General features: G+C 71.0%; 107 protein-coding genes, 1 pseudogene and 1 riboswitch (2 of these 109 running past the window's edge). Of the genes and pseudogenes, 57 read left to right on the forward strand and 51 right to left on the reverse strand.

Annotation, left to right across the window (positions count from 1 at the left end):
• A protein-coding gene (locus ABZ098_RS07720; RefSeq protein ID WP_356588273.1) for an ABC transporter permease subunit crosses the window boundary here: on the forward strand, nt 1-1,310 show its 3' portion. It extends 634 nt beyond the left edge of the window; only the last 1,310 of its 1,944 coding nucleotides appear in the window; the start codon falls outside the window, past its left edge; its stop codon occupies nt 1,308-1,310.
• A gap of 1 nt (nt 1,311) precedes the next feature.
• On the forward strand, nt 1,312-2,259 hold the full coding sequence (locus ABZ098_RS07725) for an ABC transporter substrate-binding protein (RefSeq protein ID WP_356588275.1): 948 nt from the start codon (nt 1,312-1,314) through the stop codon (nt 2,257-2,259).
• 6 nt (nt 2,260-2,265) lie between these two features.
• Here ABZ098_RS07725 and ABZ098_RS07730 read toward each other — a convergent pair whose 3' ends face one another.
• Genes ABZ098_RS07730 through ABZ098_RS07740 form a run of 3 tightly spaced genes read right to left on the reverse strand, consistent with a single transcriptional unit; the run spans nt 2,266 to nt 3,922 of the window.
• Complete coding sequence (locus ABZ098_RS07730; protein WP_356588277.1) at nt 2,266-2,988, reverse strand: isocitrate lyase/phosphoenolpyruvate mutase family protein; 723 nt, start codon at nt 2,986-2,988, stop codon at nt 2,266-2,268.
• Nucleotides 2,985-3,428 (reverse strand): carboxymuconolactone decarboxylase family protein, encoded by a 444-nt coding sequence (locus ABZ098_RS07735; protein ID WP_356588279.1) that lies wholly within the window; start codon nt 3,426-3,428, stop codon nt 2,985-2,987. Before ABZ098_RS07735 ends, ABZ098_RS07730 begins: the two co-directional genes overlap by 4 nt.
• A complete protein-coding gene (locus ABZ098_RS07740) occupies nt 3,425-3,922 on the reverse strand; it encodes a carboxymuconolactone decarboxylase family protein (RefSeq protein ID WP_356588281.1) in 498 nt (165 codons plus the stop codon). Before ABZ098_RS07740 ends, ABZ098_RS07735 begins: the two co-directional genes overlap by 4 nt.
• Before the next feature lie 46 nt (nt 3,923-3,968).
• Between ABZ098_RS07740 and ABZ098_RS07745 the strand changes: the two genes are divergently transcribed.
• Nucleotides 3,969-5,402: a PLP-dependent aminotransferase family protein gene (locus tag ABZ098_RS07745; RefSeq protein ID WP_356588283.1), complete on the forward strand. Its 1,434-nt coding sequence runs from the start codon at nt 3,969-3,971 to the stop codon at nt 5,400-5,402.
• A gap of 73 nt (nt 5,403-5,475) precedes the next feature.
• Nucleotides 5,476-5,961, forward strand: a complete 486-nt coding sequence (locus tag ABZ098_RS07750; RefSeq protein WP_356588285.1) for a carboxymuconolactone decarboxylase family protein — start codon at nt 5,476-5,478, stop codon at nt 5,959-5,961.
• Nucleotides 5,962-6,012: 51 nt separating this feature from the next.
• Here the strand turns inward: ABZ098_RS07750 and ABZ098_RS07755 are convergent, their stop codons facing one another.
• From ABZ098_RS07755 to ABZ098_RS07785, 7 genes are all read right to left on the reverse strand, one after another.
• Entirely contained in the window at nt 6,013-6,846 is an 834-nt protein-coding gene (locus ABZ098_RS07755) for an aminotransferase class IV (protein WP_356588287.1), read from the reverse strand.
• A 17-nt stretch (nt 6,847-6,863) separates the two neighbouring features.
• On the reverse strand, nt 6,864-8,033 hold the full coding sequence (locus ABZ098_RS07760) for an FAD-dependent oxidoreductase (RefSeq protein WP_356588289.1): 1,170 nt from the start codon (nt 8,031-8,033) through the stop codon (nt 6,864-6,866).
• Complete coding sequence (locus ABZ098_RS07765) at nt 8,030-9,592, reverse strand: AMP-binding protein (RefSeq protein ID WP_356588291.1); 1,563 nt, start codon at nt 9,590-9,592, stop codon at nt 8,030-8,032. The genes ABZ098_RS07760 and ABZ098_RS07765 overlap by 4 nt, the downstream gene beginning before the upstream one ends.
• 127 nt (nt 9,593-9,719) lie before the next feature.
• Nucleotides 9,720-11,246: an AMP-binding protein gene (locus tag ABZ098_RS07770; RefSeq protein ID WP_356588293.1), complete on the reverse strand. Its 1,527-nt coding sequence runs from the start codon at nt 11,244-11,246 to the stop codon at nt 9,720-9,722.
• Nucleotides 11,243-13,531 (reverse strand): aminodeoxychorismate synthase component I, encoded by a 2,289-nt coding sequence (gene pabB / locus ABZ098_RS07775; RefSeq protein WP_356588295.1) that lies wholly within the window; start codon nt 13,529-13,531, stop codon nt 11,243-11,245. Before pabB ends, ABZ098_RS07770 begins: the two co-directional genes overlap by 4 nt.
• A 29-nt stretch (nt 13,532-13,560) precedes the next feature.
• Nucleotides 13,561-14,139 (reverse strand): hypothetical protein, encoded by a 579-nt coding sequence (locus tag ABZ098_RS07780; RefSeq protein ID WP_356588297.1) that lies wholly within the window; start codon nt 14,137-14,139, stop codon nt 13,561-13,563.
• Nucleotides 14,140-14,282: 143 nt separating this feature from the next.
• Nucleotides 14,283-15,146, reverse strand: a complete 864-nt coding sequence (locus tag ABZ098_RS07785) for a hypothetical protein (RefSeq protein WP_356588299.1) — start codon at nt 15,144-15,146, stop codon at nt 14,283-14,285.
• 136 nt (nt 15,147-15,282) lie between these two features.
• Here ABZ098_RS07785 and ABZ098_RS07790 point away from each other — a divergent pair, with 136 nt between their 5' ends.
• The 4 genes from ABZ098_RS07790 (at nt 15,283) to ABZ098_RS07805 (ending at nt 19,782) form a co-directional block, all read left to right on the forward strand.
• Entirely contained in the window at nt 15,283-15,672 is a 390-nt protein-coding gene (locus tag ABZ098_RS07790) for a hypothetical protein (protein ID WP_356588301.1), read from the forward strand.
• Between the two features lie 11 nt (nt 15,673-15,683).
• Nucleotides 15,684-16,868 carry a glutathionylspermidine synthase family protein gene (locus ABZ098_RS07795; RefSeq protein WP_356588303.1) on the forward strand — a complete coding sequence of 395 codons (1,185 nt, stop codon included), beginning with the start codon at nt 15,684-15,686 and terminating at the stop codon, nt 16,866-16,868.
• A 368-nt stretch (nt 16,869-17,236) separates the two neighbouring features.
• On the forward strand, nt 17,237-18,088 hold the full coding sequence (locus ABZ098_RS07800) for an LLM class flavin-dependent oxidoreductase (protein WP_356588305.1): 852 nt from the start codon (nt 17,237-17,239) through the stop codon (nt 18,086-18,088).
• 111 nt (nt 18,089-18,199) lie between these two features.
• Nucleotides 18,200-18,289, forward strand: a riboswitch (ZMP/ZTP riboswitch).
• A 41-nt stretch (nt 18,290-18,330) separates the two neighbouring features.
• Nucleotides 18,331-19,782: a glycine hydroxymethyltransferase gene (locus ABZ098_RS07805; protein ID WP_356588307.1), complete on the forward strand. Its 1,452-nt coding sequence runs from the start codon at nt 18,331-18,333 to the stop codon at nt 19,780-19,782.
• 38 nt (nt 19,783-19,820) lie between these two features.
• On the opposite strand, the gene ABZ098_RS07810 is transcribed toward ABZ098_RS07805, so the two are convergent.
• The 4 genes from ABZ098_RS07810 to ABZ098_RS07825 all read right to left on the reverse strand — a co-directional run bounded on the left by ABZ098_RS07810 (nt 19,821) and on the right by ABZ098_RS07825 (nt 22,882).
• Nucleotides 19,821-20,390, reverse strand: a complete 570-nt coding sequence (locus tag ABZ098_RS07810; RefSeq protein ID WP_356589343.1) for a hypothetical protein — start codon at nt 20,388-20,390, stop codon at nt 19,821-19,823.
• Nucleotides 20,391-20,605: 215 nt separating this feature from the next.
• Nucleotides 20,606-21,256: a hypothetical protein gene (locus tag ABZ098_RS07815; RefSeq protein WP_356588309.1), complete on the reverse strand. Its 651-nt coding sequence runs from the start codon at nt 21,254-21,256 to the stop codon at nt 20,606-20,608.
• A 158-nt stretch (nt 21,257-21,414) separates the two neighbouring features.
• Nucleotides 21,415-22,329 carry a hypothetical protein gene (locus ABZ098_RS07820; protein WP_356588311.1) on the reverse strand — a complete coding sequence of 305 codons (915 nt, stop codon included), beginning with the start codon at nt 22,327-22,329 and terminating at the stop codon, nt 21,415-21,417.
• On the reverse strand, nt 22,322-22,882 hold the full coding sequence (locus tag ABZ098_RS07825; protein WP_356588313.1) for a sigma-70 family RNA polymerase sigma factor: 561 nt from the start codon (nt 22,880-22,882) through the stop codon (nt 22,322-22,324). Before ABZ098_RS07825 ends, ABZ098_RS07820 begins: the two co-directional genes overlap by 8 nt.
• A gap of 142 nt (nt 22,883-23,024) precedes the next feature.
• Here ABZ098_RS07825 and trpS point away from each other — a divergent pair, with 142 nt between their 5' ends.
• Both trpS and ABZ098_RS07835 read left to right on the forward strand, forming a co-directional pair.
• The gene (gene trpS / locus ABZ098_RS07830; protein ID WP_356588315.1) at nt 23,025-24,038 is read left to right on the forward strand and encodes a tryptophan--tRNA ligase; all 1,014 of its coding nucleotides are present in this window, start codon (nt 23,025-23,027) and stop codon (nt 24,036-24,038) included.
• 184 nt (nt 24,039-24,222) lie between these two features.
• Nucleotides 24,223-24,807, forward strand: a complete 585-nt coding sequence (locus ABZ098_RS07835; RefSeq protein ID WP_356588317.1) for a 2'-5' RNA ligase family protein — start codon at nt 24,223-24,225, stop codon at nt 24,805-24,807.
• Between the two features lie 79 nt (nt 24,808-24,886).
• Here the strand turns inward: ABZ098_RS07835 and ABZ098_RS07840 are convergent, their stop codons facing one another.
• Nucleotides 24,887-25,642 carry a decaprenylphospho-beta-D-erythro-pentofuranosid-2-ulose 2-reductase gene (locus ABZ098_RS07840; RefSeq protein ID WP_356588319.1) on the reverse strand — a complete coding sequence of 252 codons (756 nt, stop codon included), beginning with the start codon at nt 25,640-25,642 and terminating at the stop codon, nt 24,887-24,889.
• A gap of 56 nt (nt 25,643-25,698) precedes the next feature.
• Nucleotides 25,699-27,072: an FAD-binding oxidoreductase gene (locus ABZ098_RS07845; protein WP_356588321.1), complete on the reverse strand. Its 1,374-nt coding sequence runs from the start codon at nt 27,070-27,072 to the stop codon at nt 25,699-25,701.
• A gap of 176 nt (nt 27,073-27,248) precedes the next feature.
• Here ABZ098_RS07845 and ABZ098_RS07850 point away from each other — a divergent pair, with 176 nt between their 5' ends.
• A complete protein-coding gene (locus tag ABZ098_RS07850; RefSeq protein WP_356588323.1) occupies nt 27,249-28,160 on the forward strand; it encodes a YihY/virulence factor BrkB family protein in 912 nt (303 codons plus the stop codon).
• Here the strand turns inward: ABZ098_RS07850 and ABZ098_RS07855 are convergent.
• A complete protein-coding gene (locus ABZ098_RS07855; protein ID WP_356588324.1) occupies nt 28,105-29,400 on the reverse strand; it encodes a D-alanyl-D-alanine carboxypeptidase in 1,296 nt (431 codons plus the stop codon). The genes ABZ098_RS07850 and ABZ098_RS07855 overlap by 56 nt on opposite strands.
• 91 nt (nt 29,401-29,491) lie before the next feature.
• Here ABZ098_RS07855 and ABZ098_RS07860 point away from each other — a divergent pair, with 91 nt between their 5' ends.
• The 4 genes from ABZ098_RS07860 to ABZ098_RS07875 all read left to right on the forward strand — a co-directional run bounded on the left by ABZ098_RS07860 (nt 29,492) and on the right by ABZ098_RS07875 (nt 33,256).
• Nucleotides 29,492-29,752 (forward strand): SCO4848 family membrane protein, encoded by a 261-nt coding sequence (locus tag ABZ098_RS07860; protein ID WP_007384221.1) that lies wholly within the window; start codon nt 29,492-29,494, stop codon nt 29,750-29,752.
• 6 nt (nt 29,753-29,758) lie between these two features.
• Entirely contained in the window at nt 29,759-31,084 is a 1,326-nt protein-coding gene (locus tag ABZ098_RS07865) for a metallophosphoesterase (RefSeq protein WP_356588325.1), read from the forward strand.
• A 195-nt stretch (nt 31,085-31,279) separates the two neighbouring features.
• On the forward strand, nt 31,280-32,836 hold the full coding sequence (locus ABZ098_RS07870; RefSeq protein WP_356588326.1) for an ABC transporter substrate-binding protein: 1,557 nt from the start codon (nt 31,280-31,282) through the stop codon (nt 32,834-32,836).
• A gap of 21 nt (nt 32,837-32,857) precedes the next feature.
• On the forward strand, nt 32,858-33,256 hold the full coding sequence (locus ABZ098_RS07875; protein ID WP_356588328.1) for an ATP-binding protein: 399 nt from the start codon (nt 32,858-32,860) through the stop codon (nt 33,254-33,256).
• 262 nt (nt 33,257-33,518) lie between these two features.
• Here ABZ098_RS07875 and ABZ098_RS07880 read toward each other — a convergent pair whose 3' ends face one another.
• Nucleotides 33,519-34,973, reverse strand: coding sequence for a HAMP domain-containing sensor histidine kinase (locus ABZ098_RS07880; RefSeq protein WP_356588330.1), 1,455 nt, complete (start codon nt 34,971-34,973; stop codon nt 33,519-33,521).
• On the reverse strand, nt 34,970-35,671 hold the full coding sequence (locus ABZ098_RS07885) for a response regulator transcription factor (protein ID WP_356588332.1): 702 nt from the start codon (nt 35,669-35,671) through the stop codon (nt 34,970-34,972). The genes ABZ098_RS07880 and ABZ098_RS07885 overlap by 4 nt, the downstream gene beginning before the upstream one ends.
• A gap of 166 nt (nt 35,672-35,837) precedes the next feature.
• Here ABZ098_RS07885 and ABZ098_RS07890 point away from each other — a divergent pair, with 166 nt between their 5' ends.
• The gene (locus tag ABZ098_RS07890; RefSeq protein WP_356589345.1) at nt 35,838-38,249 is read left to right on the forward strand and encodes an MMPL family transporter; all 2,412 of its coding nucleotides are present in this window, start codon (nt 35,838-35,840) and stop codon (nt 38,247-38,249) included.
• Between the two features lie 5 nt (nt 38,250-38,254).
• Here the strand turns inward: ABZ098_RS07890 and ABZ098_RS07895 are convergent, their stop codons facing one another.
• The 4 genes from ABZ098_RS07895 to ABZ098_RS07910 all read right to left on the reverse strand — a co-directional run bounded on the left by ABZ098_RS07895 (nt 38,255) and on the right by ABZ098_RS07910 (nt 40,461).
• On the reverse strand, nt 38,255-38,992 hold the full coding sequence (locus ABZ098_RS07895; protein ID WP_356588334.1) for a TetR family transcriptional regulator: 738 nt from the start codon (nt 38,990-38,992) through the stop codon (nt 38,255-38,257).
• Between the two features lie 11 nt (nt 38,993-39,003).
• Nucleotides 39,004-39,525 carry a DCC1-like thiol-disulfide oxidoreductase family protein gene (locus tag ABZ098_RS07900; protein ID WP_356588336.1) on the reverse strand — a complete coding sequence of 174 codons (522 nt, stop codon included), beginning with the start codon at nt 39,523-39,525 and terminating at the stop codon, nt 39,004-39,006.
• Nucleotides 39,522-39,917 (reverse strand): hypothetical protein, encoded by a 396-nt coding sequence (locus ABZ098_RS07905; protein ID WP_356588338.1) that lies wholly within the window; start codon nt 39,915-39,917, stop codon nt 39,522-39,524. Before ABZ098_RS07905 ends, ABZ098_RS07900 begins: the two co-directional genes overlap by 4 nt.
• Nucleotides 39,918-40,050: 133 nt before the next feature.
• Nucleotides 40,051-40,461: a VOC family protein gene (locus ABZ098_RS07910; protein WP_356588340.1), complete on the reverse strand. Its 411-nt coding sequence runs from the start codon at nt 40,459-40,461 to the stop codon at nt 40,051-40,053.
• Nucleotides 40,462-40,589: 128 nt separating this feature from the next.
• Here ABZ098_RS07910 and ABZ098_RS07915 point away from each other — a divergent pair, with 128 nt between their 5' ends.
• The 4 genes from ABZ098_RS07915 to ABZ098_RS07930 are packed head-to-tail and all read left to right on the forward strand — an operon-like array spanning nt 40,590 to nt 44,398.
• Nucleotides 40,590-41,072 carry a TM2 domain-containing protein gene (locus tag ABZ098_RS07915; protein ID WP_356588342.1) on the forward strand — a complete coding sequence of 161 codons (483 nt, stop codon included), beginning with the start codon at nt 40,590-40,592 and terminating at the stop codon, nt 41,070-41,072.
• Nucleotides 41,044-41,490 carry a DUF2752 domain-containing protein gene (locus tag ABZ098_RS07920; RefSeq protein WP_356588344.1) on the forward strand — a complete coding sequence of 149 codons (447 nt, stop codon included), beginning with the start codon at nt 41,044-41,046 and terminating at the stop codon, nt 41,488-41,490. Before ABZ098_RS07915 ends, ABZ098_RS07920 begins: the two co-directional genes overlap by 29 nt.
• Nucleotides 41,491-41,540: 50 nt before the next feature.
• Nucleotides 41,541-41,933, forward strand: coding sequence for a hypothetical protein (locus ABZ098_RS07925; RefSeq protein ID WP_356588346.1), 393 nt, complete (start codon nt 41,541-41,543; stop codon nt 41,931-41,933).
• Entirely contained in the window at nt 41,930-44,398 is a 2,469-nt protein-coding gene (locus ABZ098_RS07930) for a DUF4132 domain-containing protein (protein WP_356588348.1), read from the forward strand. Before ABZ098_RS07925 ends, ABZ098_RS07930 begins: the two co-directional genes overlap by 4 nt.
• A gap of 21 nt (nt 44,399-44,419) precedes the next feature.
• Here ABZ098_RS07930 and ABZ098_RS07935 read toward each other — a convergent pair whose 3' ends face one another.
• Both ABZ098_RS07935 and ABZ098_RS07940 read right to left on the reverse strand, forming a co-directional pair.
• Entirely contained in the window at nt 44,420-45,700 is a 1,281-nt protein-coding gene (locus tag ABZ098_RS07935) for a M48 family metalloprotease (RefSeq protein ID WP_356588350.1), read from the reverse strand.
• A gap of 90 nt (nt 45,701-45,790) precedes the next feature.
• Nucleotides 45,791-46,576: a hypothetical protein gene (locus ABZ098_RS07940; protein ID WP_356588352.1), complete on the reverse strand. Its 786-nt coding sequence runs from the start codon at nt 46,574-46,576 to the stop codon at nt 45,791-45,793.
• 165 nt (nt 46,577-46,741) lie between these two features.
• Between ABZ098_RS07940 and ABZ098_RS07945 the strand changes: the two genes are divergently transcribed.
• Nucleotides 46,742-47,686, forward strand: a complete 945-nt coding sequence (locus ABZ098_RS07945; protein ID WP_356588354.1) for a hypothetical protein — start codon at nt 46,742-46,744, stop codon at nt 47,684-47,686.
• On the opposite strand, the gene ABZ098_RS07950 is transcribed toward ABZ098_RS07945, so the two are convergent.
• The 8 genes from ABZ098_RS07950 to ABZ098_RS07985 all read right to left on the reverse strand — a co-directional run bounded on the left by ABZ098_RS07950 (nt 47,624) and on the right by ABZ098_RS07985 (nt 53,694).
• Nucleotides 47,624-48,322, reverse strand: coding sequence for a hypothetical protein (locus ABZ098_RS07950; protein ID WP_356588356.1), 699 nt, complete (start codon nt 48,320-48,322; stop codon nt 47,624-47,626). The two genes, ABZ098_RS07945 and ABZ098_RS07950, sit on opposite strands and share 63 nt — an antisense overlap.
• 86 nt (nt 48,323-48,408) lie before the next feature.
• The gene (locus tag ABZ098_RS07955; protein WP_356588358.1) at nt 48,409-48,726 is read right to left on the reverse strand and encodes a hypothetical protein; all 318 of its coding nucleotides are present in this window, start codon (nt 48,724-48,726) and stop codon (nt 48,409-48,411) included.
• A 25-nt stretch (nt 48,727-48,751) separates the two neighbouring features.
• On the reverse strand, nt 48,752-49,360 hold the full coding sequence (locus ABZ098_RS07960; RefSeq protein WP_356588360.1) for a hypothetical protein: 609 nt from the start codon (nt 49,358-49,360) through the stop codon (nt 48,752-48,754).
• A gap of 145 nt (nt 49,361-49,505) precedes the next feature.
• Nucleotides 49,506-50,285: a succinate dehydrogenase iron-sulfur subunit gene (locus tag ABZ098_RS07965; RefSeq protein ID WP_356588362.1), complete on the reverse strand. Its 780-nt coding sequence runs from the start codon at nt 50,283-50,285 to the stop codon at nt 49,506-49,508.
• A complete protein-coding gene (gene sdhA / locus ABZ098_RS07970) occupies nt 50,285-52,039 on the reverse strand; it encodes a succinate dehydrogenase flavoprotein subunit (RefSeq protein ID WP_356588364.1) in 1,755 nt (584 codons plus the stop codon). Before sdhA ends, ABZ098_RS07965 begins: the two co-directional genes overlap by 1 nt.
• 19 nt (nt 52,040-52,058) lie before the next feature.
• Entirely contained in the window at nt 52,059-52,541 is a 483-nt protein-coding gene (locus ABZ098_RS07975) for a succinate dehydrogenase hydrophobic membrane anchor subunit (RefSeq protein ID WP_037718879.1), read from the reverse strand.
• A gap of 5 nt (nt 52,542-52,546) precedes the next feature.
• On the reverse strand, nt 52,547-52,927 hold the full coding sequence (sdhC, locus tag ABZ098_RS07980) for a succinate dehydrogenase, cytochrome b556 subunit (protein ID WP_112474795.1): 381 nt from the start codon (nt 52,925-52,927) through the stop codon (nt 52,547-52,549).
• Nucleotides 52,928-53,181: 254 nt separating this feature from the next.
• Nucleotides 53,182-53,694, reverse strand: coding sequence for a 2-oxo-4-hydroxy-4-carboxy-5-ureidoimidazoline decarboxylase (locus ABZ098_RS07985; RefSeq protein WP_356588366.1), 513 nt, complete (start codon nt 53,692-53,694; stop codon nt 53,182-53,184).
• Between the two features lie 154 nt (nt 53,695-53,848).
• Here ABZ098_RS07985 and ABZ098_RS07990 point away from each other — a divergent pair, with 154 nt between their 5' ends.
• From ABZ098_RS07990 to ABZ098_RS08005, 4 genes are all read left to right on the forward strand, one after another.
• On the forward strand, nt 53,849-55,507 hold the full coding sequence (locus ABZ098_RS07990) for a glycoside hydrolase family 20 protein (protein WP_356588368.1): 1,659 nt from the start codon (nt 53,849-53,851) through the stop codon (nt 55,505-55,507).
• A gap of 123 nt (nt 55,508-55,630) precedes the next feature.
• Nucleotides 55,631-56,395 carry a DUF4328 domain-containing protein gene (locus tag ABZ098_RS07995; protein WP_356588370.1) on the forward strand — a complete coding sequence of 255 codons (765 nt, stop codon included), beginning with the start codon at nt 55,631-55,633 and terminating at the stop codon, nt 56,393-56,395.
• Nucleotides 56,396-56,480: 85 nt separating this feature from the next.
• Entirely contained in the window at nt 56,481-56,978 is a 498-nt protein-coding gene (locus tag ABZ098_RS08000) for a hypothetical protein (protein WP_356588372.1), read from the forward strand.
• A gap of 77 nt (nt 56,979-57,055) precedes the next feature.
• Entirely contained in the window at nt 57,056-57,637 is a 582-nt protein-coding gene (locus ABZ098_RS08005; protein ID WP_356588374.1) for a hypothetical protein, read from the forward strand.
• A 27-nt stretch (nt 57,638-57,664) separates the two neighbouring features.
• On the opposite strand, the gene ABZ098_RS08010 is transcribed toward ABZ098_RS08005, so the two are convergent.
• A complete protein-coding gene (locus ABZ098_RS08010) occupies nt 57,665-58,126 on the reverse strand; it encodes a DUF1877 domain-containing protein (RefSeq protein WP_356588376.1) in 462 nt (153 codons plus the stop codon).
• Nucleotides 58,127-58,350: 224 nt separating this feature from the next.
• Here ABZ098_RS08010 and ABZ098_RS08015 point away from each other — a divergent pair, with 224 nt between their 5' ends.
• Nucleotides 58,351-58,743: a hypothetical protein gene (locus tag ABZ098_RS08015; protein WP_356588378.1), complete on the forward strand. Its 393-nt coding sequence runs from the start codon at nt 58,351-58,353 to the stop codon at nt 58,741-58,743.
• A gap of 68 nt (nt 58,744-58,811) precedes the next feature.
• Here the strand turns inward: ABZ098_RS08015 and ABZ098_RS08020 are convergent, their stop codons facing one another.
• Nucleotides 58,812-60,956, reverse strand: a complete 2,145-nt coding sequence (locus ABZ098_RS08020) for a peptidoglycan recognition protein (protein ID WP_356588380.1) — start codon at nt 60,954-60,956, stop codon at nt 58,812-58,814.
• Between the two features lie 266 nt (nt 60,957-61,222).
• Here ABZ098_RS08020 and ABZ098_RS08025 point away from each other — a divergent pair, with 266 nt between their 5' ends.
• Both ABZ098_RS08025 and ABZ098_RS08030 read left to right on the forward strand, forming a co-directional pair.
• Complete coding sequence (locus tag ABZ098_RS08025) at nt 61,223-61,840, forward strand: RNA polymerase sigma factor (RefSeq protein WP_356588382.1); 618 nt, start codon at nt 61,223-61,225, stop codon at nt 61,838-61,840.
• A complete protein-coding gene (locus ABZ098_RS08030; protein ID WP_356588384.1) occupies nt 61,837-62,700 on the forward strand; it encodes a hypothetical protein in 864 nt (287 codons plus the stop codon). The genes ABZ098_RS08025 and ABZ098_RS08030 overlap by 4 nt, the downstream gene beginning before the upstream one ends.
• Before the next feature lie 49 nt (nt 62,701-62,749).
• Here the strand turns inward: ABZ098_RS08030 and ABZ098_RS08035 are convergent, their stop codons facing one another.
• Nucleotides 62,750-63,088 carry a hypothetical protein gene (locus ABZ098_RS08035; protein WP_356588386.1) on the reverse strand — a complete coding sequence of 113 codons (339 nt, stop codon included), beginning with the start codon at nt 63,086-63,088 and terminating at the stop codon, nt 62,750-62,752.
• Nucleotides 63,089-63,284: 196 nt separating this feature from the next.
• On the opposite strand from ABZ098_RS08035, the gene ABZ098_RS08040 reads away from it, so the two are divergent.
• From ABZ098_RS08040 to ABZ098_RS08050, 3 genes are all read left to right on the forward strand, one after another.
• On the forward strand, nt 63,285-63,659 hold the full coding sequence (locus ABZ098_RS08040) for a hypothetical protein (RefSeq protein ID WP_356588388.1): 375 nt from the start codon (nt 63,285-63,287) through the stop codon (nt 63,657-63,659).
• A gap of 370 nt (nt 63,660-64,029) precedes the next feature.
• Complete coding sequence (locus ABZ098_RS08045; RefSeq protein WP_356588390.1) at nt 64,030-64,692, forward strand: RNA polymerase sigma factor; 663 nt, start codon at nt 64,030-64,032, stop codon at nt 64,690-64,692.
• Nucleotides 64,692-65,756, forward strand: coding sequence for a hypothetical protein (locus tag ABZ098_RS08050; RefSeq protein WP_356588392.1), 1,065 nt, complete (start codon nt 64,692-64,694; stop codon nt 65,754-65,756). The genes ABZ098_RS08045 and ABZ098_RS08050 overlap by 1 nt, the downstream gene beginning before the upstream one ends.
• Nucleotides 65,757-65,976: 220 nt before the next feature.
• On the opposite strand, the gene ABZ098_RS08055 is transcribed toward ABZ098_RS08050, so the two are convergent.
• On the reverse strand, nt 65,977-66,795 hold the full coding sequence (locus ABZ098_RS08055) for a L,D-transpeptidase family protein (protein WP_356588394.1): 819 nt from the start codon (nt 66,793-66,795) through the stop codon (nt 65,977-65,979).
• Nucleotides 66,796-66,917: 122 nt separating this feature from the next.
• Between ABZ098_RS08055 and ABZ098_RS08060 the strand changes: the two genes are divergently transcribed.
• Together ABZ098_RS08060 and leuE are read left to right on the forward strand one after the other, a co-directional pair.
• A complete protein-coding gene (locus ABZ098_RS08060) occupies nt 66,918-68,498 on the forward strand; it encodes a methylmalonyl-CoA mutase family protein (protein WP_356588396.1) in 1,581 nt (526 codons plus the stop codon).
• 17 nt (nt 68,499-68,515) lie between these two features.
• The gene (gene leuE / locus ABZ098_RS08065; RefSeq protein ID WP_356588398.1) at nt 68,516-69,181 is read left to right on the forward strand and encodes a leucine efflux protein LeuE; all 666 of its coding nucleotides are present in this window, start codon (nt 68,516-68,518) and stop codon (nt 69,179-69,181) included.
• Here leuE and ABZ098_RS08070 read toward each other — a convergent pair.
• The gene (locus ABZ098_RS08070) at nt 69,171-70,568 is read right to left on the reverse strand and encodes an FAD-dependent oxidoreductase (protein ID WP_356588400.1); all 1,398 of its coding nucleotides are present in this window, start codon (nt 70,566-70,568) and stop codon (nt 69,171-69,173) included. The two genes, leuE and ABZ098_RS08070, sit on opposite strands and share 11 nt — an antisense overlap.
• 70 nt (nt 70,569-70,638) lie before the next feature.
• On the opposite strand from ABZ098_RS08070, the gene ABZ098_RS08075 reads away from it, so the two are divergent.
• The gene (locus ABZ098_RS08075; RefSeq protein ID WP_356588402.1) at nt 70,639-71,286 is read left to right on the forward strand and encodes a TetR/AcrR family transcriptional regulator; all 648 of its coding nucleotides are present in this window, start codon (nt 70,639-70,641) and stop codon (nt 71,284-71,286) included.
• A 192-nt stretch (nt 71,287-71,478) separates the two neighbouring features.
• Here the strand turns inward: ABZ098_RS08075 and ABZ098_RS08080 are convergent, their stop codons facing one another.
• Nucleotides 71,479-72,594 carry an acyltransferase gene (locus ABZ098_RS08080; RefSeq protein ID WP_356589347.1) on the reverse strand — a complete coding sequence of 372 codons (1,116 nt, stop codon included), beginning with the start codon at nt 72,592-72,594 and terminating at the stop codon, nt 71,479-71,481.
• Nucleotides 72,595-72,835: 241 nt separating this feature from the next.
• Between ABZ098_RS08080 and ABZ098_RS08085 the strand changes: the two genes are divergently transcribed.
• The 3 genes from ABZ098_RS08085 to ABZ098_RS08095 are packed head-to-tail and all read left to right on the forward strand — an operon-like array spanning nt 72,836 to nt 78,325.
• Nucleotides 72,836-74,299: a glycosyltransferase family 29 protein gene (locus ABZ098_RS08085; RefSeq protein WP_356588404.1), complete on the forward strand. Its 1,464-nt coding sequence runs from the start codon at nt 72,836-72,838 to the stop codon at nt 74,297-74,299.
• Nucleotides 74,296-76,626: a glycosyltransferase gene (locus ABZ098_RS08090; RefSeq protein ID WP_356588406.1), complete on the forward strand. Its 2,331-nt coding sequence runs from the start codon at nt 74,296-74,298 to the stop codon at nt 76,624-76,626. The genes ABZ098_RS08085 and ABZ098_RS08090 overlap by 4 nt, the downstream gene beginning before the upstream one ends.
• Before the next feature lie 7 nt (nt 76,627-76,633).
• The gene (locus ABZ098_RS08095; RefSeq protein WP_356588408.1) at nt 76,634-78,325 is read left to right on the forward strand and encodes a hypothetical protein; all 1,692 of its coding nucleotides are present in this window, start codon (nt 76,634-76,636) and stop codon (nt 78,323-78,325) included.
• On the opposite strand, the gene ABZ098_RS08100 is transcribed toward ABZ098_RS08095, so the two are convergent.
• The 6 genes from ABZ098_RS08100 to ABZ098_RS08125 form a co-directional block, all read right to left on the reverse strand.
• Complete coding sequence (locus tag ABZ098_RS08100) at nt 78,315-79,583, reverse strand: NAD(P)/FAD-dependent oxidoreductase (RefSeq protein ID WP_356588410.1); 1,269 nt, start codon at nt 79,581-79,583, stop codon at nt 78,315-78,317. The genes ABZ098_RS08095 and ABZ098_RS08100 overlap by 11 nt on opposite strands.
• A complete protein-coding gene (locus tag ABZ098_RS08105) occupies nt 79,580-80,002 on the reverse strand; it encodes a GtrA family protein (protein ID WP_356588412.1) in 423 nt (140 codons plus the stop codon). The genes ABZ098_RS08100 and ABZ098_RS08105 overlap by 4 nt, the downstream gene beginning before the upstream one ends.
• Nucleotides 79,992-81,014, reverse strand: a complete 1,023-nt coding sequence (locus tag ABZ098_RS08110; RefSeq protein WP_356588414.1) for a glycosyltransferase family 2 protein — start codon at nt 81,012-81,014, stop codon at nt 79,992-79,994. The genes ABZ098_RS08105 and ABZ098_RS08110 overlap by 11 nt, the downstream gene beginning before the upstream one ends.
• Before the next feature lie 67 nt (nt 81,015-81,081).
• Nucleotides 81,082-81,924, reverse strand: coding sequence for an FkbM family methyltransferase (locus tag ABZ098_RS08115; RefSeq protein WP_356588416.1), 843 nt, complete (start codon nt 81,922-81,924; stop codon nt 81,082-81,084).
• Between the two features lie 136 nt (nt 81,925-82,060).
• On the reverse strand, nt 82,061-83,416 hold the full coding sequence (locus tag ABZ098_RS08120) for an alpha-2,8-polysialyltransferase family protein (RefSeq protein ID WP_356588418.1): 1,356 nt from the start codon (nt 83,414-83,416) through the stop codon (nt 82,061-82,063).
• Nucleotides 83,416-84,402 (reverse strand): glycosyltransferase family 2 protein, encoded by a 987-nt coding sequence (locus tag ABZ098_RS08125; protein WP_356588420.1) that lies wholly within the window; start codon nt 84,400-84,402, stop codon nt 83,416-83,418. The genes ABZ098_RS08120 and ABZ098_RS08125 overlap by 1 nt, the downstream gene beginning before the upstream one ends.
• A gap of 198 nt (nt 84,403-84,600) precedes the next feature.
• On the opposite strand from ABZ098_RS08125, the gene ABZ098_RS08130 reads away from it, so the two are divergent.
• From ABZ098_RS08130 to ABZ098_RS08165, 8 genes are all read left to right on the forward strand, one after another.
• A complete protein-coding gene (locus ABZ098_RS08130; RefSeq protein WP_356588422.1) occupies nt 84,601-85,980 on the forward strand; it encodes a DUF6716 putative glycosyltransferase in 1,380 nt (459 codons plus the stop codon).
• Nucleotides 85,981-86,015: 35 nt separating this feature from the next.
• The gene (locus tag ABZ098_RS08135; RefSeq protein ID WP_356588424.1) at nt 86,016-87,281 is read left to right on the forward strand and encodes an N-acylneuraminate cytidylyltransferase; all 1,266 of its coding nucleotides are present in this window, start codon (nt 86,016-86,018) and stop codon (nt 87,279-87,281) included.
• Between the two features lie 15 nt (nt 87,282-87,296).
• Entirely contained in the window at nt 87,297-88,235 is a 939-nt protein-coding gene (locus ABZ098_RS08140; RefSeq protein WP_356588426.1) for an N-acetylneuraminate synthase family protein, read from the forward strand.
• 108 nt (nt 88,236-88,343) lie between these two features.
• Nucleotides 88,344-89,417 carry a hypothetical protein gene (locus tag ABZ098_RS08145; protein ID WP_356589349.1) on the forward strand — a complete coding sequence of 358 codons (1,074 nt, stop codon included), beginning with the start codon at nt 88,344-88,346 and terminating at the stop codon, nt 89,415-89,417.
• Between the two features lie 88 nt (nt 89,418-89,505).
• Nucleotides 89,506-89,862: an SseB family protein gene (locus tag ABZ098_RS08150; RefSeq protein WP_356588428.1), complete on the forward strand. Its 357-nt coding sequence runs from the start codon at nt 89,506-89,508 to the stop codon at nt 89,860-89,862.
• Complete coding sequence (locus ABZ098_RS08155; protein ID WP_356588430.1) at nt 89,859-90,455, forward strand: hypothetical protein; 597 nt, start codon at nt 89,859-89,861, stop codon at nt 90,453-90,455. Before ABZ098_RS08150 ends, ABZ098_RS08155 begins: the two co-directional genes overlap by 4 nt.
• Complete coding sequence (locus ABZ098_RS08160; protein ID WP_356588431.1) at nt 90,455-95,170, forward strand: putative T7SS-secreted protein; 4,716 nt, start codon at nt 90,455-90,457, stop codon at nt 95,168-95,170. Before ABZ098_RS08155 ends, ABZ098_RS08160 begins: the two co-directional genes overlap by 1 nt.
• An 18-nt stretch (nt 95,171-95,188) precedes the next feature.
• Nucleotides 95,189-95,509 (forward strand): hypothetical protein, encoded by a 321-nt coding sequence (locus ABZ098_RS08165; RefSeq protein WP_356588433.1) that lies wholly within the window; start codon nt 95,189-95,191, stop codon nt 95,507-95,509.
• Nucleotides 95,510-95,725: 216 nt separating this feature from the next.
• Here the strand turns inward: ABZ098_RS08165 and ABZ098_RS08170 are convergent, their stop codons facing one another.
• Genes ABZ098_RS08170 through ABZ098_RS08180 form a run of 3 tightly spaced genes read right to left on the reverse strand, consistent with a single transcriptional unit; the run spans nt 95,726 to nt 97,499 of the window.
• Complete coding sequence (locus ABZ098_RS08170) at nt 95,726-96,385, reverse strand: class I SAM-dependent methyltransferase (protein WP_356588435.1); 660 nt, start codon at nt 96,383-96,385, stop codon at nt 95,726-95,728.
• A gap of 53 nt (nt 96,386-96,438) precedes the next feature.
• On the reverse strand, nt 96,439-96,639 hold the full coding sequence (locus ABZ098_RS08175; RefSeq protein WP_356588437.1) for a DUF397 domain-containing protein: 201 nt from the start codon (nt 96,637-96,639) through the stop codon (nt 96,439-96,441).
• A gap of 8 nt (nt 96,640-96,647) precedes the next feature.
• A complete protein-coding gene (locus ABZ098_RS08180; protein ID WP_356588439.1) occupies nt 96,648-97,499 on the reverse strand; it encodes a helix-turn-helix transcriptional regulator in 852 nt (283 codons plus the stop codon).
• 199 nt (nt 97,500-97,698) lie between these two features.
• On the opposite strand from ABZ098_RS08180, the gene ABZ098_RS08185 reads away from it, so the two are divergent.
• The 11 genes and pseudogenes from ABZ098_RS08185 to ABZ098_RS08235 form a co-directional block, all read left to right on the forward strand.
• Complete coding sequence (locus ABZ098_RS08185) at nt 97,699-98,106, forward strand: ATP-binding protein (RefSeq protein WP_356588441.1); 408 nt, start codon at nt 97,699-97,701, stop codon at nt 98,104-98,106.
• 262 nt (nt 98,107-98,368) lie between these two features.
• The gene (locus ABZ098_RS08190; RefSeq protein ID WP_356588443.1) at nt 98,369-98,842 is read left to right on the forward strand and encodes a carboxymuconolactone decarboxylase family protein; all 474 of its coding nucleotides are present in this window, start codon (nt 98,369-98,371) and stop codon (nt 98,840-98,842) included.
• 144 nt (nt 98,843-98,986) lie between these two features.
• Nucleotides 98,987-99,910: an RNA polymerase sigma-70 factor gene (locus ABZ098_RS08195; RefSeq protein ID WP_356588445.1), complete on the forward strand. Its 924-nt coding sequence runs from the start codon at nt 98,987-98,989 to the stop codon at nt 99,908-99,910.
• A 271-nt stretch (nt 99,911-100,181) separates the two neighbouring features.
• Nucleotides 100,182-101,402 (forward strand): M20 family metallopeptidase, encoded by a 1,221-nt coding sequence (locus tag ABZ098_RS08200; RefSeq protein ID WP_356589351.1) that lies wholly within the window; start codon nt 100,182-100,184, stop codon nt 101,400-101,402.
• A 288-nt stretch (nt 101,403-101,690) separates the two neighbouring features.
• Nucleotides 101,691-102,749 carry a BMP family ABC transporter substrate-binding protein gene (locus ABZ098_RS08205; protein ID WP_356588447.1) on the forward strand — a complete coding sequence of 353 codons (1,059 nt, stop codon included), beginning with the start codon at nt 101,691-101,693 and terminating at the stop codon, nt 102,747-102,749.
• A gap of 200 nt (nt 102,750-102,949) precedes the next feature.
• Nucleotides 102,950-104,497 carry an ABC transporter ATP-binding protein gene (locus ABZ098_RS08210; RefSeq protein ID WP_356589353.1) on the forward strand — a complete coding sequence of 516 codons (1,548 nt, stop codon included), beginning with the start codon at nt 102,950-102,952 and terminating at the stop codon, nt 104,495-104,497.
• Nucleotides 104,494-105,621, forward strand: a complete 1,128-nt coding sequence (locus tag ABZ098_RS08215; protein ID WP_356588449.1) for an ABC transporter permease — start codon at nt 104,494-104,496, stop codon at nt 105,619-105,621. The genes ABZ098_RS08210 and ABZ098_RS08215 overlap by 4 nt, the downstream gene beginning before the upstream one ends.
• A complete protein-coding gene (locus ABZ098_RS08220) occupies nt 105,621-106,904 on the forward strand; it encodes an ABC transporter permease (protein ID WP_356588451.1) in 1,284 nt (427 codons plus the stop codon). Before ABZ098_RS08215 ends, ABZ098_RS08220 begins: the two co-directional genes overlap by 1 nt.
• The gene (locus ABZ098_RS08225; RefSeq protein WP_356588453.1) at nt 106,901-107,302 is read left to right on the forward strand and encodes a cytidine deaminase; all 402 of its coding nucleotides are present in this window, start codon (nt 106,901-106,903) and stop codon (nt 107,300-107,302) included. The genes ABZ098_RS08220 and ABZ098_RS08225 overlap by 4 nt, the downstream gene beginning before the upstream one ends.
• Before the next feature lie 27 nt (nt 107,303-107,329).
• Nucleotides 107,330-108,607 (forward strand): thymidine phosphorylase, encoded by a 1,278-nt coding sequence (locus ABZ098_RS08230; RefSeq protein WP_356589355.1) that lies wholly within the window; start codon nt 107,330-107,332, stop codon nt 108,605-108,607.
• A 98-nt stretch (nt 108,608-108,705) separates the two neighbouring features.
• Nucleotides 108,706-109,158, forward strand: a pseudogene (locus tag ABZ098_RS08235) (Uma2 family endonuclease); the annotation flags it as partial.
• 97 nt (nt 109,159-109,255) lie between these two features.
• Here ABZ098_RS08235 and ABZ098_RS08240 read toward each other — a convergent pair.
• On the reverse strand, nt 109,256-110,179 hold the full coding sequence (locus ABZ098_RS08240; RefSeq protein WP_356588455.1) for an AEC family transporter: 924 nt from the start codon (nt 110,177-110,179) through the stop codon (nt 109,256-109,258).
• 133 nt (nt 110,180-110,312) lie between these two features.
• On the opposite strand from ABZ098_RS08240, the gene ABZ098_RS08245 reads away from it, so the two are divergent.
• The gene (locus tag ABZ098_RS08245; protein WP_356589357.1) at nt 110,313-110,699 is read left to right on the forward strand and encodes an STAS domain-containing protein; all 387 of its coding nucleotides are present in this window, start codon (nt 110,313-110,315) and stop codon (nt 110,697-110,699) included.
• Here ABZ098_RS08245 and ABZ098_RS08250 read toward each other — a convergent pair.
• On the reverse strand, nt 110,583-111,596 hold the full coding sequence (locus tag ABZ098_RS08250; RefSeq protein WP_356588457.1) for a sigma-70 family RNA polymerase sigma factor: 1,014 nt from the start codon (nt 111,594-111,596) through the stop codon (nt 110,583-110,585). The genes ABZ098_RS08245 and ABZ098_RS08250 overlap by 117 nt on opposite strands.
• 191 nt (nt 111,597-111,787) lie before the next feature.
• A protein-coding gene (locus ABZ098_RS08255) for an MFS transporter (protein WP_356588459.1) crosses the window boundary here: on the reverse strand, nt 111,788-112,752 show its 3' portion. The gene runs 304 nt beyond the window's last position; 965 of the gene's 1,269 nt are visible here — the last part of the coding sequence; its start codon lies off the right edge, out of view; it ends in the stop codon at nt 111,788-111,790.

Here is a 112,752-nt window from a genome sequence, read left to right on the forward strand (position 1 = left end):
CCGTCGTCTACGCCGCCCCGCCCATGGCCCGCCTCACCGCGCTCGGCCTCCAGGGCGCGGACAAGGAGGTCCTGGAAGCGGTCGAGTCGCTCGGCACCACCGCCCGCCAGCGGCTGCTGACCGCCCGGATCCCGCTGGCCCGCAAAGAGCTCATGCTCGGCCTCAACCAGACGATCATGATGGCCCTCTCGATGGCCGTCATCGCCTCCGTGATCGGTGCCGCCGGCCTCGGTGACCGCGTCTACCAGGCGCTGGCCTCGGTCGACGTGGGCGCCGCCCTCGCGGCCGGCATCCCGATCGTGCTGCTGGCCGTCGTCCTCGACCGGGTGACGGGCGCGGCGGGCACCGCGGACGGCACCGAGGGACGGGGGCGCGCCGGATGGGCGTACGCCCTCGCCGGGACCGTCGCCGTGGCGGTCGCCGGACGGCTCCTTGCCCGCCTCGACTGGCCCGACGCCTGGACCCTGAACATCGCCGAACCCGTCAACCGGGCCGTCGACTGGATGACGGCCCACCTCTACTCCGGCGTCCCCGTTATCGGCGGCACCGCCGACTGGGCCGGCCACTTCACCACCTGGGTCCTCGACCCGGTCCGCGACGGGCTCCAGGGCCTGCCCTGGTGGTCCGTGCTGCTCATCGTCGCCACCCTCGCCTGGCTGATCGGCACCTGGCGCACCGCGCTCACCGCGGTCCTCGCCATGGCCGCGATCGGCGTCCTCGGCGTGTGGACGCCCGCGCTGGACACCCTGTCGCAGGTCCTCGCGGCCGTCGCCGTCACCCTCGTCCTGGGCTTCGCGACCGCCGTCGCGGCCGCCCGCAGCGACCGCGTCGAACGCCTGCTGCGGCCCGTCCTGGACGTCTTCCAGACCATGCCGCAGTTCGTGTACCTGATCCCGGTCGTCGCCCTGTTCGGCGTGGGCCGCGCGCCCGCCGCCGCGGCGGCCGTCGTCTACGCGCTGCCCGCCGTCGTCCGCATCACCACCCAGGGCCTGCGCCAGGTCGACCCCGCCGCCATGGAGTCCTCGCGCTCGCTCGGCGCGACCAGCTGGCAGCAGCTGCGCCAGGTCCAGCTCCCGCTCGCCCGGCCCGCCCTGCTGCTCGCCGTCAACCAGGGCGTGGTCCTCGTCCTCGCCGTCGTCGTCATCGGCGGTCTGGTGGGCGGAGGCGCGCTCGGCTACGACACCGTCTTCGGCCTCGCCCAGGGCGACCTGGCGACCGGCCTGGTCGCGGGCGCCGCCATCGTCTGCCTCGGCCTGATGCTCGACCGGGTCACCCAGCCGACGGAACGCCGCCCGAGGAAGGGAGCCTGACATGCGACTCCGTACGATCGCCGCCGCGAGCTCCCTGCTGCTCCTCACGGGCTGCGGTGCCGCCGACATGACCAAACAGGCCTCGCCCTTCGCCAACGCCCAGGGCGCCAAGTCGGTGACCCTGTCCGTGCAGTCCTGGGTCGGCGCGCAGGCCAACGTGGCCGTCGCCCAGTACCTCCTGGAGCACAAGTTCGGCTACCGCGTCGACACCGTCCAGGTCGACGAGGTGCCCGCCTGGGACGCCCTCAGCCAGGGCCGGGTCGACGCCATCCTGGAGGACTGGGGCCACCCCGAGCAGGAACAGCGGTACGTCAAGGACAAGAAGACCATCACGCCGGGCGGCGGACTCGGCGTGACCGGGCACATCGGCTGGTACGTCCCGACGTACTTCGCCAAGCAGCACCCGGACGTCACCAACTGGAAGAACCTCAACAAGTACGCCTCGCAGCTGCGCACTGCGGAGAGCGGCGGCAAGGGCCAGCTGATGGACGGCTCCCCGTCCTACGTCACCAACGACAAGGCGCTGGTGAAGAACCTGGACCTGGACTACCAGGTGGTGTTCGCCGGTTCGGAGGCCGCGCAGATCACCCAGATCAGGCAGTTCGCCAAGGAGAAGAAGCCCTTCCTGACCTACTGGTACGCCCCCCAGTGGCTGTTCGAGAAGGTCCCGATGACCGAGGTGAAGCTGCCCCCCTACAAGGAGGGCTGCGACGCGGACCCGGCGAAGGTCGCCTGCGCCTACCCGCACACACCGCTCCAGAAGTACCTCAACACGGACTTCGCCAAGTCCGGCGGCAAGGCGGCGGCCTTCCTGAAGAAGTTCAAGTGGACGACCGAGGACCAGAACCAGGTCTCCCTGATGATCGCCGACCAGAAGCTGACGCCGGAGGACGCGGCGAAGAAGTGGGTGGACAGCCACGAGTCCACGTGGAAGGCGTGGCTGTCCTGAACGCCCCTATGCGCGGAGGCTCTTGGCGGTCTCCCGCAGCTGCCGGGCCGCGCTCCGCTGGAGCCCCGGCCCGAACGTGACGCGAGTGGCCCCGAGTTCACCGAGTTCGGTGGGCGAGGGGCCCTCGCCGTCCAGCCGCCCGAGCGCGTTCAGCGGCCCCTGGATCCCGGACCGCAGCAGCGGCAGTACGTCCGCCGGGGCGCCGATCGGATAGACGCAGTCGGCACCCGCGGCGACGTACAGCGCGGCCCGCTGAATGGCCTGTTCGGGATCACCGTCGCCGTAGGAGAACGTGTCCACGCGGGCGTTGACGAAGAGCCGGTCACCGGCCGCGTACCGCACCTCGGCGAGCCAGTCGGCGTGCCGGTGCGGGTCCTTGAGGGTTCCGTTCGCGGAGTCCTCCAGGTTGCAGCCCACGGCCCCCGCCTCCAGCAGCCGCTCCACCAGTTCCTTCGGCTCGAGCCCGTACCCGCCCTCGACATCCGCCGACACCGGGATGTCCACGGCCGCGCAGACGCGCGCCACCGCCGCGAACATCTCGTCGGCCGGTGTGGACCCGTCCTCGTGGCCGAGCGCCGCCGCGATCCCGGCGCTGGGCGTGGCGAGCGCCGGGAACCCGGCCTCCTCGCACACCCGGGCGCTGACCGCGTCCCAGGGGCCGGGCAGGACCAGGGGGTCGCCCGGAAGCCGGTTGCGGTGCAGGGCGCGAAAGACGTCCACCTTGCTCACGGCCGGTGACCCCCCGGCGGAATCCGGCGGGCGACCATCACCCGGTTCCAGTTGTTGATGGCGACGATCAGGCCCACGAGATGGGCCAGCCGGCCTTCGTCGAAGTACTTGGCGGCGGTGGCGTACACGTCGTCCGGCACGAAGCCCTCCGTCAGCACGGTCACCGCCTCCGTCAGCGCGAGCGCAGCCCGCTCCCGCTCGTCGAAGACGCCCTCGGCCTCCTCCCACGCGGCGAGCAGGTCGAGCTGCTGCTCGCTCACCCCGTGTTCGCGGGCGATCGCGAGGTGCATGTCCAGGCAGAACGCGCAGTGGTTGAGCTGCGAGGCCCGGATGACGACGAGTTCGGCGAGGGCCGCGTCGCCGAGCCCTTGTTTCGCGGTGGCGCTGAGCGCGGACAGGGCCCGGCCGACCTCGCGGTCGAGGAGGTCCGTACGGCTCACTGGTGCTGCCCGGCCTCGTAGTGGCCCGGGACCATACGGCACGTCACACCGAACCGGTTCCACGCGTTGATCACCGTGATCGCGGCGATCAACTGGGCCAACTCGGCCTCCTCGAAGTGCTTGGCGGCCTGCTCGTACACCTCGTCCGGCACGAAGCCGTCGGTGAGGACGGTGACGGCGTCGGTCAGTGCGAGGGCCGCGACCTCCTTCTCGGTGTAGAAGTGCTGCGACTCCTCCCACGCGCCGAGCTGGATGATCCGCTCCACGCTCTCACCGGCCGCGAGGGCGTCCTTGGAGTGCATGTCGAGGCAGAACGCGCAGTGGTTGAGCTGCGAGGCACGGATCTTCACCAGCTCCAGCAGCCGCGGGTCGAGACCCCGGCGGGCGGCGGTGTCGAGGCGGAGCATCGCCTTGTAGACCTCGGGGGCGTGCTGGGCCCAGGACAGGCGGGGCGGGTGCTCGGGGGTGTACCGGACGGTTTCCTCTGTGGTCATGCCTCGACCCTAGGAGGCGGGCAGCCCAGGAGTATGGTCCACTTTCATGGCGAAACCCTGGGCCACTTTCGGCATCGACCTGCACCTGGAACCCAGCGGAGGGGGCGTCCGGCGGGGCCTCACCGACGCCCTGCGCGAGGCCGTCCGCACCGGCCGCCTCGCCCCCGGCACCCGGCTGCCCTCCTCCCGCGCCCTCGCCGCCGACCTGGGCGTCGCCCGCAACACCGTCGCCGACGCCTACGCCGACCTGGTCGCCGAGGGTTGGCTCACCGCCCGCCAGGGCTCGGGCACCCGTGTCTCCGACCGGACGGTCGTCCCGCCCGCCGGGACCGCCGGGGTCGCCGGGGCTGCCGGGGTCGTTGGGGTCGCCGGGGCCGCGCCCCGTCCGCGCGTACCCGGGCGGCCCACCCACAACCTCGCCCCCGGCACCCCCGACCTGGCCTCCTTCCCACGCGCGGAATGGCTCAAGGCCGCCCGCCGCGCCCTCGCCACCGCCCCCTACCAGGCCCTCGACTACGGCGATCCGCGCGGCCGGGTCGAACTGCGCACCGCCCTCGCCGAGTACCTCTCCCGCGCCCGCGGGGTGCGCGCCGACCCCGACCGCATCCTCGTCTGCGCCGGCATCTCGCACGGCCTGCGCCTCCTCGGCGCGGTGCTCCGGGCCCGGGGCGCCCGCACGGTCGCCGTGGAGTCCTACGGCCTCGACGTGCACTGGGACCTGCTCGCGGCCGCCGGCCTGCGGACCGTGCCGCTGCCGTTCGACGAACGGGGCACGGACCCGGGGGAGTTGACCGACCAGGACGCGGTGCTGCTCACCCCGGCCCACCAGTTCCCGATGGGCGGCACCCTGCACCGCGACCGCCGTTCGGCCGTCGTCGAGTGGGCCCGACGCACCGGGGGCCTGGTCGTCGAGGACGACTACGACGGCGAGTTCCGCTACGACCGCCAGCCGGTCGGCGCCCTCCAGGGCCTGGATCCCGACCACGTCGTCCACGCGGGCACGGCCAGCAAGTCCCTCGCCCCCGGCCTGCGACTGGGCTGGCTGGTCCTGCCGCCCGGCCTCATGGAGGAGGTGCTGACGGCCAAGGGCGCCATCGACACCTGCGGGTCCCTCGACCAGCTGACCCTCGCCGAGTTCCTGACCTCCGGCGCCTACGACCGTCATGTGCGCGCCGCCCGGCTGCGCTACCGGCGCCGCCGTGACGCCCTCGTCGCCGAACTCGCGCGGCGGGCCCCGCGCGTCCACGCCACCGGCATCGCGGCCGGCCTGCACGTGGTGCTGCGACTCCCGCCGGGCACCGAGCAGCAGGCGCTGCGGGCGGCGGCCTGGCACGGCCTCGCGGTCCACGGGCTGCACCGCTACCAGCACCCCGAGGCCGTCGTCGAGCGGCGCGACGCGCTCGTCGTCGGCTACGGGACACCACCGGACCACGCCTGGTCGGGAGCGTTGGAGGCGCTGTGCGCGGTACTGCCCGAATGACACGGTTCCTCTGAACTGTTCGTCATTCCCGAACAAGGGCACGCGAATTGATTCGCGCGGATAGAGTCGCCGTATGGACAACAGTGCACCCATATCCCGTGTGGCCCTGAAGAAAATCACCCCCGACGTTTCCGCGGCGATGGGCTCCCTGCATGCCGCCGCCGTTTCCGCGGCCCAGGACGCCAAAGTCGAACCGGAACTCCTCGAACTGATCCGGATCCGCGCCTCGCAGATCAACGGCTGCGCCTTCTGCATCGACATGCACACCAAGGACGCCCGCGCGGCCGGGGAGACCGAGCAGCGCGTGTACGCCCTGAACGCCTGGCGGGAGACCCCCTTCTTCACCGCCCGCGAGCGTGCCGCACTGGCGTTGACCGAGGCCGTCACCCTGGTGCACGACGGCCGGGTGCCGGACGCGGTGTACGCCGAGGCCGCGGAGGTCTTCGACGAGACACAGGTCGCCGCGCTGATCTGGGCGGCGACCGTCATCAACGCGTACAACCGGATCGCCATCGCCACGCGGATGGTTCCGGGGGGTTATCAGCCGGCCAAGAAATAACGCCGAACGCGGGTATCGGCACTTCACGCCGATACCCGTCCGTTCGTATCTCTATTTCTCCGGCAGCGGCTCCATGGCGTCGTCCAGCCGCGTCCGCCATTCCGGCGCTCTTTTCGCCGGCGCTCTATCCACCGGCGCTCTTTTCATCGGCGCCGCTCGCGACGGCCCTCCAGTCCATTCGGTTACCGGCCGGATTCCGTGCAGCGCGTTCACCAGCCACACCTCGCGGCTCTCCAACTCGGCCACGGTCCGCTCGCGGTGGGCCACGGGGATCCCCTCGCGCCGGGCCCGTTCCTGGACGAGGGCTACGGTCACCCCGGGCAGGACCGGCAGCCGGGGCGGCGGCAGGCACAGGATGTCGTCCTCCCACCACAGCACGCTTGCGGTGGCCGCCTCCAGCACGCAGCCGGAGGGCGCGACCAGCACCGCCTCCTCCGCGCCCGCCTCGCCTGCCCGCTCCCGCACCCGGGCGAGGGCCGCGAGGTCCGGTCCCTTGCGGCGGGGCACGGTCCGAGGATCGGACTGCCCGGCCGCCCAGACCCGCACGCCGGTCCCGAGCGGGGGAGCGTGCCGCAGCAGCAGCCGCAACTCCTGCGCGCCGGGCGCGAGTTCGACGCGGGGGAACCACTCGCCGGTGCGGGGCAGCGCGTCGGTCATGTCCCGCCAGAACTCCAGCAGCCGCCGCATCGGCGGGCCGTCCACCTCGCCGCAGGCCCGTAGGAACCGCTCCCGGTGCCGTTCCAGCCCGCGCACCCTGCCGTCCCGCACCAGCCACGAGTCCGCGACGAGGAGAGGTGCCGTCACTGCCGTCGCCTCCGTAGCCGGGGTCAGCCCCCGGGCCGGTGACCACACCGACATCCCCTCCGCGACGACCGGTCGTGTCACAGCCCCTCCCTTCTCCCTCAGTACTTGCCGCCGGCGTTCACCGGCGCCCCGTGCCGCGGCCCGTACGGGGCGTGCTCCAGCCACGCACCGCACCACGGCAGCACCGGCGCGAGCGCGGCCGCGGCCCGCTGACGGGCCCGTACGATCCGGCGCCGGGGCCGCAGATGGTCCAGCGCGGCACCGGCGGCGGCACTGTTGAACAGCGCCGCGGACCGCCGTACCTCGGCGAAGTCCTCGACCGTCCCGGCGGCGACGGCCTCCGCGGCGGCCGCCGCGTCCGCGATGCCGCTGTTCATGCCGCGCGCCCCGAAGGGCGGGAAGAGGTGCGCCGCCTCCCCGACGAGCAGCACTCGCCGGTGCGGATCGGTGAACGAGGCGGCCACCTTGCGCACGAAGCGGTACGTCGACACCCACAGGACCCGCTCCCCGTACCCCTCGCCCACGACCGCGGGCAGCCAGCGCCGTACGGCCTCCTCGGTCCCGAACTCCTCCTCCAGGTCGTCGTCCCGGCACTGGAGGTCGACCTGGAAGCCCCCGGTGAACGGCACCCGCATCACACCGCGGCCACCGACCCCCGGATGCTCGTAGTGGAAGATCCGCTCGGGCGGCGGCTCGGGACCGGGCCCGTGGGCCACGTCGACGACCACGTGGAAACCCGCGCCCCGCTCGCCCTCCAGGGCGATGCCCAGGGCGCCCCGCACGGCGGACCGGGCGCCGTCGGCGGCGACGGCGTACTCGCAGCTCCACTCCCGGCCGTCGGCGCAGCCCAGCCACACCCCGGTCGTCGTCGTGCGGACACCCAGCACCCGTGCGTCCCACACGAACTCCACGCCCGCCCGCTCGCACGCGGCCCGCAGGAAACGCTCGGTGTCCACCTGGCGCAGGCTGGTGAACGGCGGCGGGCCCTCCCTCGGCGGATAGGTGCGGGAGTACACCTCGCGCCCCCGGTACAGGGTCCTGCGGGTCCGCCAGGTCTGTCCGTACGCGGTGATCTCGCCGGCCAGCCCCGGCCGCATCGCGTCGAGCAGGGCGAGGGTCTCGCGGTGCACGAACAGGGCCCGGCTGCCGGGCCGTTCACGGTCCTCGGGGTCCGCCTCCAGCAGCACCACCTCCCGCCCGCGCGCCCGCAGCGCGAGCGCCGCCGACAGGCCCACGGGCCCGGCGCCGACCACCACGACCGGTGTCACGCGCGCGCACCCTCCGCCAGCATCCGGGTGATCTCGACCCGCTTCACCTTCCAGGTCGCCGTCATCGGCAGCTCCTCGAACCGCCACTGCCGCGGCTCGGCCATCGCCGGCAGATCCGCCGTCGCCTCCCGCCAGCGCCCCCGGTCCAGCGGGCGGTCCCCGCGCACGCACACCACCGGCACCGGCTCCCGGTCCGCACCCGGCACGACGACGACCTCCCGCAGCTCCTCCAGGCGTTCCATCAGGGCGTCCTCGATCTCCAGACTGCTGGGCACGGAGTCGATCCGGTCGATCTCCCGGTCGGTCAGGTGCAGGGTGCCGAGCCGGCTGCGGTAGCCCATGTCGCCCATCTCCCACCAGCCGTCGTGGAGTTGCCGTTCGTAGCGGTCCTGCGAGCCGAGATAGGTGAGGATCCGCCCCCGGGTACGGGCCTCGATCCTGCCGTGCGTGCCGGCGGCGACCCGCTCACCGCCCGGGCCCGTCACCCGCACGCGCGTGAAGCCGGGTATGCCGATCCCGACCCGCCGCCCGTCCGCACGTGCGGCACTGCGCCGGGTGAACCACTGGAAGGCCACCGGCCCCGTCTCGCTCTGCCCGTACAGCTGGATCAGCCAGGGCGAACGGCGCTTCGAGGCGTCCAGCAGCCGCCGGACCGTACGCGGATGGATCGCGTCGAACGTCGAGCCGTACGACCGCACCCGCGACAGTGGAGCACCGGGCGCGTCGGCCAACTCCTCCCACAGCACGAAGGTGTTGGGGTGCGTCTCGACGATGCCGGGCCGGTGCCGGGTGAACAGCGGTCCCACCGCGGCCGGGTCCGGATCGGTGATCAGCACCAGGGGGCTGCCGAAGTGCAGCAGGACGCCGAGCAGATGGTAGAAGCGCGAGTGCACGAACGACATGTGCAGCGCCGCGGTCTCCCCGCGCGTCGGCCAGCCCATCGCCTTCTGCGGCACGAGCCGGTTCCACATGGTGTTCGCGCAGTGCACGGCGAGCTTGGGCAGGCCCGTGGTGCCCGAACTGTGGGTGATCAGCGCGGGTTCGCGGGGGTGGAGGCGGACGGGAGTCGGGGGCTCGGTACCGGCGTACCGCTCCAGGGGCTCGGCCCCCGGCGCGGCACCCACGGACAGCACCTGGCGCACCCGCAGCCCGACCCCCTTCAGCGGTCCCTCCAGCTTGGCCCGGTCGGTCACCAGCCACGGCTGCCTGAGCCGCTCGATCAGCTCGCCGACCACCTCACCGGCCAGGCCGGGGGAGAGCAGCACGGGAACCGCGCCGATCCGGGAGACCGCGCAGGTCAGCAGGACGATGTCGACGTTGTCCGTCTTGTGCACGACCACCTGCTCCGAGGGCCGCACCCCCGCCTCCCACAGGCACCCGGACAGCTCCTCGACGACCTCAGCCAGCGCCGGGTACGTCAGATCGACACCGAGGGCGGGGTGGGTGTCCAGCGGCCGGTCCAGGGTGACGAAGACGGCGCCGTGCCGCTCGGCCGCCCGGCGGAACACCGGGCCCAGGTAGAACCCCCGGTCGATGAAGGGGGGTTGCTGTTCTCGCATGGGGCCGTTCCTCTCTGCGGTGCCTGTGCTGTGCTGGTGGGGTGTGCGTGCGGGCGCCCTTGCGGACGCGTGGGCACCGGGCGCCCTGGCGGGCAGGCGATCACTGGGCGCCCTGGCGGGCAGGTGATCACCAGGCGCCCCGGCGGACCAGGTGCCGACGGAGCTTGCCGGTCGGGGTGCGGGGGAGCGACGGGACGAGGCTCACGCTTCTCGGCACCTTGAAGGCGGCCAACTCCTCGCGCGCCAGCCGGAGGAGGTCCTCCTGGAGGCTCCCGTCGGGGACCGGGGCGACGGGGACGACGAAGGCGCGCAGCCGGCTGGCCCCGCTCCCGTCGGTGACGGCCACGACCGCGACCTCCCGCACCGCCGGGTGGGTACGCAGTACGGCCTCCACCTCCAGCGGGGAGACGGTGATGCCGCCGACCATCTCCATGTCGTCGGCGCGCCCCAGGTGCCGGTAGCTGCCGTCCGGCTCGCCGACCGCCCGGTCACGGGTGGCCAGCCAGCCGCCGGCCAGGGCGCGCGCGGTCTCCTCGGGCCGGTTGAGATAGCCCGGGGTCACCGTCGGGCCGCGCACCCACAGCTCGCCCTCCGTGCCGTCCGGGACCGGGTGGCCCGCGTGGTCGCGCAGTTCCACCTCGAAGCCGGGCACGGGGCGGCCGACGGTGCCCGGGCGGTTGTGGTCGAAGCCGTTGGCGCAGAAGGCGTGACCTGCCTCGGTGGAGCCGATCTGCTCCAGCACCGGCGCGCCGAGCAGTTCCCCGACCCGCCTGCCCAGCTCCTCCGGCAGCCCCTCACCGGCCGAGACCGCGGCCCGCACCGAGGCGAAGCACGTCTGGTGCCCGCTGCCCCGGTCGGCCACCAGCGCGGCGTACGCGGACGGCACCGAGTAGAGCAGCGTCACCCGGTGCCGCACGACGAGTTCGTCGACGGCGGCCGGGGTCGGGCGGCGGTCCACCAGGACGGCGGAGGAACCGGAGAACAGCGGGAAGACGAAGGCGTTGCCGAAGCCGTAGGCGAAGTACAGCTTCGACACCGACAGGGTCACGTCGTCCGCGGTGACCCGCAGCAGCCGCCGCCCGATCAGGTCGTGGTACGCCTTCGGGTCGCCGTGCGTGTGCACGACCCCCTTGGGACGGCCCGTGGTGCCCGACGTGTACTGGACGTACAACGGCGCGTGCGCGTCGACCGGGTGGGCGGGCGCCGGCCCGGCGGAGGCGGTGAGCGCGAGCAGTTGGTCGGCGCCGAGCCGGGACCGCCCGGCGAACCGGTCCTCCAGACCCGGCCCCGTCACACACAGCGCCGCTTCGGCGTCCGCGGCCATGAACGCGTGGTCGGCCGTGGGGAGTTCGGGATTGACGAGCACGGCCACCGCCCCGAGACGCGCCACGGCGAGGAAGGCCGTCACCCAGGCGATCCCGTCCGGCAACGCCAGCACCACCCGGTCGCCCGGCCCGACACCGTGACCGGAGAGCACGCCGGCCGCCCGGGCCGCGAGCGCGTGCACCTCGCCGTGGGTCCAGGCCCGGTGACCCTGGTGGAAGGCGGGCCGGTCCGTCCAACCGCGGCGCTCGGCGAGATCGGCGAGCTGGGCGGCGAGATTGCCGGGGGCGTCGAAGCCGGCCGGGGACAGGACACTTTGCGCAGTCGTCATCGCACCGGCTCCTCGGTGGCGGCCGTCTGTCCCCCGAGGGCATCCGCGCGCACCGTCGCGTGCCGCCGCTGCTGCGCCGTCCGCTCCGCGGTGTGCAGGTGCAGGGCGCTCATCTGGGCCGCCGTCTTCAGCAGCATCTCGTCGTACTCGGCGACCGGATCGGAGTCGAGGACGATCGCGCCCCCGGCACCCAGGTGCATCAGCCCGTCGGCGAACACCGCCGTACGGATCACGATGTTGAGATCCGCGCCCCCGCCGCACCCCAGATAGCCGAGAGCGCCCGAGTAGACCCCGCGGGCCTCGGTCTCCAGGGAGTCGATGATCTCCATCGTGCGCAGCTTCGGCGCCCCGGTCATCGAACCGCCCGGAAAGCAGGCCCGCACGCACTGCACCGCGTCGATCCCCTCCCGCAGCCGCCCCTCCACGGTGGACACGAGCTGGTGCACGGTCGGGTACGTCTCCGTGGCCATCAGCCGGGTCACCCGCACCGACCCGGTCCGGCACACTCGCCCCAGGTCGTTGCGGAGCAGGTCGACGATCATCAGGTTCTCGGCGCGCGTCTTGGCGTCCGCCGCCAGCGCGTCCCGCAGCCGGGCGTCCTCCTCCGGTCCGCTTCCGCGCGGCGCGGTGCCCTTGATGGGCCGGGCCTCGGCGACCCCCTCCCGGGTGATCCGCAGGAACCGCTCGGGCGAGGAACCGGCCACGTCGACGTCCCCGAACCGCAGGAAGGCCGCGTAGGGAGCCGGGTTGACCCGGCGCAGCACCCGGTAGAACGCGTACGCGTCCGGCGGGGCGGGTAACCGGGCCGCGTTCGTCAGACAGACCTCGTAGCTGGTGCCCGCTCGTAGCTCACGTCCGCAGGACTCGATGTCGGCGAGATAGGCCGCCCGGTCCCGCACCAGCCAGGGCTCGGCGGCGGCGAGGTCGGGTTCCGGGCGCGCACCGGAGGCGGTGGGCGCAGTGCGCGCAGTGGACGCGGTGGGCGTGGCGGACCTGGTCGGTGCCGACAGCGCCGGTGCCGCCGTCCGGTCCGGCTCGGTGGTGACGAAGGTCAACTGGGCCAGCGCGCTCTCCAGCCAGTCCTCGGCCTCCCGCGCGGCCTGCGGGGTGTCCTCGGCCAGACAGACCGCGTAGGTGAACCTCTTCAGATGGTCCACGGCGATCAGCCGGTCGGCGAACAGCCAGCAGGCGTCCGGGACCTCGGAGGTGTGCCGGTTCGGCGATCCGCAGTCGGCCTTCGTCTCGTAGCCGAAGTAGCCGACATAGCCGCCGGTGAAGTCGAAGGGCAGGGCGCCGGCGTCCACCCGACGGCTCGTCAACTGCCGCCTCAGATAGTCGAAGACGCTCGCCGCGACCTTCCGCGTCGGACGCCCGGCCCGCTCGATCTCGCACCGGCCGCTCTCGACGTCGTACCGGACGAACTCCGCGAGCGGGCCGCTGTCGTCCCCGAAGAACGAGAACCGCGCACGTCCCTCCTCGACCAGCGCGCTGTCCAGCCAGAACGCCCGCCGCGACGCCGCGTGCATCCGTGTGAAGGCGGCCTCCGTGTCGACCGCGCCGGCGATGCGCCGGGTGTGCAGCCGATAGGCGGGAGCGGCGGCCGGCCGGGGGCGCGGGACGACCCGCGCGGGCCGGGGGATCACCGCCTCGGGCGCAGGCACGGCGGTGTTCTTCGTACGCGGCCTGCGGGCCCGCTGCGCCGTGAGGTTGCGGAAGTTCACGAGCATGCGGTGGCCGTACTCGGTGAGCACGGACTCCGGATGGAACTGCACGCCCCACAACGGCCGGCTGCGGTGTCTGAGCCCCATCAGCACCCCGTCCTCGGCCCAGGCGGTGGCCTCCAGCGTCTCCGGGAGCGGCTCGGTCACGGCCAGCGAGTGGTAACGGACCGCGGTGAAGTCCTGCGGCAGCCCCCGGAACAGGTCCTGTCCGTCGTGCCGGACCACTGACAGATGGCCGTGCCGCGGCTCCGGGGCGGCCCCGACCCGGCCCCCCTCCCCGAGCGCGATGCCCTGGTGCCCCAGACAGACGCCGAGCACGGGGATCGCCGACTCGGCGAGGACGGCGGTACTGAGTCCGAAGTCCCGAGGTTCGGCCGGGTGCCCCGGCCCGGGCGAGACGACGACATTGTCGAACCCCGCCAGGAATTCCCCGAGACCGGAGTCGGGAAGGCCGCCGGCCGCGTCGTTGAGGACGACGACCGGTTCCTCACCGTTGACCTCGGCGACGAGCTGGAACAGGTTGTACGTGTACGAGTCGTAATTGTCGATGAGCAGGGTCTTCACCCGCCCACCTCCCTCGGTTCGTTCCGGACCTATGCGGTCCGTCTTTTGTGCCGGCCGCGAAGGGCCTGGAGCGGTGGATACAGCCATTTCCTGAAGAAACGCTGAAGCCGGGGCATGAGAATCCAGGTGACGAGAGCCGTCACACACAGGCACAACAGCAGCGTGCGGACGAGCGGATTGAGTCCGCCGAGATAAGGAAGAACGATAAGATTGAACAGGAGCACCGGCGGAAAGACCGCGCTCATGTTCACGAACCACAGTTTCCATTTCGCCGGCGGGGCGGGCGGCTTCGGTGTGGCGGTCTGTGCGTCGAACCACGTCCTGGAGCCCCGCACGCTCCTGCGTTCCGTCTGCCGGGCGAAGCCCACCGCCCGGGCCTCCCACTGGGTCCGGGCGGTCGAATCCTCCCAGGCCCGGGACGTTCCCTCGCTGGCGAAGCGATAGACCACATGCCACTCCGCCTCTCGGTCGACAAGGACGCCACCCCCCAGGAAGCCCGGCTGCCGCGAACTCGCGGCCAGCATGGCCCACCCCCACGAGTGGAAGTCGGCCTCACGGCCCGGCACCACGTGATAGGCCACGGTGACGGTGACGGGATTACTGCTCACACCGTCGTATACGCAATGCCTTCACAGCACGTTCAAATATTCAACGAAGCTTTTTCCGGCTGTCCGGATCGTGACTCTTTATCGGAATTTCGGTCGGCATGGCTCACCTTGTCGAGCTGTACCGGCAGTAACTCAAGTAGCCCTCACGGAATTCGCAGCGGGGATTGCGGAGCGGAATGCGCCGGAGCCTCCCCGAACCTGGCCAGGGCCAACGCCCCCGCGACGGCCACCGCGAAACCCAGCACCGCCACCCACGCCAGCCCCTCCCGGGTACGGTCCCCGAGCCACACCACCCCCACCAGCGCGGGCCCGATCGTCTCCCCGATCACCATCCCCGCGGTCGCCGTGGTCACCGACCCCCGCTCCAGCGCCGAGGTCAGTGAGAGAAACGCCGCGCCACCGCCGACGAGCAGCGCGTACGCCGCCGGGTTGGCCGGCAGTGCCGACGGCGCGAGCGAGTCGATCAGCCGCACCGCCACCTCGACCACCCCGAACCCGAAGCCGGCACCCAACCCGAGCGCCAACGCCCGCGCGCGGTCCGGCAGTCGCCCACCCCACAGGGCGAGCGCCAGCACCGCCAGGGCGGTCCCGAGCATCGCGTACTTCAACGCCGTAGGGCCGCCCCGGTCGCCCTCCGTCCCGGACGCGATCCCCAGCAACGCCATCCCCGCGCACACCACCCCGACCGCGCCCCACTCACGCCCCTTCAGCCGGACCCTCAGCAGCCGCGCCGACACCACCGCGGTCACCGCGAGACTCGCCGCGAGCGCCGCGCCGACCGCGTAGATCGGGACCGACCGCAACGCGGCGATCTGCAACAGGAACCCCAACCCGTCCAGGGCCAGCCCCGCCAGATACCGCCACTGCCGCACGGCCCGCAGGAACAGCGTCACCGCGAACGCCGTCCCCCCGCCGTCACCGCCGCCCGCGTCCGCGGCCCGTGCCGCCATCGCCTGGAGCACGGTGGCCGTGCCGAAGCAGACCGAGGCACCGAGAGCACACACCATTCCAAAGAGCACAAAGTGACCTTAGGGGAGGTGATGAGAGGTGGACTGCCTTCGGGCAAGCTCTTACTGATCTCTAAGCTGTCCGCCGGACACGCGCACACCAGGCCCAGGGCCTGACCAAGGGGGAGACACGAACATGGCGGACGCACGCCGGCGACTTCGCTCGGGCACGGTCGCACTCGGCGGGGTGGGACTGCTCGCCATGGCCCTGACCGCCTGCTCCTCCGACCCCGACAAGCGCTGTGTCGACCGCGACAGCTACACCCTCGGCAAGGGTTACAAGGTCGTCGCCGACAAGAACTGCAAGTCCAGCACCTCGGCCAACGGCACCTACTACTACGGCGGCAAGAAGAAGGGGAGCTGGGTCTCGGGCGGCTCCTTCACCAAGAAGTCCGGCAAGAGCTCCGGCGGCTCGTCCAGCAGCGGCGGCAGCGGGGTCGACCGCGGCGGCTTCGGCAGCGGAGGCAGCGGGGACGGCGACGGCGGCGGCCACAGCGGCGCCGGCAAGGGCAGCTCCGGCGGCTGAGGCCGGACATCATGCGTCGACACACCATCACCCCCCGCCCCGGCTGGCAGCAGACCGTCGAGGCCCAGGGCCTCGTCTACCCGCTCACCCGCCACCCCGACGACTCCCTGCGCCCCTACTGGGACGAGAGCGCCTACTACTCCTTCACGCTCCCCGAGGTGGAGGCGCTGGAGGAGACCGTCGAGACCCTCCACCGCATGTGCCTGACCGCCGCCGACCACATCGTCACCGCGAACCGCTTCGCCGACCTCGGCATCACCGACCCGCGCGTCGCCGAGGCGGTCGCCGAGTCCTGGCGCCGGCGTGCCGAACTCCCCTCCGTCTACGGCCGCTTCGACCTCCGCCACGACGGCGACGGCCCGGCCAAGTTGCTGGAGTACAACGCCGACACACCCACCTCCCTCGTCGAGGCCGCCTCACCCCAGTGGTTCTGGATGGAGGAGCGCTTCCCCGGCGCCGACCAGTGGAACTCCCTCCACGAACGCCTCGTCGCCGCCTGGAAGAAGCAGGCCGCCCTCCTGCCGCCCGGCAGCCCGCTCTACTTCGCGCACTCGTCCGCCGACGAACTCGGCGAGGACCTCATGACGGTCGCCTACCTCAAGGAGACCGCCGAACAGGCGGGCCTGGACACCGACTGGATCTCCATGGAGGAGATCGGCTGGGACCCCCTCTCCGGCCGGTTCGTCGACAACCAACTCCGCTTCATCCGCAGCTGCTTCAAGCTCTACCCCTGGGAGTGGCTCACCACGGACCGCTTCGCCACCCACGTCCTCGACACCCTCGACAACGGCGGCGGCACCGGCAGCACCCTGTGGATCGAACCCGCCTGGAAGATGCTTCTCAGCAACAAGGCCCTCCTCGCGATCCTCTGGGAGCTGTACCCGGACCACCCCAACCTCCTCCCCGCCCACCTCGACGGCCCCCGGCACCTGGCCAACACGACCGGCTACGTCGCCAAGCCGCTGCTCGGCCGCGAGGGCGCCGGGGTGACGGTCCACGAACCCGGCACCGGCGCGGTGCTCCGCGACGAGCCGTGCTGCTACCAGGAACTGGCCCCCCTCCCCGCCTTCGACGGCAACCACGTGGTCCTCGGCGCCTGGATCGTGGAGGACGAGTCGGCGGGCCTCGGCATCCGGGAATCGTCCGGCCTGATCACCGACGAGTACGCACGCTTCTTGCCGCACGTGATCTTCTGAGGCTGCGGCCGGGGGAGCCGGCCCTGGGGGGCTGGGGGGCTGGGGGCTGGGGGCTGGGCTGCGGGGGTGTGTGGGCCGGTTCCGGGGGCTCGTCGAGGGTGCGTGGTGCAGAGTCGGGGCGGCCGGGAAGTGTTCGTCCGGTGGGCACCCCGGACCGCGTCCCCGTAGCCCTACCGACGAGCGCCGGAGAAAACGCGTTGTCGCGCCGCGCCCGGCCGCGTTACGGTCGGCGCACTCTGACGCACACGCTCTCTGGAACCATCGCCGCAGAACGGGAGCAGGTCCGCGCACAGCGCGCGGCACCACGGAGGGGCGGCACCGGATCCGGCCGACCGGCGGATCCCGTATGCCCTCCGGAGGACTCTCCCATGAACATCGGCCTCGGCCTGCCCATCGACGACCCCGCCGAGCTGCTCACCTGGGCCCGGCGCGCCGACGCGAGCCCCTTCCGCACCCTCGGCCTGCTCGACCGCCTGGTCTACGACAATCCCGAGCCCCTCATCACCCTCGCGACCCTCGCCGGTGCCACCTCCCGCATCCGCGTCCAGACCGAGGTGCTGCTCGCCCCCCTCCACAACACCGCCCTGCTCGCCAAGCAGACGGCGACCCTCGACCGCCTCTCGGGCGGCCGCTTCACACTCGGCATCGGTGTCGGTGGCCGCGAGGACGACTGCCTGGCCGCAGGCATCGACATCCACCGCCGAGGCCGCCGCCTCGACGAACAGCTCACCCTGCTGCGCCGCGCCTGGTCCGGCGAGCCGTACGGAGAAGGCGTCGGCCCCATCGGGCCCGCCCCCGCCACCCCCGGCGGCCCCGAGGTCCTGTTCGGCGGCTTCGCCCCCGCCGCCCTCGAACGCGTCGGCCGCTTCGGCGACGGCTTCCTCGGCGCCGCCCTGCCGCCCTCCTTCATGTCCAACCTGTTCCGCGACGTGGAAACAACCTGGCAGAAGCACGACCGCCCCGGCCGCCCCCGCCTGGTCGCCCAGGCGAACGTCGCTCTCGGCCCGGACAGCACCCTGGAAGGGGCCCGCCGCAACCTCCGCGACTACTACGCCTTCAGCGGCCACGTCGCCTACATGGAGGCCGGCCTGCTCACCACACCGCGGCAGATCCGCGAGACCGCCGACGCCTACTTCGGCATCGGTGCCGACGAGGTGATCCTCTACTGCTGGGCCTCGGACGCCGACCAGATCGACCGCCTCGCCGACGTGCTGTTCTGACGTCCACCGCAGCCACGGCTTCGAGGCCCGGGACCCCACGGCCCGGCCTCGAAACCGTCGCTCGCATGGTGGACGCCGCACAGGTGCCCTTCGACGTGCCCGGTAGGCTGGCCGACAGGCCGTGACTGGCGCGCTGGGATGGGACGGACCATCGGGGAGCGGCCTGTGAGTGACCAAGTGCCGTGCGCCTGGGCCGAACCGTGATCCGTGACCGCTTCAAGCCACGCAACCCGGAGGCCGCCATGTCAGAGCAGCAGCCCCTGTCCACCGAGTCCACGGCTTTCCGCGCAGCCCTCGACGTGATCCGCGCCGTCGAGCCGCGCGTCGCCGACGCCATCGGCCAGGAGGTCCACGACCAGCGCGAGATGCTCAAGCTGATCGCCTCCGAGAACTACGCCTCCCCGGCCACCCTCCTCGCGATGGGCAACTGGTTCAGCGACAAGTACGCCGAGGGCACCGTCGGCCGCCGCTTCTACGCCGGCTGTCGCAACGTCGACACCGTCGAGTCCTTGGCCGCCGAGCACGCCAGGGAGCTCTTCGGCGCCCGCCACGCCTACGTCCAGCCCCACTCGGGCATCGACGCCAACCTCGTCGCCTTCTGGTCCGTCCTCGCCCAGCGCGTCGAGGTCCCCGCCCTGGAGAAGGCCGGCGTCCGCCAGGTCAACGACCTCTCCGACGCCGACTGGGCCGAGCTCCGCCAGGCCTTCGGCAACCAGCGCATGCTCGGCATGTCCCTGGACGCCGGCGGCCACCTCACCCACGGCTTCCGCCCCAACATCTCCGGCAAGATGTTCGACCAGCGCTCTTACGGCACCGACCCCGCCACCGGCCTCGTCGACTACGACGCCCTGCGCGCCTCGGCCCGCGAGTTCAAGCCGCTGATCATCGTCGCCGGCTACTCGGCCTACCCCCGGCTGGTCAACTTCCGGATCATGCGCGAGATCGCCGACGAGGTCGGCGCCACGCTCATGGTCGACATGGCCCACTTCGCCGGTCTCGTCGCCGGCAAGGTCCTCACCGGCGACTTCGACCCGGTCCCGCACGCCCAGATCGTCACCACCACCACCCACAAGTCCCTGCGCGGCCCGCGCGGCGGCATGGTGCTGTGCGACGACTCCCTCAAGGACCAGGTCGACCGCGGCTGCCCGATGGTCCTCGGCGGCCCGCTCCCGCACGTCATGGCCGCCAAGGCCGTCGCCCTCGCCGAGGCCCGCCGGCCCTCCTTCCAGGACTACGCCCAGCGGATCGTCGACAACTCCCGCGCCCTCGCGGAGGGCCTGATGCGCCGCGGCGCCACCCTGGTCACCGGCGGCACCGACAACCACCTCAACCTGATCGACGTGGCCTCCTCCTACGGCCTCACCGGCCGCCAGGCCGAGGCCGCCCTGCTCGAGTCGGGCATCGTCACCAACCGCAACGCCATCCCGGCCGACCCGAACGGCGCCTGGTACACCTCCGGCATCCGCATCGGCACCCCCGCCCTGACCACCCGTGGTCTCGGAACCGCAGAGATGGACGAGGTCGCCGGTCTCATCGACCGCGTCCTCACCACCACGGAGCCCGGCACCACGAGCAAGGGCGCACCCTCCAAGGCCCAGCACATCCTGGACCCGAAGGTCGCGGACGAGATCTCCCACCGGGCCACCGACCTCGTGGCGGGCTTCCCGCTGTACCCGGAGGTCGACCTCGGCTGACACGCGTCCTGTCTTGAGTTGTCAAAGACCGGCGACTCCTAGAGGTCGATGAGTTCCTGTCGTGGCTCGTCCCGCGGCGGTCCGGCCCCCGGCCCGACCGCCGCGCGGCGTATCAGCCGCGTGCCGCCGACTCCCGCCGCGAATCCCACGACGAGCCCCGGCACCGCCCACCACACGCCGCGCTCCGGGCCCGTCGAACCCTTCGCCCCCTCGCCCCGCCCCTCCCCGGCACCGCCCGCGAGGCCCGCCCGGTCCAGCCGGTCGAAGACCTCCCGAGGCGCCCGGTGCCAGCGGATGTCGTCGTCCTCCAGCTCCGGCGCCGGATCCGAGCGCACCCACGGTGTGCCGTCCCCGGCCAGGAACAGCTGGTCCTCCCGCGCCACCGCCACATCACCACCCGGCGCCGAATCCGTCGAAGGCCAGCCGCCGACCCCTGTCAGCCCCCAGAGCACGGTGAACCGCACGGGCGGATAGCGGCCCTCCTCCCAGGCGTCCGAGACCGGCTCCGTGCCCGTGTACGTCGGCTGCAGAAGCTGCCACAGCCGAGTGAAGTACGGCTCGTCGGCCCGCACGGCCTGCGTCCGTCCCGAGCCGCCGGTGACGACCATGGCCAGGTCGGGCCTGTCCAGGCTCGCCTCCCGAGTCGGCTGTTTCGCCGCGTCGGCCGCAGGCACCGTGAGCACGGTCACCACCGCGGCCAACGGTGCGAGCGCCGCGAACACCCTGCGCGGTGCGAGCCGGAGTTCTGCGAGTCTGCTCCGCACTGCCATCCCCCTCGATCGACCCGGCCTTGCTTCCTCAAGCTCGCGAGCACGTCCTTTCGTCACACATCGCGCAGTTCCTGACGCGGCCCCGGCTCTGCGCGCAGCCGGCCCCACGGCTTGCCCAGCACGAACGGCCGCAGTACCAGCGCCAGTACCGCCCCCGCGGCCAGACCCGGAATCGCCCACCACCACTCGGTGTCGTCGTCCGCGGTGGACGACAGGCTCGCGGACTCCGTGTCCGCCGCCCCCGCGTCGCTCTCCGACTCCTGCGCGGGCGCCGGGATGATGGCGTGGCCCTCGCCGGAGACCTTGCCCATCACACCCAAGTCCGTCAGCAGGGCGCGCAGTTGAGCGGGGTTCTTCGTGCGGTGCCAATGGCCGTTCACCGCCTCCGGCACCTCGCTGTGTATCCAGACCTGGTCCCCGTCGGCCAGCGGGTAGACCTGGTCCAGCCGCCACGGTGAGACGTCGTGCGCCATCCAGGTGACGTTGATCTGCCGGGCGGCGAGCAGCTTCTCCTCGGACGGCCTGGTACGGGTGTCCGCGCTCGAAGGACCGAGCAGCCGATCCAACTCCGCGTACCGCTCGTCGGAGCAGTACAGCGACGCCGTCTCCCTGCTCTCCGGCGAGACCACCAGCACGCTCGTCGGCCCGCCCGCCGACGCGGACGGCGCACCCCACACGGTCACCGCGAGCAAAGCCCCCAACACGCCCGCCCCTGCCGCCAGTTCACGACAACGGCTCCTCAGCCCGCCCCTGCTGCTCTTCATGCCGACCCCCAACAGACGATCCCCGTGCGGCCCGTCCGCGAGCCGCGTGTCACTTCTGGTACACCGCCCGGCCCGACGGGGTTCCCACTTCGCCCGCACTAATCCGAGGACTTCCCGGCGCCCTCGCTCTCCGGTTCGCCGAGGGACTTCGCGATCTCCACAGCCCGCGCCTTCGACGCGACCCCTTCCAGCCGCAGCGTCACATCCGGCACGTCCAGGACGCCCGACCTGTGCATCCACAGCAGCGTCGGCCCGGCGGTCCGCTGCTCTCGCGCGTAGGGGGAGCCGGCCGCGTCCACCAGCCAGAAACTCAGCAGATGGGGCCGCGGAAACCACAGAGCCGTGTCATTGACCGCCCCGAGCTCCGAGGAGCCCCCGCGCAGCGAGAGCCACTCCGGCTGCTCCCGCACACTCTTGGTGAAGCCGATGTCCAGACGGGCCGGGTACTCGTCCAGCCGGACGGTGCGCCCCCGCTCACGCCAGCACAGGCTCACCAGGGACCGCCCCCGCGGCTCGGCCGTCACCGTCACCACGTCCGGAGGGCCGAGTGCCGTCGGCACCAGCGGTTCGAACCCCGCCCGCCGCTCGGCCTGCGCCAGTGACACCGAACGCCCGCAGCCGGGCACCTCCGCCCCCGGCGAGGGCACCGTCGACGGGTCGTACCGCACCTCGACCCCGCCGAAGTCGAACCAGTCCAGGACCGCCGCCCGCACCGGAGGGGTGAGCGCGAGCACCGCCAGCAGCCCGCACAGGGTCGCGGTCAGCGAACGCCACCGCGCCCGCGTCCACCGCCGCACCGCCCGCAGCCGCTCACCGGGACCCGACGCCTGCGCCACCGGGACCGGCAGCCGCTCGGCGAGTATCTGCTCCAGCACCCGCTCCACCATCGACTCGGCCCCGCCCCCGCCCGGCGCGTCCAGCGAACGCCCGAGCGCCCGCAGCTCCTCGGGCAGTCGGGACGCACGCTCACGCGCGCCGTCGCCGGGGCCCTCACCGCCGTAGGACTCACTCACGCTCATCACCCCCTTCCCGGAGCTCGACATCGGGCAGCAGCTTGCCGAGTCTGCGCAGCGCACGGTTCAGCCGGGACTTCACCGTCCCCCGGGGCCAGCCCAGTGCCTGGGCCGTCTCGGACTCGTCCATCTCCAGCAGATAGCGGTAGGTGACGACCAGGCGGTGTTCCTCGCTCAGCTTTTGCAGCGCGGACTCCAGGGCGGCACGGCGCTCTATCTCCACGGCCGCCGTCGCGGGGTCCGCAGATTCCGGTATGAGCGGCTCGGCCTCCGCGAAGGCAGCCTCGCGGCCGGCGAGCGTGCGCTGGCGTGCCGCCGCGCGCACTGTGTTCCTCGTCTCATTGGCCACGATCGACATGAACCATGGCTTGAACGCCGAGCCCTCCTTGAAGCGGCCCAGCGAGCAGTACGCCTTGACGAAGGCCTGCTGCACCACATCCTCCGCGTCCGCACCCGCCCCGAGCGCCGCGGCCGCTCGCAGCGCCAGGCCCGTATGGGCCCGCACCAGCTCCGCGTACGCCTCCGGGTCTCCGGCGCGTACGCGTGCGATCACCGCGGCCTCATCGACGATGCGGCCCCCCTCCCGCGTCCTCACATCATGGGTACACCGCCCGGACCGAATCGGTTCCCACCCGTGGCACATCTGTTTCCGACTGGTTCCGGATCGGCCCCCGGCACCTGAGAGAATGGTGGGCATGGCCTCTGATCGACCCCGCGTGCTCTCCGGAATCCAGCCCACCGCAGGCTCGTTCCACCTCGGCAACTACCTCGGCGCCGTCCGCCAGTGGGTGGCCCTGCAGGAGTCCCACGACGCGTTCTACATGGTCGTAGACCTGCACGCGATCACGGTCCCGCAGGACCCGAAGGAGCTCACGGCCAACACCCGCCTGGCCGCCGCCCAGCTCCTCGCCGCGGGCCTCGACCCGGACCGCTGCACGCTCTTCGTCCAGAGCCACGTCCCCGAGCACGCCCAGCTCGCCTGGGTCATGAACTGCCTCACCGGCTTCGGCGAGGCCTCCCGCATGACCCAGTTCAAGGACAAGTCCGCCCGGCAGGGCGCCGACAGCGCGAGCGTCGGCCTGTTCACCTACCCGATCCTCCAGGTCGCGGACATCCTGCTCTACCAGGCCAACGAGGTGCCGGTGGGCGAGGACCAGCGCCAGCACGTCGAGCTGACCCGCGACCTCGCCACCCGCTTCAACGGCCGTTTCGGCGAGACCTTCACGATCCCGAAGCCGTACATCCTGAAGGAGACGGCGAAGATCTACGACCTCCAGGACCCGTCGATCAAGATGAGCAAGTCGGCGTCCACGCCGAAGGGCCTCATCAACCTCCTCGACGAGCCGAAGGCCACCGCCAAGAAGGTCAAGAGCGCGGTCACGGACACCGACACCGTCATCCGCTACGACGCCGAGAACAAGCCGGGCGTCAGCAACCTGCTCACCATCTACTCGACCCTGACCGGCACCGGCATCCCGGAGCTGGAGCAGCAGTACGAGGGCAAGCTGTACGGCGCGCTCAAGACGGACCTCGCCGAGGTCGTCGTCGAGTTCGTCACGCCTTTCCGGGAGCGGACCCAGCAGTACCTGGACGACCCGGAGACGCTGGACTCGATCCTGGCCAAGGGCGCGGAGAAGGCCCGCGCGGTCGCCGCGGAGACCCTTGCCCAGACGTACGAGAAGGTCGGCTTCCTGCCCGCCAAACACTGACCGCCGCCCCGGCCCGTCGGCACCGGCCGCCGGGCACCGGGCGTACCGCACACCAGCACCACCGGGCAGAGCGCTGCACATCACTATGCCTGCGCCTGCCCACAGCACAGCCGTGGCCGTACAGTCGATAGCCGGACGGCTGGGAACCGATCCGACAGGACGACCGGGACGAACAGGAGACGACGTGGGGACCGTAACGATCGGTGTGTCGATCGCGGTCCCGGAGCCTCACGGCAGCCTGCTCCAGGAGCAGCGTGCGGGCTTCGGCGACGCCGCGGCTCACGGCATCCCCACCCATGTCACGCTCCTGCCGCCCACAGAGGTCGCGGACACCGCGCTGACCGCCATCGAGGCGCACCTCACCGAGGTCGCCGCGGCGGGCCGGCCGTTCCCGATGAAGCTGTCCGGCACCGGCACCTTCCGGCCGCTGTCACCCGTCGTGTTCGTCCAGGTCGTCCAGGGCGCCGAGGCCTGCACCTGGCTCCAGAAGCAGGTCCGTGACGCCTCCGGGCCGGTCGCGCGGGAACTCCAGTTCCCGTACCACCCGCACGTCACGGTGGCCCACGGCATCGACGAGGCGGCCATGGACCGCGCCTTCGAGGAGCTCGGCGACTTCGAGGCCGAGTGGCCCTGCACCGGCTTCGCGCTCTACGAGCAGGGCGCCGACGGGGTGTGGCGCAAGCTGCGCGAGTTCACCTTCGGCGGGTCGGTCGTGCCGCCCCAGGCGGGGCACGTGGAGCGCGGCTCCCTGCCCACGAGCCAGTTGTAACTCCTGGTACAACCGCTGTCACCGGTTGTACTGCCTGGTGCTACCGCTGCCACCGCGGCTCCGCCCGCCATACCAGGAGTTACAGCGGCAGCCGTCGCAACAGCGCCCGCGGCACATGCCGTACCGCCGACATCACGACCCGCAGCGCTCCCGGCACCCACACCGTCTCCGAGCGGCGCCGCAGGCCCAGCTCGATCGCCGTCGCCACGGCCTCCGGAGTGGTCGCGAGCGGCCCTTCCTCCAGGCCGGCGGTCATCCGCGACCGCACGAACCCCGGCCGTACGACCATCACGTGCACGCCCGTGCCGTGCAGGGCGTCGCCCAGCCCCTGCGCGAACACGTCGAGGCCGGCCTTGCTGGAGCCGTAGATGAAGTCGGCGCGGCGGGCGCGCTCGCCGGCGACGGAGGAGAGCACGACGAGCGAGCCGTGCCCCTGGGCCTGCAACGCGCGCGCGGACACCAGGCCGGCCGAGACGGCGCCCGTGTAGTTGGTCTGCGCCACCCGGACCGCGGCGACCGGGTCCCGCTCGTCGTGGGCCTGGTCGCCGAGGATCCCGAAGGCGAGCAGCACCATGTCGACGTCGCCCTCGGCGAAGACCTTGCCGAGCACCGCCTCGTGGGACTCGGGGTCAAGGGCGTCGAAGGCGACGGTACGGACCTCGGCCCCCAGGGTGCGCAGTTCCGCGGCGGCCGACTCCAGGCCGGGGGAGGGGCGCCCCGCCAGCCACACCGTGCGGGTGCGACGGACCACGAGACGGCGGACGGTGGCCAGCGCGATCTCGGACGTACCGCCGAGCACGAGCAGGGACTGGGGGATGCCGAAAGCGTCCTTCACGAACAGCTCCTTGGGAGGGCCTGGGGTCTTCAGAGGACCGAGAGGGCTCAGAGGACTCAGAGGGTGAGACGGCGGGACAGGTCGGAGGTGAACACCCCGCGCGGATCCAGCTCCGCGCGCAGCGCACGGAAGTCGTCGAGGCGCGGGTACATCGCGGCGAGCAGCTCCGGCCGCAGGCGGGAGTCCTCGGCGAGGCAGACCCGCCCGCCGGCCGCGGCCACCTCCTCGTCCAGTTCGTCGAGGAGGGCGCCGAGGCCCGGCAGAGCGGCCGGGAGGTCCAGGGCCAGGGTCCAGCCGGGCACCGGGAACGAGAGCCATCCGGGGGCGGCGTCCCCGAACCGCTTGAGGACGGCGAGGAACGACGGGCACCGCTGTCCGGAGATCCGCCGCACGATCCGGCGCAGGGCCTCCTCCTGGCCGTGTCCGACGACGAACTGGTACCGCACGACGCCGCCGCTGCCGTAGACCCGGTTCCAGTGGGGCACGCCGTCCAGGGGGTGGAAGAAGGCGGAGATCCGCTGCAGCCGGCCGGTACGCGCGCGGGGCGCCCGCCGGTACCGGAGCTCGTTGAACAGTCCCACGGTCGTGCGGTTGACCAGCCCCTCGGGGAGGAAGGCGGGCGGGGCCGGGAAACGCCCGGGCCGGAAGGGCAGCGGGTCGTTACGCGCGCGCGTGCTCCCGGCGAGCCGCCCCGGCCGCTCCAGCGCTGCCGACGGCGCGTGGTCGCCCCGGGTCAGCACCGCCCGCCCCGTCGCGACGCCGCGGGCCCGCAGGTCGATCCAGGCGACCGAGTAGCGGTATCCGCGATCCCCGGTCGTCAGACGGACCATCAGGTCGTCGAGGTCCCGCGCGCGTTCCGTGTCGACCGACATCAGCGGGGTCTCGACCGGCTGGAGCTGGACCGTCGCGGTGAGGATCATCCCGGTCAGGCCCATGCCCCCGGTGGTCGCGTCGAACAGGGGCGTGCCGCGGCGCACCGTGCGGATCTCCCCGTCGGCGGTGAGGAGTTCGAAGGACAGCACATGGCGGGAGAAGGAACCGGAGACATGGTGGTTACCGCCGTGGACGTCCGCGCCGATCGCGCCGCCGATCGTGACGTAGCGGGTGCCGGGCGTCACCGGCACGAACCAGCCGAGAGGCAGCAGCACCTCCATGAGCCGGTGCAGGGAGACACCCGCGTCGCACAGCACGCTGCCGCCCTCGGCGTCGATCGCGTGCACGCGGTTCAGAGCGGTCATGTCGAACACCGCGCCGCCGGCGTTCTGTGCCGCGTCCCCGTAGGCCCGCCCCAGCCCCCTCGGGATGCCTCCGCGGGCCCCTCGGCCCCGGACGGCGGCCACGGCCTCCTCGTAGCTCCTCAGACGGATCGGACGGGCCGCGGTGGGGGCGGTGCGGCCCCACCCCGTGACGGGAACGGTGTCGACAGACATGCCGGTGACCGTATCGCCGCTATGGACGCAATTCGTTCGTAAACCTCACGACTCTCCCCGGAATGGGTGATTAATGGGATGTCGCTCAATATTTCCGGGGATTCGGCTGGGCCGCCGTGCCGTGTTTTCGGGGGTACTCGCACATCGGTCTTCCGCGCGGAGGGCAAGATCCGATCATGGACTGGCTGAAGAGACTCCCCGTCGTCGGGCCCCTCTGGGTGCGCCTGACGGCCACGCACGCGTGGCGGTCGTACGAACGGCTGGACCGGGTGAAGTGGACCCGGCTGGCCGCCGCGATGACGTTCACCAGCTTCGTAGCGCTCTTCCCGGTGCTCACCGTGGCCGCCGCGATCGCCGCCGCCACGCTCAGCACGAAGCAGCAGAACGACCTCCAGAACAAGATCGCCGACCAGGTGCCCGGCATCTCCGACCAGCTCAACATCGACGACCTCGTGCAGAACGCCGGCACCGTCGGCCTCATCGCCGCGGCCGCCCTGCTGTTCACCGGCATCAACTGGGCCGGCTCGATGCGCGAGTGCCTGCGCGCGGTGTGGGAGCTGCCCGACGAGGACGAGAACGCGGTCCTGCGCAAGGGCAAGGACCTGGGCATCCTGGTCGGGCTCGGCGGCGCCGTCCTGGTCACGCTCGCCATCTCCACCGTCGCCTCGGCGCTGGTCGACTGGATCGGCGGGGGACTGGGCCTCCAGGAGGGCGGCGCGGGCCGGGCCCTGCTGCAGGCCGCCGCCTTCGTCATCGCCGTACTCGCCGACTTCCTGCTCCTGCTGTACGTCCTGACCCTGCTGCCCGGGGTCGAGCCGAGGCGCCGTCGGCTGTTCGTCGCCGCGCTGACCGGCGCGGTCGGCTTCGAGCTGCTGAAGCTGCTGCTGAGCGGCTATATGCAGGGCGTGGCGACGAAGAGCATGTACGGCGCGTTCGGCGTCCCCGTCGCCCTGCTGCTGTGGATCAACTTCACGGCGAAACTGGTGCTGTTCTGCGCCGCGTGGACGGCGACGGGGAGCAAGGAGCAGGAGCTCACGGACGGGACGAGCGACGACGTACCAGATCCGGCAGCGGCCACCGGCGGTTGACGAGGAACGCGGCGCCCGCGAGCAGCACGAGGAGCCCGCCGGCGATCGCGAAGGCGGTCTCCATGCCGCGGGAGCCGCCGTCGGCCGTGGCGGAGGTGACGGGCTGGTCCGAGGCCCCGGGGCCCGCTGACTGCCCGGAGCCACCGGAGCCGCCCCCCGCCTGCCCGGAGGTACCCGGCTGCGCGGCACCCTTCGGCGGCACCAGCTCACCGACCGGCTCGACCTTGCCGGCCGCCTTGAAGCCCCAGTCGAAGAGCTTCGCGGTCTCCTTGTAGACCTCGTTGTGCCCTTCCTTGGACGGGTTCATGACGGTGACGAGCAGCACCCTGCCATTGCGCTCGGCGACGCCGGTGAAGGTGGCGCCGGCGTTGGTGGTGTTGCCGTTCTTCACACCTGCGATGCCCTGGTACTGCGAGATGTCGTAGTCGCCGCTCAGCAGTCGGTTGGTGTTCTGGATCTCGAAGGGCTTTCGGACGGTCTTGCCCTTCTTGTTCTTCTTCGTCTCGCCGGGGAACTTCGCGGTGACCGTCGAGCAGTACTCTCGGAAGTCCTTCTTCTGCAGTCCGGAGCGGGCGAACAGGGTCAGGTCGTAGGCGGAGGAGACCTGGCCGGGGGCGTCGTAGCCGTCGGGGCTGACCACGTGCGTGTCGAGGGCCTGGAGCTCCTCCGCGTGCTCGTTCATCTCGTTCACGGTCTTGGCGACGCCCTTGTTCATCGCCGACAGGACGTGCACCGCGTCGTTGCCGGAGCGAAGGAAGACACCGAGCCACAGATCGTGCACCGTGTAGGTCTCGCCCTCCTTTATCCCGACCATGCTGGAACCGGCGCCGATGCCCTCGAGGTCGGAGGGGACGACCTTGTGCTTCTCGGTCCTGGCGAACTTCGGCAGCAAGGTGTCCGCGAAGAGCATCTTCAGGGTGCTCGCGGGGGGCAGCCGCCAGTGCGCGTTGTGCGAGGCGAGCACATCGCCGGACTCGGCGTCGGTGACGATCCAGGACCGCGCGGTGAGGTCCTTCGGCAGCACCGGCAGCCCGCTCGCGAGATTGACCTGGGTGCCCGCCAGGCCGAGCCGCGCGCCGCCCACGGTCGACATCTTCGCCGGGGGAGTGGCGCTCGGGGACGCGCTCGGGGTGGGACTGGGAGCCGCGAGGGCGACGGGCGCGGCCAGCGCGAGGGACGACAGGGCGGCGGAGGTGACCAGCAGGGATCGCCCGGCGGTCTTCTTCAGGGGAGCGGACACGCTCAGGAACGTACATGCCGCGGACGGTGAAGTCCCGCCGCCCTCCCCACCCCGGCCGCCGACCCGCGCGGCGGCTCGCGATACTGGACCCATGAAGCTCAGCCGCCCCGTCTCCTGGTTCCTGCTCGCCTTCGGGGTGTGGAGCTGGATCATCTGGATCACTTTCGTCAAGAACCTCGTCAAGGACGCCAGCGGCCTCGCGTTCGACGACGCGGGCGACCCCACGGGGTACTTCTGGGTGCACCTGCTGCTGGCTGTCGTCTCCTTCGTATTGGGGACGGTCGTCGGGCTCATCGGGTTGCGTGGAGTGCGGGCACTGCGCCGGAACTCACAGCCGACCCCGGAGAGTTAGCAGACCGTGGTCATCGTCTTCGCACTGCTCGCCCTGACCGTCCTGGTGACGGCCAACTGGTACCTGTGGCGTCGCCTGTTCCGCGACACCACCGGCGGCCCCGGCCGGACCCGCCGCGCGGGCGCGGTGCTCATCGGGGGCGGCTGGGTGCTGGCGATCGCCGCCCTGGTCGCGGAGCGCACCGGCGCGCCCTTCTGGCTCCAGCGCGTCCTCGCGTGGCCGGGCTTCCTGTGGCTGGCGCTGTCGATCTACCTGCTGCTCGCGGTCGTGGCGGGAGAGGTCGTACGGCCCCTGCTGCGCCGCTTCCTCGAACGCCGGGACCGGCGCGGGGAGCCGGCCGTGGCCGCCGTACCGCGTCCGGAGCGGGTGCCGGCGGGGGCGCCGGCCGAGCAGCCGCAGGAGCCGGGACAGGGCGGACCGGCGCCCGAGGAGCCGCAGGAGCGGGGGAACGGCGCCTCAGCGTCCGAGGAGCCGCGCGAACCCGGCTCGCCCGCCCTCGCCGCGGGCCCCTCCCGTCGCCTCTTCGTCTCCCGGGTCGTCGCCGGAGCCGCCGCCGCGGCCGCCGTGGGCACCGTGGGCACCGGCACCTACGGGGTGCTGCGCGGCCCGGGGGTCAAGCGGGTCACCGTGCCGCTGGCGAAGCTCCCGCGCGCGGCGCACGGCTACCGGATCGCGGTGGTCAGCGACATCCACCTGAGCCCGGTGCTGGGCCGCGGTTTCGCCCAGAGGGTCGTCGACACCATCAACTCGACCCAGCCCGACCTCATCGCGGTCGTCGGCGACCTGGTCGACGGCAGCGTGAAGGACCTCGGCCCGGCGGCCGCCCCCCTGGCCCGGCTCGAGGCACGGCACGGCTCGTTCTTCGTCACCGGCAACCACGAGTACTTCTCCGGCGCCGAGCAGTGGGTCGAGGAGGTACGGCGGCTCGGTCTGCGCCCGCTGGAGAACGACCGTACGGAACTGGCCTGGTTCGACCTCGCCGGCGTCAACGACATCGCGGGCGAGAGCGAGGGCCAGGGCCCCGACTTCGCCAAGGCCCTCGGCGACCGGGACACGGCACGCGCGTGCGTGCTCCTCGCCCACCAGCCGGTCCAGATCCACGACGCCGTCGACCACGGCGTCGACCTCCAGCTCTCCGGCCACACCCACGGCGGCCAGCTCTGGCCCGGCAACTTCCTCGCCGAGGCCGCGAACCCGACGGTCGCCGGACTGGAGCGCTACGGCGACACCCAGCTCTACGTCAGCCGCGGCGCCGGCGCCTGGGGCCCGCCCACGCGCGTGGGCGCCCCGTCCGACATCACGGTGATCGAACTGGCGTCGAAGCAGGCCTGAACGGAGCCCTGGAGGATCTGCGCGGGGAGAGCTGTGAGAGCGCTGTGAAACATGGCCGAAACTCCTCGCGGTAACGTCTTGCCCAACTCGACAAATCCCTCTTCCCCCAGGTGAAACACCTGTGATTAGGTGATTCGCGCCACTAGGGGGTGGCATGTGCACTGGGACCCACAGGGGTCCGGGGAGGGCAAACCGATGCGGTCGGTTCGCATGCGGATTCTCGCGACGCTGCTCGTTCTGGGGGTTGTGGGGGTAGGCGGCTGGCAGTTGCTCCCGTCCGACGGGGCAGCGGGTAGAACGATCAAGGTGGGGACGACCGACGAGGTCACCTCACTCGACCCGGCCGGCGCCTATGACGCCGGTTCGTGGGCGCTGTTCAACAACGTCTTCCAGTCACTGCTGGCCTTCGAGCCGGGCAGTGCCACACCCGTCCCGGACGCGGCCGAGAGCTGTGCCTTCGTGGGCAGTGATCTGCGCACCTACCGCTGTGTGCTGCGCGAGGGGCTCAAGTTCCCGAGCGGTCGTGAGATGACCGCGGAGGACGTCAAGTACTCCTTCGACCGGGTCAAGAAGATCAACTCGGACGTCGGTCCGGCCGCCCTCCTGGACACCCTGGAGTCGGTCGGCGTCAGCGGCCGGACGGTCACCTTCCGGCTGTCCTCGCCCGACGCCACCTTCCCGTTCAAGGTGGCCACGGGTGCCGGCGCCATCGTCGACAGCACCAAGTACCCCGCGCGCTCCCTGCGCACCGGCAACGGCGTCGACGGCACCGGCCCGTACGAGCTGAAGTCGTACACCAAGGGGAAGAAGGCGGTCCTCACGCCCAACGGCGACTACAAGGGCGAGATCAGCGGCACCGGCCGCCCGGTCGAACTCGACTACTACGGCGACTCGAACAAGCTGAACAGCGCCTGGAAGTCCAAGCGGATCGACGTCGCCTACCGCCAGTTGCCGCCGAACGTCCTCGCCGGGCTCAACCCGAGCGACCCCGGCCAGCGCGTCTCGGAGGCCGACAGCTCCGAGGTTCGCAACCTCTACCTCAACACCCGCGCGGGCAAGCCGCTGCACGACGTCAAGGTGCGTCAGGCCATGGCCTGGCTGATCAACCGCGAGCAACTGGCCGCCTCCGTCTACGAGGGGACCGTCGACCCGCTCTACTCGCTGATCCCGACCGGCATCACCGGGCACACCACGTCGTTCTTCGACGACTACCCGGAGCCGAGCGTCAAGAAGGCACGCGCCCTGCTCACCGCGGCCGGCGTGACCACCCCGGTCAGCTTCACCTACGGCTACGGCCTGAACAGCGGTTCCGCCGCCGCGGAGGCCAAGGAGCTCAAGAAGCAGCTGGAGGCGAGCGGCCTGTTCAAGGTGACGCTCAAGGGCTACGAGTGGACCGACTTCCAGAAGCGCTGGGCGACCGGGAAGCTCGACGCCTACGCGGTCGGCTGGGTGGCCGACTACCCCGACCCCGACACCTACGGCTCCCCGCTGGTCGGCACCGAAGGCACCATGAACACCGGCTACAGCAGCAACGAGGTCGACCATCTGATTCAGGACAGCCAGCGCTACGCCGACCGCGGCGAGGCCGAGAAGGACTTCCGTGACGTCCAGGCGTCGATCGCCCACGACGTCCCGGTCATCCCGCTGTGGCAGGCCAAGGACTACGTCGTGACCAGCGAGGACGTCGGTGGCGGCCAGTACCTCTCGGACGGCACCGGGGTCTTCAGGCTCTGGCGCCTCGACTGGATCTGACCCCGACGCGATCACGCAGCCGTGCTGAGACGCAACTCCTTCCGGCTGCCCCGGCATCCGGCTTCCGTCGGCCTCGCCCGGCGCCGGGTCCGGGACCAGCTGGCCGACTGGGGGCACGAACCGGATGATCCGGCACTCGCCGACGCGGTGCTGCTGGTGTCGGAGCTGGCCACCAACGTGGTGCGCCACGGGCCTTTCCTGGAGCGGGAGTTCGAGGTCGCGGTGACCGCCCTCGCGGACGGCTCCTGCCTCATAGAGGTCTCCGACGGGGGCCGGCTGGAACCCAGGCTGCGGGTGGTCGGCGAGTTCGAGGAGGCCGGCCGCGGTCTGCACCTGGTGGAGAACGTCGCCGCCGCGTGGGGCGTGTGGAGCCGGGGCCGCCACGGCAAGACCGTGTGGGCCCTGGTGACGGCAGACTGAGCGGACGTGCGCGTGGGGTCCTCCCGCTCTCACGCCGACTGAGCACGCGTACGCGTGGGGCCCTCCCGCTCTCACGCCGACTGAGCGCGCGTACGCGTGGGCCTCCCTGTCTCACACCCACTGAGCGCACGTGCGCGTGGAGTTCCCCCCGCACGCCGACCCAGCGGACGTACGGGTGGAGTCACCCCCCGCACGCCAACCGAGCAGACGTACGGGTGGAGTCACCCCCCCGCACGCCGACCAAGCAGACGTACGCGTGGAGTCACTGCCCCTCGCACGCCCGCACCGGCAGGGTGACCGTCACCGCCAGTCCCTCGCCCGGGGCCGTGCGCACCTCCACCTCGCCGCCGTGGGCGCGGACCACCCCCTGCACGATCGCCAGGCCGAGGCCGCTGCCCGCCCCGCCGCCGACCCGGAAGAACCGGTCGAAGACGCGGGCCGCGTCGTCCGCGGACAGCCCCGGACCCTCGTCCGCGACACACAGCCGTACGACCCCGTCCTCGCGCTCCACCCCCAGCCGCACCGGCACGTCGGCGGGCGTGTGCGTGCGTACGTTGCCCAGCAGGTTGCCCAGGACCTGTCTGAGCCCCGACTCGTCGGCCCGCACCAGCAGGGAGCCCTCGGCGGCGACCTCGACGGGCCGGTCGGGCTGCTGCACCCGCAGGTCCTCGGCCGCCTCCCGCACCAGCCGGCTCAGGTCGACGTTCCTGAACCGCAGTTCGGGCTGCTGGTCGAGGCGGGCGAGGGTGAGCAGTTCGTCGACGAGCCGGCCCATCCGGTCGGTCTCCGCGAGAACCCGGGCCCAGGCACGCTTGCGCTCGTCCGGGTCGGAGAGCATGCCCTTGTCGTAGAGCTGGAGGTAGCCCCGTATCGCGGACAGCGGGGTGCGCAGCTCGTGCGAGGCGTCGGCGACGAAGCTGCGGAGCTGGGCCGCGCTGCGCTCGCGCGTGCGGTACGCCGACTCGACCTGGTGGAGCATGGAGTTGAGGGCCACCCGGAGCTGCTCGACCTCCAGGGTGGCCTCGCAGCTGGAGGGGATGCGCCGGGTCAGGTCGCCCTCGGCGATGGCCGACGAGGTCTCCACCATGTCCTCCAGCGGCCGCATCCGGCGCCGGACGCTGAACATCGTCAGACAGGCCAGCAGCGCGAGCAGCAGGCTGCCGATCGCGAGGTCGAGCCGGACAGCCTTGGCGACGCCCTGGTGCAGGACGTCGGTGGGGGCCGCGAGCAGCGCGTAGCTGCCGTCGCCGAGCCGGGCCGCCGTGGCGCGGTAGGTGGAGCCGTCCATGGTGACGTCGTGCGGCTCGGAGTCGGCGGCGAGCGCGCCGGGGTCGCCCACCGCCTTCGCGAGGCCGCGCTGTGACTCGGTCGGATCGAAGCCGAGGATCCGGACCGGTTCGCCCCGGCTGTCGACGGCCGCGAAGACGGTCTCCGCCGAGCGCTCCTGGTCCGCCTGCGCGGGAACGAGCCGGTCGCGGACGAAGCTCAGCATGCTCAGCGAGTCGATCTCCCGCAGGGTGAGCCGCGCACCGCCCAGGGAGTCCCGGGTCTTGATGAGCTCGCTGTCGATCTGGTCGAGCAGGTAGTACCGCATGCCCATCACGCTCACGGCGGTCGCCGCGACGATGCCGATCGCGAGCAGCACCACATTGGCCAGCGTCAGCTTGCCGCGCAGCGAGTGGATGCCGTGTCGGCGGCGGGGCAGGCGCAGTTTCATGCGAGCCCGTATCCGACACCCCGCCGGGTGGTGATCACCGGCGGTCCCAGGGTGTCCAGCTTGCGCCGCAGATAGCTGATGTAGGTCTCCACGACGGTCGACTCGGGCGGGGTGTGCTCGTACTGCCAGACGTGGCGCAGGAGTTGTTCCTTGGGGACGATCCGGCCGCCGTTGCGCACCAGGAAGCGCAGGAGGGCGTACTCGGTGGGGGTGAGCTGGACCGTGCGGCCGTCGCGGTGCACCGAGTACGTCGTCTCGTCCAGCTCCAGGTCGCCGTAGCGCAGCGGGGGGCGCTGCGGCAGGACGTCGGCCGGTCGGGTGCGGCGCAGGACGGCGGTGATCCTGGCGACGACCTCGTCGATGTTGAAGGGCTTGGTGATGTAGTCGTCGCCGAAACCGAGGGCGCCGACGATCTCGGCCGGGGAGTCCCGCGCGGTGAGGAAGACCAGGGCCAGGTCGGGCCGCCGCTCGCGCAGTTCACGGCCGAGGGCGCGGCCGTCGCCGTCCGGCAGCATGACGTCGAGCAGGGCCGCGTCCGGGCGGGTGCGGTCGGTGAGCGCGAGCGCCTCGCGCACGGAGCCCGCGACCATCACCTCGAACCGGTGGTAGCGCAGGGCGATGGCGAGGACGTCGGCGATGCTCTCCTCGTCCTCCACCACCAGCACGGTCCCCGGATGTTCCGTCTCTCCCCCAGTCATGCCCCCAGTATCGGCCGGGCCACTGACAGTCGGGCCGGTCCGCCCTTTGGAGTTCCTTGAGAGTCATGGGCGTCTCATGTCCACGCGCGCGTGCCGCCGCCAATCCTGTTGCGAGGACCTGGGGGACCGACCGAAGACCGATTGGGGAGTGTGGAGCGTGGCGGTATTGGCACGCTGGTGCTATCGGCACCGGCTGGTGGTCCTGTTGCTGTGGGTGGGGGCGTTGTTCGGGCTCGGCGCGGCGGGCACGTCCGCGGGCACGAACTACGCGGACGTCTTCTCGCTGCCCGACACGGACTCCAAGAGGGCGTACGACCTGCTGGAGAAGGCCTTCCCGGAGCGCGCGGGCGACACCGACACCGTGGTGTGGAAGGTCGAGGAGGGATCGGTGCGGGACCAGGCCGTACGGTCCCGGATCGAGCCCGCGCTGAAGGAGATCGGCGCCATGAAGGGCGTCGGCGAGGTCACCGACCCGTACGGGGCACGCGGCGCGGCGCAGGTCAGCAAGGACGGGCGGATCGCGTACGCCCAGGTCACCTTCGCCGAGCAGGCGAACGCCGTACCGAAGGACCTGGTGCAGGAAGTGGTCGACGCGGCGGACCGCGCGCGCGGTGACGGCCTCCAGGTCGAACTGGGCGGACAGGCCATCACGCGCGTGCAGGAGCCGCCCACCGGAACCGCCGAGATCGTCGGGATCCTCGCGGCGGCCGTCGTGCTGTTCCTGGCGTTCGGCTCGCTCTTCGCGATGCTGCTGCCGATCCTGGTGGCCCTGTTCGGCGTGGGCACCGGCGTGTTCTCCACGACGCTGATCAGCCATGTCACCAACGTGCCCGAACTCGCCTCGCTGCTCTCCACCCTGATCGGCCTCGGCGTCGGCATCGACTACGCCCTGTTCATCGTCACCCGGCACCGCAAGGGCATCCAGCGCGGCCTCGACCCCGAGGAGGCGGCGGTCACCGCCCTCAACACCTCGGGGCGGGCCGTGCTGTTCGCGGGCGGCACGGTGTGCATCGCGCTGGCCGGCATGCTGGTGACCAACCTGCGCTTCCTGGACGGCGTGGTCATCGGCACCTCGCTGACCGTGATCCTCAGCGTCCTCGCGGCCGTGACCCTGCTGCCCGCGCTGTTGGGCCTCCTGGGCCACCGGGTCCTCAGCCGCCGGCAGCGGCGCAGGCTGGCCGCGAACGGTCCCGACACGGACCGTCCGAGCGGTCTCGCCGCCCGCTGGTCCGCGACCGTCGAACGCCGCCCGCGCGCGGTGGCCGTCCTCGCGGTCGCCGTGATGGCGCTGCTCGCCCTGCCGCTGCTCTCCCTGCGCCTCGGCACGGTGGACCAGGGCAACGACGAGGCCTCGTCGACCACCAGGAAGGCCTACGACCTGCTCGCCGAGGGCTTCGGTCCCGGCTTCAACGGGCCGCTCCAGGTCGTCGTGAACGGCGACGCGGGCCAGTCCCTGGCGGCGAGCATCCGGCAGACGGAGGGCGTGGCCCAGGTGGCCGCCGTACCCCCCGCCAACGGCGTCACGGTCATCCAGGTCGTCCCGACCACCTCACCGCAGGCCGAGGAGACCGACGAACTCATCGACACCCTGCGGGGCGAGGTGATCCCCAAGGCGGGCGTCGAGGCGCACGTGGGTGGCGTCACGGCGGTCTCCAAGGACTTCGCGTCGGTGACGGCCGACCGGCTGCCGTACTTCATCGCCACGATCATCGGTCTCGGCTTCCTGCTGCTCCTGGTCGCCTTCCGCTCGATCGTGGTCCCGCTGACGGCCGCCCTCATGAACCTGATCGCGGCCGCCGCCTCGTTCGGCGTCCTGGTCGCGATCTTCCAGTGGGGCTGGGGCCTTGACCTGCTGGGCCTCGGCAAGGAGGGCCCCATCGCGGCCTTCCTCCCGATCATCATGCTGTCGCTCCTGTTCGGCCTCTCCATGGACTACCAGGTGTTCCTGGTCAGCCGGATGCACGAGGAGTGGGTGCACACGCGGGACAACGCGCGCGCGGTGCGCGTGGGCCTCGCCGAGACCAGCCGCGTCATCAACTCCGCCGCCCTGATCATGGTCTGCGTGTTCCTGGCGTTCGTTCTCAGCGGCGACTACGGCGCCGCCATGGCGGGCGTCGGACTCGCCGCCGCGGTCGCCCTGGACGCCTTCATCCTGCGCACGGCCCTGGTGCCGGCCGCGATGCATCTGCTCGGCGACTCCAACTGGTGGCTGCCCAAGGGGCTGGAGAAGCGGCTGCCGCACCTGGCGGTCGAGCCGAAGGAGGAGGCGGCACCCTCACCCGGGGCCCGCGCGGACAGCGGCCCCGCGTCGGCCGTCCACGGCTTCGTCCGCACGGCGGAGGGGGAGCCCGTGGCGGGCGCGGCCGTCACACTGCTGTCGGGCGGGGGCCGCCAACTGGACCGGGTGGAGTCGCTGGCCGACGGCTCGTACATCGTCTCGGTCCCGGCGCCGGGGACGTATCTGCTGGCGACCACGGCCCCGACGTACGGCTCGCGCGCGCGGCACGTCGTCGTGGGTCAGGGACCGCTGGTGTACGACATCGAACTGGCCGAGGGCGAGGTCGACGCCGTCAACTGACGTGTCTAGGACTTCCTGCCGGGGTCCGGCATCACCTTCGTCATCCCCGGCAGGAAGTCCGTGAACAGTTCGTGCACCTCCCGCACGAGCGGCCTGAGCACCCGGAACCGGGCCAGCGACACGCCCCGCGCGGTGATCCGGGCGCCGCGCTCCGCGAGCCGGTAACTGCGCTCCCGGCCCTCCGTGCGGTCGAAGATCCAGTACAGGACGAGCCCCATCTGGGACAGCCACATCAACTCGGGCAGGATGTCCCGCAGTTCCTCGGGCACCTTCGTCCTCGTCGCCCCCCGCAGGACCTCCCGGTGCACGGCGATCGCCTCCACGCGCGCGTGCTCCGACTCGGGCGAGAAGGGACTGAGCGGGCTGTCGGGATCGGCGGCGTTCTTGAAGAACTGCACCGCGAACTCGTGATACGGCTGCGCGATGTCCAGCCAGACCTTCAGCACGCCCGCGAGACGCGCCTCCAGGTCGCTCTCCCGGGCCAGCACGTCCCGGACCGCCACCTGGTGCTCGGCGGCGATCCGGTCGTAGAAGCCTTGGATCAGGTGTTCCTTGCCGGCGAAGTAGTAGTACGCGTTGCCGACGGAGACACCGGCCTCCTGGGCGATGGCCCGCATGGTGGTCTTGTCGTAACCCCGCTCCTGGAACAGCCGCATGGCCGTCTCCAGGATCAGCGCGCGAGTCTGCTCGGACTTGGTGGACGGCGCGGAGCTCTCTTCGGGACCTTCGTTCTTGGCGGGCACGACAAGAGAGCCTAGCCAGTGGCGCAGGTGCCGTTGTCGCACCCCGGCGGAGTGTGGGTCCAGCCCAGACTCGGGTCGTAAGACCACCCGTCCGTCCGCCGGTACACCCGCCCGCCCCAGCCCGCGCCCCCGGGACGCGTCCCGCCCCACTGCGCCCCGCGCCACTTCGCCGCCGCGAGCACGGCCCCCCTGGCGAACCGCGCGCCCGACGGTGTGCTGAGGCGGTGCGCGAGTCCCCGGTGCTCGCGCAGCGCCCACAGGGTGACGATCCAGGCGGCCGCGGAGCGGTAGACCTGCCCGGAGTCGCCGACCACGGTGATCTCGTCGAGCGTGGCACGGTGGTCGAGCCCGGGATACCTCCGCCGGGCCTCCTCCGACCCGGCCGGCACCATCTCCAGGGGCACCAACTGCGGCTGCCGTACGAGCCAGTCGCGCAGGAAGGCGCAGAGCGAGCATTCGGCGTCGTACAGGACGGTGAGCCGGCGGACCGGGGTGCGGTCCGCCGTGCTCCCTGTGGCCGTTCGGCCCGTCATGCCCGGACCCAGTCCTGCGGCGCGACCGGCGGCACCTGCTCCCGCTCCATGGCGCCCCGCCTGCGGATCCGGTTGAGGACGTACACGTTGGCCAGGTGCATCACGCCGAGCACCAGCAGCACCACGCCCACCTTGGTGGACAGGGCCTCGAAGACACCGCGCGTGTTCTCGATCGTTCCGTCGCCGCTGAGGTACAGCGCGACGAACCCGAGGTTCACGAGGTAGAAGCCGACCACCAGGAGGTGGTTGACGGCCTCGGCGAGCTTCTCGTTCCCGCGCAGTACGTCGGCGAGGAAGATCCGTCCGTTCCTGCTGAGCGTGCGGGCCACCCAGACGGTCAGGGCGATGCTGACGACGAGGTAGATGACGTAGGCGACGACCGTGCGGTCCATGCGCCCCCCTTATGTTGAACGCGTTCAAAACGCTGACAGGGGAGACTGTAGACCTACTTTTGAACGTGTTCAACTCGCTTGCGGAGAGGCCTGCGTCACGTGCGCGTGCCATGCTCACGCACGCGTGCCGCCCTCACGTACGCCGGCCGAGCTCCGGACGCTTGGTGTAGTCGGTGAACCCGAGGACGTTCCCCCAGGGGTCCGCGATCTCGACGGTCCAGCCGGTGGCCACGGATGCGGGCTCGTCGAGCGGTTCGACGCCGGCGGCGCGCAACTTTTGGGCAGCGGTCCTGGCGTCCGGTACCTCCAGCCACACGCGTGTGGCGGGCCACGGCGGCGGTCGGTGTCCCAACCCCTCCTCCTGCCGGAGCAGGATCCCGGGTGTCTCGCCGCCGACCTTCAGCAGTGCGATGCCCGCCTCGTCGAGCCGGAAGCCCACGGTGAAGCCCGCCCGCTCGTAGAAGGGGACGGCCTCGGCGAGGTTCCCGACGGGCAGCAGCACGTTGTCGAATCCGAGCAGTTCGTACGACTGGTCATCTGACATGTCGTCAGATTAAGCCCGGGGTGACGGAGCGGGCTTCTGCGACGCGGTGTCCGTCGGGCATGATGACCGGGCTCATTGTCGTTTTTTCTCGCGGGTCCGCCCGCTTCGGTCCCCAGGAGCAGTCCCCCTTGAGCGAACAGCAGGGTCACGAACAACAGGGTCACGAACAGCGGGACTCCGAGAAGGGCCCGCCGCCGGGACATCAGCAGCAGGGTCCTTCCCAGCCGGGGTACCAGCAGCAGGGCCCTCAGCCGGGCTACCCGCCCCCGGGGTACCAGCAGCAGGGCCCTCAGCCGGGATACCCGCCTCCCGGGTTCCCGCCGCCGGGCTACTACCCGCCCCCGGGGACGTACACCGGAGACCCCAACGCCCCCTACGGCTACGACCCGTACGGCCGGCCGTACTCCGACAAGTCGAAGATCATCGCGGGCATCCTCCAGCTCACCCTCGGCGGCTTCGGCGTCGGACGCTTCTACCTGGGCAACGTCGGGATGGGGCTCGCACAGCTCTTCACCTGCGGCGGACTGGGCGTCTGGTCACTGATCGACGGGATCCTCCTGCTCACCGGCAACGACCACACCGATGAACACGGCCGGATCCTCCGCAGCTAGGGCGCGGGGGACCGAGCCCCCGGTGCCCCCGAGGCGCTCCCTCCTACGCCACCCCGCGACGGCACCCTCGGCGGTCCTCGCCGCGGGTGCCGCCGGGGCCGTGTACCTCTACCGCACCGACCCGCACGAGCCCGGCCACGTCCTGCCGCAGTGCCCGTTCCGCATGCTCACCGGCCTGCTCTGCCCGGCCTGCGGCGGCACCCGCATGGTGTACGACCTGATGCACGGTCACCTCACCGAGGCCTGGCTGGACAACCGAGCCCTGCTGCTCGCCTCGCCGTACGCCCTCGTCCTGCTGGGCCGTTGGGCGTGGGCGGGCCTGCACGGCCGCCGCTGGCGTCCCACGCTGAGCCCCCGGGCACAGGTGGCCGTCCTCGCGCTCGCCCTGGCCTGGACGGTGGCCCGCAACGTCGTCTAGTCCCGTCCGTCCGGAGCTCGTTGTCAGTGCCACCTCGTACTGTCGTCGGCATGGGAATCGTGACGTTCGTCGACGAGACGACAAGCGGGAGCCGGAGCGACGGCTGGGGGCTGGAGATCGCCGAGGAGCGGCTCGCCGTGCGCGAGCTGATCCGCCGCCGGGTCTTCCAGGAGGTCGCCGAGTTCAACGCGCGCACCCCCGCCGTCTTCCAGGGCCTGGTCCAGCCGGAGGACACCGAACGCGTGGTGAACGGCTACGCGTTGCGCGAGCCCCGTCGCATAGACCCCGAGACCCAGACCGAGCTCGCCCTCAAGGCCTTCGCGGGCAACGGCTTCCTCGTGCTGGTCGGCGACCGCCAGGTCACCGAGCTCGACGAGGAGATCGACCTCGTGCTCGGCACCGAGGTGACGTTCCTCAAGCTCGTCCCACTGGTGGGTGGATGACCATGGGCGAGATCCAGAGGTACAAGGACCTGATCGGCCGCCGCGTCGCCGACGACGAGCCGGAGGAGCTCGCCGTCGACCTGCTCAAGGCCGCGGTCGCCAACAACGGCAACTGGACGGGTCTGTGGGACGGCGTCCTCGCCTGGCTGCTCGAACTGCCGCCGGACGCGCGGTCGCGGATCGCCGACGGCCTCGTCACGCAGTACCACTCGGAACAGGCGGGCCCGAACGCCCGGGAGAACGCGCTGATCCTGCTGGGCATCGTCACCCGCGACCTGCCGCCCCACGACCGCCTCACCGCGGAGCGCCTGGCCCTCCTCGACACGATCTCCCGGCAGCACTCCTTCTGGTACGGCGCCCGCTACGAGAACCTCGTCGAGGCCGAGCTGGCCGCGGGCCGCCCGATCGCGCCCGCCGTCGTCGCCACCGTCCGCCGCGCCGCCCTGCACGCCTACCGGAACGAGGACCTGCCCCGGACGGCGAAGAAGCTGACCGAACCGCCCCTCAACGTCGGCGAGGAATGGGCCGAAGCGGCCCTGCGGGAGACCGACCCCGCCTGGCGGAAGCTCCTGGCGCACATGACCACCGCCACCGCCGCCAAGCCCTCCGCCAAGTGGGACAAGCAGGCCACCGCCCTGGCCGCCCCGCTCGACCCCGACCGCGTCCGCGAGGCGCTGATCCGCTGGCTCGCCCTCGTCGGCCGCCCCCGCACCTTCGAACTGGAACGCGGCCGCTACGAACCGGACGTCAACAGCGCCTACGACCCCTACAACGCGAACGCCCTCCGCGGCCTCGCCTGGCTGCTCTCCCTCCTCCCACCGCACCCCGACACCGCCCGCGCCCTCGGCGCCCTCGTCGAGACGTCCCTCAAGAAGGTCGCGGGCCTCGGCCCCCGCAACCCGAAGGTCGCCAACGCCGGGGTCAACGCCCTCGCCCGCGTCGACAGCGAGGCTGCCCTCGCCGAACTCGCCCGCCTGGCCACCCGGGTGACGTACAAGAACACCGCCAAACTGCTCGACGCCGCCCTGGAGGCCCGCGCCGTCGCCCTGGGCCTGACCCGCGAGGAGATCGAGGAACTGGCCGTGCCGGCCTACGGCCTGACCGGGGTCGGACGCGCGGAGCACCGGCTCGGCGAGGCCACCGCCGTCCTCGAAGTCCAGGGCACCAGAGCCGTGTTGAGCTGGCACAACGCGAGCGGCAAGCCGGTGAAGACCGTGCCCGCCGCCGTACGACGGGACCACGCCGAGGAGCTCAAGGAGCTCAAGGCCGCCGTCAAGGACATCGACAGGATGCTCTCGGCCCAGAGCGAGCGCCTGGACCGCCAGTTCCTGGCCGACCGCACCTGGCCCTTCGCCACCTGGCGCGAGCGCTACCTCGACCACCCGCTGGTCGGCACCCTGGCCCGCCGCCTCCTGTGGACGGTGGACGGCATCACCGTCGGCCACGCCGAAGGCGCCCTGCGCACGGTCACGGACGCCCCGGTCACCGACGGCACGGAAGTCCGCCTCTGGCACCCGGTGGACCATACCCCCGCCGAGATCGTCGCCTGGCGCGACTGGCTGGAACGCCACGGCATCACCCAGCCCTTCAAGCAGGCCCACCGAGAGGTCTACCTGCTCACCGACGCCGAGCGCACCACCGGCACCTACTCCAACCGCTTCGCCGCCCACGTCCTGCGCCAGCACCAGTTCCACTCGCTGGCGGCGGCCCGCGGCTGGCGCAACAGACTCCGTCTGGCCGTCGACGACGAGGCCCCGCCGCCGGTCCGCGACCTCCCGCGCTGGGGACTGCGCGCCGAGTACTGGATCGAGGGCGACGGCGGCGAGGACTACACGGACATCACCGACTCCGGCACCTTCCTGCGCCTGCGCACCGACCAGGTCCGCTTCTATCCGATCGACGCCCCGGAGAACTCGGCGCACTGCTGCGGCGGCGAGTACCGCATGTGGCTGCGCGACGGCGCGGACCCGGTGGATCCCCTGCCGCTGACCGGCATCCCGCCCCTGGTCCTCTCCGAGATCCTCCGCGACGTGGACCTGTTCGTCGGCGTGGCCAGCGTCGGCAACGACCCCACCTGGCAGGACGGCGGCCCCGGCGGCCGCTTCCAGGAGTACTGGACGTCGTACGGCTTCGGGGAGCTCAACCAGAGCGCCGAGACCCGCCGTCTCCTCCTGGACCGCCTTATCCCGAGGCTCGCGATAGCCGACCGGTGCACCCTGGAGGGCCGTTTCCTCCACGTCAAGGGCGACCGCCACACGTACAAGATCCACCTCGGCTCGGGCAACATCCTCCGCACCCCGAACGACCAGTACCTCTGCATCGTCCCGAAGTCCGACCGGGCCGCCCCGCAGACCGGTTACCTCCCCTACGAGGGCGACCGCGTGCTCGCGGTCATCCTGAGCAAGGCGATGATGCTGGCGGACGACACGCGGATCACGGACCCGACGATCCTGAGCCAGCTGTGACAAGCAGGCCTCCGGAGGCCGTCACTGGCTCTCGAAACCGTCCCTGACGACTTCCCGGGCCAGCGTCCTGCGTACGTCCGCCAGCTCACCGGCGATCCGCTCGGACCGGCCCGGGTCCGCCGTCACCGAGGCGGGCATCGGCGTGCCGTCCAGCAGGAGCCGGCGCCGCAGATGGGTCGGCGGGTGACTCGCGTCGACGCTGTGGCCCCGGAGCGCTCCGACCCGGCGCTGCCGCTCGTACTCGTATTCCGGGATCGAGTCCATGTGAGCGGCGAGCGCCTCCCAGAGCCCTTCGGAGACCTGGCCGTCCGCTCCGCCCCGCCCGCGCATCCGGCGGCTGTTGACCTCACGGTGCAGCGTGGTCACGATCGAGTCGGACACCAGGAGCCGGTCCATCACACCGGTCGCGCCCTCGGTGGACCCGGTGCGGGCCGAGGCCCCGTCGGCCAGGTACTCACCGCGCTGGGAGGACCGGACGGTCAGCAGGTCGAGCAGCGCCACCACGGCGGTGACCAGCAGGCGGAGCGGGAGACAGGCCAGGTTGGTGATGGCGTGGATCACGTTCGGGTTCGGGATCGGCCGGAGGTGGAGGAGCCAGGTGTCCAACGACCGGTAGGCGGTGCCCACGACCATGCCGTACCGGGTGTCGCCGTGGGTGAAGTGACCGAGCTCGTGCCCCAGGAGCGCGATGCGCTGCTGAGGGCTCAGCACCTCCCAGAGCGGCAGACCCAGCGTCAGGAGCCGACCCCGTAGCCCGAGATGGGTCACACTCGCGTTGGCCTCCGCGTCGACGACGACGGCGTCCACGCCCCGGGTGCCCTGGGCGGCGGCGATCTCGTCGATGAGCGCGTACAGTTCGGGCGCGTCGTCCCGCAGCAGGACCCGGTCGTCGTCGGACAGCCGGTTCAGCCGCGGCCGGAGCGACCAGGCCAGCGCCAGGAAGAACAGCCCGAAGGCCATGCCGAGACCGCCCCAGCCGGCGATCACGCCCCACACGCCGACCGCGGCCAGGACGCAGGTCAGCCCGTGCACCACGAGCGCGATCAGGTAGGCGAGCAGCCCGGACGCAGTGCGCCCGCCACTGTTCCCGTCACCGGCCCGCAGCTCGGTGAACAGGAGTTCGCCGTGCCGCTGCGCGATCCTGCGGCGCACTTCCGCCAGCCCGCGCTGCCGCTCGCCGGGCCCCTGCGGATCGACGTTCCAGTCGCAGGCGGCACACCAAGTGGTGAACCGTCTGTCCGTACGGATCTCCACGCCGCACCGCGGGCACGACGAAACGACTTCCTCTTCAGCGGTACGCACCGCCCCCCCTTGCCCCCGAGGCCCCAAGAGGCCCTCAGTTCATGACCGGCGAAGTGGATCACGCCCGGTGCACCGGGCGCAATCCTCCTCTCAGCCTCGGTTCCCGCAACCGACCACGCGCCGCGTGCCGAGCGCGATGTCGTCCATGCGGATGTCGTACGACGAGGGTGTGGGGTTCGCCTGGTAGAGCTGCCAGCCCAGCTTCAGCTTGTCGAAGGCCGGGAAGACGAAGTCGTCGGCGGTCCCGCCGTGCTCCTTCGTGGACACGGTCAGGTCGGACTGCCGCACGCCGTCCAGGTAGACGGTGACGCGGTTGTCGGTGGCGTCGAGATGGAACTCCACGCACTGCCACTTCCCGGCGACGGCCGGCGAGGAGGTCTTCCAGGAGGTCCAGTCCCCGGTGGGGCCGAGATCGGACCCGACGCCCCAGAAGTTGCCGCCGTCGGTCGGCGCGTACTGGCCACCGAGCGGCCGCACGAGCGTCGGCGAATCCGCCCCGGACGCCTCGGCGATGGTCCAGTGGGCCCAGTCCGGCGCGCTGGGGAACCTTCCGACGCGCAGCCGCACCCGCCCCCACAAGCTGTTGCCCGGCGGGGAGAGCTCGTCGAACACCAGGAACGCCCGCCCGTTGCCCTCGGTACGGATCCGCAGCTCACGCCCGTGCCCCGTGCTGCTACGGACGACGGCCAGCGTCCCGTCGGCCGTGTCGGTGGTCCAGCCGCGCCCTTCGGTGACCGGCCCGAGGGGGAGCCGGTCGAAGTTCTCCCGGACCGCCGTGCCATGAGGGGCGGGGTGGGCGGAGGCAGTGGGGGGTGTCGCGAGCAGTACCGCCGCGGCGGCGCACAGCGCGGCGGCGGATTTCCTCAGATGTGCCATGGGGGAAGTCTGCGGCCGAGGTCACCCAAGTCACAACAGCCACACAGGACTTGACCCGCCCTCGCTCTCCAAGTGTCCTGATCGTGCTGTGACTCTCCCTCGGCATGCACGTGCACGGCGATCCATACTGAACAGCGCTCAGTGACGCAGGGGGAGGACGCTTTCGTGCGACGGGTGTTGTCGGTGCACTTCGCGCCGTGCGCGCTGTTCGTCGCGGGAGTGCTGGCGCCGGCGCGGGCGGGGAGCTTCTCCGGTCGGAGCGACTGGGAGGCGGTGTGGCCGGAGCGACCGGAGGCCGCGCTCGGCGTGCTCCTCTTCGTCGTGGTCTGCGCGGCCCTGCTCGGACTGCTGCTCCAGCCGTTCCAGGTGCGCGCCGTACGCGTGCTGGAGGGGTACTGGGATCGCTGGCCGGTGACGGCGGGGCTGGCCGGCGTACTGACAGAGGTGCAACGGCGCCGACTTGAAGCCCTGCGGGAACGCGCCGCCGTGCCCACCTCCGACGCGGTGACGCAGAGGGTGAAGGCCGACCGTGCCCGTCGAGCCGGCGCGCGACCGCCCGCACACCTCCTGCTGCCGACCGCCCTCGGCAACGCCTTGCGCGCCGGGGAGATCAGGGCCGGTGAGCGCTACGGTCTGGCGACCCTCGCCTCGTGGCCCCGGATCTACATGCAGGTGTCGGACCGTATGGCTGAGGCGCTCCGCTCGACGCGGGAGGCGCTGGAGGTGGCGACCAACCTCTGCTGGTGCTTCCTTGCCCTGACCGCGCTCTTCGGCGTGGCCTTCTACGACGAGCCGGACCTGTGGTGGCTGTGCGGATGCGGACTGCTGCTGGCGGCGATCGCTTACAAGGGCGCCATCACGGCCGCGCAGACCTACTCCGGGCTGATGCACGTGGTGTACGACCTGCACCGGTTCGATCTGGCGGAGGCCCTGCACCTCCCCCTGCCGGGCAACGCGGAGGACGAGGAGGAACTCTTCACCCGGATCTCGGACCTGTTCGCCGGACGCGGCCGCCCCGATCTCCCGTACGAGCACCGTGACGGGCTGTCACGCGCGGACGACTCCCACAGCTCCGCAGACGCCCAGCACATGGATCGTGAGTCCCGTTGACGGCTCCGGTGGCCCGGCCTCCGGAGCGGGCCGCGTCTCCTGTATCCGGGTGAGGAACGATCCCGAGGTGTGCATACGCACCGGGCACTCCCTCGGCACCGTCACCTGCACATGACCGACGACGGCTGTCACGTGCACCGTCCGCCACCCCTCGGCTTCCATGTGCCTGAGATCTGCCCGGAGTTCGCCCAGTACGGCGCGCAGGGTGACCGTTCCCGGTGTCTCCGCCGGCACGACCACCCGACCGGTCGTCAGGAAACGGCCCCAGGCGGACCTCCCTCCGGTGGGGACCGTGCCAAGGACGAGCGCGGCACCGCACAGGGCGAGGACACCGGGCAGCACGATCCGCGGCAGGGCGGAATGGTCGGGGCCGTACGACGCCACCAGACCGGTGAGAGCCGTGGCCGAGAGGGCGGCGGGCCCGATGAATCCGCCGCGTGGGACCGCGGAGCGCAGGAGATTGACTGCGGCGAGGCCCAGAAGCCCCCACGGCCACCAGTGTGCGGCGAAGTCCAGGGCGGTACGCGCCCGCTGGGCGGGGGCCCCGGCGAGGTAGCAGCCGACGGCCACGGCGAGAACGCCCAGCCGAGCGCGAAGCCGCAGCGCCGAGTCGGCTCCGTCGCCCCTGTCCACCATCGCTCGCCGACTCCCCGTCCTGCCGCGGTGCGGAGGGCGGCGCGTGGCGCAATGGTAGTGGGTGTCTCAGGAGCGTGCCCGAACCCCTAGGCGGGACCGCCCCTGGCCTGCCGGATCTTCGCGCGCACCCGATTCGCGACCGCCGTGCCGTCCCTCAGGGCGATCGGGGGCAGATCGAGGTACACGCAGGTGTTCTTGTGGTTCCCCACTTTTCCGCGCGAGTCCGGGACCTTCTCACCCTGCGGCACGATCGACGAGGACAGCGTCGCCTCCCACGCCTCCAGTTCGCCTGGCTGGTAATCGGTCCAGTCGTCCTCACGGGCGAACAGCAGCTTTTCGCATCCCGGGCAGCGCTGTCGATCGTCCAGGGGCGGAAAACCCGGGAGTTCGGTCTCGGTCAACATCTGACGACCCCAATCTGTGTGACGCCTAGGGCTGTTCGGAATCCTGTCGGATGCCGAACCTGCGCAGGATCCGGCTGGGCCGGTGGGACACCTTGAGCTGCAGGAAGACGATCCAGACTCCGTCAACGACGGTGCAGAGCAGGACGATGACCGCCGCGGACCAGCGCCATTCGGGCTGTCTGCTGCATATCGGTGGCACCAGAGCGGCGGCGATTCCCAGACCCAGCAGAAGCGTTCCCGCGTTGAAGCAGCGCACTGCCCGGGTGTTGAACTTCTTCCACTTCCTTTGGTCTCGCTCCTGCTCCTCGTGCAGGTTGCGCCTGTCCCGTCTCACGTATTCCGGTGACAGCCAGTTCTCGAGATCTTCGAAAGAGTAGAGATAAAGGCGCCCGTGATAGTTGAACTGAATGCTCGCGACGAGCAGCAGAGCCGCGATGACGAGGATCAGGAGTATCGGCCCGGGCCAGCGGAACTCGTCGTCCGCCCCGCCGACCACACCGGCCAGGGAGAGAGCGGCTGCCGTCAGCAACGGGGCGGCGATGAACAGCGCCACGGCGTCGGCCTGTCCGTACCCCCGGGGTTTGGGGTTGTTCCAGGGATAGTCCCCTGGTCCGGGATCCTCGTCCTCCTCCAAGCCGTCCCTCCGATGACGTGGTGGATCTGCGTATCGGAGTGTGACGCCTGATGCGCCGCTGAGCAGTGGTGAAAACCCGCCAAAACACCAGAGGGCTCTGTTTCCCGAGTGACGGAAACAGAGCCCTGATGTGGAGCCGGGAAGATCAGAAGCGGCGCGTGATCAACGCTCGCTTGACCTCCTGGATCGCCTTCGTGACCTCGATACCGCGCGGGCAGGCGTCCGTGCAGTTGAAGGTCGTGCGGCAGCGCCACACGCCGTCGCGGTCGTTGAGGATCTCCAGGCGCTGCTCGCCCGCCTCGTCACGCGAGTCGAAGATGAAGCGGTGGGCGTTGACGATGGCCGCAGGGCCGAAGTACTGGCCGTCGTTCCAGAAGACCGGGCAGGAAGAGGTGCAGGCCGCGCACAGGATGCACTTCGTGGTGTCGTCGAAGCGCTCGCGGTCCTCCGCCGTCTGGAGGCGTTCCCGGGTCGGCTCGTTGGTGTCCTTCGTGATCAGGAAGGGCATCACGTCGCGGTAGGCCTGGAAGAACGGCTCCATGTCGACCACGAGGTCCTTCAGGACCGTCAGGCCCTTGATGGGCTCGACCGTGATCGGCTTGGACGGGTTGATGTCCTTGATCAGCGTCTTGCACGCCAGCCGGTTCTTGCCGTTGATCCGCATCGCGTCCGAGCCGCAGATGCCGTGCGCGCAGGAGCGACGGAAGGTCAGCGAGCCGTCCAGCTCCCACTTGATCTTGTGGAGGGCGTCGAGGACACGCTCCTTCGGGTCGATCTCCAGCTGGAAGTCTTCCCAGGTCGCTTCCGCCGAGACCTCGGAGTTGAAGCGGCGGACGCGGAAGGTGACCGTGATGTACGGGGAGTCGGCGAAACCGGGCTCGGGCGTGCCGGCCGCGTCCGCCTTGTCCAGGGTCGGGGTTGCCATCAGTACTTACGCTCCATCGGCTGGTAGCGGGTCTGGACGACCGGCTTGTAGTCGAGACGGATGGACTCGGTGCCGTCGTCGCCCACCTCGCGGTACGCCATGGTGTGGCGCATGAAGTTGACGTCGTCGCGGTTCGGGTAGTCCTCGCGGTAGTGACCGCCGCGGGACTCCTTGCGGGCCAGCGCGGAGACCGCCATGACCTCGGCGAGGTCCAGCAGGTTGCCGAGCTCGATGGCCTCCAGCAGGTCGGTGTTGAAGCGCCGGCCCTTGTCCTGGATCGCCACGTTCTTGTAGCGCTCGCGCAGCTCCGCGATCTTCTCGACCGCCGTCTTGATCGTCTGCTCGGTGCGGAACACCATGACGTTCGCGTCCATGGTCTCCTGCAGCTCGCGGCGCAGCACCGACACACGCTCGGTGCCGGTGGCGTCGCGGAGCCGCTCGACCTGGTCGAGCACCAGGCGCGCCGGGTCCTCGGGCAGCTCGACGAAGTCGGCCTTCTGGGAGTACTCGGCGGCCGCGATGCCCGCCCGCTTGCCGAACACGTTGATGTCGAGCAGCGAGTTGGTACCGAGACGGTTGGCACCGTGCACCGAGACGCAGGCGACCTCGCCGGCCGCGTAGAGGCCCGGGACGACGGTGGTGTTGTCCGCCAGCACCTCACCCTCGACGTTGGTCGGGATGCCGCCCATCGCGTAGTGCGCGGTGGGCTGGATCGGGATCGGGTCCGTGTACGGCTCGATACCGAGGTAGGTGCGGGCGAACTCGGTGATGTCCGGGAGCTTCGCGTCGAGCTGCTCCGGCGGGAGGTGCGTGAGGTCGAGGTAGACGTGGTCGCCCTCGGGACCGCAGCCGCGGCCCTCACGGATCTCCGTGTAGATGGAGCGGGACACGACGTCACGGGACGCGAGGTCCTTCATGACCGGCGCGTACTTCTCCATGAAGCGCTCGCCGTCCTTGTTGCGCAGGATGCCGCCCTCACCGCGGGCGCCCTCCGTCAGCAGGATGCCCATGCGCCAGATGCCGGTCGGGTGGAACTGGAAGAACTCCATGTCCTCCAGCGGCAGCCCGCGACGGTAGACGGCGGCCTGGCCGTCGCCGGTCAGGGTGTGCGCGTTCGACGTCACCTTGAAGAACTTGCCGCAGCCGCCGGACGCGTAGATCACGGCCTTCGCCTGGAAGACGTGGATCTCGCCGGTCGCCAGCTCGTACGCCACCACACCGGCCGACTTCTTGACGCCGTCGACCTCGGTGATCAGCTGGTCCAGGACGTAGAACTCGTTGAAGAACTCCACGCCCTCCTTCACGCAGTTCTGGTACAGCGTCTGGAGGATCATGTGGCCGGTGCGGTCGGCCGCGTAGCAGGACCGGCGGACCGGGGCCTCACCGTGGTTGCGGGAGTGACCGCCGAAGCGCCGCTGGTCGATCGTGCCGTTCGGGGTGCGGTTGAACGGCAGGCCCATCTTCTCCAGGTCGAGGACCGAGTCGATGGCCTCCTTCGCCAGGATCTCGGCGGCGTCCTGGTCGACCAGGTAGTCACCGCCCTTGACCGTGTCGAAGGTGTGCCACTCCCAGTTGTCCTCCTCCACGTTGGCGAGCGCGGCGGCCATGCCGCCCTGCGCGGCGCCCGTGTGGGAGCGGGTGGGGTAGAGCTTGGTCAGGACCGCGGTGCGGCTGCGCTTCGTCGACTCGATGGCCGCGCGCATGCCCGCGCCGCCGGCGCCGACGATGACGGTGTCGTACTTGTGGATCTTCATGATTCTCGCAGCCCCGTGCCTAGCGGATGTTCGGGTCGAAGGTGAAGATCACCAGCGTGCCCAGCAGGATGGTGAACACCGTGGCGGTGTAGAGCAGGCCCTTGAGCCACAGCCTGGTGTTCGGGCGCTCCGCGTAGTCGTTGATGATCGTGCGCAGGCCGTTGGCGCCGTGCAGCATCGCCAGCCACAGCATCATCAGGTCCCAGACCTGCCAGAACGGGGACGCCCAGCGGCCGGCCACGAAGGCGAAGCCGATCTTGGAGACGCCGCCGTCCAGCACGAGCTGGATCAGCAGGTGGCCGATGACCAGGACGACCAGGACGACACCCGACAGGCGCATGAACAGCCACGCGGCCATCTCGAAGTTGCCACGGGTCGAGCGGGGGGTCTTCTTGGTGCGCTTGCGCGGGGCCTCGATGAGGGGCGCCGGGTTGTCGACGCCGTAGCCCGAGTCGCCCTCGACGGGGCCGATGCCGGAAGCGGTGGTTTCAGTGGTCGCCATCGGTATCAGCTCCCGAACAGTTCACGAGCGGCGTGGCCGAGGACGGGGTAGATCGCCCCGATCATGAGCACGACCCACAGGCCTACGACGGTCCAGAGCATCTGCTTCTGGTAGCGCGGGCCCTTCGACCAGAAGTCGACGGCGATGACGCGCAGGCCGTTGAGCGCGTGGAAGAGGATGGCGGCCACGAGGCCGTACTCCAGACACGCGACGAGCGGGGTCTTGTACGTGGCTACGACCTTGTCGTAGTCCTCGGGTGAGACACGGACGAGAGCGGTGTCCAGCACGTGAACGAACAGGAAGAAGAAGATGAGGACGCCGGTGACTCGATGAGCCACCCAGGACCACATTCCTTCCCGGCCGCGGTACAGCGTTCCAGCCGGCACGGAAGTCCCTCCGGGAGCGGGGTATCGGGGCCTGCCGGCTTGTGCTGTCGGTCGGGCCCGGCCGGGTACGGTCCACCGGCCCCCAGCATCGTAGCGATGCGCTGCCGCTGGGCTTACGCCGGGCCTACCGGTGTGATCAAAGTGGCACGCGTATGGGTGAGCGGCGGTGGTGTCTGTGGTGGTCTCGCCGCTTATGTACGGGGTGCGGGTGGTGAGCGGCCGGTCGCGCCCGCGCGGCGGCAGCCGCGAACCGGCTACAGCCCCGGGCCCCTGAGGGAGGACACCAGGCGGCCCCTGGCCAGGCGGCGGAGTTCCTCGGCCGCCACCACCCGTTCTTCCTCCGGATCGTTGGTCAATCGTGACCGGATGCCCGCCAGGACGTGGTCGAGGGCTTCGGTCGGCGGCAGACCGTCCAGACAGATGACGAACGCGTGGCCGAAGCGGGCCTCGTACGCCGCGTGCGCCGCGTCCATGGCCATGTGGGCCGCCGAGTAGCCGCCGTCCGGCAGCGCCGGCATGGTCTCGGCCGCCAGGGCCTCGGAGAGATCCGTGCTGGTCAGGTCGTACGCCGCCTCGTCGGACGCGGCCAGCAGCGCGTCCGCGGTCGGATACGGACGGTGCGCCGCGACGCGGTCGGCCCAGCGCAGGCTGCGGAGGCAGCTCAGCAGAAACGCCCTGGCCTCGTCGGCGGGAGCGCTGTTGAAGGCGTCCAGGACGGCGGGCAGGGAGGGCGTGGCCACTCGGCCGGGAGAATGTGTGGGCGTCACGTGTGTTTCGACAGGGGAAGCTGTGAGCGGTGTGACCTTACGTTATCGAGAGTGGACATGACCTGTCCGATGGATGCCCGAATTTCACCCGCACGGGAGAGTTTCGGAACGTGTGGTGGACACGGGCCGCGCTCGCAAGGCCTAGGTTGGCGATGTGAGCCAGCACAGGAAGCGACCGGAGAAACAGGCACGGGGACTGATCGCGGGCGCGGTCGCCGTCACCGTGGCGGCCGGGGTGGGACTCGGGCTGTGGGCGGGCGGCGACGGTGACCCGGCCGGATCGGCCCGGACCGAGTCCCAGGCCCAGTCACCCGCGGGCGGCCGGGCGGAAGGCTCCCGGGCCCCCTCCAGAGCCCCGAGCCCGGCCCCCAGCCCCACCCGGTCCTACCCCCTGTCCACCACCCCCCGCACCATCCCCGCCGTGCGCGCCCACACCCCGGCGCGCGGCCCCGGTTGGCGTCCCGCCGCCGGCCTGCGCGTGGTCGTCAACGACGCCGACCTCGCCGACGAGGGGCGCCTGCTCGCCGGTGAGCTGGGGCTGACGTACGCCGGGCAGAAGGACGACGTGCGCGCCGGGGACGTACGCCTCACGCTCAACGACGACGAAGGCGCGGACCCGGAGTCGTACCGCATGACCGTGCGCGGTGGGCGGGTCGCCATCAGCGGGCCGGACGACGCGGGCGTGTTCTACGGCACTCGCACGCTCAAGCAGGAGGTGCGCCGCGGCGGTACGGCGCCGGAGGGCGTCGTGCGCGACGAGCCCGCCAAGCCGGTGCGCGGGTTCTTCCTGGACATGGCGCGCAAGCCCTTCACGGCCGGCTGGATCGAGGACCGGGTCCGGGAGCTGGGCGACCTGAAGTACAACCAGCTCCAACTGCACTTCTCCGACGACCAGGGCTTCCGGATCGAGTCCGACTCGCACCCGGAGATCGTGTCGCGGCAGCACCTGACGAAGGCGCAGGTCAGGAAGATCGTCGCGCTGGCGGCGCAACGGCACATCCGGGTCGTGCCGGAGATCGACTCGCCCGGGCACCTGGGCGCGGTCCTCGCCGCACACCCCGAACTCCAGCTGCGCAGCGGGGCGGGGGTCGTGGCGCGCGGGGCCGTCGACATCTCCAAGCCCGCCGCCGCGAAGATGGTCGACGACCTGCTGAAGGAGTACGCCGGGCTGTTCCCCGGCGCCGACTGGCACCTCGGCGGCGACGAGTACCGGGCGCTGATGGTGTCCGACCCGGGCGCGACCTACCCCCAGCTCGCCGCCGCCGCCCGCAAGGCCTACGGCTCGGGCGCCACCGTCGCGGACCTGACGACCGGGTGGCTCAACGACCGCGCCGACACCGTCCGCGCGCTCGGCAAGAACCCGCTGGCCTGGAACGACGGATTCTTCCGAGGGACGTCGGTACGGGCCGCCGACGACATCCGGGTCGCCTACTGGACGGGCAAGGAGATCGGCGCCCGGCCGCCGCTGGAGTACCTGAGCGCGGGGCGCGAGGTCGTCAACTACAACGACAAGTTCCTCTACTACGTCCTCGGGCAGCCCAACCAGTTCTACTACCCGACGGGGCAGCGGATCTACGAGGAGTGGACCCCGAGAGTCCTGCGCGGCACGACGGCCGTCTCCTCCAAGTACGACGACCAGATCCTCGGCGGGTCCTTCGCGGTCTGGGGCGACTTCCCGAACGCGCAGACGCAGGACCAGATCGCGGCGGGCATCCGGATGCCGCTGCGGGCGACGGCGCAGAAGCTGTGGGACCCGCGGAAGCCCGCCCTGACCTGGAGCCGGTTCAAGGCGCTCGGGGACCGGCTGGGCTGAGGCACCGGGGATTCCCTGTGGACGGACGGGGCCGGCGAACCGTATGTTCCGCATGCCACGCGTGAGGCTCTGGGGAGAACCCGCGTGGTCGGCTGATCATCCGCACCTCGGGGGGACCTCACCATGCTCTGCACGCGCTGTCATCACTTCGAAGCGGCACCGGACGGCGTCCTGTGCTCCGAATGCGCCACGGCCGCCGGATTCGCGGCCCCGCCGGCCGGTGTCGCACCGACGATCCGGCTGCGCTCGCCGGTCGGGCTCGGGCGGGCCACCGCGGTGCTGCTCGCGCTGGCGGCGGTCGTCGACGCGTGCGCCCTCGGCGGGCACCTCCTCGTGTACGACGTCTCCGGCGTCCTCGCCGGCGGCACCGCGGCCGACGTATGGGACCGGTCCGAGCTGGCGGACACGCTCACCGACGTGACCGGTGCCGCACAGGCGCTCCTGCTGGTGACCTGCGCCGTCGTCTTCGTCGTCTGGCTGTGGCGGGTCAGGCGCAACGCCGAGGTGTTCGACCCGGACGGACACCACAAGGCGCGCGCCTGGGTGATCGCCGGCTGGGTCGTACCGATCGCGAGCCTGTGGTACCCGCGCCGGGTCGTGGTCGACATCTGGGACGCGAGCAGCACGGGGGACAGGCCCCGCGGGCATGCCCTGATCAACGTCTGGTGGACCCTGTGGCTCCTCACGCAGACCGTCGGGCGGGTGCTGTACACCGCGTTCGAGGAGGCCGACACCTCCCAGGAGATCCACGACTCCATGACGCAGATGATGGTCGCCGACGGTCTCGACCTGGTGGCCGCCCTGCTCGCCGCCGCCGTCGTGCTGCGGCTGACCCGGATGCAGGACGACAAGGCCCGCCAGGGACCCGCGGTGCCCGCCGCCGTGTGACGGAGTTGGTCCATCCTGCTGCGAACTGCCGTACGAATGTGGTGTATTCGGGCCCGAACCGTACCGAGCAGCCGGGGGGACCGGGATGGGCTACTGGGGTTACTTCGTTGTGGGTCGCGGGGAGCGGCCGCTCGCCGAGCTGGACGCGCTGGCCGGTGCCGAGGGCATGGTGCTGCGCGAGTCGGCGCCGGGCGGATGGCAGGTCTGGGAGTACGCGAACGCCGAGGGCGACGTCGGGAACATGAACGCCCTCGCCCTGGAGACCGGTTCGCCCGCGCTCTTCGGATACGTCATGGACAGCTCCTCCGTGGTCCTGGAGGCGGCGGGACCGCAGAGCGGGGCCTGGACGACCTGTCTGGCCCGGTCCGCCATGGCCGGGTACCTCGGCGAGGACGGGCTGACCGTGGAGGACTACTTCCTCGAACCCCCGGACGCGGCAGCGCGGGCCGTCGCCTGGGCCGCGGAGGCGGGGTACGAAGTGGCCGAGGAGCCGCTGCTCGACGTACTGAACGCGGAGCCCGACCCGTTGGCCGAAAACCTCTTCTTCCGTATGCTCGACCGGCTCGGTGTGGTGCCCCTGTGACACTCCCGGGCCGTCGCGCGCAGTAAGGGGAAGTGCGGGTTCCGTTAGGGGATTCCGCTCGGCGAGGGGAGGCGTGGATGAGTCTGGTGGAGCTGATCGGCCAGGCCGACGAACGCGGACTGGCCGCCAGCGGGTTGGCTTGTTTGGATCGGTGCGTGCCGCTGCTCGGCGGCGACGACGAGATCCTTCGGCCGCTGTGGGCCGGGCTCGCGGACGACGCCGGGGCCGAGGAGTGGGGCGAACGGCTGGAGCAGGTGCGGGGGAAGCTGGGCGGGGACGGGGAGTTCGGGGCGGCCGACGGGGAGTCGAGCGAGGACGAGGCCGTGCTGCTGGCCCGCAGGATGCTCGCCACCGCGCCCGCCGAACGGTCCACCGCCGGGGTACGGGCGTGGGCCGACGCCTGCTCGGTCGCCGCGCTCCGCATCCACCGGCTGCTCGACCCCCTGAAGGACGCCGGCGACTCGGTCGACGCCCGCCGCGAAGGCCGTACGGAGGGCATGTCCCCTCTCGTCGCGGCCGAACTGCGCCGTCAGATCACCGTCCTCGAACTCCTCGCCGGCCACGGCGCGGCGGGTCTGCGTCCGGCTCTGGAGGTCTCGACGGAGGGCCGGCGGGTGCTGCGCGCGGTGGTGTCCCGCAGGAGCCGGCGGCGGGGATGAGGGCCGTCGGCACGGTACGGGAGCGGCTCAGTGGACGAGCCACTTGACCACGGCGTCCCCGTACTGCGCCGTCTGCCCGTAGAACGCCGTGAGATCGCGGTGCGCCGCCGCGAACACCCCCCGCGCCTCCCGTTCCGCGGCCGCCCCGCCGTGTCTCGGCAGCAGTTCCTCACGGGCGACCAGCCACAGGGCCTCGAAGTCGGCCCCGCCCAGGTACGCCGAGACCCGGTTCGCCCGGGCCGCGGTCAGCAGCAGGAACGGGGGTTTGTCGTGGTCGCCCGGGTAGACCGGGAGGCCGCCGAGGACCACCTCGGCGCCGGCGTAGAGGAGTTCGTGGTCCAGGTAGGACTTGTCCAGCACCTCCTCCCGGTGTCGTCCGATGCGTTCGCGTACGGCGTTCCAGTCGTCCTCGAACAGCCGTTGCATCCAGTTCGCGCTGTTGCGCAGGGCCGAGGGCGGCACCGCGCGCAGATGGAAGTAGTCGCTCATCAGAGACAGGAGCGCACGGGAGGGGGGAATCGTCACTCCGGCGTCAACCTCGCTGCCGAAAGAGTCCTGTGACCGTCCGGGGAGGGTTGCGGCGAAGGTGCGTCGGTCCTGCGCCGGTCCCGCCGAGGTCCGCCGATCCGGGTGACGAAACCCCCCGCCCAAACGCTCTCCCCCTTGTGACGACTGATGTGACGGCTCAGGCAACTGCCCCTACGACGGCTGATGTGACCACCCGCCAGGCCAGCCGCCCCGCCGCCGCGGCCAGACCCGTGCGGTGGGCCGCCGACGCCGTGTCGGCGCTCCGCGAGGGCGCGCGCGTACGGCTCGACTACTCGGCGCAGAGCCTGTGGCGCGTCGACCGGCTGATCGAGGAGATACGGCGGGAGGGCGCCCCGTACGCCGCCGTGGAGACCGTGCTGCGCGGGCTCGGTGCCTACGCCGGTGAGGTCGTCGTCCACCAGACCGGCGCCGAGTGGTGGACGAGCGGCGGCGAGTACTGGGTCCGTACGCCCGACGGACGGCTGTGGGACCCGGTGGACGAGGCCCGCCGTTGCTTCGCCGGGGACGGTTCGCTGCGGCTGCTGTGCCGCGACGCGACGGGCGCCGTGCAGCGCTGACCGAAACGCGGACGGGCGCCCGCTCCCCGGAGTGCGGGGGAGCGGGCGCCCGGCGTTCGGGAGTGCGGCTACTTGATGTAGACCAGGCCGTCCGTCGTGATCGTGGGGCGGCCGCTGGTGCCGACCACCACGATCTTCACGGTGTGCTTGGCGCTGCTGGACCAGGACTTGGTCCAGATCGCGTCGCGGTACTTCGTGGTCGAGGACTTCAGGTCCACGGTCGCGACCTTGGTGCCGTCCACGTACACGTACGCCTGCCCGGAGGTGGACGCCCGCGAGACCACCCAGGCGGCGGACCGGCCGGTGAACGTCCAGCTCAGGCTCGCGTTCTTGGAACCGCTGGAGTACGACTTCCCGCCGAGGTAGCTCGTGGAGGAACGGCTCGTCCAGCTGCCGGACTTCGTGGCCGAGGTCTCCTGGAGGATCATCGGCGTGTAGGAGGGCGACGAGGTGCGGGTGTTGCCCGCGACGTCGTACGCCTTCATCGACCAGGTGCTCGCGGTACCGGGCTTGGCGGTACGGCTGGAGCTGGTGGTGGTCGGGCCGAAGGTGGCCGTGGTCGGGGACAGCAGGCTCACCGACTTCAGGGCCTGGGAGTCGGTGGCCTTCCAGCCGAGGGTGACCGGGACGGCGGTGGCGTTGACCGTGCCGGTGCGCAGGGTGATCTTCGGGGTGGTGGAGAAGACCGGCGCGGTGGTGTCGGTGACGACGGTCAGCGCGGTGGTCGCGGGCGTGGTCCTGCCGGACTGGTGCACGGCCCGTACGGCGACCTTGTGGCTGCCCGCCCCCAGGGTCGTGCTCGCCGAGGTGGCGGTACCGGACGTGGTGGCGACGACCTGGCCGTCGACCAGCAGCTCGAACTTCGAGATCAGCGAAGCCGGCGTGGTGGTCGACCACTTCGCCGTGATCGCGCCCTTGGTCCAGTACGTCGAGCCGGACAGGGTCGCGCCGGTCAGCGAGGTGAGCTTCAGGCCCTGCACCGGGCCGGCCGCCCAGGCGCGGATGGTCGGGAGCTGGGCGTAGAGGGAGTTGCCCGGGCACTCGGTGGCGTAGCCGTCGCGGTGGCCGGAGACGCGGTTGAAGGTGTAGGACTCACCGGCGGTGAAGCTGGTACCGGCGAGGTTCTTCTGGGTCGCACCCGCCTTCAGTTGGACCGTCGAGTCGGGGTCGACGCCGTACTGGCCGAGCTTCCAGGCCGCGATCCTCGCGACCGAGGTGAGGGCGGCGTTCGAGGCGCCCGTCGCGGTGTACTCGCCGATGACCGCGATGCCGGTGGACTCACGGTTCCAGCCGTAGGTGTGGGCGCCCAGGACCGGCTGGTCCACGCCGCCCTTGCGGCCCTCGAAGATCGTGCCGCACTTGTCGACCAGGAAGTTGTAGCCGAGGTCGTTCCAGCCGTTGCCGTTGGGGGCCGGGGCGGTGTGGTACGCGTAGACGGCCCGCACGATCGACGCCGATTCGGTGCAGGTGTAGTCGTTCGAACCGGCCGTGTGATGGACGAAGACGGCCTTCACGTCCGTGTTGTACTCCGACGGGTCGGGGCTCAGCGACTCGTCGGCGCCCCAGTCGGCGCGCGAGACGATCGGCGGCTCGGGAACCGTGGAGGTCGGGGCGGTGGGTGTGGTGGCCGTGGGGGCCGGGGAGGTAGGCGTGGTGGCCGTGGGGCTCGGGGTCACGTCCTCCGTGTAGGCCGCCGGTTCGGTCGCGGCGTCGGCCGCTTCGGCGGCGGTCACGCCCGGGTCGACCAGGTTGACCTTGAGACCCGTGGGCAGTCCGGCGCTGGTGGTGCCGTCCTCGTGGACGACCTGCACCTCGACACCGTCCGAGGGGCCCACCCACAGCGGTTCGGACGCGCCGCGTGCCCCGGCCCGCTCGTCGGCGTCCTCCACCGGGTCCGCGTCCGTCTCCAGGTCCTGCCAGGACGTCCACGCGCCGGTGTCGATGCTCCGGGTGCGTACCTGCGCCTTGCCGTCGAGGTGCTTGGTCGCCCCCGTCCAGGAGATGCCGAGCAGCGAGAACTGCTTGGTCTCGGTGCGCGGCAGCTCGCGCTCGCCGGTCTCGGGAGCCTTCAGCGCGAGGTTGTAGACCTTCACCGGCCGCTCGGACTCCAGATCCCCCGCGGCGTCGGTCGACGGACTGGCGGCGGCGTAGGTCGCGATGCCGCCGCCCCCCAGAACCACCGCACCGAGCGTCAGCCACGCCCGCCGCTTCATGCTCAGCGGTCTGTACGCACGGCTTTTACGACTCACTACCCCACCCCTGAATTGGTCACAGAAACACCACCTGTCCCACAGGTGGCACTCACACAGCGTATGAACCCTGCCAGGTGTCACAGGTGTTCGAAGCGGGATGCCCGGGATGTCCGACCTGCTGTGACACTTCTGTGAGGTCCGGCGCTGTTGACCGTGGGGGACATGGGCAAGGGTGACCGTGCCGGACGGTGCGGTATCGCCACGAACCGGTACGGACGGGAAAGTTCTTGGGCCAGGGAGGGGAACCTCGCCGCGTGCAGGCGTACGACGGGGAGCTGGGCGCGGCCGTCGCGCGGGCCCAGGAGGGGGACGAGGAAGCCTTCGCGGTCGCCTACCGGCTGGTGCAGCCCGGACTGCTCGGGTACCTGCGCGGGCTGGTCGGGGAGGACGCGGAGGACGTGGCGTCGGACGCCTGGCTGGAGATCGCCCGGGACCTGGGCCGGTTCAGGGGGGACGGGGCGGGCTTCCGCGGCTGGACCGCGACCATCGCCCGGCACCGGGCCCTGGACCATCTGCGGCGGCAGAAGGTGCGGCCCCGGTCGGCGGCGCTGGAGCAGGACATGCTGGACCTGCCCGGCCCGTACAGCACCCACGACCAGGCACTGGAGTCGCTCTCCACCGAGTACGCCCTGGCACTGGTCCGGGGGCTGCCGCGCGACCAGGCCGAGGCGGTGCTGCTGCGGGTGGTGGTCGGACTGGACGGTCCCGCGGCCGCCCGTGTCCTCGGCAAGCGGCCCGGCGCGGTGCGCACCGCCGCGTACCGGGGACTGAAGCGGCTGGCGCAGCAACTGGGCGTCGAGAGTGTGACGGATGACGGCCCCCGGACGCTGGGGGAGTCGACATGACAGGTGAGGACGCCACGTCGGACAGGGACGGACACGGCATGGGTGACGAGCGGAGCGGCGACGCCCCCGGCCGGGGGCAGTCGTACGACGACGGCGCACCCGAGGAGAGGCGGCCCCGTGCCCCCTCCCGGTCCACGTCGGCGCACGGCGGGCGCACCGCCTCCGGGCCCTCCCACGGCCACACGTCCCGCCACGACGACAGCGGACTGGAAGCGCTGCTCGCCGCGGCACTGCGTGGCGAGAAGACCGAGGGTGAGGCGGAGCGGCGGGCTGTGGACGCCTTCCGGGTGGCGAGGGACGCCGGGGCGCACCGGGCGCGGACGCGGCGGCGGGACGACTGGCGGCCCCGCTCGCGGCGGCGCCGGGCCCGTTCGCTGAAGGCGACGCTCTCCGTGCTCCTGGCGAGTCTCACCCTCGGCGGTGTCGCCTACGCGGCGATCGGCGCCGGTGGCGGTGGTCCGGCCGAGGGCGCGCCCGCGGGCGGCGGGCGGGTCCGTCCGAGCGTCGCCACGAGCGCCCCGGCCGAGTCGCCGAGCGGCCCACAGCCCTCCCGGTCCGCCCCCGCCGACCGTCCGGCCACCGCGAAGAACACCCTGGCGCAATGCGTGACGTACGAGAAGCTCCGGGGCCGCGGCAAGGCGCTCGACTCCACGGCGTACCAGAGGCTCGCCGCGGCGGCGGGCGGCGCGGCGAACGTGAGCGCCTACTGCGCCGCTCTCACGCACCCGGCTACGGCCGAGGCGAAGCCGGGGAACGGGGAGGGGAACGGGAAGGCGACCACGAGGCCCACCGTGAGGCCGACAGCGAGGTCGACCGTGGGGCCGACCGCGGACAAGAACCAGTCCCGGAAGCACGGATGACGATCCTGCCGAGCCGCCCGGCCGCGCACCCGGTCCGGCTGATGAACCGTCAGCCGGAGGTCCGGCGTCCCCTCCTGCTGAACGCGATCGCCTCGCCCACGAGCGCGAGGAGCAACAGCACCAGGCAGCACCCGAGACCGAGCAGCCCGGCCGCGACCAGGTAGAGAGAACCCGGATCCGTGCACGCCCAGCTGGACGAGCAGCTGACGGTCCGCGGGTCCGCCGGGGGCCCCATCGCCTGCCAGCCGACGACGACGCAGAGCACGGAGACGACGGCCCCGACGGCCAGCAGGAGCCACCGGACCCGGCGGGCTCCCCACCACGACAGGATCCATCCCACGACGATCACCGTCGGCAGGATGAACACGTAACCGGGGACCATGTCCACTGTGAATCGCTCCGCGACATCGGGGTGATGGGGTTGCCCGTGTCGATCAACCCTACGGTCGGATGCTTGACGGTCGGCAGGTCACCCCGACGTCTCGTCGTGCGGGTGGTCCTCCCCGGGCTGCGAGGGCATCGGGGGCCGGGTCGACGAGTTGAAGGCGTACGGCATTCTCGACTCCCGGCCTCAGGGGACGATCGTGCCCCAGGGCTTCGAGGATCTTGAGGCCGGCTGCCGGGAGGACAGCGGCGAGGCCTGGTTGTACGCCGAGCGGACCTACGTCTTTCCCGGGGACAGGGCTGACGTGACCCGGCACTACCGGGCCGCAGCGGAGCGCGAGGGCTGGAAGCCGTCCCGGGCTGCCCGGCCGTCCGCGAAGGAGGATCGGCCCGCGAGCCTGTGCGTCACCCTGGGTGGGGCGGACGACGCGAGGACGCTGGACGTGTACTTCCTGACCGAGGAGACCCTCGACGGCGAGGGGAGGGCGGCCGGGCCCGAGTTCACCTCCGGAGCCGGTTTCCGCGTAGCCGTCACTTCCGCGGCCGACGGGTCCGCGACCGCTTGCTCGGACTGAAGCCGGGTCGTCGTGGCCGGGAAACGATCCGGGCGCAGCCCAGGTCCCAGCGGTGCCGTCGCGGAGACGGCCGGAGCCGCCACCCCCCACAGGAGAGGCCCCGGCCGTCGCGCGGTACGGGCCGCGCGGCGGCCCGTACTTCCTTCAGCGTCATGAGTGCGGTTTCTGTCACACCCTGCCGGACCGCCTCCGGATCACGAGGCAGTTGCATTTTGGGCGGACATGGACGAGCGGCGGTTTCAGGTCGTAACGTGCCTTTCGCGCCGGGCGCGGAGTTGAATGATCAACGTGACTGTCGGACGATCACCACAACCCCGCGACGGGCCGAAGCGGCGACCATCGATCGCGACCACGTATTGAGGATTCACGGGTGCTGGGGGACGACGCGGAGTTGACTGCCGCGGTGCTTGCGGCACAGGACGGGGACGAGACCGCGTTCCGGACTGTGTACCGCGCGGTGCACCCGCGGCTGCTCGGATACGTCCGGACGCTGGTCGGTGATCCGGACGCCGAGGACGTGGCCTCCGAGGCCTGGCTCCAGATAGCCCGTGACCTGGACCGTTTCGACGGGGACGCGGACCGTTTCCGCGGCTGGGCCGCCCGGATAGCCCGCAACCGGGCCCTCGACCACATCCGGATGCGCGGCCGCCGCCCCGCCATCGGCGGCGACGAGACCGAACTGACCGGGAAGCCCGCCGAGTCCGACACCGCGGGCGAGGCCATCGAGGCGCTGGCCACCGGCTCCACCCTCTCGCTCATCGCCCGGCTGCCCCAGGACCAGGCCGAGGCCGTGGTGCTGCGCGTGGTGGTCGGTCTGGACGCCAAGACCGCCGCCGAGACCCTCGGCAAGCGGCCCGGCGCGGTACGGACGGCCGCGCACCGGGGGCTGAAACGGCTCGCCGAGCTCCTCGGCGAGGATCCGGAATCGGCCGGCGCGCTCGATGCCCTGCCGCCGCAGCGAGAACCGCAGGACACTGCGGTGACGTCCGCGAGTGTGACGCATATGCGTCCGCGGACGCAGAAGGACATGTGATGGCCGACGAGCGCTACAGGTGGCTGGACCCCGAGACAGCGGAGCGGTTGCTGCGCGGCGAGTCACTGGAAGCTGTCGACGAGGCCGCCCGCGACCAGGCCGAACGGCTCGCGAAAACACTGGACTCCCTGACCGTCGAACCCGCGCCGACCAGCGGCGGACTCCCCGGTGAGGAGGCCGCGCTGGCCGCGTTCCGCAAGGTGCGCGCGGAGCGTGCGGACGACTCGGTGAGCCCGCCCGCCCGGGGCCGGCACCAAGCCGGAGCGGGTTCCGCCGACGCCGGTCTGGTGCGGATCGGCACCCCGGAGGACAGGGCCGGCCGTCCCCGTCGGCGGCGTCCCGCGCACCTCGGACTGGCCGCCGTACTGGCCGTCGGGATGGTGGGCGGAGTGGCCGCCGCGGCCGGGATCGGCGTCCTGCCGCACCTCGGGGACGGCGAACCGGAACCCGCGGCGTCGGTGTCGGCCACCACCCCGGACAGCTCGCTCGTCTCGCCGTCGACCCCGGCTCCCGGGGGCGCGCCCTCGCCGAAGGGCTCTCCCTCCAGCGGGACCGGCTCCCGGGACACGGCACGCGGTGACACCGGCGCGGCGCCCGACAAGAGCTCCCAGGGCCTCGGCGTGCGGCCCCGCGGCGACTGGAACGGAGCCGCCTCGGCCTGCCGGGACATGCGCGCGGGCAAGAAGCTCGACCCGGCCCGCAAGCGCTCCCTGGAGGGCGCGGCGGGCGGCACCTCGCAGGTGTGGAAGTACTGCAAGGGCGTCCTGTCCGACGCCGGCACCCAGGGCGGGGACCCCAAGTCCGCCCCCGACGTCCGCAAGGGCGACGGCAAGGGCGAGGACACCGGCGACCACGAGGACAACGACAAGGGCGGCCACGGCGGCGACCACGGTGGCGGCCACGGCCGGGGCGGCGGACACGGCCGGGACGGCGACCGGTTCACGTCCCCCCGCGAGAACCACCACGCCCCCGACGGCGGCACCGCCACCGGGGCCCCGCTCGCCACGAGCCGGGCAACGATGTCACCGGACCCCCGGCCGACCCCGTCGTACAGCGCGCTCTGACCGCTCGCCACCTCGCTGACCTGCACTTTGCCCGCCCGCCGCGGTTTCGGTCGCGGTGGGTGTGACGTTTTCGGGCGCTGCGGCGCAGTACTGAGTGAGCCGACTGGTCATCGGCCGTCGCACAGAGCCGGGGTTCCCCCCGTACCTACGGCTCGTGCACCTGGCGCGGGCGGGACACGTTCCCCCGGTCCCGTCCGCGCCCCTAACCCTCCCGCGGAACTCACCAGTGGACGACGACCTTGTCGCCGTTCCTCACCTGGGCGAACAGGTCCGCGATCGCCGCCTCGTCGCGCACGTTGACGCAGCCGTGGGAGCCGCCCGCGTACCCGTGGGCGGCGAAGTCGGCCGAGTAGTGCACCGCCTGGCCGCCGCTGAAGAACATGGCGTAGGGCATGGGGGAGTCGTAGAGCGTCGACACATGGTGCCGTGACTTCCAGTAGACGCTGAACACGCCCTCACGGGTCGGTGTGCCCACCGAGCCGAAGCGCACCGGCACGGTCATGACCGTCCGTCCGTCGATCATCCAGCGCAGGGTCCGGCTCGTCTTGCTGACGCACAGCACCCGCCCGGTCAGACAGCGCGGGTCGGGCGCGTCGGCCGGCTGGCCGCCCATCAGATACAGCTCCCACTTGCCCGGCTCGCGCGTCATGTCCTTCAGCCGCTTCCAGGTGACCGTGTCGGTCCTCCCGGTCCGCGGCAGCCCGCGCTTGCCCTGGAACCCCTTCACCGCCCGCTCGGTGAGATCGTCGTACGACCCCGTCGGCCCGTCGTAGAGCCACGCCACCTGACGCAGCCGGGCCTGCAACTCCCGTACGTCGCGCCCGGAGTCGCCCCGGGACCACAGCACGGCGGGCGCGGGGGCCCGGGTGGACGGTGTGGCGCTCGGCTTCGGGTCGTCGTCGGCCGGCGGTGCGCTCTGCTTCGGGACCTCGATCCGCACCGGCAGACGCCGCTTGCCGTCCCCGGCCCCGTCGGCGCTCTGCACCGTGCAGCCGCAGGCCATCGCCAGGACCAGCAGCGCGGCGAACGATCTCCCCATGCCCGTACTACGCATCCGGACCCCCTGTCGTCTCACCGGCGTCCCTGACATGTCTCCCCCCGGACGGCCGGTTGCGAACGACCCGGCGGCGCTTCGCCCGGGACCGCAATACGGTGGTGGGCATGACGCGTGAGTCGGAGTCCGGACTGCCCATCGAACCCGTCTACGGCCCCGAGGCCCTGCGTGGCTGGGACCCCGAGGAGAAGCTCGGCGAGCCGGGCGGGTACCCCTACACGCGGGGCGTGTACCCGTCGATGTACACCGGCCGGCCCTGGACCATGCGCCAGTACGCCGGTTTCGGCACGGCGACGGAGTCCAACGCCCGTTACCGGCAGCTCATCGCCCACGGCACGACGGGCCTGTCCGTCGCCTTCGACCTGCCCACCCAGATGGGCCACGACTCCGACGCCCCGATCGCGCACGGCGAGGTCGGCAAGGTCGGCGTCGCCATCGACTCGATCGACGACATGCGGGTGCTGTTCGACGGGATCCCGCTGGACCAGGTGTCCACGTCGATGACGATCAACGCCCCGGCCGCGCTGCTGCTCCTGCTGTACCAACTGGTCGCCGAGGAGCAGGGGGTCGGCCCGGACCGGCTGACCGGCACGATCCAGAACGACGTGCTGAAGGAGTACATCGCGCGCGGGACGTACATCTTCCCGCCCAAGCCCTCGCTGCGGCTGACCGCGGACATCTTCAAGTACTGCGGGGCCGAGATCCCCCGGTGGAACACGATCTCGATCTCCGGCTACCACATGGCCGAGGCGGGGGCCTCGCCCGCGCAGGAGATCGCCTTCACCCTCGCCGACGGCATCGAGTACGTCCGCACGGCGGTCGCGGCCGGGATGGACGTTGACGACTTCGCCCCGCGTCTGTCGTTCTTCTTCGTCGCGCGCACGACGATTCTGGAGGAGGTCGCCAAGTTCCGCGCGGCCAGGCGTATCTGGGCGCGCGTGATGCGGGAGGAGTTCGGCGCGCAGAACCCCAAGTCGCTGATGCTGCGCTTCCACACGCAGACGGCCGGTGTGCAGCTGACGGCCCAGCAGCCGGAGCTCAACCTGGTCCGGGTCGCCGTCCAGGGCCTGGCGGCGGTCCTGGGCGGCACCCAGTCGCTGCACACCAACTCCTTCGACGAGGCCATCGCATTGCCGACCGACAGGTCCGCGCGGTTGGCGCTGCGCACCCAGCAGGTGCTGGCGTACGAGACCGACGTGACGGCGACGGTCGACCCGTTCGCCGGCTCGTACGTGATCGAGAAGATGACCGACGACGTCGAGGCGGCCGCGCTGGATCTGATGCGCAGGGTCGAGGACCTGGGGGGCGCGGTCGCCGCCATCGAGCACGGCTTCCAGAAGAACGAGATCGAGCGCAACGCCTACCGCATCGCCCAGGAGACCGACTCCGGCGAACGGGTCGTGGTGGGCGTCAACCGTTTCCGGCTCGACGAGGAGGAGCCCTACGAGCCGCTCCGCGTCGACCCCGCCATCGAGGCCCGGCAGGCCGAACGCCTCGCGAGGCTCCGCGCCGAGCGCGACAAGGCCGCCGTGGACGCGGCCCTCGCCGCCCTCAAGAAGGCCGCCGAGGGCGAGGACAACGTCCTCTACCCGATGAAGGACGCGCTGAAGGCCAGGGCGACGGTGGGCGAGGTGTGCGGCGCCCTGCGCGAGGTGTGGGGCACGTACGTCCCCTCGGACGCGTTCTGAGTGCGACACTCGTTCCCATGTTCGGTGTCATGGACCTCCCCACCTACCTCGCAGGACTCGTCCTGATCGTCCTGCTGCCCGGCCCCAACTCGCTGTACGTCGTCTCCGTCGCCGCGCGCCGGGGCGTGCGGGCCGGGTACACCGCCGCCGCCGGGGTGTGGTGCGGGGACGCCGTGCTGATGACCCTGTCCGCGGCCGGGGTCGCCTCGCTGCTCCAGGCCAACGCCGTGCTGTTCGGAATCGTGAAGTACGCGGGCGCCGGGTATCTGACCTGGCTCGCGGTGGGGATGCTGCGGGCCGCGTGGGGCCTGTGGCGCTCGCGCCGCTCGCCCGTGGTCGAGGCGGAGGTGTCCGGCGCGCAGGCCCTCGACGCCGGTCCGGGCGAGCGCCCGTATCGCAGGGCCCTCGTGATCAGCCTGTTCAACCCCAAGGCGATCCTGTTCTTCGTCGCCTTCTTCGTGCAGTTCGTGGATCCCGGGTACGCGTACCCGGCGCTGTCCTTCGTCGTCCTCGGGGCGTTCGCGCAGGCGGCCAGCTTCCTGTACCTCACGGCGCTGATCTTCGGCGGGACGAAGCTGGCGGCCGCGTTCCGCAGGCGCCGACGGTTGTCGGCGGGGGTGACCTCGGCGGCCGGGGCGCTGTTCCTCGGGTTCGCCGTGAAGCTGTCGCTCGCTAGCGCGTGATCCCCCGGCCGACGTAGTCCGCCAGCTTCGAGGCGTCCTCGCCGGCCCAGCCCACATAGCCGTCCGGACGCACCAGGAACAGTCCCTTGCCGTACGACGGCTGCTCGTCACCGGTGACCACCCGCACCGGCTCCGGCGGCTCCGGCGCCTCGACCCCGACCGCCACCAGTGTCCAGTGCGGGCCACGGAAGGCGTCGAAGAGCCGTACGCCGGCCAGCTTGCCGTCGGGAGCGCGGTCGCCCGCGCGGAGCCCGCTCGGCGCCGTGCGGGTCTCCTCGGTGAGGGACGAGTCCCGGTACCCCAGGCCCAGTTGGCGGGTCGCCTCACCGCGGCGGACCTCTCCCCGGTGCACGCCCGTCGAGATGCCGAGCATGTCGGCCGCGATGGGGCGGCGCTCCTCCTCGTAGGTGTCGAGCAGGGCGGCCGGGGCACCGCCCCGCAGGACCGCCCCCAGCTTCCAGCCCAGGTTGTAGGCGTCCTGGACGCTGGTGTTGAGGCCCTGGCCGCCCGCGGGGGAGTGCACATGGGCGGCGTCACCGGCCAGGAAGACCCGGCCGGAGCGGAAGCTGTCCGCGAGGGCCGCGCGGGGCCGGAAGTCCGAGGCCCAGCGGACCTCCGTCACCGACTCGGGGGCGAGGTGGGAGCGGGCGGCGACGACCTCGCGGACGGCGTCGGGTGACAGGTCCACCCGCGTGCCCTCCGGGAACTGGGCCACGATCTGGAAGTCCTCCGTGCCGGCGAGCGGGCAGATCGAGAGGTAGCCGGTGTCGCCGCGGGGCGGGAAGATGTGCCAGTTGTCCCGGTCGAGGCCGGTGACGCGGGCGTCCGCGACGAGCAGCGGGTTGGGGTCGACGGTCTCGCCGGTCATGCCGATGCCGAGGGTCCGGCGGACGACCGAGCGCCCGCCGTCGGCGGCGACCACGTACCGGGCGCGGACGTCCGGGCCCGCCGCGAAGCGCACGGTCACCCCGTCGGCGTCCTGCTCGAACCCCACGGCCTCCCGGCCGAAGACCACCCGCCCGCCCAGTTCCTCCAGCCGTGCGAACAGCACCTCCTGCGTGCGCCACTGCGGCACCATCCAGGGCGCGTTGTACGGCGAGTCCTCCGTCGGTTCGGCCGGGTCGAACATGTGGTGCTCGCCGACCCGCTCGCCGTCCTGCCAGACCATGCCGACCGGGTAGGTGCCGCCGACCGCGAGGATCGCGTCGAGCACGCCGAGGTCGTCGAAGACCTCCATGGTGCGCGGCTGGAGGCCCTTGCCGCGCGAGCCCGGGAACAGCCGGTCCGCCTTCTCCACGACCAGCGCGTCCACGCCCCGCCGAGCGAGGTCGATGCCGAGGGCGAGCCCCGTGGGGCCTGCGCCGACGACCAGTACGTCCGTGTTCATACCCATCTCCTTAACGCTGTTAAGTGCTCCTGACCACGAGCGTGCCCTTAACGCTGTTAAGCTGTCAAGCGTGAGTACGGAGAAACGCCCGCCCCTCGACCGCGCGAGGGTCGCCGCCACCGCCCTGCAACTCCTGAACGAGGTGGGCCTGGACGGCCTCACCCTGCGGGCCATCGCCAAGGAACTCGACGTCAAGGCGCCCGCCCTGTACTGGCACTTCAAGGACAAGCAGGCGCTGCTCGACGAGATGGCGACCGAGATGTTCCGGCGGATGGTCGCCGGCACCGCACTCGACCCGTCCGACACCTGGCGCGAGCGACTCCTCAAGTCCAACCGCGGCCTGCGCACCGCCCTGCTCGGCTACCGCGACGGCGCCAAGGTCTACAGCGGCTCACGTTTCACGGGCCTGGTCCACGTCGAGCACATGGAGGAGACCCTGCGCCTGTGCACGGCCGCCGGATTCACCCTCGCGCAGGCGGTCCGGGCCATGTCGACGTCGTACCTCTACACCCTCGGCTTCGTCACGGAGGAGCAGGGCGTGGAGCCGCTGCCCGGCGAGCGCCGGGACGGCTTCGACGTGGCGGAACGCGCCCGCCTGATGGACGGCTTCCCGCTGTCGGCGGCGGCGGGCGCGGAGATCTTCCAGGACTTCGAGCGGCATTACGAGGAGGGGCTGGAACTGGTGATCGCGGGGATCGAGGCGCGATACGGGGTGTAGTCGCGGGAATTCCGGCAGGGAGCGTTTCCGTGAATTGCCTGAATCTGGTGATCGTCCGGCACCGGCCGCCCGCGTCCGACCAGGGAAAGGACACGGAATTCGGCTCGGCGTCATGTGCGCGGCCGTCCCGCGCTCGGCAATGCGGCCGAACAATGCGCCACACGTCGGGACAGCGCCGGAAGAGGCGCCGGGTCAGCGCAGCAGTGCTCCGCGCAGTCGCGGGGTCAGCGGCTTCTCGACCAGTCGGTTCAAGAGCCAGGCCAAGGACAGCATCAGGGCGATCGTCAGGGCGAAGGTCACCGACGCCGGAAGGCCCAGACCGCGGTGCAGGGCCCGGACGGCCACCCAGCCCAGGTGCTCGTGGACCAGGTAGAAGGGGTACGTCAGCGCCCCGGCCACCGTCAGCCAGCGCCAGTCGGCCCACCTCAGCCAGCCCAGCGCGATCGCCGCGACGGCGACGAAGCCGAAGGCGACCACCAGCACGATGCCCAGCGAGGTGCGGTGCGCGAAGGCGTCGGGGTCGGACACGTTCCACAGCGACTTGACCGCGTAGTGCTGCCCGATCAGGAAGCTGACCACCACGATGCCCCACGCGTACACGTCCCGCCGGTCGAGGTGGACGAGGTAGAGGCCGACGCCGCCGATGAAGAAGGAGGCGTACTCGGGCATGAACACCACGTCGAGCAGCGGCTGGTGCGCGGCCTGGGTGAGGGCCGCCGCCAGCGTCCAGCCGGCACAGAACATGATCACCCGGCGCCGGGAGGCCCCGGGCAGGACCACGCACAGCGCGAACAGGGCGTAGAAGCGCACCTCCGCCCACAGCGTCCAGCAGACGCCGAGCACCCGGTCGACGCCCAGCGGCATCTGAAGCATCGTCATGTTCACCAGGACGTCGCTCGGCGACAGCGCCTTGTAGGCGGCGATCGGCAGCGCGAAGACCGCCGTGACCAGCAGGACCGCGACCCAGTAGGCGGGCAGCAGCCGGGAGGCGCGGGAGGCGAAGAACGACTTCAGGGGCCGGCCCCAGCCGCTCATGCAGATCACGAATCCACTGATCACGAAGAAGACCTGGACGCCGAGGCAGCCGTAGGAGAAATACGTGTGCAGCGTCGGGAACTGGCGTTGTGCGGAGCTTCCCCAGGACTGGGTGATCTCGCCGCCGCGGCCGCCGTAGTGGTACGCGGCCACCATCAGCGCGGCCACCAGCCGCAGTCCGTCCAGGGCCCGCAGCCGGGTCTCCCGGGGGCGCGGTGCGGGCAGTGGCCCTTCCGGCCGCCGGGGCAGGTCGGGTGCCGGCCGGACGGTCATGCTGGTCACGGGTTATTCCCTTCGCAAGCTCTGGAGAGCCTAAGTCACTCCTGTGGACGCGCCTCAGCACGTTAGTCCGAATCACGGCGATGTCTTACTCACCGGGTCAACGATTGGCTTTCTGGTCCCGGTGAGTTCACCTGAACGTCGTTTTGGCTTCCTAAGTTCGCCCAGAATCCCCCCACGTCGCAGTAAACCCGTGAACTTGTCTTCGCTTGGGCAAGAAAACAACAGGAGAGTCATGACGACGGTCCAGAAGAGGCGTGCACGCGCGCGTGGAGGGGAGCTGGACGAGTGCCTGCGCGCCTGCGCGGCGCACAGCGGCAAGGTGGTCGGCAGCGTCGACCGCCGCCGCGTCGAACTCGGGGAACAGCTGCGCAAGCTGCTCGTCGTCTGGGGCACCACCGCCACGGCCACCCCGGCAGCCCCCGCCGCCTCCGGTGCGACCGCGCTGCTGAAGCGGGCCGTCAAGGGAGCCGCGAGCCCCGCGTCGAACATCCCGGCCGAACTGCTCGACGCCCTGCTGGCCGTCGGCAACAAGGCCCTGGAGTGCGGCTACGACGACGAGCTGAACCTCGCCCTGGTCATCAGCGACACCGTCCTCGCCCAGCGCAGGAACTCCCGGGCCGGCTGGCGGCTGCGCGCCCGCCTCCTGGAGGCCCTGGGGGAGGAGGCCGAGGCGCTGGAGGCGTACGAGAAGTACCTGAGCCTCACCGACGACGACGGCTTCGGCGTCCGCGCCCGGATCGCGGGCCTGCGCATCGCGGGGGAGAAGGAGCGCGAGCTCCTCGAACTCCTTGAACAACAGGTCCCCGGCGCCCGCGCCTTCGCCGCCCGCCCCGCCACCGACGTGTGGGCCGAGGGCCTGGCCGCGCACGCCGTCGGCGACTGGGCCGAGGCCGAACCACGCCTGGTGGGAGCGCTCCTGTCGCTCGCCGCCGACAACGCCCCCGTGCAGGAGCGGCAGGAACTGCTCAGCCAGTACCTCGACCTGCGCTCCACCGAGGACACCGACACCGCCGCGCTCACCCGGGCCGTCGCCCTCTACGCCGAGCAGCGCCGCAACCGCATGCGCGGCCCGGTCGACGACCCCACCATCGGTGGCGTGCGGTGGATCACCCTCGGCGAGTTCCGCAACCTGATCGCCGGCAAGTCGATCTGCCTGATCGCCAACTCCGGGCGCGTGGGCGCGAGTTCCATGGGCGCCGAGATCGACGCGTACGACCTCGTCGTCCGCTTCAACTCCTACCGGATCGACCCGAGGCACACCGGCGCCCGGACCGACATCCACGTCACGATCCACAAGCACGGCTTCAACTGGGACCAGCAGGTCACCACCCGCCTCGTGTTCGGCGGCGTCTCCGGCGACTGGAAGTACTCCTTGCGCAATCGCCTGGTGCCCGGGGCCCAGACCTACCTCGGCGACGAGTCGCTGCGCTGGCCCCTGCGCAACATCGGCAAGGTCGGGACCGACGTCTGGTCCGGCATCCCGACCTCCGGCTTCAACATGCTGTGGCTGCTGGACTTCCTCGACGTGAGCCCGAAGCTCGACCTGATCGGCTTCGACTTCTACGAGAGCGGCGCCTACCGGGTCCCGGAAGCGATGAAGCTCGCCATCACGTCCGTGCACGAATACACCAGCGAGAAGGCATGGGTCATGGAGCGGGCCCAGAGCGTGACCGACATGAGGATCTCCCTGCGATGACCATCAACTCCCTCACCGCGACCGCCCCACTGGCCCCGTTGACCGACGCGCACGCGCTCACCGGCAAGCGGAAGATCGCCTTCGCCAGCTTCGTCGACGAGAACTACCTGCCCGGCTTCCTCGTCCTGCTGCGCAGCCTCGCCCTGTCCAACCCGGGCGTGTGCGAGGACTTCGTCGTCCTCTACGACGACCTGCGCCCCGGCTCGATCGCCCGGATCCGCGCGCTGCACCCGAGGATCGTCCTCAAGCGGGTCGACGCCGACCACTACGACTCGTACAAGAAGGGCGACCAGGACAACTACCTGGTCCGCAAGGCGTACTTCATCCTGGACGTCTTCAGGATCCGCGAGTACGACACCGTCATCACGCTCGACACCGACATGGTCGTCCTCGGCGACCTCGGTGAACTCCTGCGGCTGCGCGAGGGGCTCGCGGCCGTCCCGCAGTTCTTCTACGGGCAGCACAAGCTCAACTCCGGTCTGCTGGTCATCCAGCGCGAGTACCTGAGCGACTCCTTCTGCGCGAAGCTCGACAAGTGCGGCCGCTCCGGCGACTACGAGCTCGACAAGCACGACCAGGGCATCCTCAACGCCGTCCTGGACGGCGACTTCGTGCGCCTCGACGCCCGCTACAACTTCGTCAAGCGGCGGCTGTCGGGCGACCTCCCCGTCCCCGACGACACCGCGATCCTGCACTTCACCGGCCGCCACAAGCCCTGGCAGGGCGGCGAGGCGGGGTACAGCCGGGCCGAGGAGCGCTGGCGCGAGTTCGAGCTGTCCGACGCCGAGTTCCAGGCCGCCTACCTGGACCGTCAGGGGGGCCTGCACCACGACCTGGTCGTGCACTACGGCACCCCGCACGTGGCCCGCACCGGGGACGTCGAGGCCGCCCGCAAGGTGGCCGCCGCCCACATCTCCACCGGCGACTACCAGGACGCCGTCGACATCCTCGGCAGCGTCCGCATCCCGCTGGACGAGGCCTGGCCGCACGAGGTTCTCGGCCACGCCCTGATGAGCGTCTCCCGCTACGACGAGGCGAGGACACAGCTCCTGCTGGCCGCGGCCGCCCCCAACCGGGCCGCCACCGCCTACGCCCGCCTCGCCCAGATGGCGTGGGTGCACGGCGACAACACCGAGGCCCTGCGGTACGCCACCGCGGGCATGGCCGTCGATCCCACCCACCGCTCCAGCCGCCTGTGGGCGCAGCGCGCCTCCGCCGTGCCGCCCCAGGAACTGGGCGCGCCCGAGGATCAGTTGGCGCACGTCGCCTTCTACATGGACCGGCAGGGCAACGCGGGCGACAAGCTCCTGCCGGAGAGCGTCCGCTCCGCCTTCGGACCGGACACCACGTCCCGCCGCTGGCACTCGGTGCACGCCCACCGCCTCTTCGACGAGGGCGCCCTCCAGCGCGTCAACCGCCGTCGCGGCCTGGTCATCGGCGGTGGCGGCCTGTTCATCCCGGACACCATGCCCAACGGCAACAGCGCCTGGCAGTGGAACGTCCCGGACGAGCTCCTGAAGCGGATCGACGTCCCGATCGCGGTCTTCGCGGTCGGCTTCAACGCCTTCGACGGCCAGTCCTACCGCGCCAACCGCTTCCGCGACTCGCTCAGGCTCCTGGTCGAGCAGTCCTCCTTCTTCGGGCTGCGCAACCACGGCTCGATCGAGAAGGTCCGGGCCATGCTCCCGTCCCACCTCCACGACAAGATCCGCTTCCAGCCCTGCCCGACGACGGTCACCCGCCGGCTGGTCCCCGGCTGGCAGGACCCGGCCAGGCGCGACGACACGATCCTCATCAACGCCGCCTACGACCGGGCCGGCCTGCGCTTCGGCCACGACTACGGCTACTTCCTGGCCCAGATGGCGAAGGCCGTCCGTGACCTCGGCGAGCTGGCCGAGGTCCAGTGCGTGGCGCACTCCCTGGACGACGAGAAGATCGTCTTCGACCTGCGGCGCGAGCACGGCATCTCGCTGCCCGTCATCCCGATGTACGACTTCGAGAACAAGGAGATCCTCGACCTCTACGCCCGCACCAAGCTGGTCATCGGCATGCGCGGCCACGCGGGCATGATCCCCTTCGGCTGCGGCACCCCGATCATCAGCCTCATCTCGCACCCCAAGATGGCGTACTTCCTGCGGGACATCGAGCGGCCCGAGTGGGGCGTCTCGGTCCACGACCGCCACCTCGCCGACCGTCTCGTGGAGCGCTCGAAGGAACTGCTCGCCGACCACGACAGGACGGTCGCCGACGTCTACGGCCGCCAGCAGGAGCTGTGGAAGGTCACCGAGGCCAACGCGGCCGACCTGCGGGTCCTGCTGGGCGGCTGAGCACACCATGACGACAACCCTGGCCGACGGCACCTCCGTACGGCCCACCTCGCCCGTCGGCCGCCGCTCACCCCTCAGGTGGGCGGCGGTCGCCGTGCCGTCCGCGGCCGCAGTGGTGTACACGGTGCTCACCCGCGGTCTCACCGGCGACCTCCACTACGTCCTGGCCGCCCTGCGCACCGGCCGCGCGGCCGGATACTCCCCCTCCGAGGTCTTCACCCACCGCCCGTACTTCTACCGGTGGTTCGTCGCCCTCCTCGACCGGCTCGCCTTCTTCGGGGGTACGGCGGTGCGCGAGGCGGTGATGAACGCGGCGGGCGTCCTGCTCGCCGCCGCCGCTGCCTACGCCCTGTACACGGCACTGCTGCGCCGGACCACGCCCCGCGAGGCCGCGCTGACGGCCGGCGCCACCGGGCTCGCCCTGGCCCTCGCCCCCCGCAACGACTTCCTCCAGCCGGAGTGGGCGGCCGTCGTCCTCACGGTCTTCGCCGTCGCCGCCGCCCTCGGCCCCAGACGCCCCTGGCCCGCGGCCCTGCTCGCCGCGCTCCCCCTCGGCCTCGCGGTGATGATGAAGTACTCCACCGCCGCGACGGCCGCGATCGGGGTGCTCCTCGTCTACGCGGTCGACCGGGGCCGGGCCGTACGCGTCACCGCGCTCGGCATCCCGGCCGCGCTGGCCCTGTTCGGGCTGAGCGCCCTCGCGGGCACCCACGAGTGGCAGTGGACCGAGGACATGCCGCAGATCAACCAGTCGGCGATCGGCAGGACCGGCATCCACCCGCACTTCATTCTCGAACGCTCGGTGGACTTCCTCGCCGACCGTGCGGTCACCAGCCCGGTGCTGCTGCTCCTGCCCGGCGCGCTGCTGCTCGTCCTGACCCGGGTCCGGGGCGGGCTGCGCCGCACCGAACTCCTCGTGATCGCCGCACTCATCGGTCTCGCCGCGCAGGCGGTCGTGGTCGTCCAGGGCAACTGGTTCCTGTACCACGGAGCGCAGATGCCCGTGGTGGCGGCGGTCGTCTGGGGCGTCGCGGTGGGCGGCACGCGCAGATCCCCGCCGTGGTGCTTCGGGGCCGTGTCCCTGCTGTACGGCGTGCTGCCCGTGCTGTACGCCCAGCTGCCCGGCAGGTTCCAGCGGCCGTGGGAGGTCTGGGCCGCCGGACTGGTCGCCCTGCTCGCGGCCACGGTGGACGTCCTGCTGGAGAAGCGGCTGCGGAACCGCTCGGCCGTCCTGGTCGCCCTGTCCGGTGTCGTCCTGCTGGCCGCGAGCGTCTGGCCCGGCTCCCCGCACCTGGTGCTGCACGGCAAGGTCACCGTCACCGGCGCCGGATATCTGGAGCAGCAGCGGCGCACGGCCGAGGACGTCGAGCGGATCGCCGCCCATCTGCCCCCCGGCGCTCCGGTGCTGTACCTGGCCTTCGGGGAGACGGCGTACGACCTCGGCCACCCGGCGCAGTGCCGGTACCCGATCGCCACGTTCCTTCAGCGCACCCGCTACCTGCCGGACGTGGCCGAGCTGAAGTCGTTCAAGGAGAACGCCGACTGCGTCGACCACGACCCGGCCCCGTACGCGGTCCTTGAGCGGCCCTGGTTCCAGCCGGGCCACGTCGACCTGGAACTGTGGCGCCGGGTCACCGCCGTGTACGACTGCCCGCCCGGGGAGCCGGGGCAGCGGCTGGTGCTGTGCGTCAGGCGTTGAGCCCGAGCGCGGCGACGACCTCGCGGGCCATCGCCACCGAGTAGCTCTGCCCCCGGTCCTGCGGGTAGATCTGCGCCATCGTGGCCAGAGTGACCCGGCTCATGGGCGTCTCGTGGGCCGGGATCAGCGCACGGTACCCGGGCGTCACCACCGGCTGCGCGAACCCGGCCTTCGAGAAGTGCCAGGTCTGGATCCAGGACCTTTCGAAGGCCGGGTTGATCCGCTTCAGATACGGCACGAACGCGTCGAGCAGTTCGCTGGGGTCCGTGGTGAACCGCCGGTCCTCGCGCTCCACGTAGTTGCCGACGTAGAGGATGTGCCGGCCGCCGTACACGGACGGGTCGATCATCTTCGTGTGCTCGACCACCGCGAGGAACGGGAAGTCCGGCTCGTTGATGTTGAGCCAGTAGTAGGGGATCGCGCTGCGGTCCAGTTCCAGGACGAAGCAGGTGGCGCCCAGGTACTGGTTCCTCCACACCGCGCTGTCGTCGGGCAGCCCGGCCGCCTTGGCGAACGCGGGCTGCGGGGTGGTGACGATCAGCCGCTCGAAGGCGTACGTCGATCCGTCCGCGCAGGTCACGACGGCCTCGTCGGCCCCGGGCTGCCGGATCGACTCCACCGCCTTGCCGAACTCCACCTTCCCGCCGCGCTCCTCGATCCCGTCCCTGAGCGCCGCGTAGACGCGCTCGAACCCGCCGTCCACATAGCCGAGTTCGAAGGTCCGGCAGTGGATCCGCGCCCACAGCCACGCCATCGACACCTGTTCGGCGCGGTCGCCGAACTTGCCGCGCAGCAGCGGCTCCCAGATCGCGGCGGTGGCCTTCCTGCCCGCCCACTTGCGCAGCCAGGCCAGTGCGGTGAGGTCGTTGTAGCGGTCGCCCTTGCGGACCGCCTTCAGCACGGCCGACGAACCGGCGAAGCGCACGGCGTCGACCGGGCCGAACTCCGGGAAGCGCAGCATGTCGAGGGGCGTGGTGAAGTCGATCAGCTTGCCGCCCCGGTAGATACCGGTGGTCGGCCGGTGGAAGCGCAGGGCGTCCCCCAGGCCGAGCTCCTCGATGAGCGCGATCATCGCCTTGTCGCTGCGGAAGATGTGGTGGTAGTAGCGCTCCAGCGGAACCCCGCCGACCTCCAACGAGGCCACCAGCCCGCCGAGTTCGTCGGCCGCCTCCAGGACGGTGACCTGGTGTCCGGCGCGTACGGCGTCCCAGGCGGCGGTGAGGCCGGTGGCACCCGCGCCGATGATGCCGAGGTTCATGCGAAACTCCACTTTCTGTTGAGCACGAACTGGAGCGCCAGGACCAGCGGCAGCGAGGCCGCCTTGATCAGGTTGGCGTCGATCCCCAGGCCGTCGGTGAAGGCGAGGAAGAGCAGGTTCGTGAAGGCGATGCCGGTCAGGCCGACGGCGTAGAAACGCAGGAAGCGCACGACGAGACGGTCACGGCGCTCGAAGGTGAACCGTGCGTTGAGTACGAAGTTGTTGGCGATGCCGAGCGTGGTGCTGATCGCGTTGGCGAACTGCTCGTTCATCCCTGCCATGTTGTGCAGCAGCAGGAAGACGAGAAGGTCCAGGGCGACTCCGCTGCCGCCGATCAGGGTGTAGCTGACCAGCTGGCGGGAGAGCCGGCGCCGGGCGGGAGCGGTGGTGGCCTCGGGCGCCGTGGTGTCAGCGGTCACCGTCGCCGCCGATCACATCGCGCACCAGGTACAGCGGCCGGCCCTGCGCCTCGCTGTAGATGCGCCCCACGTACGCGCCGATGACACCCAGCGACAGCATCTGCGTGCCGCCCAGGAACAGCACGACGCACATCAGCATCGTCCAGCCGGAGACGGTGATGTCGGGGCGGAAGAACTTCATCGCGAGCGCGTAGAGGATGCCGAGCAGCGACAGCGCGAGCACCACGAAGCCGAGCCGGGTGATCATCTTCAGCGGGGCGGTGGAGAAGCTGGTCATGCCGTCGATGGCGAGGCGGGCCATCTTGCGCAGCGGGTACTTCGTCTCGCCCGCGCACCGTTCGTCGCGGTCGAAGGCCACCTCGGTCTGCCGGTAGCCCATTGAGGCGACGATCCCGCGGACGAACCGGCTGCGCTCACGGTACTTGCGCAGCTCGTCGGCGACCCGCCGGTCAAGGAGGCGGAAGTCCCCGGTGTCCAGCGGGATGTCCACGTCGGTCGAGGAGCGCAGGACCCGGTAGTAGAGGTGTGCGGTGGCCCGCTTGAACGGGGTGTCCTGCCGGGACCGCCGACGGGCGTGCACGATCTCCGCACCCGCCCGCCAGGCGTCCACCAGCTCCAGGCTGACCCGCGGCGGATCCTGAAGGTCGGTGTCCATCACGATCACCGCGTCGCCCCGGGCGACGTCGAGACCGGCGGTGATGGCGATCTGGTGCCCGAAGTTGCGCGCGAAGTCGACGACCCGGACCCGCCCGTCGCTCTTCGCGAGATCCCTCAGGATCGCCAGGGAGCCGTCGCCGGAGCCGTCGTTGACGTACACCAACTCGAAGTCCAGGTCGGGGCGTTCGCCGAGCGCCGAGGTCAGCTCGGTGTGGAACGCCTTGATGCCGTCTTCCTCGTTGTAGACCGGGAGGACGTACGAGACGAGGGAGCGGCGCACGGGCTCCTGTCGCGGCGGCGCCGGCTGCGCCGGGACGACATCGGGTATGCGCGGTCGAATGTCCTGCTGGGGCATTCGGAGAAGCTATGGAAGGTCTGTGAACGTCCGCCGAACTGGCCGTGGCCGGGAGCCGTCCGCACTCTCAATCGTTGGGCGTGAACAGCAGGTTCCGTGTCTTGGGCGGCCGGGGCGCGTACCAGGGGACGAGGGTGCCGTCGTGCTCGGTGACCCAGTGGCAGTCGTAGCCGAGGGGATCGAACTCGGCGAGGAGGATCCGCATGTCCGCGTCCCGCAGCGCTTCGAGCAGTACCGTCGGCCGGTCGCGCTTGAGGACCTGGCGGGCCCCCTGGAGGACCGACAGCTCGTGACCCTCGACGTCGATCTTCATGAGGTCCAGCCTGGTCTCGGCGAACACCTCGTCGAGGCACACCAGCCGGATCCGCTTCTGCTCGGCGTCGGCGGCGCCGCCCTCCAGGGTCGAGCCCGTGGACAGCAGGTTGCCCGCGAAGCGGACGCTGATCTCGGCCCAGCCCGGCTCGCTGGACACGCCCGCCTGGTGGAGCCTGACGTTCTGAACGCCGTTCGAGCGGACGTTCACCGACAGCCGCGCGTGGATCTGGTCCACGGGTTCGAAGGAGTGCACCTTCGCCTTCGGGTTGGCGAGGGCGGCGATCAGTGAGAAGTAGCCGACGTGCGCTCCGACGTCCGCGATCGTCGCGCTCTTCGCGGCGAGCCGGGACCAGGTGGCGAGGCTGCCGGGCTCATAGCCGAACCGGCCGTTCCACAGCGTGTCCAGACCGACCGCGTCGTCATTCACGCAGAACATCACAAAAGGCGGGCAATAAGGGGAGTCGATCTCCACATAGCCGCGGTAAGGGAATTTCTTCCGGTGGGTGCGAATGATGTCGCTGGTGGCGACGGGCCGGACGGATGGTGCGTGCGCCAGCATACGGGCGTTGGCTTCTTCGAGCTGGGGGATACGCATCCCGCGATCGTAGGGGCGCCACGGGGCCTTGTCACAGGTTTCGCACGCGCCGGAAAAGGCCAGGTCATCAGCGTATGACCTGGCCTTTTCACGAAGGGTCGCGCAATGGTTTCCCGTGGTTCACCCAGTGTTCCGCCTAGCGCTTCACAGCCTTCTTCAGCGCCCGCGCCCGCCGCACCACACGGCGCGCGGTGGAGTTGCGGGGCAGGAACGTCAACCGCTGAGGAATCCCGCCCGGCAGCCCGAGCGCGGTCAGGCGCTTCTTCCGGAAATAGCGCCGGGTGCGCGGGCCGAAGTGCCGGGAGAGATAACGCTCCGCGGCCGGGCGCAGCGACGGGTGGATCTGCGGCTGCAAGGTGAAACCCAGCGCGGTGATCAGGTCGTTGAGCGTGTCCGCGGGAACGGCCTCCTGCCCCCCTCGGCCCTCCAGGTCCGGCAGCACCGCGTCGGCCAGCACGACCGGCACCCGGTTGCTGTTCTGGTACGGCGTCAGCCGCTCCAGCAGCAGCTCGGTGCCGATGCGGGCGGCCGGCAGGTCGTAGAGGGCGCAGGCCGTGAACAGGGCGGTGGAGAAGCAGCCGACGACCAGCGCGGGCCTCGCCTTCTCGAACAGGACCTCGGCGAGCACCGGGGTGTCCAGGACGACGAGGTCCACGCCGAGCCTCTCCGCCTCCGCCTCCAGGGCGCGGCTGAAGCGGGCCGGCGCGCTGGGGTGCGGCTTGAAGACGACCGAGCGGTGCCCCTGGGCGACCGCGCCCTTCAGCATCCGTACGTGCAGGTCCTCCTCCTCCGCTGGGGAGAGGATGTCCAGTGCGGAGAGGTACTGGCCGAGCAGCAGCGCCGCGTCGTCCGGCAGCGGCGGCAACTCCTCCACGGCCGCCGTGAGTTCACCCATCGCCTTCAGGAAGGCCGACGTCGGCACCACGACCGGCGGCACGCCGAACTCGGTCAGCAGCATCGGCGTGAGACCCGCGACCAGGTCCAGGTGGAGCAGGCGGCGCACGCGCGTGCCGACCAGCGGGTCGAGCTTGTTGCGGGTGGGGCCGTAACTCATCAGGCCGTCGGCGTAGACGTCGACGGGGGCGCCGGTGAAGATCTGGGCGACGGTGAGGGCGGGGGTGACCTGGATGGACTCCAGGACCAGTTCCACCCGGTCCTCGCCGAGGCCCCACAGCAGCCGCAGATAGCGCTCGAACAGGGGGATGTCGTCCGGGCGGGGCGTCCACGAGCCCGGGTGGAAGGGGCGGATCGCCTCGTTCCAGGAGAGCACCTCGTCGAAGTGCTCGCGCAGCGGCGCGAAGCCCGGCATCTCGTCCAGCGGTGTCGAGGTCTCCGGCGTCGCGGTGTTGTTGAACACCAGAAGCACCCGGCGCTCGGGCTCCTCGAAGAGGTCGGAGTCGATCGCGGCGGCCAGCGTGACCGCGCCGTACAGCGTGGAGGCGCAGAAGATCTGGGTCGTACGGGAAGCAGTCGAGGAACCGGTCCGGGACATCAGGCGGCCGCCTTCGCAGTCGTGGCCCGCCGCCGCAGCCGCCGCAGCTTGGCGGAGCGGCGCAGGTCCATGGTGTCGAGCACGTCACCGAGCATGTCCTGCGGCATCCGCTTGACGGCCGCCGCGCTCATCGCTCGCAACTGCTTGGCCACGGACGGCTCCCACTTGGACTCGTCGGAGAGGTGGTGGGCGATGATCGCGCAGTAGGTGCGCACCGCCTTGGGCAGCAGCTTGTCGGCGTCCCGGTCCGCCGCCGTCTCCTCGATGACCTGGTCGAAGGCGCGGATGAAGTCGAGCTGGCGGGCGTCGCCGATCTGGGTGAGGGAGGAGGCCACCCCGCGCCGGTAGAACACGCCCAGCAGGCTCACCACGGCGAACGACTCGGCCTCGCGGTGCAGCTTCCAGATCCACGGCCGGTCCTCGGCCGTGCGCAGCCCGTCGGTGAAGTGCAGCAGACCCTTGTCGAGCAGACGGCGGTGGTAGGCGCCGGCCCACGCGTACGCGTAGTCCACGGACGTCGAGCGGTCGGCGGGCAGGATCGCCTCGCGCGGGTTCATCACCTCGTTCCGCCGCCCGATCGGGACCCGGTGCACGGTCCGGGCGCGCGCCACGGTCTGCACATGGTCGGTGCGGACGAAGTCGCAGCCCAACCCCTCGATGGCGGCCACCAGTTGTGTGAGGTAGCCCGGCGCGAGCCAGTCGTCGCCGTCCAGGAAGGTCAGATACTCGCCGCGCGCCGCGTCCAGGCCGGTGTTGCGCGCGGTGGCGAGCCCTCCGTTCGTCCCGTGGTGCAGGACCTGCACCTGGGCGACGTCCGAGAGCTGTTCGGCGGCACGGTCGAGAATCGCCGGGGTTTCGTCCTTGGATTTGTCGTTCACCAGCACGAACTCGAAATCTCGCCGCGCATTCACGCGAAGACTTCGGAGGGTGTCCGGGGCGTATTGCTGCACGTTGTAGAACGGCACGATGACGGAGAGCTTTGGCACCCGCGAAACGCTAGAAGGTGGTCCGGCAGCGGAACTTTCCGGCAAGGGGACTACGGGTGAACTCGATGTGTCGGAACGGTGCATCCCGTGTACTTCCCGGTCCTCGGCGGGCCAGTTCGGTTCTCGGTGGGCTGTTGTTAACTTTTCGTTGATTCGCGGTTGGGCGGGACCTAGAAATAGCTTCCTAGCGTCGTCCTCGTGCCGCCAAGTACAACGAAGTCCCTTCGAATCGCCGTCCTCGCGGACTCCGACACCCGCTGGAAATGGGGTGCGCTGACCGCCGACCGCATCGCGCCGGGTCCGTCCATGGAATCCGGACCGCGAGGCGGGGCGCAAGCAGGCCTCGCGCTGGACGGATACCTGCTGCGCGGCCGGGCCACGCCCACCGCACGCCAGCTCGAAGAGGTCGGCGTGCGCGCGGACTCCCTGCGGGAGGTCACCGCCGTCGAGTTCCTGCGCGCCATGGCCGGGACGTCGTACGACATCGTCGTGCTGGCTCTGGTCGGCGGCGGCGTCCAGGCGATGCTGCACGGCCTGGCGCGGGTCTGGGACGGCCTGGAGAAGGGGCCCGGTCCGGAAAAGCGGCCCGGTCCGGAGAAGCGGCCCGTCGTCGTCACCGGTTACGTGGGCGTCGTCTACGAGAAGCTCGCCGACGGCCTGCTCCTGCGGCACGGGGCCGACCTCGTCCTCGCCAACTCCCGCCAGGACGCCGAGCGTTTCCGCGCGGTGTACGAGGGGGTGGGCGCGGACGCCTCGTCGGTCACGGAGGTGGCGCTGCCGTTCCTCGGCGGAGCGGCCTACGAAGGTGAACACGACCCGTACACCGTGGTGTTCGCGGTCCAGCCCTCGGTGCCGGACAACCGCAGGGACCGCGTGTACCTGCTGGAGCGCCTCATCCGGCACGCCCGGCTGCACCCCGAGCGCGAGGTGCTGCTCAAGCTGCGCTCCCGGCCCGGCGAACACACCACCCACATCGAGGAGTTGCCGTACCAGAAGCTGATCCAGCGGCTCGACCCGCCGGCCAACTTCCGCCTGGTGTACGGCAACATGGGCGAGGTCCTCGACCGGACCGACCTGCTCGTCACCATCAGCTCCACCGCGGCCCTGGAGTCGCTGCACCGACGCATCCCCACGGCCGTCCTGACCGACCTGGGCATCCGCGAGGTCCTCGGCAACCACCACTTCGTGGGCTCCGGCTGCCTCGCCTCCTGGGACCAACTGGACGCCGGACACCGGCCGGTGCCGGACGAGGAGTGGGTGGCCCGCCAGGGCGTGGTCGCGGACGGCACCTACGCGCACGCCTTCGACGCGGCCCGTGAACGCATCACCAAGCTGCTGGCCTCGCCCGAGCTGCCCCCGCTGACCCCGTACTACACACCCGTCACCGCCCCCGGCTACCTCCCCGGCATCCTCGCCCGCCACCACCTCGGCCCCGACGGCACACCGCTGCCGGGAGCCCCGGCCCACGACAGGGAGCCGGGCCCGGTCCGGCAGATCGTGCGCCGCGCGGCCCGGGGGGCGTACCGGCACGGGGTGCAGCGCGTGGCTCCGGTGATCCGGCGGATGGGGGAGCTGTGACCACCTTCCGAAGCCCTTTCCGAGGAGCTGAACCCATGCCCCACCCGCAAGCCGACCAACGCGCCACCGTGCGCCGCGTGCTCGCGGTGATCCCCGCGCGCGGCGGCTCCAAGGGCGTGCCCGCGAAGAACCTCGCCCCGGTCGGCGGTGTCCCGCTGGTGGCGCGTGCCGTGCGCGAGTGCCGGGCCTCCCGCCTGGTGACCGACGTGGTGGTCTCCACCGACGACCAGGCCATCGCCGCCACGGCCCGCTCCGCCGGTGCCGAGGTCGTGCTGCGGCCGGCCGCCATCGCCGGCGACACCGCCACCTCCGAGGCCGCCGTCCTGCACGCCATGGACGCCCACGAGGCGCTGCACGGCGCCCCGGTCGACGTGGTGCTCCTCGTCCAGTGCACCAGCCCGTTCATCATCCGGGAGGACGTGGACGCGGTCGTCGGCGCGCTCGTCGACAACGGCGCGGACTCCGCGATGACCGTGGCCCCCTTCCACGGCTTCGTGTGGCGCGACGCCGACGACGAGGCCCGCGCTGGCAGCGTCGAGGAGGCCGACGCGGCACTCGGCGGCGGCTACGGCGTCAACCACGACAAGTCCTTCCGCCCACGCCGCCAGGACCGCCCCCAGGACTTCCTGGAGACCGGCGCCGTCTACGGCATGGACGCGCCCGGCTTCCGCAAGCACCAGCACCGCTTCTTCGGCCGCACCGAACTGGTCCGCACCGACCCCGCGCGCGTGCTGGAGATCGACGACCACCACGAGCTGGCGCGGGCGCGGGCGCTCGCGCCGTTGTTCGACGCGGACCGCCCCGGTTCGCTGCCCTCCTTCGAGGACGTGGACGCGGTCGTACTCGACTTCGACGGCACCCAGACCGACGACCGGGTGCTGATCGACGCCGATGGAAAGGAGTTCGTCTCCGTGCACCGCGGCGACGGACTCGGCATCGCCGCCCTGCGCGACAGCGGCCTGAAGATGCTGATCCTCTCCACGGAGCAGAACCCGGTCGTCGCCGCCCGCGCACGGAAGCTGAAGATCCCCGTGCTGCACGGCATCGACCGGAAGGACCTCGCGCTGAAGCAGTGGTGCGAGGAGCAGGGCATCGCGCCCGAGCGCGTGCTCTACGTCGGCAACGACGTCAACGACCTCCCGTGCTTCGCCCTCGTGGGCTGGCCCGTGGCGGTCGCGAGCGCCCACGACGTGGTACGCGGCGCCGCCCGTGCGGTCACCACCGTCCCCGGTGGCGACGGCGCGATCCGAGAGATCGCCAGCTGGATCCTCGGCCCCTCTCTCGACTCCCTCGACAAGTAAGGACACCTCCCCGCCATGAGCAACTCCCGCCTGCGCACCTTCGGTACCGAGCGCATCGCCGGTCCCGGCCAGCCCGTCTACATCTGCGGCGAGATCGGCATCAACCACAACGGCGAGCTGGAGAACGCCTTCAAGCTCATCGACGTGGCCGCCGAGGCCGGCTGCGACGCCGTGAAGTTCCAGAAGCGGACCCCCGAGATCTGCACCCCGCGCGACCAGTGGGACATCGAGCGCGACACCCCGTGGGGCCGGATGACCTACATCGACTACCGCCACCGCGTGGAGTTCGGCGAGGACGAGTACCGCCAGATCGACGCGTACTGCAAGGAGAAGGGGATCGCCTGGTTCGCCTCCCCGTGGGACACCGAGGCCGTCGCCTTCCTGGAGAAGTTCGACGTCCCCGCCCACAAGGTGGCGAGCGCGTCGTTGACGGACGACGAGCTGCTCCGCGCCCTGCGCGCCACCGGCCGCACGATCATCCTCTCCTCCGGCATGTCCACCCCGAAGCAGATCCGCCACGCGGTCGAGGTCCTCGGCTCGGAGAACATCCTTCTCTGCCACGCCACTTCGACCTACCCGGCCAAGGCCGAGGAGCTCAACCTGCGCGTGATCAACACGCTCCAGGACGAGTACCCGAACGTCCCGATCGGCTACTCCGGCCACGAGACGGGCCTTCAGACGACGCTGGCGGCCGTCGCGCTGGGCGCCACCTTCGTCGAGCGCCACATCACCCTGGACCGCGCGATGTGGGGCTCCGACCAGGCCGCCTCCGTCGAGCCGCAGGGCCTGCAGCGCCTCGTCCGCGACATCCGCACCATCGAGGCCTCCCTCGGCGACGGCGTCAAGAAGGTCTACGACTCCGAGCTCGGCCCCATGAAGAAGCTGCGCCGCGTCACCGGTGTGGTCGCCGAGGCGGAGATCGCCGCCGCCGCGGGCGAGCCGGTCTCGGTCTGAGCCACCAGGTACCGGGCCCCCGGCGGTAGTCCGTCCGGGGCCCGGTGTTCATCACCCGCGCATCACCCGCGCCCCATGAGCGCCCTACGACGGGACGGTCGTACGTCGATGAGCCCCCGCGCCGGGAACACCGGCCCCCACACTCTCGCGTTCGTCGAGAGCCCGGTCCAGCTCCTGAACGTGCTGGAGTGGGCGCACGGCCACGCGCCCGGCGCGGAGCTCACCCTCGTCGTGCTGTCCCCGACCGACCCCATGACCCGCGGCCAGCTGCGCCGGATGGCGGAACTCGCCCGCGAGGAGGGCCACGAGGTCCGCTGGGAGGAGGCGAGGGGCGGCCCCGCGGCCCCCTTCCAGACCATCGGCGGCCTGGCGGGCACGCTCCGCAAGGCGGACCGGGTGGTCCTGGGCGACCCGTTCTCCCGCTACGTACAACTGCTCCTGACCATCACCCGCGCCACCGACCTGGTCGTGGTCGACGACGGCACGGCGACGATGGAGTTCGTGTCCCAACTCGCCCGCGGCGAACGCCTCGTGCGCTGGCACCGCAAGGGCGGCCGCCCGAGCCCCCGCGACCTCGCCTTCGCCCCGATCTCCGCGGCGGCCCGCAAGCGCCTGACACCGGGGGAGGGCCGGGGAGTCGAGATCTTCTCCTCCATGCCGATGGAGGAGACGCCCGCAGGCGTCACGGTCTCGTCGAACACCTTCACCTGGACCCGCGCCCGTTTCGGCCCGCCGCGCATCACCAAGGGCGCTGACATGGTGGGTACTTCGCTCGTCGAGACGGGCGTGGTGGACGCCGACCGCTACCTGGAGGCGGTCACCCGCCTGGCCAAGACCCATGGCGCGACCCGCTACTTCGCCCACCGCCGCGAGGCGACGGACAAACTCCACCGGCTGGCAGTGGAGACGGGCCTGGAGATCGTCCGCCCGGACCTCCCGCTCGAACTGATCGCCCGCAGGGGCCCCATCGGCCGTACGATCCTGAGCTTCCCGTCGACGGTCGTCCACACCCTCCCCCTGGCCCTGGCCGGAACGGAGGTCCGCGTCTCGGTCTGCGACATCGACCCGGACTGGCTGACGGAGACGGCCTCGCCGCGGGCGCAGGGGTTCCTGTCCGGGGTCACGGACACGGCACGGGATGTGCACCGGCTGTCGGCGGTGTCGGCGGTACCGGCTGTCTGAAGCACCGAGCGCGTCTCTCAACTGAATCGTCTAGCATCGTCGTTCACTTGTGCGATGTTCGACGGGGTCTACGACGGGGGCGGCTGGCGTGAGTGCGGAGGCGCTGCGGGAACGGCGGGCGCGGATCGGGGAGTTCCGGCGCAGGGAGGTTCTGGTGCCGGTGGTCGACGGCTCGCTGCTGTCGGCGGAGGCGGGCGGCATTCGCTGGCTGTTTGCGTTCACGGATCGCGCGGCGCTGGAACGGTTCGCCGAGGCGCGGGGCGAGGACGTACCCGACTGGGTCCCGGTGTACGGGGCGCGGCTGCTGGACCAGGTGGTCCCGGCCGTGGACGGCCCGGCCGGCATAGCGGTGGACGCGGGAAGCCCGACAGGCCTGGTGCTGCCCCCGGTGACGGGGATCGTGCCGGACGCGGTGGCCGTCGACAGGGTGGAGCCGGTGGCGTGAGCGACGGCTACCAGGTCGATCCGGAGGCGATGGAACGGATCACCCGCGGCATCAACCAGGCGATGGCCGAACTGAAGAACTTCGGTTTCGACATCGAGGCGAACCTGGGCCGCGGCTTCGACGACCTGTCGATGACGGGCCTGGAGGCCGGCGACGACGCCCTCCAGCAGGTGTTCGCCGACTTCTGCGACCGCTGGGGCTGGGGTGTGCGCTCCCTGATGCAGGACGCCAACGAGTTCGCCGGCCGCCTCGGACTGTCGGCGGGGATCTACCACGAGCAGGAGCAGTACGTCTCCGACACCCTGAAGTCGGCGTGGACGGCCGGCACGGGCAACCCGTACCTCTCGCCGGAGGAGGTGAAGGAACGTTCCTGGTCGGAGACGCTGAAGGACAACCCCATCTCCCAGGTGGCGAACGCGGACTACAGCGCGGAGTCGTTCACCTCCGGCCAGGACGAGGTGAAGGCGGCCTGGTCGCAGGCGGCGGAGGACGTTTCGACCTCGACGGTGACGCCGGACGCGTTCCTCGATCCGCGGACGGACTGGCAGTGGAGCGGACCGCCCTCTGCGGATTCCTCGGCGGATGAGGGCTGATGGGCTTCGGGGATCTGGTCGGCGACTTCGGCGACGGCCTGGAGAGCGCGGCCGACGGCCTGAACAAGGGCGTCGGCGAGGCGGTCAACTGGGGCACGGACAAGACGGCGGGCCTGCTGTCGGACGTGGGCGCGGACGGCGCGGCCGAGAAGGTCCGCGACTTCGGCGAGAGCGTCAACAACCGCCTGGGCGGCACGGTGGCGGAACGCGCGCTGGGCGAGAGCGAGGACCCGAAGGAGTTGATCCACGGCAGCTCGGGTGCCCTCCGGGACCGTGCGGGCCATCTACGGAAGTTCGCGGCCGCCTTCGAGAACGTCGGCCAGGGCATGCGCTCGCTGGACCCGGGCGAGTGGCGGGGCCAGGCCGCGGACGCCTTCCGCGCGAAGTTCGAGGTCCAGCCCAAGCAGTGGCTGACGGCGGCGGACGCGTGCACGGCGGCGGCGTCCGCGCTGGAGTCGTACGCGGACACGGTGACCTGGGCGCAGGGGCAGGCGCAGGTGGCGATCGACACCTACCGCCGGGCCGAGGACGCCTCCCGGCGGGCGGCGGACGCCCATGCCGCGCAGGTGAGGGAGTACAACCAGGCGGCCGAACGCTACAACACGATCGCCGAGGCGGGCGGCGACCCGGGCGCGAAGCCGACGAAGCCCGGCGATCTGCTCGACCCGGGTGCGGCGGGCCGTCAGGAGGCGCAGGAGATCCTTTCCGCGGCCCGCCGTCAGCGCACCGACGTGGCCGAGGACGCCCGCCGCAAGATCGCTGCCGCGCTGGAATCGGCCCCGCCGAAACCGGAGTTCACCGACCGCCTGGGCGCGGGCGCGGCGGACCTGTTCGTCGGCACCCAGCTCAACTCGGTCCACTTCGCCGGCGGCCTGCTGCGCGGCGGCACGGACCTGCTGAAACTGGCCCGCACGGTCAACCCCCTGGACCCGTACAACCTGACCCACCCCGGCGACTGGTCGAAGAACTCCCAGCTGCTGCTGGCGGGCCTGGTGGGCACGGCGGCGCATCCGGAGCGCCTGCCGATGTCTCTGCTGGGCACGGGGTGGTCGAGCGACCCGGGGGACGCGGGCGGGTACTTCATCTCGAACCTGATCGGGGGGAAGGGCGCGGGCGGGTTCGGCCGGGCGGGGTTGCGGGACGCATTGCGTGGAGCCGCCAAGGAAGCGGCGACGGGAGCCGCGCGCAGCGGCACGCGCCGGGGGCTCATGGACGTCGCCCGGGAACTGAAGTGCAAGTTGTTCGGCAGCGACCCGATCGACATGGCCACCGGCCGCATGTCGCTGCCGCAGACGGACGTCTCGCTCCCCGCCCGGCTCCTGCTGGTGTTCTCCCGCCAGTTCGAGTCGTCGTACCGGGCGGGCCGCTGGTTCGGCCCGAAGTGGACATCCGCCGCCGACCAGCGCCTGGAGATCGACGCCGAAGGAGTCATCTTCGTCCGCGAGGACGGCTCCCTGCTTGCCTACCCCCACCCGGCCCCCGGCGTCCCGACCCTGCCTCTGGCCGGCGAGGCCCATCCCCTGACGGTCGACGAGTACGGCGACTACACGGTCACCGACCCTGTCGATGGTCGTGTGTGGGACTTCGCCGGACCGGGCGGCGACGGCGACGGCATCGCTCTGCTCTCCCAGATCATCGACCGCTCGGGCCAGTGGCTGACGTTCGAGTACGACGACGAGGGCGCCCCGACCGGGATCGTGCACTCGGCCGGCTACGACCTTCGGATCGAACGATCCGGGGACCGGATCACGGCCCTGCGCCTGGCCGACCCCGAGGGCGACATCGAGCTGGTCCGCTTCGGTTACGACGCCGGGGGCCACCTGTCGACGGTGACGAAGTCCTCCGGCCTGCCGACCCGCTTCACCAACGACTACCTCGGCCGGATCACCGCCTGGACGGACACGAACGACTCCTCATACCACTACGTCTACGACGACGAGGACCGCTGCGTCTCCCAGGGCGGCGAGGCGGGCCACCTGAGCTACACCTACACCTACGGCGGCCCGGACCCGACCACCGGCAATCGAACCGTCACGGCGGTCAACTCCCTGGGACACAGCACCCGTTACGAGATCAACAGCGACGTACAAGTGACGGCGGTGACCACCCCGGACGGCGCCACGACCCACACCACCTACGACCGCGCCCACCGCCCTCTCACGATCACCGATCCCCTGGGCCGCACGGTGAGTTACGCCTACGACGAGGCGGGTCGCACGGTCCTCGCAATCCGCCCTGACGGCCACTACACGAGCATCGCGTACGACGCCCAGGGCCTGCCGGTCACGGTGACCGGACCCGACGGCACGCATGTGGAACAGCGGTTCGACGAGTACGGCAACCGCACGGCGGTGACCGACGCCTCGGGCACGACGACCCGCTTCACGTACGATGACCGGGGCCACCTGGAGTCCGTCACCAACGCCCTCGGGGACACCACAAGGGTGCGCTGCGATCCGGCGGGCCTTCCCTTGGAGGTCACCGACCCACTGGGCGCGGTGACCCGCTACTCCCGTGACACCTTCGGCCGCCCGGTGAGGATCACCGATCCCACGGGTTCGGTGACGGTCCTGGAGTGGACGCCGGAGGGCCGCCTGTCTCGCCGTACGGCGGCAGACGGCACGACGGAATCCTGGACGTACGACGGCGAGGGCAACTGCCTCACCCACACGGACGCGTCTGGCGCGGTCTCCCGCTTCGAGTACACCCACTTCGACCTGCTGAAGGCCCGCACGGGGCCGGACGGCGTGCGCTACGAGTTCACCCACGACACGGAACTGCGCCTGACGAGGGTCACCAACCCGCAAGGCCTGACCTGGTCCTACGACTACGACCCGGCGGGCCGCCTGATCGCGGAGACGGACTTCGACGACCGCACGCTGACGTACGCCCACGACGCGGCCGGCCAACTCACGCAGAGCACGACGGCATCCGGCCAGTCGATCCACTTCTCCCGGGACGTCCTGGGACAAGTGATCCGCAAGGAGGCGGCCGGAGCGGTCACGACGTTCGCGTACGACGTGACGGGCGCGCTGGCGGAAGCGACGGGCCCGGACGCGGTCCTGAGGCTGTGCCGCGACGAGGCGGGCCGCGTGCTGTCGGAGACGGTCAACGACCGCACCCTCACCTACACCTATGACGAGCTGGGCCGCCGGACGGGCCGCACCACCCCGACCGGCGCGACGACGACGTGGTCGTACGACGCGTCGGGCAACCGCACCGCCATGGTCGCGTCGGGTCGCACGCTCACCTTCACGCACGACGAGGCAGGTCGCGAACTGACCCGCCACATAGGCGAGTCGGTGACTCTGACCCAGACCTTCGACCCCCTGGGTCGCCTGACACGACAGGACCTTGTCGGCCCCACCGGCAACCGCCTCCAGCACCGCGCGTACACCTACCGGGCCGACGGCAACCTCACGTCCATCGACGACCACTTGAACGGCCTGCGCCGCTTCGACCTGGACGCGGCAGGGCGGGTGACCGCAGTCCACGCGACGAACTGGGCGGAGACGTACGCCTACGACGAGGCGGGCAACCAGACGTCAGCGATGTGGCCCGCGACGCACCCGGGCCAGGCCTCGACCGGTGACCGCACCTACACGGGCACCCGCATCACCCGCGCCGGCGCCGTCCGCTACGAACACGACGAAGCGGGCCGCATCACGCTCCGCCAGAAGACCCGCCTCTCCCGCAAGCCGGACACCTGGCGCTATGAGTGGGACGCCGAGGACCGCCTGACGTCGGTGACAACGCCGGACGGCACCCGCTGGCGCTACCGCTACGACCCGCTGGGCCGCAGGATCGCGAAGCAACGCCTGTCCCCGGACGGCGAATCGGTCCTGGAGCAGGTGGACTTCACGTGGGACGGCACAACCCTCTGCGAACAGACGACAAGCTCCCCGTCCCATCCCAACCCGGTCACCCTGACCTGGGACCACCAGGGCCTGCACCCCCTTTCCCAGACGGAACGCATCACAGCGGCGGACGCCCCCCAGGACGAAATAGACTCCCGCTTCTTCGCCATAGTCACCGACCTGGTCGGCACCCCGACGGAACTCATCGACGAGTCCGGCGACATCGCCTGGCGCACCCGCAGCACCTTGTGGGGCACGACGGCCTGGGCAGCAGACAGCACGGCCTACACTCCGCTGCGCTTCCCGGGCCAGTACTTCGACCCCGAAACTGGCCTGCACTACAACTACTTCCGGCACTACGACCCCGAGACCGCTCGCTATCTCACAACGGATCCTCTCGGACTGGAAGCTTCGGACAACCCCGCCAGCTACGTCCACAACCCTCATGCATGGGTGGACCCCCTCGGTCTTAAGCCTTGTGTGCCACGGATCAAGGACGGCGGTTGGGACCTGAGGAACCGTAATCCGCTCGATGTTGTTCCTGATCACGCCACAAAGCGCGATCTCACGCCGGACCCGAATGGTGGGGCGCAAAAGGGCGTCGAGTACAAGTGGATAGATTCAGAGACGGGGAATACGGTTCGTTTTCGAGTGCACGATAAGGATGGGACCGCGCCGGCGGGCTCGAACGCGGCGCAGGGAGACGTCTACCGCATCTCGATCGGCGGCAGATATCAGGATGAGGTCGGAAACTTGTACCACAGGCAAGTCCACAACCCGCGAAGCCCGAGCTATGATTCGGATGCCGCGAATCGTACGCATATTCCTTGGCCTAGTCAGTATCCGCTGCCGTATTAATCAGACGAGGTTTTGTAAATGGAATCCCGCGATTTCATCAGATTGACACGCAAGATCCTGGATGGTGAATCCGGCGTTCGAGAGCGTGCTGCTGACGAGGTCACCGATCTGCTAAGTTCCTATTCGCCTGCTCAGGTTTCGACGTTGGCGGTGCTATTGTCGGCGCTGGCTGCCTGTGAGGAGGAGAATTCGGCCTTGGAGGCCGAGCTGCACGCGATTCTTGAGTTGACGTCCACGGGTCACGTACATGTGAATCACGTCGCGCAGCTTCGGGAAATTCGCTTGGGTGAGATTCCGGTCGGACTTCGAGAATATGTCACCGACCTGCTCGAGGGGTGACGTGAATGGAGCCTTATCGGCACCCCGGTCGGACCGCGCACGCCGCCCCCAGTACCGGAAGCGACCGAGCGAGTAGCGCGGAAGAGCACGCCTCAGTTTCCAGGACTCGAAGATTTCACGACCGCTTCACCGTTGGGGCTGAGAGGGAAAGAGTGCTGCTCTCCTAGGGGACGTGGCCATACCGCCGAGATCGACCAAAGCGTGAACGATCCCGTTCTACGCCGGTTTCCGTGCCATCAGGTACGCCCGCGACAGCCTTTCCTCGCCGAGGGGCTCCCTGAGGACGCGGAGGATCACCTGGAATCCTGCCTTGCTCAAGGGCTCTGTTACTGCCTCCGGTTCGCGCAGCCAGTAGTCGAGGGAGATCTTGTGGCCGAAGCGTTCGTCGAGGTGCATGTGGGTGCCGCCGGGCTCGTACTGGAAGCCGATCAGGGCGTGGGCGCCGGGGGCGAGGACGCGGTGGAACTCCGCGAAGGCCGTCGGGAGGTGGTCGTCCGGGACGTGGATGATCGAGTAGAGGGCGGTGATGCCGCCCAGCGTCTCGGACGGTAGGTCCAGCGACGTCATCGAGCCCACGTGGAAGCGGAGGTCCGGGTGGGCCCTGCGGGCCAGTTCCACCATCTTCGGGGAGACGTCCACGCCGAAGACCGGGACGCCGAGGTTGTGGAGTGCTGCGGTCACGTGTCCCGGGCCGCTGCCGATGTCTGCCACCGGCCCCTTGCCCTGCTCCTTCACCAACTCCGCGAAGCCCGTGATCTGGGCTCTGTCCAGCGTGGGGATGCCGGCCCAGTCGGAGAACTGCTCGCTGTAGGGCTCGGCGATCGTGTCGTACGCGGTTCGGGTGGCCCGTATGAAGTCGGGGTTCTCGGCGTTCACGCGCTGCACCCTAGCGGGGTGGCACGGGGCGGCGTGTGGAGTTTGCCTGGCGGTCACCGGGGGCTGGGGCGCGGGGACTTCAGGGCCTCGAGGAAGGTCGTGAAGGCGGCGGGCGGGAAGGCGAGGGTGGCCCTGGCAGGGGTCTTCGAGTCGCGGATCGCTATGTGGGTGGTTCGGTTCGCGATCTCCACGCAGGCGTTGCCTTCGCCTCCACCGGAGTAGCTCGACTTCCGCCAGTCTTCAGGGGTGGCCATGGTGCTCCTCACAGCTCCTTGGTCAGGGTGTGGATGAAGTCGCGCGACCGGTTGGGGTCGAGTGACACGCTCTCCAGCCTACGGAAGAGCGTTCGGAAGCGGGCGAGTTGGGCCTCGGCGTCAATGAACGCCGTGCCGTGAGGACCGTCGCGTACGACAGTGTCCAGCTTGGGGACGGCGCCGCCTGCGTACACCATGGCGCTCCCGGCTCCGGCGAAGCCGTCCAGGTCGAAGGGGATTACGCGGACGACTACGTGGTCTGCTTCTGAGAGTGCCTGGATATGGGCCAGTTGTGCCCGCGCGCCGGAACGGTCGCCGACTCGGATGCGCAGTGCCGCTTCGTGGATCACGGCTTCGTACGGGATCGGGTCGGGACGCTCGATGATGACCCGCCGCTTCATCCGGTGCTCCACTCGGAGGTCCACCTCACTCTGCGGGAACTCCGCGTTCACGTAGGAGAAGAGTGCTCGGGCGTAGTCCTCGGTCTGCAACAGCCCCGGGATGTGGAGGAAGTCCACGTCCCACCGGTGACTGGCGTGGTACTCCAGTTCAGCGAGATCCAGATAGGGCGTGGGCAGCCGCTCCTGGTACTCCTCCCACCAGCCGTGTGTCCGGTCGGTCGCCATGGACACGAGTGCGTCGATCAGCGCGCTGTCCGAGCATGCGTAGTTGGCTGCCATGGCCCGTAGCCGCTTCTCACTCACACCCGCGAGGGCCTTCTCGATCTGGCTGATCTGTGCGGAACTCACCCCGAGCGATGCTGCCGCCTCGCGCCCCGTGATACCGGCCGCGTCACGGAGCCTGCGCAACTCAGTTGCCAGCCGCACCTGACGTGCCGTCGGCTCGCTCCTAAGTGCCATCGAGGCTCCTCTCAACGCGCTTGTGAGAACGACTCGTTCGGGGGCAGATTACGCGACCTGCTTGCAGAACCTAGAAATCTATACCTACTGTCAGTGATGCAACGCACACTCTGTGGAAGTGCACCGCTTCGCCATGTCGTGACGGTAGCGGCGATGCCACCGCGCCCTCATCCCAAGCGAACTGAACTGGAGTTGACGCATGCCCGAAAACGAACCCTGGGAGTACACCCTTTACATCCCGAACGACCCCCGAGCCGTCACCGTCGCCCGCCGTACCCTCCGGCTCATCCTCACGATGCACGGCCTGATCCGCCTGACCGACACCGCGGAGCTCCTCGCGGCCGAGCTGGTCTCCAATGCCGTACGGCACACCAAGGGGCCCGCGGCGCTGAGGGTGCGCTGGGCGGCGGGAGTGCTGCGTATCGGGGCGTGGGACGCGGACCCTGGGCCTCCCGAGCCGCCGGGGGAGTTGGAGCTGCTGGGGGAGGCGGAGGAGGGGAGGGGGCTGGCGCTGGTCAAGGCCTGCGCCGATCTGTGGGGGTGGCAGCCGTTGGCCAGACACGGCAACCGTGGGAAGTTCGTGTGGTGTGAGCTGGCCGCCGCTTAGTAGTCAGGGGCCGTGGGGCCGCCCAAGAGGCGAAGTGCACCGCTTTCGTGGACCGGCACCGGAGCCGCGCTGGAGTCCGTGCACCGAGCCGAAGCGGCCCCACGCCAGGAAGAGGGCCAGGGCGAGGTGGACCAAGCCGCTCGCGATCATCTCCGGGCATCCCGAGTTCGAGGAGACGTGGATCACACACCTCCGTGTCACAGGGCGTCGGGCTGTCTCGTCTCAGGGGGTGTAGCCACCGACGAGCACGGAGGAGCACACCATGGACGCGCGACTGAACTACTTCGCCAGCCCGACCGCCGCGAAAGCCCTCAAGCACCTCATGTCGGCGGGCAAGGCCCTGAAGGACTCGCCGCTGGCGGCCGCGACACAGGAACTCGTGGCCCTGCGCGTGAGCCAGATCAACGGATGCGCCATCTGCATCGACATGCACACCAAGGATGCCGCCGCGGCCGGCGAGAACTCGGTGCGGCTGCACCTGGTGTCGGCGTGGCGAGAGGCCACGGTCTTCACGGAGGCCGAGCGTGCCGCGCTGGAGCTGGCGGAGCAGGGGACCCGGGTCGCGGACGCGGCAGGCGGAGTCAGCGACGAGGTCTGGGCGCGTGCCGCGAAGCACTACGACGAGGAGCAACTCACCGCCCTGGCGGTCCTGATCTCCTTCATGAACACGGCGAACCGGCTGAACATCATCGCCCAGCAGCCGGCCGGCGACTACAAGGTCGGGCAGTTCCACTGATCCGGCCGTCCATGAGCCGCCCGGGGCAACTGCCACCCCGGGCACGGGGGCGTTGCACAGCCCCGCCGACGGACCACAGGATCACCGGAACTGGCCCGCCCCATCAGATGCGGCCGGGCGGGAACACCTCAAGGGGGATGCGGCGTGAACAAGGTCGACGAGTTCGAGGAGCTGCGGCCACTGCTTTTCTCGATCGCTTACCGGATTCTGGGCAGCGTGAGCGAGGCCGAGGACGCGGTCCAGGAGACATGGCTGCGCTTCGACGGCTCGACGACCCTTCCCACGTCGGTCAAGGCGTTTCTGTCCGCCACGGTGACGCGGATCTCGATCGACGTGCTGCGCTCCGCGCGGGTGCGGCGGGAGGAGTACGTGGGCCCGTGGTTCCCCGAGCCGCTGCTGAGTGATCCGTACCAGGATCCGGCGCGTTCGGCGGAGCTGGCCGACTCGGTGTCGATGGCGGCGCTGCTGCTCCTGGAGCGGCTGAGCCCGCTGGAGCGGTCGGTGTTCGTGCTGCGGGAGGTGTTCGGTTTCGGGTTCGACGACGTCGCCTCGGCGGTGGGGCGTTCGGAGGCGGCGTGTCGGCAGCTGCTGGTACGGGCGCGGCGGCACATGGAGGCCGGGCGGCCGCGGTTCGAAGCGGACCGTCAGGAGCGACAGGAGCTGGCGACGCGGTTCTTCGACGCCCTCCGCGAAGGCGATGTCGCCGGCCTGCGGGATCTGCTGGCGGCCGACGTGCAGATGGTCGGGGACGGCGGCGGCAAGGCCCCGCAGCTGGCCAGGGCCGTCATCGGCGCCGAGAACGTGGCCCGGCTGCTGGCCTCCGTTTTCCCGCTGCTGGCACGGATCGACGTGACGTTCGAGCCGCACGAGGTCAACGGCCAGCCCGGTGCCATTTTCCGGGACAGGGACAGCAAGGTCCTCCATGCCCTGGCCCTCGACGTGCTCGACGGGCAGATCCAGACCATCCGCTCGGTGATCAACCCCGACAAGCTCGGCCACCTCGGACCGGTGGCCGACGCCTGGGCCATCGACGGCGAGGTGAAACAAGCCCGTCGGCAGTTGAAGTGACCCCGGGACCGGCCGTGGGCCGGCTCGTTCGCCCTGTCCCGCGCCCCCATCCCCACCGTTCCCACCGTGTCCCAATGCCGTTTCGACAGATGAACAGAACCGCCGGGCGCGAGTCCAGCATGGTATGTGTGGGAAAAGAGGTTCCTACCCACCTCAAAACACATCCATGCGTCGAGCGGCCAAATTTTCTGCCCCCTGCGGGTTGAAGTTTTGTTGATCGCGGGTCGGTTGGTCGCCCCGGCGTCCTACCCTTTAGAGGGTGAAGCAACTGATGTCACTGGAGTCCGAGGTCGATCTGCCCGGGGAAGCCGTGCTTCCCGGCGTGCTGAGCGAGGAACTGCACGCCGAGCTCGTACTGTTCCGACGCGACCTGCACATGCACCCGGAGCTCGGCAACCAGGAGTTCCGAACCACCGCGGCGATCAAGGAACGGCTGGAGAGGGCCGGGCTGAAGCCGCGCGTGCTGGCCGTAGGGACCGGGCTCGTGTGTGACATCGGGGAGTGGGACGGGGAGCGGCCCATGCTCGCCCTGCGCGCCGACATCGACGGCCTGCCCATCCCGGACATGAAGACCGAGTGCGCGTACCGGTCGACCGTGCCGGACAGGGCGCACGCGTGCGGGCACGACGTGCACACGACCGTGGTGCTGGGGGCCGGGCTCGTCCTCGCCGACCTGCACAAGCGGGGGCTGCTGCCGCGGCCCGTGCGGCTGGTCTTCCAGCCCGCCGAGGAGGTGCTGCCCGGCGGTGCCGCCGACGCCATCGACTGCGGGGTGCTGGAGGGGGTCGGCAAGATGCTCGCCGTGCACTGCGACCCGCGGGTCGACGCCGGGAAGATCGGGCTGCGGACCGGGGCGATCACTTCCGCGTGCGACCGCCTGGAGATCTCCCTCGACGGGCCCGGTGGGCACACCGCCCGCCCGCACCTCACCACCGACCTCGTCACCGCCGCCGCCCGCGTCGTCACCGACGTGCCCGCGATCGTCGGCCGGCGCGTCGACACCCGCGCCGGGCTCGCCGTGACCTGGGGGCGGATCGAGTCGGGGCACGCCCCGAACGTCATCCCGCAGCACGCCGAGCTCTCCGGGACCGTGCGCTGCCTGGACATCGACGCCTGGCGGCAGGCGCCGGACATCGTCGTGGCCGCGATCGACGAGGTCGCCAACCTGCACGGGGCAAAGTCCGAGATCAACTACGTGCGGGGCGTGCCGCCGGTCGTCAACGACGCGGACGTCACCGACCTGATCCGCGAGGCCATGACCGCCCGGCGCGGCGCCGACTCCGTCGAGAGCACCGAGCAGAGCCTCGGCGGCGAGGACTTCTCCTGGTACCTCCAGCACGTCCCCGGTGCCATGGCCCGCCTCGGGGTGCGCACCCCGGGGGAGCGGACCGTGCGCGACCTGCACCAGGGCGACTTCGACGCCGACGAGTCCGCGATCACCGTAGGTGTGGAGATGTTCACGGCCGCGGCCCTGCTCGACGCCGCGCAGTGATCCGACGGTGACGGAACGGCCCCTGTAGGGCCGTTCCGCCGACCGGCGCAACAGTGTCGTAAGCCAATCGTGCGCACATCGAAATCCCGGTGTGCGAGGGCCGTAGAGCCTCAGTTCAGACGCTGTTTGCCTCGAATCGATAACGGCTTCGGAAGAGGTCTGTTTCCGACATCTACGCGCGTTACGATGCCGCGAAGCCAACGCCGCAGGGGCGTACAGGCCCGAGCACTGGCATGGTGCTCACATGAAGCGCCGACGAGGCGCTCAGGTCAGGTGAAGGAGCCTCCCGTGCGCCGGGTAGCCAAGCTTTCCGCTGCGTGTATCGCCACCGCAGCTCTCGCACTGACTGCCACCGCTTGTGGCAGCACCTCCTCCGAGGACGACAGCTCTTCCTCCGCCTCCGCGGGCAGCGGCAAGGGCGGCATCAAGATCGGCCTCGCCTACGACGTCGGCGGCCGTGGTGACCGCTCCTTCAACGACTCCGCCGCGCGCGGTGCCGACAAGGCGGAGAAGGAGTTCGGCGGTTCCATCAAGGAGCTCACCGCCAAGAGCTCCGACACCGAGGCCGACCGCGAGCAGCGCCTGACCGACCTGGCGGACGCCGGCTACAACCCGATCGTGGCCGTCGGCTTCTCCTACGCCACCTCGGTCGACAAGGTCGCCGCGAAGTACCCGAAGGTCAGCTTCGGTCTCATCGACTCGGTCGCGACCGCCAAGAACGTCGACAGCATCACCTTCACCGAGGAGCAGGGCTCCTACCTCGCCGGTGTCGCCGCGGCGCTGAAGTCGAAGAAGGGCCACGTCGGCTTCATCGGCGGTGTGGACACCCCGCTGATCAAGAAGTTCGCCGCGGGTTACGTCCAGGGCGTCAAGGACACCAAGCCCAGCGTCAAGGTCGACGTCCAGTACCTGACCCACGGCTCCGACCTGTCCGGCTTCGCCAGCCCCGACAAGGGCAAGGAAGCCGCGTCCGGCCAGCTCGACAACGGCGCCGACGTGATCTACACCGCGGCCGGCTCCTCCGGCAACGGCGCCATCGAGGCCGTCTCCGCCGTCAAGGGCGCCTGGGCCATCGGCGTGGACTCGGACCAGTACAACATCCCCGGTCTGAGCAAGTACAAGAACTCGATCCTGACCTCGATGGTCAAGAACGTCGACACCGGCGTCTACGACTTCGTCAAGTCCGTGCACGAGGGCAAGCCGCTGACCGGCAACCAGGTCTACTCGCTCGCCAAGGACGGCGTGGGCCTCGCCACCAGCGGTGGCTTCATCGACGACATCCAGCCGCAGCTGGACGCCGCGAAGAAGAAGATCGTCGACGGCACCGTCAAGGTCAAGACCAGCTGACCTGACGGTTCCCGCCGGAACCCGGGCTCGGCGAGGGGGCCTCGACAACCCCCTCGTCGGGCCATAACAATGTGTCAACTCTACGCGTGTAGCACGGAGTTGCCGCGCTAGCGTCGCCGACGCCTGCCCTCCCCTACGCAGCCCCTTTTCCCCGAGGAGAGTGCGCCATCAACGCGTCCAGCCCTCCCGCTGCCGTCGAACTGCGCGGCATCACCAAGCGATTCCCCGGCGTCGTCGCCAACAAGGACATCGACATCACCGTCCGCACGGGCACCGTGCACGCCCTGTGCGGTGAGAACGGTGCCGGCAAGTCCACCCTGATGAAGATCCTCTACGGCATGCAGCAGCCGGACGAGGGCACCATCACGGTGAACGGCGAGACGGTCACCTTCCACACCCCCGCCGACGCCATCGGCCGCGGCATCGGCATGGTGCACCAGCACTTCATGCTCGCCGACAACCTCACCGTCCTGGAGAACGTCGTCCTGGGCGCGGAGAAGCTGTACGGCATCGGCGCCAAGGCCCGCGCGAAGATCAGGGAGATCTCCGACGCGTACAGCCTGAACGTCCGCCCCGACGTCCTGCTGGAGGAGCTCGGTGTCGCCGACCGCCAGCGCGTGGAGATCCTCAAGGTCCTCTACCGCGGCGCCAAGACGCTGATCCTCGACGAGCCCACCGCCGTCCTCGTGCCCCAGGAGGTCGACGCCCTCTTCGACAACCTGCGCGAGCTCAAGGCGGAAGGCCTCACGGTCATCTTCATCTCGCACAAGCTGGGTGAAGTCCTCTCCGTGGCCGACGAGATCACCGTCATCCGGCGCGGCACCACCGTCGGCACGGTCGAGCCCGCGGGCACCACCCCCAAGCAGCTCGCCGAGCTCATGGTCGGCAGCGAACTGCCCACCCCGGAGACCGAGGAGTCCACGGTCACGGACGTCCCGCTGCTGAAGCTGGACGGCCTGCGCCTGGCCCAGACCGACCTCGACGGCGTCGAGCGGATCATCCTCGACGACATCTCCTTCACCATCCACAAGGGCGAGGTCCTCGGCATCGCCGGCGTGGAGGGCAACGGCCAGTCCGAACTGGTCGAGGCCATCATGGGCATCCGCACCCCCGACTCCGGCACGGTCACCCTCGACGGCACCGACATCTCCCACGCCCCCACCCGCCGCCGCCGCGAGGCCGGCGTCGGCTACATCCCCGAGGACCGCCACCGCCACGGCCTGCTCCTCGAGGCCCCGCTGTGGGAGAACCGCATCCTCGGCCACGTCACCGAGAAGCCCAACTCCCGCGGCCAGCTCCTGGACATCGGGGCGGCCCGCACCGACACCGAGCGCATCATCCAGGCGTACGACGTCCGCACCCCCGGCATCGACGTCACCGCCGCCTCGCTGTCCGGCGGCAACCAGCAGAAGCTGATCGTCGGCCGCGAGATGAGCCACGCGCCCAAGCTGCTCATCGCCGCCCACCCCACCCGCGGTGTGGACGTCGGCGCGCAGGCCGCGATCTGGGACCACATCCGCGAGGCCCGCCGCGAGGGCCTGGCCGTGCTGCTGATCTCCGCCGACCTGGACGAGCTCATCGGCCTGTCCGACACCCTGCGGGTGATGTACCGCGGCCGACTGGTCGCCGACGCCGACCCCGCCACCATCACCCCCGAGGAGCTGGGCTCCGCCATGACCGGTGCCGCCACCGGCCACCTGGAGCACGCAGAGGACTCCGCAGCGGACCACGAGGACGACGCCCGATGAACAAGCTGACCCAACGCATCGACAAGGAGCGGCTGCTCCTCGGCATCGCGGCCCCGCTGCTCGCGGTCGTCGCCGCGCTCGTCGTCACCACCCTGGTGATCCTCGCCACCGGCAAGAACCCGGGCGCCGCCTTCAGCGACATGCTGACCTACGGCTCCGCCAGCGACAGCCAGGTCTACATCCTCAACAAGGCGACGACGTACTACCTGGCGGGCGTCTCGGTGGCCATCGGCTTCCGGATGAACCTGTTCAACATCGGGGTCGACGGCCAGTACCGCATCGCCGCGTTCTTCGCCGCCGTCCTCGGCGGCGCGCTGACCACGCCGGGCTGGATCTCCATCCCGCTGATCATCCTGTGCGCCATGGGCACCGGCGCCGTGTGGGCGGCCATCGCGGGCGTCCTCAAGGTGACCCGCGGAGTCAGCGAGGTCATCTCCACGATCATGCTGAACTCGATCGCCACCGCGATCATCGCCTACCTGCTCCAGCCCGGGAAGCTCGCCGAGCTCCAGGCCGGCGGCACGGTCGTCTCCACCAAGCCGCTGCCCGAGTCGTCGTACTTCTTCCAGATCGACACCGGCGCCGCGGGCGAGCTGTGGGGCTTCATCGTGATCGCCGTGATCGTCGGCATCGCGTACTGGTTCATCCTCGGCCGCACCCGCTTCGGCTTCGACCTGCGCACGGTGGGCCAGTCCGAGAGCGCCGCCGCCGCGAGCGGTGTGTCGGTGAAGAAGATGGTCGCCACCAGCATGGTGATCTCGGGCGCGGTGGCCGGTCTGATCGGCATGCCGACCCTGCTCAACGACAGCCACCAGTTCAGCAACGACTTCCCCGTGGGCATCGGCTTCACCGGTATCGCCATCGCCCTGCTCGGCCGCAACAACCCGGTCGGCATCGCGCTCGGCGCCCTGCTCTGGGGCTTCCTGGAACGCACCACCAACCACCTGGAGTTCGAGGGCTACGACAAGGAGATCCTCGGCGTGATCCAGGGCGTCATCGTCCTGTGCGTCGTCATCGCCTACGAGGTCGTACGCCGTTACGGACTCAAGCGCCAGCAGCAGCGGGTCGGCGCCGAGCTCGCCGCCCAGGCCGCAGCCCCGACCCAGAAGCAGGAGGTGGCGTGATGACTGCCACGATGACCGACACGCCGCCCCCCGCGGCACCCAAGGCGGACACCGCCACCCGGTCGGGCCGCTCGCTCGGCCAGATCCTCATGATCGTCGCCGGTGCGCTGCTGCTCATCGCCGCGGTCCGGGTCATCTCCGGCTCCGACCAGCTCACCTCCGAGGGCCAGGTCTCCGCCGCCCTCAGCCTCGCCGTGCCGATCGGCCTCGCCGGTCTCGCCGGTCTGTGGTCCGAGCGCTCCGGTGTGGTCAACATCGGCCTCGAAGGCATGATGATCCTCGGCACCTTCGGCGCCGGCTGGATCGGCTGGCAGTCCAGCCCCTGGCTCGGCCTGCTGTGCGGTGTCGGCTTCGGCGTCCTGGGCGGTCTGCTGCACGCGGTCGCCACCGTCACCTTCGGTGTCGACCACATCGTCTCCGGTGTCGCGATCAACCTGCTCGCGCTCGGCACCACCCAGTACCTCGCCAAGCTGTTCTTCGTGGACGGCAAGGCGGCGGACGCGGGCGGCAACCCCAAGCAGTCCCCGCCGGTGGACTCCCTGCCCAACTTCGACGTCCCGGGCCTGTCCAGCGGGCTGCACTCCATCGAGAACCACCACTGGTTCCTGATCTCCGACATCGCCGGCATCCTCGGCGGCCTGGTCACCGACCTGTCCGTGGTGACGGTCCTGGCGGTCGTGCTGTTCGTCGGCAGCTGGTGGCTGCTGTGGCGCACCCCGTTCGGCCTGCGGCTGCGCTCCTGCGGTGAGAACCCGATCGCCGCCGAGTCCCTCGGCGTCAACGTCTACAAGTACAAGTACATGGCCGTGGCCGTCTCCGGCGGCCTCGCCGGCCTCGGCGGCGCCTTCCTGGCGCTGGTCACCTCGCACACGTACCTCGAGGGCCAGACCGGCGGCCGCGGTTACATCGGTCTCGCCGCCATGATCTTCGGCAACTGGCGGCCCGGCGGACTCGCCATGGGCGCGGGCCTGTTCGGCTACTCCGACGCGCTCCAGCTCCGCAACGGCGGCGAGACCGTCCACGCGCTGCTGCTCCTGCTGTTCGTGCTGCTCCTGGCGATGGCCGGCTGGAAGCTGTACAAGAAGGCCATGGTCCAGGGCGTCATCAGCGCCGTCGTGGCCGCGGGCGTCCTGGTCTGGTACCTGACCACCGACGAGGTCCCCAGCGACTTCGTGGGCGCCACCCCGTACGTCGTCACGCTGCTGGTGCTGTCGCTGTCCGCGCAGCGCCTGCGGATGCCCAAGGCGGACGGCATGCGCTACCGCAAGGGCCAGGGCAAGTGACCGCCCGGTCCGACGTCGACTGGGAGTCGCTGCGCGAGCGGGCCCGGGACGCCATGTCCCGGGCGTACGCCCCGTACTCCGGCTACCCGGTCGGCGTGGCCGCCCTCGTCGACGACGGCCGTACCATCACCGGCTGCAACGTCGAGAACGCCTCCTACGGCATCGGCCTGTGCGCCGAGTGCGGTCTGGTCTCGGAACTGCACAACACCGGGGGCGGCCGCCTCACCCACTTCACGTGCGTGGACGGCCGGGGCGAGATCCTCGTCCCCTGCGGCCGCTGCCGCCAACTGCTGTACGAGTTCGGCGGCCCGGACCTGCTCCTGGAGACACCGGCGGGGATCCTGCCGTTGTCCGAGATGCTCCCGCAGGCCTTCGGGCCGGAGCACCTCACCAAGTAATCCCCGGAAGGAAAGCCCTGCATGGCCATGGACGCCATCTCCGTCATCCGCACCAAGCGGGACCGCGGTGAACTCAGCGACGAGCAGATCGACTGGGTCATCGACGCGTACACCCGCGGGGAGGTCGCCGACGAGCAGATGTCCGCGCTCGCGATGGCGATCCTGCTCAACGGCATGAACCGCCGCGAGATCGCCCGCTGGACGGCGGCGATGATCGCGTCGGGCGAGCGCATGGAGTTCTCGTCGCTCTCCCGTCCCACGGCCGACAAGCACTCCACGGGCGGCGTCGGCGACAAGATCACGCTCCCGCTGGCCCCCCTGGTGGCGGCCTGCGGCGCGGCCGTGCCCCAGCTCTCGGGCCGCGGTCTCGGCCACACCGGCGGCACGCTCGACAAGCTGGAGTCGATCCCCGGCTGGCGCGCGCTGCTGTCGAACGAGGAGATGCTGAACGTCCTCGACACCACCGGCGCGGTGATCTGCGCCGCGGGCGACGGCCTGGCCCCGGCGGACAAGAAGCTGTACGCCCTGCGTGACGTCACCGGCACGGTCGAGGCGATCCCGCTGATCGCCTCCTCGATCATGTCGAAGAAGATCGCGGAGGGCACCGGTTCGCTGGTCCTGGACGTCAAGGTCGGCACCGGCGCCTTCATGAAGACCATCGAGGACGCGCGGGAGCTGGCGTCCACGATGGTGGGCCTGGGCACGGACCACGGCGTGAGGACGGTCGCGCTCCTGACGGACATGTCGACCCCGCTCGGCCTCACGGCCGGCAACGCCCTCGAAGTCCGCGAGTCGGTCGAGGTCCTGGCGGGCGGTGGCCCCTCGGACGTCGTGGAGCTCACCCTCGCACTGGCCCACGAGATGCTGGCGGCGGCGGGCATCCGCGACGCCGACCCGGCGAAGGCGCTGGCCGACGGCTCGGCGATGGACGTCTGGCGCCGGATGATCGCGGCGCAGGGCGGCGACCCGGACGCGGAGCTGCCGGTCGCCCGCGAACAGCACGTGATCAAGGCGGGGGCCTCGGGCGTCCTGACCCGCCTCGACGCGTACGGCATCGGCGTCGCCGCCTGGCGCCTCGGCGCGGGGCGTGCCCGCAAGGAGGACCCGGTGCAGGCGGGCGCGGGCGTGGAACTGCACGCCAAGCCGGGCGACACGGTGACCGAGGGCCAGCCCCTCCTCACCCTGCACACGGACACCCCGGAGCGCTTCGAGTACGCCCTCCAGTCGATCGAGGGCTCCTACGACATCGCGGCGCCGGGGACGGACTTCACGGCGTCGCCGGTGGTGCTGGAGCGTATTGCCTGAGCCGGACTTCCTTCGAGTGAACGGGATCGGTGCACCCGCACCGGTCCCGTTCCGTCATGTTGGCTCACCCCATGGATGCGCTCGCCGGCGACTACGTCATGGCCGACAGCGAGTGGGACGAACTGGTCTGGCTCTGGCGGCGTACGGATGTTCCCAAGGGCTGCCGAGTCGAGATCCTGGCAGGTCTGATCACCGTCACGCCCTACTCGGCCGGGACCCACCACGGCATCGTGGAGCGAATGCAGCGGCGCCTGTACGACGTGATCCCGGAAGGCTGGGGCATCTACCAGAGACTGCCCATGGCCGTGCCGTCCCAGCTCGGGCTCTACCTGCCCGACCTCGCCGTCGTCCCCCGGGAGGCGCTGCGCGCGGGCGACGACCTGGTGTCCGCCGGTTGTGCGGAACTGGTCGTGGAGATCACCTCGGAGACCACGGCACACCAAGACCGGACGACGAAGGCCGTCGGCTGTGCCCACGCCGGGGTCCCGCTCTACCTCCTCGTCGACCGCCTGGCCCCGGACGGACCCGCCATCACGCTGTACGGGCAACCACGGGACGGTGCCTACGAGTCCTCCGAGCCGACAGGTCCGGCGACCTGGTCACCCTGCCCGACCCGTTCGCCCTCACCATCGACGTCGGAGAATTCGTTCACCCCAACAGCGCCGCGACCACCACCAGCACCGGCACCGACACCACCGTCGACACCAGGATCGAGTCCCGGGCCAGGCGCTCGCCCACGCCGTAGGTCGACGCGTACGTGTACAGGTTCTGCGCGGCCGGCAGGGCCGATGTCACCACCACGTCGAGGAGCTGGGCCCCGTGCAGGCCGAAGACACCGGACGCCAGCGCCCAGGCCGCCGCGGGCTGCCCCACCGACTTCAGCGCGACCGAGAGCAGGACGAGCCGCCGGTCCGGGCCGCGGCCGGGCAGTGTGCTGCCGCACAAGGAGATGCCGAAGGCGAGCAGGACCGCCGGGACCGACATGCCCCCGATGAGGGTAAGGGGGTCCATGACGGGGGCGGGGACCTTCAGACCGGCCGCCGAGACCGCCACACCGGCCAGCGAACCCAGCGCGATCGGATTGCGCAGCGGGGTCAGCAGCCGTAGCCACAACGGGCTCTTCCCGCCCGCGCCCGACGCCAGGTCCAGGACCGTCAGCGCGACCGGCGTCACGCCCACGAGCTGGAACAACAGCACCGGCGCCACCAGCGAGGCGTCGCCCAGGACGTACACCGCGATCGGGATGCCGAGGTTGCCGGAGTTGACGTAGGACGAGCACAGCGCGCCGATCGTCGTACGGCCCAGCCCCCAGCCCCGTACGACACCCACCGCCACGAAGACGCCCGCCGCCGCTGCCGTGCTGAGCGCGGTCACCAGCAGGCGGCTGGAGAAGATCACCGACAGGTCGGCCCTGGCGAGCGTGGTGAACAGCAGGGCCGGGGACGCCACATGGAACGCCAGCTTGGTCAGGACCTCCCGGCCCTGGTCGCCGAGGTGGCCGCGCAGACCGATGAGATAGCCGACCCCGATCACCACCGCGATGACCGCGAAGCCGGTCAGCACTCCCTGCACGGGCACTCCTCAAGGGTGAGGAGGGCGTGGCGTATCCAGGGAGGTGCTGATGGGTGGCGCATACAGGCAACCCTCGGGGGCAGGCGGCACCCAGGTCAACGTGATCTCGCCCGCGGGGGAGAGGCGTCGGCCGATGAGTTACGCCGGCCCGCCAGGTCTACCGATCGTGGACGCCATGACACCCGCTGTACTCGTGTTGGCAGGCCCCGTCACCCGGGACGAGGTGGCGGGGCTGAGCGAGCAGGTCCGGGCACTGCTGCGGACGACCCGCGCCGGGGTCGTGGTGTGTGATGTCGCCGGGCTCGGGCCACCGGGGCTCGGCACCGTCGATCTGCTCGCCCGGCTCCAGCTCGCGGCCCGGCGCGCCGGGGGGCGGATCAGACTGCGCGACCCCGACCCCGGACTACATGCCCTCCTCGACCTCGTCGGCCTCCGCTTCGAGGTGGAGGGGCAGGCCGAACAGGGGGAACCAGCGCTGGGTGTCCAGGAAGAAGTGGAACCCGGTGAGCCGGCCGTCTGAGATCTCCAGCACCTGGACCGCCCACGGGGTGTGACCGCCCTTGTCCGGGTCCGGCTTGTACTGGGCGAACCCGGGCATGCCGTTGACCTGGACCGGCACCAGGCGGGAGCCCTCGCAGGCCGAGCCGAGGGTCGTCATGAAGCCCGTGATGTCGTCGTGGCCCGTCAGCCACAGGTCGAACGGCGGCATCGTCATGATGGCGTCCTCGTGCAGGAGGGCCGTCAGCGCCGTCATGTCGTACCCCTCGAACGCCTTCACATAGCGGTCCAGGAGTTTCTGCTGCTCCTCGTCCAGCGGGTCGGAGACGGCCGCGTCGGCGCCGTGCTCCTCCCGCTCGGCGAGGGTGGCGCGGGCCCGCTGGAGGGCGCTGTTGACCGAGGCGACGGAGGTGTCGAGGAGCTCGGCGACCTCGCTCGCCTTCCAGGCCAGCACCTCGCGCAGGATCAGCACGGCGCGCTGCTTGGGCGGCAGTTGCTGGAGGGCGGCCATGAAGGCGAGCCGCACGGTCTCCTTGGCGACCGCCGCCTCGGCCGGGTCCTCGACGGTCGGCAGGATGCGGTTGTCCGGCATCGGCTCCAGCCAGGTGTGGTCCGGGCGGGGGGAGAGGGCGGCCTGGGCGAGGGGCGTCGACTCGGTGAGGTCCATGGGGCGGGCGCGCTTGTTGCCCGCCGTCAGCATGTCCAGACAGACGTTGGTCGCGATCCGGTACAGCCAGGAGCGGAGGCTGGAACGGCCCTCGAACTTGTCGTAGCTCCGCCAGGCCCGCACCATCGTGTCCTGCACCGCGTCCTCGGCCTCGAAGGAGGAACCGAGCATGCGGTAGCAGTACCCCGTCAGCTCGGTGCGGTGCTTCTCGAGCCTGACGTCGAGCTCTGTCGTCGCCGTAGTGTCCGTCATCGTCCACCCACCCCTGTGGCCGTGCTGCGTCGCGCCTTTGCGCCCAGTACTCGGAAACTACCGCAGCCCACTGACAACGGCCCCTGGAGCGGACGAACACCCAGGTGGGAGGCCCTGTGCAGCACTCCCTCCGGACAAACCGATCCCCCCGGTCGACCGACCTCGACCGGGGGGAAGGGGGTACGTGCGGCTCAGGCCGTCGCGAGCCGCTGCTGGGTCCGGGCCGCACGTGTTCCGAGGACGGTGATCGACACGACGCCGAGCACCGCGAGGAGGCCGACCCCGACCGTTCCGGCCCAGCCGCCCGCGTGGAAGGCGAGCGCGCCGACCGTGCTGCCCGCGCTGGAGCCGATGTAGTAGGCGGACTGGTACAGGGCCGAGGCCTGGGCGCGGCCGTGGGTGGCCGTCTTGCTGACCGCCGAGGACGCCACCGCGTGGCCCGCGAAGAAGCCGCCGGTGATCAGCACCAGGCCCAGCAGGACCAGCCACAGGGAGCCGGAGAGGGAGAGCAGCAGGCCGGTCGCCGTCGTACCGCCCGCCGCGTACAGCGCGCCCCGGCGGCCCAGCCGCCCGACCAGGCGGCCCGCCGTGGACGCCGAGACCGTGCCCACCAGGTAGACCAGGAAGATCGAGCCGACGATGCCCTGGGGAAGCGAGAAGGGCGCCTCGGTCAGCCGGTAGCCGATCACCGTGTACACGCCGCCGAAGACCGTCATGAACAGCGCGCCGATGGCGTACAGGCGGCGCAGCAGGGGGTCGGAGAGGTGTGTGCGGACCGTGCCCAGCAGGACGGCCGGCTTCAGCGAGCCCGCCTTGAAGTGCCGCGGCGCCGGGAGCAGCAGCCGGAACGCCACCGCGCAGGCCACCGCGATCGCGCCGATCACCCCGACGGCCACCCGCCAGCCCCACTCCTGCGCGACCCAGCCGGTGATGACCCGGCCGCTCATCCCGCCGACGCTGTTGCCGGCGACGAACAGGCCGATCGCCGTGACCAGCGCCTTCGGGCGGACCTCCTCGGCCAGATACGCCGTCGCGGAGGCCGGCAGACCGGCCAGCGCCGCGCCCTGCACCGCCCGCAGCACGACCAGCGCGGTCAGCGAGGGCGCGAAGGGGACCAGGATCCCGACCGTCACCGCGACCGCCAGCGAGCCAGTCA

Origin of the sequence: Streptomyces sp. NPDC006335, assembly GCF_040612795.1 — a bacterium.
In the GTDB taxonomy this organism is placed as follows: Bacteria; Actinomycetota; Actinomycetes; order Streptomycetales; family Streptomycetaceae; genus Streptomyces.

Bases quoted from the DNA above. Each gene is read 5' to 3' on its own strand.
- ABZ098_RS07745 (WP_356588283.1), top strand. From the start codon at position 3,969: ATGGCGAAACCCTGGGCCACTTTCGGCATCGACCTGCACCTGGAACCC.
- ABZ098_RS07725 (WP_356588275.1), top strand. From the start codon at position 1,312: ATGCGACTCCGTACGATCGCCGCCGCGAGCTCCCTGCTGCTCCTCACG.
- ABZ098_RS08080 (WP_356589347.1), bottom strand. From the start codon at position 72,594: ATGACCGTCCGGCCGGCACCCGACCTGCCCCGGCGGCCGGAAGGGCCA.
- ABZ098_RS08250 (WP_356588457.1), bottom strand. From the start codon at position 111,596: ATGACGGACACTACGGCGACGACAGAGCTCGACGTCAGGCTCGAGAAG.
- ABZ098_RS07995 (WP_356588370.1), top strand. From the start codon at position 55,631: ATGCTCTGCACGCGCTGTCATCACTTCGAAGCGGCACCGGACGGCGTC.
- ABZ098_RS07845 (WP_356588321.1), bottom strand. From the start codon at position 27,072: ATGTCTGTCGACACCGTTCCCGTCACGGGGTGGGGCCGCACCGCCCCC.
- ABZ098_RS08055 (WP_356588394.1), bottom strand. From the start codon at position 66,795: ATGGGGAGATCGTTCGCCGCGCTGCTGGTCCTGGCGATGGCCTGCGGC.
- ABZ098_RS08070 (WP_356588400.1), bottom strand. From the start codon at position 70,568: ATGAACACGGACGTACTGGTCGTCGGCGCAGGCCCCACGGGGCTCGCC.
- ABZ098_RS08160 (WP_356588431.1), top strand. From the start codon at position 90,455: ATGGGCTTCGGGGATCTGGTCGGCGACTTCGGCGACGGCCTGGAGAGC.
- ABZ098_RS07920 (WP_356588344.1), top strand. From the start codon at position 41,044: ATGAACACGGCCGGATCCTCCGCAGCTAGGGCGCGGGGGACCGAGCCC.
- ABZ098_RS07785 (WP_356588299.1), bottom strand. From the start codon at position 15,146: ATGGTGTGTGCTCTCGGTGCCTCGGTCTGCTTCGGCACGGCCACCGTG.
- ABZ098_RS08120 (WP_356588418.1), bottom strand. From the start codon at position 83,416: ATGTCCCGGACCGGTTCCTCGACTGCTTCCCGTACGACCCAGATCTTC.
- ABZ098_RS08180 (WP_356588439.1), bottom strand. From the start codon at position 97,499: ATGGCACTTAGGAGCGAGCCGACGGCACGTCAGGTGCGGCTGGCAACT.
- leuE (WP_356588398.1), top strand. From the start codon at position 68,516: ATGTTCGGTGTCATGGACCTCCCCACCTACCTCGCAGGACTCGTCCTG.
- ABZ098_RS08245 (WP_356589357.1), top strand. From the start codon at position 110,313: ATGAGTTACGCCGGCCCGCCAGGTCTACCGATCGTGGACGCCATGACA.
- ABZ098_RS07805 (WP_356588307.1), top strand. From the start codon at position 18,331: ATGTCAGAGCAGCAGCCCCTGTCCACCGAGTCCACGGCTTTCCGCGCA.
- ABZ098_RS07950 (WP_356588356.1), bottom strand. From the start codon at position 48,322: ATGGTGGACAGGGGCGACGGAGCCGACTCGGCGCTGCGGCTTCGCGCT.
- ABZ098_RS08050 (WP_356588392.1), top strand. From the start codon at position 64,692: ATGGCCGACGAGCGCTACAGGTGGCTGGACCCCGAGACAGCGGAGCGG.
- ABZ098_RS08110 (WP_356588414.1), bottom strand. From the start codon at position 81,014: ATGCCCCAGCAGGACATTCGACCGCGCATACCCGATGTCGTCCCGGCG.
- ABZ098_RS07900 (WP_356588336.1), bottom strand. From the start codon at position 39,525: ATGACGGGCCGAACGGCCACAGGGAGCACGGCGGACCGCACCCCGGTC.
- ABZ098_RS07905 (WP_356588338.1), bottom strand. From the start codon at position 39,917: ATGGACCGCACGGTCGTCGCCTACGTCATCTACCTCGTCGTCAGCATC.
- ABZ098_RS08190 (WP_356588443.1), top strand. From the start codon at position 98,369: ATGGACGCGCGACTGAACTACTTCGCCAGCCCGACCGCCGCGAAAGCC.
- ABZ098_RS08135 (WP_356588424.1), top strand. From the start codon at position 86,016: ATGCCCCACCCGCAAGCCGACCAACGCGCCACCGTGCGCCGCGTGCTC.
- ABZ098_RS07925 (WP_356588346.1), top strand. From the start codon at position 41,541: ATGGGAATCGTGACGTTCGTCGACGAGACGACAAGCGGGAGCCGGAGC.
- ABZ098_RS07810 (WP_356589343.1), bottom strand. From the start codon at position 20,390: ATGGTCGTCACCGGCGGCTCGGGACGGACGCAGGCCGTGCGGGCCGAC.
- sdhA (WP_356588364.1), bottom strand. From the start codon at position 52,039: ATGAAGATCCACAAGTACGACACCGTCATCGTCGGCGCCGGCGGCGCG.
- ABZ098_RS07800 (WP_356588305.1), top strand. From the start codon at position 17,237: ATGAACATCGGCCTCGGCCTGCCCATCGACGACCCCGCCGAGCTGCTC.
- ABZ098_RS07795 (WP_356588303.1), top strand. From the start codon at position 15,684: ATGCGTCGACACACCATCACCCCCCGCCCCGGCTGGCAGCAGACCGTC.
- ABZ098_RS07975 (WP_037718879.1), bottom strand. From the start codon at position 52,541: ATGGCGACCACTGAAACCACCGCTTCCGGCATCGGCCCCGTCGAGGGC.
- ABZ098_RS08095 (WP_356588408.1), top strand. From the start codon at position 76,634: ATGACGACAACCCTGGCCGACGGCACCTCCGTACGGCCCACCTCGCCC.
- ABZ098_RS07860 (WP_007384221.1), top strand. From the start codon at position 29,492: ATGAAGCTCAGCCGCCCCGTCTCCTGGTTCCTGCTCGCCTTCGGGGTG.
- ABZ098_RS07740 (WP_356588281.1), bottom strand. From the start codon at position 3,922: ATGACCACAGAGGAAACCGTCCGGTACACCCCCGAGCACCCGCCCCGC.
- ABZ098_RS08005 (WP_356588374.1), top strand. From the start codon at position 57,056: ATGAGTCTGGTGGAGCTGATCGGCCAGGCCGACGAACGCGGACTGGCC.
- ABZ098_RS08020 (WP_356588380.1), bottom strand. From the start codon at position 60,956: ATGAAGCGGCGGGCGTGGCTGACGCTCGGTGCGGTGGTTCTGGGGGGC.
- ABZ098_RS07750 (WP_356588285.1), top strand. From the start codon at position 5,476: ATGGACAACAGTGCACCCATATCCCGTGTGGCCCTGAAGAAAATCACC.
- ABZ098_RS08085 (WP_356588404.1), top strand. From the start codon at position 72,836: ATGACGACGGTCCAGAAGAGGCGTGCACGCGCGCGTGGAGGGGAGCTG.
- ABZ098_RS08010 (WP_356588376.1), bottom strand. From the start codon at position 58,126: ATGAGCGACTACTTCCATCTGCGCGCGGTGCCGCCCTCGGCCCTGCGC.
- ABZ098_RS08145 (WP_356589349.1), top strand. From the start codon at position 88,344: ATGAGCCCCCGCGCCGGGAACACCGGCCCCCACACTCTCGCGTTCGTC.
- ABZ098_RS08230 (WP_356589355.1), top strand. From the start codon at position 107,330: ATGGACGCCATCTCCGTCATCCGCACCAAGCGGGACCGCGGTGAACTC.
- trpS (WP_356588315.1), top strand. From the start codon at position 23,025: ATGGCCTCTGATCGACCCCGCGTGCTCTCCGGAATCCAGCCCACCGCA.
- ABZ098_RS07965 (WP_356588362.1), bottom strand. From the start codon at position 50,285: ATGGCAACCCCGACCCTGGACAAGGCGGACGCGGCCGGCACGCCCGAG.
- ABZ098_RS08090 (WP_356588406.1), top strand. From the start codon at position 74,296: ATGACCATCAACTCCCTCACCGCGACCGCCCCACTGGCCCCGTTGACC.
- ABZ098_RS07910 (WP_356588340.1), bottom strand. From the start codon at position 40,461: ATGTCAGATGACCAGTCGTACGAACTGCTCGGATTCGACAACGTGCTG.
- ABZ098_RS07770 (WP_356588293.1), bottom strand. From the start codon at position 11,246: ATGACGACTGCGCAAAGTGTCCTGTCCCCGGCCGGCTTCGACGCCCCC.
- ABZ098_RS07880 (WP_356588330.1), bottom strand. From the start codon at position 34,973: ATGAAACTGCGCCTGCCCCGCCGCCGACACGGCATCCACTCGCTGCGC.
- ABZ098_RS08100 (WP_356588410.1), bottom strand. From the start codon at position 79,583: ATGAACCTCGGCATCATCGGCGCGGGTGCCACCGGCCTCACCGCCGCC.
- ABZ098_RS07850 (WP_356588323.1), top strand. From the start codon at position 27,249: ATGGACTGGCTGAAGAGACTCCCCGTCGTCGGGCCCCTCTGGGTGCGC.
- ABZ098_RS08060 (WP_356588396.1), top strand. From the start codon at position 66,918: ATGACGCGTGAGTCGGAGTCCGGACTGCCCATCGAACCCGTCTACGGC.
- ABZ098_RS08030 (WP_356588384.1), top strand. From the start codon at position 61,837: ATGACAGGTGAGGACGCCACGTCGGACAGGGACGGACACGGCATGGGT.
- ABZ098_RS07940 (WP_356588352.1), bottom strand. From the start codon at position 46,576: ATGGCACATCTGAGGAAATCCGCCGCCGCGCTGTGCGCCGCCGCGGCG.
- ABZ098_RS08115 (WP_356588416.1), bottom strand. From the start codon at position 81,924: ATGCGTATCCCCCAGCTCGAAGAAGCCAACGCCCGTATGCTGGCGCAC.
- ABZ098_RS07765 (WP_356588291.1), bottom strand. From the start codon at position 9,592: ATGCGAGAACAGCAACCCCCCTTCATCGACCGGGGGTTCTACCTGGGC.
- ABZ098_RS07955 (WP_356588358.1), bottom strand. From the start codon at position 48,726: ATGTTGACCGAGACCGAACTCCCGGGTTTTCCGCCCCTGGACGATCGA.
- ABZ098_RS08185 (WP_356588441.1), top strand. From the start codon at position 97,699: ATGCCCGAAAACGAACCCTGGGAGTACACCCTTTACATCCCGAACGAC.
- ABZ098_RS08175 (WP_356588437.1), bottom strand. From the start codon at position 96,639: ATGGCCACCCCTGAAGACTGGCGGAAGTCGAGCTACTCCGGTGGAGGC.
- ABZ098_RS07790 (WP_356588301.1), top strand. From the start codon at position 15,283: ATGGCGGACGCACGCCGGCGACTTCGCTCGGGCACGGTCGCACTCGGC.
- ABZ098_RS07870 (WP_356588326.1), top strand. From the start codon at position 31,280: ATGCGGTCGGTTCGCATGCGGATTCTCGCGACGCTGCTCGTTCTGGGG.
- ABZ098_RS08165 (WP_356588433.1), top strand. From the start codon at position 95,189: ATGGAATCCCGCGATTTCATCAGATTGACACGCAAGATCCTGGATGGT.
- ABZ098_RS08215 (WP_356588449.1), top strand. From the start codon at position 104,494: ATGAACAAGCTGACCCAACGCATCGACAAGGAGCGGCTGCTCCTCGGC.
- ABZ098_RS07885 (WP_356588332.1), bottom strand. From the start codon at position 35,671: ATGACTGGGGGAGAGACGGAACATCCGGGGACCGTGCTGGTGGTGGAG.
- ABZ098_RS08220 (WP_356588451.1), top strand. From the start codon at position 105,621: ATGACTGCCACGATGACCGACACGCCGCCCCCCGCGGCACCCAAGGCG.
- ABZ098_RS08140 (WP_356588426.1), top strand. From the start codon at position 87,297: ATGAGCAACTCCCGCCTGCGCACCTTCGGTACCGAGCGCATCGCCGGT.
- ABZ098_RS08000 (WP_356588372.1), top strand. From the start codon at position 56,481: ATGGGCTACTGGGGTTACTTCGTTGTGGGTCGCGGGGAGCGGCCGCTC.
- ABZ098_RS07930 (WP_356588348.1), top strand. From the start codon at position 41,930: ATGACCATGGGCGAGATCCAGAGGTACAAGGACCTGATCGGCCGCCGC.
- ABZ098_RS08200 (WP_356589351.1), top strand. From the start codon at position 100,182: ATGTCACTGGAGTCCGAGGTCGATCTGCCCGGGGAAGCCGTGCTTCCC.